Below are 113,975 nucleotides of genomic sequence, written 5' to 3'. Positions count from 1 at the left end.
CGGAGGGGAGGGTTCGCGGTGAAGGCGCTGTTTGTTGCGATACCGAGACTTCAGGCCTCTGACGTGCTGAATCAGGCCGGGGGACGGACTACTCCCGGGCGTCCGGCAGGCGCTGGGCCGCCTTCGCCAGGACGGGGAACCTCCCTGCGAAGACCTCCTCCGACAGTCCGTAGCCGTCGAGAATGTCGCGGACCGCGTCCCGGCTTTCAGCCGTCCAGACGGCCAGCTCGAATGCGCTCGACTCCCGGTGCGAATCCAAACACTCGCTGTCCTGCTCGGTCATTCAGTCCACCTTAATGTGGTTGCATCATGCAGCTATAAAAGGGATGTGTGGATACACGTCCCCCGTGGAGCGAGATGGAGCAAAATTAGGTCGACCCCCGGTTTTGATGGTCAACAATAGGCGATGGGGGATTCGCCTCTACAGCTTTGTTGCGGGTGGGGCGTTTCCGTTGCTCTGCGGGTGAATTCCGGGCAGGGGGCGAGATTCTGGGTTTGGGCAGACTTCTCCCAAGGTCGCCCGGCTTCCCGTTTCGGGATTTTGCGAGCGAGATGGGAAGCCCATCGCATAAAACATTACCCGGCGCCCAGTCGGCGGCGCAACCTCCAACTCCGCTTCCTCTGGCTAAAATTGAGTGCCCGTCACGCGGAGATGGTGCAGAAGGTGTGGAGATCTGGACATTTGGGGCAAGTTGGACAGCAAGCTTTAGCGGTCTTGCGGGTCGAGCCCGATCAACTTCTGGTTGACGTCGACGTCTCTGTCAAATTAGCCTCGTGGCCGACGCCGTGTACACCTGGCACGGCACTGGAGAGAGCGGGCGGTGCATGGAGACAGGCGAGGAGTTCGGGCCCTGGCTTGCCCGACAGCTCAAGCTCGCGGGGAAGACGCAGGCCGACCTGGCTGACGAGCTCGGGCTCACCCGGGCCGCCGTGTCCGCGTGGATCACCGGCAGGTCGACTCCCCGTCCGACCGCCATGACGGAGATCGCCAGGGCGCTCGGCACGGATGTGGGTACGGTCCACACCCGCACCACGGACACCCAGGCCGGCCTCCCCGTCACCTGGTACCACCGTCCCGGCTACCCCGACGGCGGCCGCGACCTCGGCAACGCCGCCGCCTTCGCCTTCGATGCCGACGTGCAGGTCCTCGCACGGGAGACGTGTCAGAACAGCCTGGACGAGCGGCTTACGGAGAACGGCCGCCCCGTCAGGGTCCGCTACACCCTGCACGAGCTCACCGGCGACGCCCTGGAAGCCTTCCGCGAGGCCGTCCTCTGGAACGACCTCTTCCCGCACTACGCCGCTGTCTCCGAGGCCGCCGGAAGCCAGAAGGTCGGTCGGGTCGTGGACGCCGGAGTGCGCGACATGTACGAGAAGGGCCGCTTGATCCTGCTGCGCGTCGACGACTACAACGCCTCCGGGCTGATCGGCGACGACTACGCGGACGGCAAGTTCGCCGCCGTTGTCAGACGCCAGCTGGAGAGCCTCAAGTCCGGTCCTGGGGCAGGCGGGTCGTACGGCTTGGGCAAGGCGACGCTGTGGGCCACCAGTTCCCTAGGCCTCGTGCTCATCAACTCCACCCTCTCCGTACCCCACGAGGGCCGCACCGAACGACGGGTGATCGGCCGCCTTGAACTGCCCTGGCGGGAGGTCGACGGCGAGTCGTACGCGGGCCCGGCCTGGTTCGGGCGCCCGGACCCCGACTCGCCCGGGGCCGCGGTCGCCCGCTCCTGGTGGGCGGACGAGGAGACCGTCGAGAACCTGCACCTGGCCCGGGAGGGCGACGAGCCCGGCACGTCCTTCCTCATCGTCGGTGCGCACGACGTGGCCGGCCTCGCAGCGGACTCCTCCGAGTCCGAGGACGCATTCACCGGTGACGAGGAGGGCGTTGAGGACACGCGCGACATCAGCAGGATGCACGCCCGGCTCGTCGAGGCGCTGGGGCGCGACTTCTGGGCGGCGATGACGGGTGGCGGCGGCAGGCTCCCGCTCCTGGAGGTCTCTGTACGGGCCCTGCGCAACGGCAGGGAGGTCGTGCCGGAGCAGCAGGTGGACCCGTCTGCCGAACAGCCGGCGCGTACCCGTGCCCTGAGGGCGCACTACGAGGGGACCACGGTGGACCGGCTCACCGAGGCCGGGCAGGTCGCGGCGCGGACCGTTCCGCTGAAGCTGCCGCTGTCCGGGGGCGCCCACGGGACGCTCGGCACACACCAGGCGGTCCTGCTCGTCACGGAGGCCGAGGGGGACAGGGACGGGGCGAAGAACCGCATGCACACACTGCGCGGCAACCGCATGACCGTGAAGAAGACCCCAGTCCCGAGGCTGCCGAGCAGCACGAACCCCTTCCAGGCCGTTCTGCTGGTCGGGGAGGCTGCGGGCGGGACCGCCCCCTTCGCGAAGGAGGCCGAGGACTTCCTGCGTGCGGCGGAACCTCCCGAGCACGACCGCTGGGGGCAGACGGAGGAGCTGACCCTGCGGTGGTCGCCGTCCGCGTACCGGCGGATCAACGCGCTGACCGCCGAGGCCAACAATGCGGTGAGAGAACTCGTGGCACGGCCGAAGCGCGGCAGCGGCGAAGGCGGGGAAGCCCTGCGCAAGGCGCTGACGGTGCGGTCGCGGCCCAAGGCCAAGACACCCGCCGGCCCGGTGGTCCCCGTCCTGGACGGGCTCGACGCAGTGGTCGGCGACGCAGGCGAGTGGCAGATCACCGGTGAGGTCGCGATCTCGCGCGGCGACGAGATCGTGCCGATGGTGCCGGTGGCCCAGCTGGACGTGCGCTCGGGGGGCCGCCCCCGCCTGGACTGGGCGGAACTGGTGGGCGTCGAGGGCTGCGAAGCAGTGGACGGAGTGCTGCTCTTCGCACCCGGCGTGCGGCGTGCGAAGTTCCGCGGTACCACCGACGTCACCAGCCACCCGGTCAGGACCAGCCTCACCCGGCTCGTGGTCGAACTCCGCGCCGGCAAGGGGGAATGACGCGTGAAGATCTACCCCTACAAGCGGCTCAACCGGCCGGTCACGCTCCGAGTGACCTCGGTCTCCCTCAAGCTCTCCGACGGCACGCGTGACCAGTTGGAGACCACTGCCTACTCGAACCAGCAGCAGGCCGTCGCGCTCGGCATCGCGGGCCACGCGGACTGGGTGAGCGCCAGGATCGGTGTCTCGGCGACGCTGCCGCCCGGGGCGAACGCACCGGACGCGCCCTGGTCGGACCTGTGCGTCCTTGCCGTGCTCACGGACGGTGAGACCAATGTCCGCACCTCTGTGGACCTCACGCTCGATGCGGAAGCCGGCCGGGACTGGTCCGGATCCCTGGAGGTGTTCCGCGACGATCACATGGGACGGGCCTCTGTCGCCGCGTACGCCGTCGGGACGGTTGAGGGAGTGCGCGGACGGTCGATCGCCGAGACCGACCGGAGCTGGATCATCGATACGGTTTCCGACGAGCCGGTCAATGGGCTTCAGCTCGATGTCCAGAAGGCCTCGTTCAAGAGGAGCTCCCGGGCGTGGCTCCAGTCCTACGCCGACGCTCCCTGGGTCGTGGACACATCGGCCCGAGTCCCCACCGTGTTCGTGAACACAGATGTCGAAGGTGTCATGGATCTGCTGGACAGCAGCGCGTCGGGAGTGGACAGCAAGGTGCGCGACCTCCTGGTCGCCCAGATGTCCACCGACGTCTGGACCGCGGTGTTCCACGGTGCTGTCGGCGACCTGGAGGTGGAACCCGGCGGCGTGCCGGTCTTCCCCACCGACTGGCAGGGCGAGGTGCTGCGGGAGATGCTCCCGGACGTGGTTCCCGGCGTCCACGTCGAGGAGGCCCTGCGGCAGGTCCATCTCCGGCGCACAGGTGAGTCGGGCTGGTCGGGGCTGCAGACGCGTATCCACTACGCGGCTGTCCGCCGCGCCGACGCCACCAAGGCGCTTGCCCTTGTCATCCGCAGTCTGGAACAGATGAACCGCGAGAGTGAGACGTGATCACCCAACCGAACCACGTACCGGAGCGCCTGGGGCTGCTCGCCGCCTCTGCCGTCGATCCGTTCCTCACCGAGGGCCTGCTCAGAGGCGAACAGGTCCACGGCGGTATCGATCTCTCCAAGGTCGTCGAGCCCCTCCCCGGCGACGACGCCAGGTGGCTGGTCGAGCCTGTCCGGAGCCTGGTGGACGACGCCATGTACGAGTTCCGGAAGGACCGCACCCGTGCTGACGCCTGGCTCGCGCCGCGGCTCCACGCCACGCTGCGCCTGACGAGGCGGGAGGCGGCGGACAAGCGGCTGTGGAACCACCTCGCCCTGGCCGTGGCCCCGGACTACGTGGTCTGGCGGCACCTGTCGGAGCCGACGGCGAGCAGGCCGGAGAAGCGTGTCGCCGCCGAGCGCTTCCGTGGCCCCGCGGACCGGCAGTGCTTCTCGCGCCTGTGGTGGGCGGCCGAGCTGTTCAGGAACGGGCCGGACTACGGACCGGTCGAGCTCGCCTGCGGAAACCAGGACCTCATCCACACCGTCCTCCGGACCGAGCTGATCGACCACCGTCCCACTGCCCAGGCCCTGGTCCGCCTCCTGGAGAGCGGCCAGGTCTCTGGTGGGCGGGCGGTCAACGGCCTCAGCGTTGCTATCAACGCGGCGGGGGCGACCCTTGTCTACGACGTCCTCGCGCCGGACCGGCCCCGCGACCCCGCCCGGCTGCGGGAGTGGATTGCGGAAGCGGAGTCTGCTCCCCCGGTCGAACGCTACGAACTCCCCCAGGGGCCCGACGAGGACCCCGTCCAGGAGGAATCCGTGGCGGCGCTCACCGACTACTTCGCGGAGCTGTTCGAGACCGCTCCGGTCAGGGGGAGGAAGAGCGGCGGTTGAGCCGTGGCGGGCCCGACTGCTCCGACGGCGCCTTTCCTTCCTTCTTCTCCTTGCGCGGGCGCATGGTGGAAGGGGGCGGCACCTGGTCCTCGGGGCGCGGACACCTGTCGGTGCAGGAGTCGGCGGCGCCGCATCCGCTGCTGCGCAGCTTGGCCCGCTGCTCCTCGGTGGCGGGCTGCCACGGGTTCAGCGGCACGTCCGGGTCCGGCTCGGGGAGGCCCAGGGCGGCGCTCAGCAGGTGTGCACCGAACAGGGGCGGTACCGCATTGCCCACCTGCTGGGCCTGCGCCGTACCGGTCCAGGGGTAGTCCGGCGGGAAGGTCTGCAGCATCCCGGCCTCGTTTGTAGTGAACCGCGGACCCTCGTAGACGATGTTCTCGTCGAGGTGCTCGAAGACGACGAAGCGGGAGATGCGTCCGGTGACGGTGGCGGCGGGCTGCTGGTCGGTCCGCACTCCCCGCCTCCCCGGGATCCCGGAACTGCCGTAGTTCGAACGGACCAGGAAGGGCTTCAGGCGTCCGGTGTACGAGCCCACCGGTTTCCCGAGGGCGTCCCGCATCGACCTCCAGTGCTTCCGATGCCTACCCTCCCCCCCGGTCGGGGCGGCCTCGCGAAGAGACAGCTGTTCCGCGGCCTGGCCGGGGCTTCGCGTCCCGTTCCTGCGGTTCCATTCCTTCGCGTCGTAGGGATGGTGGGTCGCTTCGGGGAGCGATGGTTCGCCGAGCTCTTCACGCCGGGCGATCAGCACTGCGCGGGACCGCGTCTGCGGCACTCCGTAGGTCTCGGTGGCGAGCGTGTCGACGGCGACCTTGTACTTGGTCCCGTCGGGGAGTCCGGTTTCCTCCAAGACCTCGGCGTAGCGACTCCAGAGCCCTTCCACCGCAGGGACCTGTTCCAGGACGATCACGTCGTACGGGCGGCCCCCCCGAGCGGCGCTCCGGGTTGCCTGAATCGCGTAGCGAAGGGGTTCGAGGACCAGTGCGGTACGCGGATCGCTGAGGGTCTTCAGCTCCTCGTCGATCGTCTGGTCGGGCTCACCCGCCATCAGCCGCCGAATGTAGCCCTCGACCAACTCCAGGGCCTGGCGGCCGGCGCCGTGCCCGGCCACGGAGTACGTCTGGCACGGAGGGCCGCCCGCGAGGACGTTGATCTCCGGCGGAAGGGATTCGAAGGAGTCCCTGCGTACCGCGCTCACGTCGGCGTGGATGGTGTCCAGCCCGGCCGCGTACCGCGTCAGGCACGCACTCTTGTCCCACTCGATCCCGAGGCTCGGGACACCGAGCCACGACGCAGCGACGTCCAGTCCTCCCGGTCCTGCGAAGAGGTCCAGGACAAAGGGATTGTCGAGGGTGGGCTGCTGGTGCGCCGAGCTGGTCATGTGGTGGAAGTCTAGCCGGCCGCGGACCCTCGCGGATCCCCGTTCAGTGCTTCGGCGACGGCCCGTCCCAGGGCCTCTCCGACAGGCGGCGGGGTCGCGTGCCCGATCTGGCGGTACCGGGCGGTCTTGAGACCGGAGATCCGCCATGCCTCGGGGAACGCCTGGAGCAGCGCGGTCTGGTCCACCGTGATCCGCACCAGTCCTTCGTCACCGAGCGACGGATCCCATGTGAAGTCCGGACCGGGCGGTTCGTTCCCGAACGACTTCGTGTAGACCCCCATCCGTCGCCATCTGGCCTTCGTACCGCTCGGACCGAAGTCGGGACCGCCGTGCGTCTTGGACCCGCCCACCAGGGTGGGTGCCACGCCCGTCGCCTGGGCTGCCCAGCGGTCGGCGTCCGGCCAGCCGCAGGAACCCATCGACGGTGCCAGAGCCGCCCCGACCGACACGTGCGGGTGGACGGTGGGCCGGGGCTGCCGGAAGGCGCCGGCCCACTGCTGCTTGACGGCCACGACGATGCCTTGCAGGCGGTGCTGGGGCACTCCGAAGTCGGCCGCGTTCAGGATGAACCAGGTCAGTGCGTAGCCGAGGTGCTCCAGCTCTTCGCGGAGGAAGTCCCGGATCGGTGCCAGGGCGTCCTCGTCGACCAGGGTGGGCACGTTCTCGATGATCAGTGCACGCGGCTGGACTGCGTGGACCAGGTATGCGGTCGCCTCGATGAGGCGTAGTTCGAGGTCCGACTGCCGTGTCACTGTCGCACTCGACCTGACCCTCGGGAGGCCGGCCGTCAGCAGGTCGACGTCGTACACCTCGGGGTGGTCCACGGGGTCGAAGTCGAGGAGGTCCGCCTTCAGCACGTTCCAGTGCGGCCGGTTGGACTTGAGCGTCTCGCAGGCGGTCGCGTCGCTGTCCAGGAGGAGCCGGGGAGTGAAACCCGCCCGTTCCACCCCGAGGGCGAGGCCACCCGCTCCCGAGCAGACGTCGACGAAACTCAGCCCGCTCAACGATTCCTCCTCTGTTGTGCCCATTCCATCACGGGGCAGGGCGCTGCCGCACCGGATTCCACCTGCGGCCTTCCGGTTCAGGTGCTGGGCCGCCGTGTGCGAGCGCAGCGTGAGCGGACCGGATGGCACCGCGGCGGCAGCCAGCACCATAGTGACCACGGGTCGGACCGATCCGACCGCCGGAGGCCGGTGGGCCGGGATGGGGAGGGTGTTGTGGTGAAGGTGGCCGGGGTGGAGCGGCTGGATGAGGTGGTCGGGCTGTTTCGGGGGTACCTGGAGTTCTACGAGGTCGACGTCGTGGATGCCGGGAAGCCGCGGGAGTTCATCGAGGCGCGGATGCGGCGGGACGAGTCGCTGGTGCTGGTGGCCGAGGGGGACGGCGGGCGGGCCGTGGGGATGGCGCAGGTGTACCGGACGTTCTCCTCGCTGGCGATGGAGCCGGTGTGGGTGCTCAGCGATCTGTACGTGGCTCCCGAGGGGCGGCGGACCGGGGCCGGGCGGGCGCTGCTGCGGGGGGTGCTGGAGCGGGCCCGGGAGGCCGGGGTGGCCGGCGTACAGCTGGAGACGGCGTTCGACAACCGGGTGGCGCAGGCGCTGTACGAGTCCGAGGGGTTCACGGTCGAGGAGTTCCGGATCTACTTCCACGGGCTTGCCGGGGAGTAGCGGGGCGGCTGGGGCGGGTGCGGTGCCAGCCTGAGTCGTGGGGTGGGGTGGCTGCGGGGTGGGGGAGGTGGGTGGGCACAGGGGGTTGGGCTTTCGGGTGGGGGTGGAGGTAGGGGAGGGGCGCGGGTGTGGGGTTAGGGGGTCGGGTGGAGTTCGAAGAGGAGGTGTTCGACGGTTTCTGTGCCCTCCGGTTCGGGTACTCGGCGGCTGTCGCGCAGGTGCAGGGTGCGGCCGTGCCGGGCTGCGAGGGCGTGGAGGAGGGGGAGGTCACCGCGGTCGCTGAAGTGCAGCAGCGCGCGGCCGCCGGGGGTGAGCCGGGCGGGTGCCTGGGCGAGGTAGCGCTCGTGGGCCCGGTAGCCGGGGTCCACGTAGGCGCGGTCGTAGACGTGCTCGTAGCGGTGGTCCGCGGGGGCCAGGACGAAGTTCGAGTGCCAGTAGACGGTGTCGAAGAGCTCCTCGGGGGCGAGGCGGTCGAAGAGGTCGCCGGTGAGGGTGCGCAGCCGGCCCGCGACCCCGTGCCGTCGGGCGTTGAGCGCGGTGTTGGTGACGGCGTGGGGGTTGATGTCCGTGGCGGTGACCCGGTCGCAGCCCGCCAGGGCGGCGCTGACCGCGATCACCCCGGTTCCCGAGCCGATCTCCAGGAAGGAGCCGGTCCGTGGGCGCAGCGGCTCGGCCAGCCCCATCAGCTCCATCGCGACCGAGGTCGAGCGGGAGAAGGGCGGGGCGAAGACGTCGTCCAGCAGGTCCCACGTACGCCCGTGCAGCTCGAAGGTGCCGGGGCGGTCCGGGCGGGTGCGCGCGGCGCGGCTGCGCTCCAGCGAGCGCCGGTAGCTCCTGATCTCCGTCATTCCCACCTCTTCGTGAGTCGGGGACTGCCCCCGGCGTTCCGGCGTGTTCCGGGCGCGCGTCCCCCCGCCATCGTGCCGAGGGGAGGGGGCGGGCCGGAAGGTGCGCTCACGACACCGTCGCGCGCCGCGGAGGTGACCGGAGCACACCCGTCCGCAGTCCCCCAAACCGCCCACCCTGCCGGTGGGGTATCTTACGATCCTGGGCGGATTTGACCCAAATTTTGCTATATGATGAAGGGCTTTACGTGATATGGCATGAGGCGTCCGGTGGGGGCGGTGCGGACGGCCGCGGCGAGGGTGGCGACGCCGACCTGCTGACCGTCCTCACCCTGCTCGCGCAGGAGGCCCCGCCGGAGCACTTCGACGAGCTGCTGCGCGCCGCGCGCAGCGGCACCCCGGCCGCCGCCCCGGAGCGGCTCGCCGCACTGGAGCGGGCGGTCCAGCTCGCCCGTACCGTGCACGCCTCCGCCGACCAGCGGCGGCGCCGCGAGTCCGGGATGGCCGCGCTGGTCGAGACGGCCCGGGACATGACCTTCCCGTACGACCTCGACGGCCTGCTCCAGGTGATCGCGGGACGGGCGCGGCGGCTCCTCGGCTTCGACATGGCGTACATCAGCCTGCGCCGGCCGGGCGGCGGCTCGTACGTCCACTCCTCCGACGGCGAGACGACCATGTTCAACGTCGGCCTCCAGATCGACACGGGCCGCGGGCTCGGCGAGACCGCGCAGGACAAGCGGGCGCCCTTCTGGACCTCCGACTACCTCAACGACACCGGGTTCCCGCACTCCGAGCGCATCGACGAGGTGGTGCGGGCCGAGGGGCTGCGCGCGATCCTCGCCGTACCGCTGTGCCAGGGCACGACCACGGTCGGCGCGCTCTACGGGGCCGACCGCAAACTGCGCCACTTCACCCCGGACGAGGTCAGCCTGATGCGCTCGCTGGCCGACCTGGCGGCCGTCGCCCTGGAGAAGGCGCGGCTGATGGAGCGTACGAAGACCGAACTGGCGCAGCTCTCCCTGCGCAGCACGCGGGAGCGGGCCGCCATCGGACGCAGCCGCGAACTGGCCGCGGCCCGGGACCGGTTGGCGGCCATGCTGCTGGACGGCACCGACCTCGCGGAGGTCGCCTCGGTGGCGGGGGCCGCGCTCGGGGGCGGCGTGCGGATCCACGATGCGGCGGGGCGGCTGCTGGCGGAGGCGGGGGGCGGGGGTGCGGTCGTCTCGTCCGGCGGGGCCGGTGCGTCCGGTGGGTTCAGTGCGTCCGGGGCTTCCGGAGCGGGGGAGTTGACGAACCGGGGGGTCGGGTTCCGGCGCGAGTGTGCCGAGTTCGCGGGTGACGGCGGGGAATTCCCCTTCTCCGGGGGCGGGTTCGGCTGGGCACCGCCGTCCGCTCCCACGCAGCGGACCCCCGCCGGGGCGATGGACGCCCTCGCGCCCTTCGGGTTCGAGCGGCCGGAGTCCCTCCCGGGCGCGGACCCCCTCCCGGATTCGGCTCCCACCGGTGACCCCGCCGGCTTCGGGGAGCTCGACGGTGAGGCCGTCGGACGGGCCGCGCTGGCCGCGCTGGCCGCGCGGGTTCCGGTGGCCGTGGGGTCCGACGGGCTGTGGGCCACTGCGCTCAGTGCCGGTACCGAGGAGCTGGGCGTACTCCTCCTGTGGGCCCGTACGCGCCTCGATCCGGAGGAGGCCGCCTTCCTCGGGTACGCCGGCCGGACCGCGGCCCTGGTCCTCAGGCTCCAGCGCGGCGTCGCCGCCACCTCCGGGCCCGTGGGCGACGAGCTCCTGGACGACCTGCTCGTCGGCAGCACCCGCTCCCCGCGGCGGCTCGCCGACCGGGCCCGCCGCCTCGGCATCGACGGCAGCCGCCCCCACTCGGTGCTCGTGGTCCGCCCCGAAGCGGCCGAGCAGGGTCAGGCCGTGGCCTGGGCCTCCCTGTACGCGCACCGGAAGGCCGGTCTGAAGACCGTGCACGACGGCTGCATCGTGCTGCTCCTGCCCGGAGCCGACCCCTCCGCCGCGGCGGGGGCGGCGCACCGCGAGGTGTCCCCGCTGCTGCGCCGGCCCGTCTCGGTGGGATCCGCCGGGCCCGCCCGCGCCCTCGCGGAGGTCCGGGAGGTCCACGACGAGGCCCGGCGCTCGCTGGAGGCGCTGATCGCCCTCGGCGGCGAGGGCACCGCGGCGGCCACCGGCGACCTCGGCTTCCTCGGGATGCTGCTCTCCGACGACCTCGACGTCGACCGGTACATCGAGTCCACCTTCGGGCCCGTGCTGCGGTACGACGCCCAGCGGGACGCCGAGCTGGTGCGCACCCTGGAGGCGTACTTCGCCTCCCAGTCCAGCCCGACGCGGGCCGCCGGGATCCTGCACGTGCACCCCAACACCGTGTCCCGGCGGCTGGAGCGGCTCACCGAACTCCTCGGCCCGGACTGGCAGGAGCCCGGCCGCGCCCTCGAGATCCAGCTCGCGCTGCGCCTGCTGCACACCCGCGAGCTGCTCCGGGACCGGCACGGCGGGGGCGCGCACCGCCGGGTCCCGCGTCAGGCGGACAGCGCCGAGGGGTAGCGGCGGGGCCCGTCGCCCGCCCGGCCGGTACCCGCGGAATCCGTGAGTGCGGCGAGGCCGGTGAGGGCGTGCGCGGCGGAGGCGAGGGTGATGTGCCGGTGCCAGCCGCGGTACGAGCGGCCCTCGAAATCGCGCAGCCCGGCCGCCTCGCCGCCGTGCGCCAGGTCGTGGGCCGCGCGGGTGGCCAGCCGGGCGGTCCGCAGCAGGGTGTCGGCGCGCACCCGCGGGGAGTTGGTGACCCACAGGTGCTCCGGTTCGGCCTGCGGGTCGGTCCACTCCCCGAACAGCAGGAGGGGGAGCGGGCCGGGCGCGGACCCGGTGGAGTGGCCGCCCCCCGAGGCCGGCCACTCCGCCACTGCGGCGCCCGGGCCCGTACCCGTACCGCTCCCGCCCGCCGCGCCCGTACCGCCGGAGCCGCAGGAGGATCCCGCGGCGGCTCCCGGCGCGGCTCCCGGCCCCGGCAGGCCCGCCCGTACCGAGGCCACCAGCGAGGTGCGCGGGGAGTGGGGGAGGGCCGGATCGCTCCAGCCGGCCCGCCGCCGCAGCCCCTTGACCGCGGACAGGATCTGCCGGGCGGCCAGCGGCCCCCGCCCGTACCCCGGCAGGGACGGGTCCTCGACGGTGAACCGCACCTCCCCGCCGACCCGCACCACCGCGGGCACCCCGGCGGCCGTGAACCGCCGCAGCACCGGTCCCACCCGGTGCACCGGCAGGTCCAGCACCACCGGCCGGCGCGGCCCGTACGAGAAGCGGAGCGCCTCCATCGCGGCCTCGGTCGCGCACTCCTCCAGCGTCTGGGCCCCGTGGTCGGCGGGGATCTCGGCGCGGCGGCGGCGCAGTTCGTCCTCGGTCCAGCTGTCCGGCAGGTACAGCCGCCAGTGCACGGGCACGCTCAGCGCGGGCGCCGCCTGCCACACCCCGAAGGCCTGCTGCCCGCGGAAGACGTGCCCGAGCCGGGGGTCGACGGCGCGGTCCACGCCCACCGAGCGCTCACCGGTCTTCGGGATGGCCATCGGCTGGACCACCAGGGCGTGCGGGGGCACGAGCCGGCCCGCGCGGGCGGCCAGCGCCGCGCGGACGGGCATCCAGTCCCAGGTGGAGCTGCTGATGAAGTGGTGGAGGCTCTGCTCCAGGGCCGCATCGCCCAGGTGCGAGGCGATGTTCCGGATGGACTTGCGGCCGCGGGCCACCTGGAGGCCGCGCAGGTACTGCTCCCCCTTGAGCCGCTGGTCGCGCCGGGCCAGCGAGCCGAACAGCCCCTCGCCCGGGTCGCCCTCCCCGAAGGGCCTGCCCCCGCCGCCCGGGACCCCGGGCCCGAAGGCCCCGCCCCCGAAGGCCCTGTCGGCGCGTGCCCCGTCGCGGAGCGCGGGCGTGTTCATCGGATCCCCCCTGCCGTGCCGGGTACGCCCCACCGGCCGCCCCCCGACCAGGTTCGCCCGGGGGGCGGCCGCGGGAGAAGGTGCGCCGGCCACCCTCCTGGGCCCGTCCGCGGGGGCCCGGCCACCCCCGGTGCGCACCGGCCGGGGCGCGGTGGGCCGCGGGGACCTGCGACCGGCGGTAAGGGGGTGGCCCGGCCACCAGTGAAGGTCCGTTGGCGGTCCACCGGCGGCCCAGCGGCCGACCGGCCGTGCTCCCGGGCGCGCAGAAATCCCCGCCGGGGGTGAAACATCCCGGCCGGGCCGGAGCGTCAAAGGGGTGGACGACACAAGAGGGGGATCCATGAGACAGGCGCGCAGGGAGGCCTTCCGCGAGTTCGCGGACGCCCGAACGGGCCACCTGTTCCGCTCGGCCTGCCTGCTGACCGGCGGGGACACGCACCTGGCCGAGGACCTGGTGCAGGAGACCCTCGGGCGGATGTACGTCGTCTGGGGGCGGGCCTCGCGGATCGGGAACCCGGCCGGGTACGCCCAGACCGTCCTGGTCCGGGCCTTCCTCAGCCACCGCAGGCGGCGGTCGGCCGGTGAGCGGCCCACCGGGGCCCTGCCCGACACCCAGGCCGTCCCCGGCGGTGATCCGGCGCTGCGGCTGACCCTGCTCGACGCCCTGGCCGGACTGCCCGCCAAGGACCGGGCGGTGGTGGTCCTGCGCTACTGGGAGGACCGCAGCATCGAGGAGACCGCCGACGCGATGAACGTCAGCTCGGCGGCCGTCCGCACCCGCTCCACCCGGGCCCTGTCCCGGCTCCGCGACCAACTCGGCGGCTCGCTGGCGGAACTGGCCCCGCACTGAGGCGCTCCGCGAGGCGTCCCGCCCGGCGCAGTACCGCCCTGCACTCCCCTCCCACCACACCCCGCCCGCTCAGGGCCCCACCCTGTGGAAAGGTCCGGTTCACCATGCCCTTCGAAGACGAGCTCGGTGCAGCGCTCCGGCAGACCGGGGACGCGTTCGCGACCGACCGGCGCCCCCTGGTCGAGGGCGGCGAGCAGCGCGGCCGCCGGATGCTGCGCCGCCGCCGGGCCGCCGCGGTGGGCGGCACCGTACTCGCCCTGGCGGCCGTGACCGCGGGCGGCGGCTACGCCACCGGGCTGCTCGGCGGCGGCGCGGAGCGGACCGCCGTGGCCGGGCCCGGCCCGGAGGCGGGGTCCCGGTCCCCCGGGGACTCCGGGTCCCCGTCCCCGACCGGCGGCGGGGAGCCCCGTACCGGCACCGGGAAGGTCAGCGCGGAGCGGATGGTGGAGCTGCTGAAGGCGGAGCTGCCGGCCGGCGGGCTGTCCGGTACGGAGGCCCGCGGCACCGGGGACCCGCTGGGCCCGATGGTCAGCGGGGTCTTCGACGACGGCAAGGGGAAGGCGGCGCTCAGCCTCGGCCTGTGGCGGCTGGACCCGAAGGGCGGCCAGGCGGACGATCTGACCGGCTGTCCGGACCCGAGCTACGTGCCGACGGACTCGTGCACCGAGGAGAGCCTTCCCGGGGGCTCGCGGCTGCTGGTCGTGCGCGGGTACGAGTACGCCGACAAGCGCGAGGAGACCAAGCACTGGCGGGCCACCCTCGTGACCCGGGAGGGCTACGTCGTCGACGTGAGCGAGTGGAACGCGCCCGCGCAGAAGGGCGCCGCGGTCTCCCGGACCGATCCGCCGCTGTCCCCGGCCGGGCTGAAGGCCCTGGCCACCTCCCCGACCTGGCTGCCGGCCCTGCGGGACCTGCCCGCCGCGCCGCAGCAGAAGGACGAGGACCGGCCCCGGCCGCTGAACCGGCCCGCCCTGGCCGTCCTCCTGTCCCACCTGCCGAAGGCCGCCGCGGTGGTCCGCAAGCAGGGCGACGGGGAGACCGCGCTCGTGGTCGCGGACGACGGCAGGGGGCAGTTCCACGTCACGGTCCAGCTCCAGCAGTGGCCGGCCGGGGAGGGGCTGGGCGAACTCTTCTCGGGCGGGGGCGTGACCGTGCTGCCCGACGGGACGAAGCTCAAGCACACCCAGCAGCCGGGGGAGAAGGGCGGCGAGGGCGTGGTCTGGTGGACCGTGGACACCCTGCGGCCCGACGGCGTACGGATCATCGCCTCGGCCTTCAACTCCCCGGCGCAGCACCTCGCGGCGACCCGGCCGCAGCCCGGGGTGACCATGGCGCAGCTCCAGTCCGTGGCCACGGACCCGCGGCTGACGAAGGCGGGCTGACCGGGGCCGGCCGGGCAGGGCGCGCCGACCGGGTGCGCGGGCCCGGCCGGTCCCGCGGGGACGGGGGTCCTGCGGAACCGGCCGGGCAGGGCGCACCGGCGCCTCACCGTGCCCGGCCGTGCTCGTCCCCACTTGTCCCTCTCACCCCGGCCCGCCCGTCCCCGGAGCTATTTCGCGTCCGCGTAGCACTCCACCACCGCCGTGGTGAAGGGGAAGCGGACCGGGATCTCGCCGAAGGCGATCCGGCCGGCCAGCTCCGAGGACGCGCGGATCGCCGCCGTCACCTGCTCGGCCTCCTCGGCCGGGCAGTGCACGATCACCTCGTCGTGCTGGAAGAACACCAGCTCGGCGCGGAGCGGGACGAGGGCCCGGCGCAGGGCGGCGAGCAGCAGCAGGGCCCAGTCGGCCGCGCTGCCCTGGACGACGAAGTTGCGGGTGAAGCGGCCGCGGGCCCGGTGGTTGGCCGAGGCGTAGCCGGGCGTCCAGTCGTCCTGCGCGTCCTCCCCGCCGCCGGGGCCCCCGCCCGGACCGCCGCGCCCGCCGGGGGTCCCCGGCCCGGTGTCCTCGTCCACGGCCCCCGCGCCGTCCCCGAAGGAGTCGTCCGGGCCGCCCGCGGTCACCGGGGGCGGGCAGGTGCGGCCGAGCCAGGTGCGGACGAGCCGGCCCTCCTCACCCGCACGGGCCGCCTCGTCGACGTACTCCACGGCCCGGGGGAAGCGTCTGCGCAGGGCGGCCAGGTTCTTCAGGCCGTCCCCGGAGGTCTGCCCGTACACCGCGCCGAGTACGGCGATCTTGGCGGCCTCGCGGTCCCCGGAGAAGGCCCGGTCGGAGACGGCCTGGTAGAGGTCGCCGGGCCGTCCGGCCACCTCCATCAGCCCCGGGTCCTGCGAGATCGCGGCCAGTACCCGCGGCTCCATCTGGTCGGCGTCGGCGACGACCAGCCGCCAGCCGGGGTCGGCCACGACGGCCCGGCGGATGACCTTGGGGATCTGGAGGGCGCCGCCGCCGTTGGTGACCCAGCGGCCCGTGACCGTCCCGCCGGGGACGTACTCGGGCCGGAACCGGCCCTCGTGCACCCAGTCCTGGAGCCAGGACCAGCCGTGCGCGGTGTAGATGCGGTACAGCTTCTTGAAGGCGAGGAGGGGTTCGACCGCGGGGTGGTCGATCTCCTGGAGCTCCCATTTGCGGGTGGAGCGCAGCCTGATCCCGGCCCCGGCGAAGGCCTTCAGCACCTCCGCGGGCAGTTCGGGGCGGACCCGGCGGCCGAAGGCGGCCGAGACCTCGTCGGCGAGCTCGGCGAGGCGGCGGGGCTGGCCGCCCCCGCCGTACCGCTCCCCGAGCAGTTCGGTGAGGACCGCGCGGTGCACGTCGGCGCGCCAGGGCAGCCCGGCGCCGTTCATCTCCGCGGCGACCAGCATCCCCGCCGATTCGACCGCCGTCAGCAGCCGCATCCGGCCGGGGTGCTCGGCCTCCGCGTGCCGGCGCTGCTGGTCCCCGTACACCTCCAGCAGGGCCTCGAAGGGCAGCGGGGCGCCGACCGGTTCGAAGAGGGAGGACTGGGTGCCCGGGGCGGCGGACCGGGCGGGCGGGTCCGGCGGTACGGGCGTCCCGCGCAGGCGGGCGTGCGCCGCGGCCGCGGACCGGGGCTCGCCGAACCGGCCCTCGTGCCCCAGCAGGAGCAGCTCGGCGTCCTCGATGTCGTAGCACCGCTCGACGCGGACCCCGGCGGCGAGCAGGCGGGGGTACACCTCGTGCGTCGCGCGCCAGACCCAGCGGGTGCCGGGCGGGGCGGCGGCCACGGCGGAGGGCAGGTCGGGGGCGGTGCGGACGGGCCCGCAGGGGCGGCCGTCGGCGCCGAGGGGCACGGTCCGCACCCGCCCGCCGCCTCCGGCCCCGCCCGTGCCTGCGCTCCCGCTTCCGGCCCCGGCCCCGTCCTCGCCCCCGTCCTCGCCGAGGGCCCACCGCTCGCTCATGGGTGCGAGTGTGGCACCGGGCACCGACAACGCCCGCGATCCGCGCCGCCGGCCCGCCCCGCGGGCCCGCCCGGACCGGTCGGGGCGGGCCCGCAGCAACGCCCCGGGCCGGGCCGGTCAGGGCAGCGGCCGCCGCTGTTCGCCGGAGACGTTCGCGCGGTCCGCGGCCGTGGTGCCGTCGGTCCAGCCCGCGAGGTCGGTGGCCCCGCGCAGCCGGGTCGTGGTGGTCTGGGGGAAGAGCTCCTCGGTCCGCGAGTTCACCGCCACGTCGCGCGCGGCCAGCACCGGGAGCAGGGCCTCCCCGGCCTCCCGGGCCGCTTCCCGGGCCTCCTCGGCCGCGTGCGCGGCGGTCTCCTCCAGCCGGTGGCCGATCCGGCTGGCGTACGCGAGGAGGAACGACTGCCGGAAGGTCTTGGTCCGCTTGCGCCCGCCGATGCGCTGCGCGTGCTCGGCCCGGGTCATGGCCGCCGTACCCTGGACGAGCAGCGAGGTGTACAGCAGCTCGACGGCCTCCAGGTCCGCCTCGAAGCCGACCACCGTCGAGAACTCGTACGCGCTGTTCCACACGGCCTGGCAGCGGTTCGCCCCCGCCACGGCGGTCAGCAGCACCGCCTTCGCCTCCTCGTACGGGGCCTCCACCCCGATCCGGCAGGCGCCGGGCAGCTGCGCCGCCCCGCGGCCCCCGCCGCGCGCCGCGATCAGGGCCTCGTCCACGGTGTGGCGGGCCATCAGCTCCTGCGCCTTCGCGCTGAGCGCCTCCGCCTCCTCCGGGTACGGGGTGGCCTCGGCCTTGGCGAGCAGGGCCCGGATCCGGCCGAGCGTCCTGGGGTCGCCGCCGAGTCCCGCCGCCGCGGCGAGGGGGTCGCCGGGGACCGGGCCGACCGGTTCGAGCGAGGGCAGCCGGACCAGCAGCCGCAGCAGCTCCAGCAGGTCGGTGGCCAGGGAGAACCGGTCCGCCGACTCGCGGCGGGCGAGCCCTTCCGCGTACCGCTCGTCGTCCTGCCCCCACCAGACGCCGCCCCCGGCCTCCCCGTCCTTCGCACCCGCGCCCGCATCCGCCCGCAGGGCCTCCAACTGGGCGCGCCAGCGGGGGGAGGGGGCCGGGAAACGGCGGGCCTCGGCGGCGATCAGGTCGGCGGCGATCCGCAGGTGCCGGTCGCCGAGCCCGCGGCGGACGAGGCGGACCAGGTCCGCGGGCTGCCAGCCCCGCTCCCAGGCCTGCCGTACGAACCCCTCGCCGCGCCGCAGCAGCTCCGCGCCGGTCTGCGGCCAGGCGCCGCCGTCGGCGGCGAGCAGGGAGGCACCGGTGTCGAGCCCGGTGTCGTCCTGGGAGTACAGGGCGGCCGCGAAGGCCTGGTCGACGAGGGTGCGCATCCCTTCAGGGTAGGAGGCCGCCGGGGGCCGTCCGGGTACGGGTGCCCGCCGCCGACCCCGAACCCCGTCCACAGGGTGTGGACGGGGACCTCCGTACGTGCGGCACGCCCGTACGACCGAGCCAGCCCGCCCGCCCGTACGCGGCCCCGGCCCGCGCCGCCCCTACGGCTTCCCGTCCTCGTCCCGCAGCGCCCGGGTCTCCGCCTTCAGGATCCGCAGGGACCTGCCCGCGGACCTGGCCATGTCCGGCAGCCGCTTCGATCCGAAGACCAGCAGGCAGACGACGAGGACGATGGCGAGGTGCCAGGGCTCCAGGGCGTTCCTGATCATGCGAATCCCCACTTCCGGTAGGCGGTCGGCGGCTGCCGGAGCCCATCGAACACCCGTCCGCCCGGATCGGACAAATCTCAAGAAGTCCTGAAACCTGAAAGCGGACGCGCGGCGGGCTAACCTCGGGATCATGAGCTGGCTGCGGGCCCTGAAGGAGACCGCCAGGGCGGGGGTGAGGGTCGAGCGGGCCCGCCTGGAGCCGCTCGTCGCCCTCCGCGCCACCGCCGGGCTCGCCCTCGTCATCGCCGCCGGGCTCGCCCTGCTCGGCCCCGGCGCCGCCGCCAGCTCGGCCTTCGGCGCCTTCCAGGCCGCCATCGCCACCTTCCAGCGCAGCTGGCGGCCCCGGCCCGTCCTCGCCCTGGCCTCCGGGGCGACCCTCGCCGCCAGCACCTTCGTCGGCTACCTGGTCGGCGCCTCGCACACGGCCGCCTTCCTCCTCCTGCTGGCCGTCTGGGCCTTCGCCGCCGGACTGGCCTGGGCGGCCGGCCCCACCGCCGGGATCATCGCCTCCGGCAACGTCGCGATCGTGCTGGTCACGGTCACCCTGCCGACCTCCGTGGCCCAGGCCGCCGGACACGCCGCGATGATCGCCGCGGGCGGCGTGGTGCAGGCCCTCCTGATCGTCCTCTTCCCGATCCGCCGCTGGGGCGCCCAGCGCGACGCGCTCGCCGACGCCCTGGCCGCCGAGGCCGACTACGCCCGGCGGCTGCGCCACGACCCGCGGGCCCCCTTCGACCCGCAGCCGCTGATGACCGCCCGCGCGGCCGCGACCGTGACCCCGCGCCAGGCCCGCCGCCGCCCGGCCGAACTGCACGGGGCCCGCGGGCTCGCCGAGCGGATCCGCCCCGTGCTGGCCTCCCTCGCCGACCCCGCCGTCGGCGCCCCGCCGGAGGGCCCCGGCCGCGACCGGGTCCGCGAACTGCTCGCGGCGGCCGCCGCCGTGCTCGACGCGGCCGCGCGCGCGATCCGGCACGGGGAGCCCGTACGGCTGCCCGGCCCCGAACTGTCCGTCCTGCGCGCGCCCGATACCGCCGACCTGCTCACCGGCGCCCCCCGGCGGGCCGCCGCCCGTCTCGCCGCCCTCCTCGGCGACGTGGCCGACACCGCCGCCCCCGACTCGGCCGGCCGCCCGGCCAGCGCCGACGAGGCCATGCTGCGGCCCACCCTGCCCCGGCTCGTCCCGCTGGTCCTGAAGGCGATGCGCGCCGAGCTGCGTCCGGCCTCGCCCGTCTTCCGGCACGCGGTGCGCGTCTCGGCGGTGGCCTCCGCCGGGTACGTCATCGGGCACGCCCTCCCCTTCGGGCACGGCTACTGGGCCCCCATGGCCTCCGTCATGGTCATGCGGCCCGACTTCTCGCAGACGTACGAGCGGGCGGTGGCCCGGTTCGGCGGCACCCTGGTCGGCGTCGCCTTCGCCACCGCCGCCGTGCAGCTCTTCCAGCCGGACATGTACCTCTCCGGGGTGCTCGCCGTCGTCAGCGCGGGCCTGATGTACGTCCTGATGCGCACCGGGTACGCCGTCTCGCAGGTCTTCGTCTCCGCGTACGTCGTCTTCCTGCTCGGCATGGGCGGCACGCGCTGGGACCAGACCGTGCCCGACCGGGTCGCCCTCACCCTCGTCGGAGGCCTGCTGGCGATGGTCGGCTACGCGCTCTACCCGGCCTGGGAGACCCCGCGGCTGCGCAGCCGGCTCGCCGACTGGACGGCGGCCGCCAGCCGGTACGCGGCGGCGGTGCTGCGCCAGTACGCCGATCCGGCGGGCGCGCGGCCGGCCGACGTCCGTGAGGCGCTGCTCGCGCTGCGGCGGGCCCGGACCGACTGGCAGGAGGCGGTCGGCCGGGCGGCGGGGGAGCCCGTGCGCCACCGCGGCCTGTCGCGGGACGCGGCCGACGGGGCGGCGGAGGCCCTCGCCCTGCTGGGGCGCAACGCGATGCTGCTGGAGGCCCACCTGCCGGAGCGGGGGCATGCGGGGGTGCCGGGGGCGGCGGGGCTCGCCGATGCGGTGGAGGCCGCGGTGGGGCGGGCCGTGCGGGACATCCGGGGGCAGCGGGTCCCGGACTGGGGCCCCGTGGACGGGGCCCTCGCCGCCTGTCCCGGTCCGCCGCACTTCGCGGCGGGCGCCGCCCAGCTGGCCGAGGCCCTGCGGGCGCTGTCGGCGGCGCTCGCGCGGTGAGCGGGCGCGCGGCCGGCAGAGTGACCGTTCGGACACCCCGCGTGCACGTGCATCTGCCCATGCAGCCGCATATGAACACAGCTATGATCCGGTGGAGTTGACATCTGCACAACGGGGGATTCCTGTGGACCACGCGTACAACGGCATGGCCGCCACAGAACTCGACGGGGTGATGTGGCAGAAGAGCAGGCACAGCAACTCGCAGGGCTCCTGCGTGGAGTTCGCCAAACTGCCCGGCGGCAACGTCGCGATGCGCAACTCGCGCTTTCCGGACGGGCCGGCCCTGGTCTACACGCCGGCGGAGATCGAGGCCCTGCTGCTGGGGGTCAAGGACGGGGAGTTCGACCACCTGATCGCGCCCTGACCCGTCCGGACCCCACCCCTCCTGCTGTCTGTCCGCTGCCTGCCGCGCGCCCTGCGCGCCGCGCCCCGCCGCTCAGTCGTGGAGCAGGAAGAGCGCCCAGACCACCTTGCCGGTCAGCCGGCCCGCCAGCGGGTGCCAGCCCCAGCTGTCGCTGTAGGAGTCCACGAGGAAGAGCCCCCGCCCCGACTCCAGGTCCAGGTTCTCGTCCGTGCGCTCGGGGGAGAACGGCTCCCCGCCGCCGGCCGGACAGTCCTCGCTGGGGTCCCGCACCGCGCACACCAGCCGGGTGCTCCACCGCATCAGGTGCAGCCGGACCGGGGACTCGGGGTCACCCTCGCGGGTGCCGTCCGGGAGGGCGTGCCGCAGCGCGTTGGTGACCAGCTCGGAGACCACGAGGGAAACATCGTCGAAACGGTCGTCGAGGCCCCACTGGCCGAGGGTCGAGCGGGTGAACGAGCGCGCGCCCCGGACCGCCTCGAACCGGGAGGGCAGGGCGCAGGAGGCGGACCCGGAGACAGCCGTGGGGTCGACCGGGGGCAGCCCCTGCCGTAAAGGCTCGAGCATGGTCGATCCATTCGTCCCCATGCGAGGCACTCCCGGGAGTCGCGGACGGAGCGGTACTGCGGGGCGGGCCCTGTGCACATGCGCGGATTGCACGCAGCTGCGCGGGACCATGGTTCCGAATGCGTAGGGCAGATGCAAGGGCAGATGCACGTGCACGCGCCCGACCCGTCCGTTCCGATGATGGTTCAAGCCCATTTCTTCCTACGTACTCTTGCGGACTTCTTTTCCGACAGACCCGATTCCGTTACAGAACGAGTACGGGCCGATGCGTTTTGGTGGCAGACTGCGGGACCCGGGGCAACGGGGGCCCCACGCAGGCAGGCACAGACAGACGCACACACGCGATGGGGAGGGTTGGAGAAGTGACCGCAACCGAGTCGACCGGCTCCGTGGTGCGGCGCATCCTCCTGGGGTCTCAGCTCAGGCGACTGCGTGAATCCCGTGGGATCACCCGTGAAGCGGCCGGCTACTCGATCCGCGCATCCGAATCGAAGATCAGCCGCTTGGAGTTGGGAAGGGTGAGCTTCAAGGCCAGAGACGTCGAGGATCTGCTGACCCTCTACGGAGTCACCGACGGCGCCGAGCGCGAATCGCTCCTCGGTCTCGTGCGCGAGGCCAACGCGGCCGGATGGTGGCACAGTTACGGGGACGTGCTCCCCGGTTGGTTCCAGACCTACGTGGGCCTGGAGGGCGCCGCCTCCCTCATCCGCGTGTACGAAGTCCAGTTCGTGCACGGGCTGTTGCAGACCGAGGCCTACGCGCACGCCGTCGTCAGCCGCGGGATGCCCGGCGCCTCCGCGGCCGAGGTCGACCGCCGGGTCGCCCTGCGCCTGGAGCGCCAGAAGGTGCTCGTCGCCGAGAACGCCCCGGTCTTCCACGTCGTGCTGGACGAGGCGGCCCTGCGCCGCCCTTACGGCGACCGCGCCGTCATGCGGGGGCAGTTGGAACACCTGATCGAGTTCTCCCAGCGGCCGAACGTCCGGCTCCAGGTCATGCCCTTCAGCTTCGGCGGCCACTCGGGGGAGAGCGGCGCCTTCACCCTGCTGCGCTTCCCCGAGTCCGACCTCCAGGACATCGTCTACCTGGAGCAGCTCACCAGCGCCCTCTACCTCGACAAGGACGAGGAGGTCACCCAGTACGAGCGGGCCATGGAGCGGCTCCAGGCGGACTGCCCCGACCCCTCGGCCACCCGGGATCTTCTCCGCGGTCTCCTCCAACTGTCCTGAAACACACGTAGGATGACGCCGCATCAGGGTCTCAGACTGGTATGCGGCAAGGCTTAAGGCGGCATCGGGGTAAGGCGGGCGCAACGGAGCGCGCGCCGCGCGCAGTAAGGGATGGCATGTCCATATTCACCGAGCTGGCTCACCAGTACATAGACGGCGAATGGCTGGCCGGCACCGGCTCGTGGGACATCATCGACGTCAACCCGTACAACGGCGACAAGCTCGCCGCGATCACCGTCGCCACCACCGAGCAGGTGGACCTCGCCTACCGCGCCGCCGAGCGGGCCCAGCGCGACTGGGCGCAGACCAGCCCGTACGCCAGACGGGCGGTCCTGGAGAAGGTCCTCGCCCTGACCGCCGAACGGGCCGACGAGATCGTCGACGCGATGATCGACGAGCTCGGCGGCACCCGCACCAAGGCCGCGTACGAGGTCCACCTCGCGATGGAGTTCCTGCGCGAGGCCGTACAGCTCGCCGTCCGCCCCGAGGGCCGCATCCTCCCCTCGCTGGTGCCGGGCAAGGAGAACCGGGTCCAGCGGCTGCCCGTCGGGGTCGTGGCCGTCATCAGCCCCTTCAACTTCCCCTTCCTCGTCACCCTGAAGTCCGTGGCCCCCGCCCTCGCCCTCGGCAACGCCGTCGTGATCAAGCCGAACCAGAACGCCCCGGTCACCGGCGGCGGGGTCATCGCCAAGCTCTTCGAGGACGCCGGGCTGCCCGCCGGCCTGCTGAACGTCCTCGTCACCGACATCGCCGAGATCGGCGACGCCCTCCTGACCCACCCCGTCCCGAAGGTGATCTCCTTCGCGGGCTCCGACCGGGTCGGCCGGCACGTCGGCGCCGTCGCCGCCCGGCACTTCAAGCGGACCGTGCTGGAGCTCAGCGGCAACAGCGCCCTGGTCGTCCTCGACGACGCCGACCTCGACTACGCCGTGGCCGCCGCCGTCTTCAGCCGCTTCGTCTACCAGGGCCAGGTCTGCATGGCCGCCAACCGGATCCTGGTCGACCGCTCGGTCGCGGAGGAGTTCACGGCCCGCTTCACCGCCCGGGTGAAGGCCCTCAAGACCGGCGACCCCCGCGAGGACGACACCCAGATCGGCCCCCTGATCAACTCCTTCCAGGCCGACGCGCTCACCGCCCTGGTCGACCGCGCCGTCGCCGACGGGGCCACCGCCCTGGTCCGGGGCTCCACCCGCGGGAACCTGGTCGAGCCGACCGTCCTGACCGGCCTCCCCGAGGACTCGCCCCTGCTCGGCCAGGAGATCTTCGGCCCGGTGGCCCTCCTGGTCCCCTTCGACGGCGAGGACGACGGCGTACGGCTCGCCAACGCCACCCCGTACGGGCTCAGCGGCGCCGTCCACACCCGGGACGTGGAGCGCGGGGTCCGCTTCGCCCAGCGGGTCGAGACCGGGATGATGCACGTCAACGACTCCACCATCGGGGACGAGCCGCTCGCCGCCTTCGGCGGGGAGAAGGCCTCCGGGCTGGGCCGGCTCAACGGGGACGCGACCGTCGAGGCCTTCACCACCCAGAAGTGGATCTCCGTCCAGCACGGCCGCACGGAGTTCCCCTTCTAGACGGAGGGCACTGCCTACGCCGCCCCGGCCCGCGGTGGCGCCGCGGGGGCCTCCGCCGCGCCCTCCGCCGGGACCGGCCGCCCGTCCGCGGTCAGCTGCATCTGCGGCCGCCCCGTGACCAGCAGCCAGGCCGGCAGCGTGGCCAGGCACAGCAGCGGCAGCAGCGCCGTCGACGGGGCCACCACCGAGGCCGTGAACAGGCTCAGCCAGCCCTGCCGGGTCACCGCCAGCAGCATCCCCAGCACCCCGCAGGTCACCCCGACCGTCAGGTGCACTCCCGGGACCAGCGCGTGCGCCGCCATGCCCAGCGCCGTCCCGGCGAACACCGCGGGGAAGATCCGCCCGCCCCGGAACCCGGCCGCCGAGGCCGTGGCCAGCGCCAGCAGCTTCACCCCCGCCATCAGCAGCAGCGTCCCGCCCGCGTACGCGCCCGGGTCGGCGGCCAGCTCCCCGATCTCGTCCACGCCCTTGAAGAGCGTCAGGCGCCCGCCCAGGGCCCCCAGCAGGCCCAGGACGGCCCCGCCCGCCGTCAGCATCAGCACGGGGTGCCGCAGCCGGTGGAAGAGGGCGTGCAGGTACGGGAAGACGTACACGCCCGCCAGGCCCGCCAACGCCGCGGCCGCGGCCACCCCCACGGCCGCCAGCAGGTCTGCCGCGCCCGGCGAGGAGAAGGCCGGCAGCGGCAGCTGAAAGGTGGGGTGCGCGATCAGCGAGGTGGTCAGGGCTCCGGCCGCGGCCGCCACCAGCGGGCCGAACAGCCGGTCCCACAGCGGCCCCTGGTGCTGCCCGCCGCCCTGCGCGGTCAGCGTCTCCGTCAGCACCAGCGCGGCCGCCACCGGAGTGCCGAACAGGGCCCCGACCGTGCCCGCCGCCGCCAGCATCACCCACAGCTGCACGGGGGCCCCGGGCACCAGCTTGCGCCCCAGCCACCAGGCCAGGGCGATGTTCGCGGCCGTGATCGGGTTCTCCGGGCCCAGGCTGATCCCGCCCGCGAGCCCGAGGCCGGCGGCCAGCAGGAGGCCGGGCACCACCCCGGCCGGCAGCGGCGGGTCGACGAGCCCGGTGGTGGCGGGGTCGGGCCCGGCGTGCCCGTGCACCTTCCACACCACCAGCCCCACCGCTGCCCCGGTGGCCGTCAGCACGCACATCATCCACGCCACCGAGTACCGGCCCAGGCCCACCGCGTCCGGCAGGTCCTCCCAGAGGACCCCCTCCAGCAGCTCGGCGAGCTCGCTCACGCCGAGCAGCAGCAGGCCGCAGCCCACGCCGACGGCCAGGGCGGGCAGGGAGACCCGGAGCAGCGTGCGGGCGTGTGCGGTCATTGGCCCAAAATAAAGGGGCAAAACGGACGCGGCACGTCGGGATGCCCGGCCGCCGCGCCCCCTGCCCGCAGAACCGGGCCCGCCGGGCTTGCACCTCACGCGGCGTGAGGTCCGACAGTGGAGCGCGTACCGACCGAAGGGAGCGGAAGAAGTGGGCTACTCCGTGGGACAGGTCGCCGGTTTCGCCGGGGTGACGGTGCGCACGCTGCACCACTACGACGCGATCGGCCTGCTCGGCCCGAGCGGGCGCAGCCCCGCCGGCCACCGCCGCTACGAGGACGCCGACCTCGACCGGCTCCAGCAGATCCTGTTCTACCGGGAGCTCGGCTTCCCCCTGGAGGAGGTGGCCGTCCTCCTGGACGACCCGGGCACCGACCCCGTCGCGCACCTGCGCAGGCAGCACGGGCTGCTGACGGGCCGGATCGCCAGGCTCCGGGAGATGGCCGCCGCAGTGGAGCGAGCGATGGAGGCGAGCAGGATGGGCATCAACCTCACCCCCGGGGAGAAGTTCGAGGTCTTCGGGGACCACGACCCCGAGCAGTACGCCGAGGAGGCCGAACGGCGCTGGGGGGACACGGACGCGTACCGGCAGTCCGCCCGGCGCAGCGCCTCCTATACGAAGGAGGACTGGAAGCGGATCATCGCCGAGGGCGAGGCGGTCAACCGCGGCCTGGCCGAGGCCATGGAGCAGGGGCTGCCCGCGGACTCGGAGCGGGCCATGGACCTGGCCGAGGAGCACCGCGGCTGGATCGGCCGCAACCACTACGACTGCTCGTACGAGATGCAGCGCTGCCTGGGCCAGATGTACGTGGCGGACGAGCGGTTCACGGCCACGTACGACGCGGTGCGGCCGGGGCTGGCGGCGTACCTCCGGGACGCGATCGAGGCCAACGCCGACCGGCGCGGGGCGTCCGAAGCGTAAGGCGCAGGCAAAAAGACGGTCAATGCAGGGAAAAGCGCCCCCCGTCCGGGACTGGAACCGGACGGGGGTACCGTGCGTTCATAATTGGGGACATCCCCCTGCCAGATGCACCGCCGCGACCCCATCCAGGAGCCCGGAACCCGTGTACACGACGCTTGCGCTCGGCCCCGAGTGGCTTTCACCGGACTACCTGATCTCCGAGTACGGACTGATCGGCATCCTGGTGATCGTCTTCGCCGAATCCGGGCTCTTCGCCTTCCTGCCGGGCGACTCCCTGCTGTTCACCGCCGGCCTGCTGGTCGCGGACGGGAAGTACATCACCCAGCCGCTCTGGCTGGTCTGCACGCTGATCGTGGCCGCGGCCATCATCGGCGACCAGGTCGGCTACATGATCGGCAAGTACTTCGGCCCGAAGCTGTTCAACCGTCCGAACTCGAAGCTCTTCAAGAAGGAGAACCTCGACAAGGCGCACGAGTTCATGGACAAGCACGGCCCGAAGGCCATCGTGCTCGCCCGCTTCGTACCGATCATCCGCACGTTCGCGCCGATGGTCGCGGGCGCCGGCTCGATGAAGTACCGGACCTTCCTGACGTACAACATCATCGGCGGCATCAGCTGGGGCGCGGGCGTCACCGTCGCGGGCTACTGGCTCGGCCAGATCTCCTTCATCAAGAACAACATCGAGCCGATCCTCGTCGGCATCGTGCTCGTCTCCGTGATCCCCGTGGTCATCGAGGTGCTCAAGGCCCGCAAGGAGTCCCGCCAGGCCGCCGCGCAGGCGCCGGCGGACGGCTCGGGGCCCGCCCCGGTCCAGCGCGGGCGGCACGCCAAGCGCTGACCCCGCGCGGCCGCTGCCCGTCCGCAGCGGCCGTCCGCAGCGGCCCGCCGGGGCCGTCCGTCAGTAGCCGCGCGTCCGCTTGGCCGCGCGGCGCTTGGACGCCCCCGGGGTGCGCAGGAAGAGCCGCGAGACCTCGGATCCGAGGTTCACGCCGATCGCCAGGGCCAGGGCCAGGGCCGCCGCGTTGATGAGCGAGCCCAGGCCCTTGGTCAGCTGGTTCTCCGCGATCGACAGCAGCCCGTAGTACGTGGCCGAACCGGGCAGCAGCGGGCCGATGGCCGCCGTCACGTACGGCAGTGCCGAATGGTGCAGGTAGCGCGAGAAGAGCTGCCCGAACAGACCCACCACCCCCGCCGCCACGGCCGTCGCGGGTACCGGCGGGATCCCGCCCGCGTAGTGCATCGCCCCGAAGATGCACCAGGCCACCGCGCCGTTCAGGGTCACGATCAGCACCGTCGAGCGCTCCTGCTGGAGCAGTACCGCGAAGGTGGCCACCAGCACCATCGAGGCCGCGATCTGCACCACCGGCCGCTCGGTGATCTTCAGGACGGTCTCCGGGTCCAGCGCCGGACCGAGCTGGAGCCCCAGGTAGAGCACCACCAGCACGCCGATGATGATCCCGATGAAGAGGTACATGACCTCCAGAAGCCGGGCGGCGGCGGTGATGTAGTAGCCGGTCAGCCCGTCCTGCACGGCCGCGACCAGGGCCCGTCCGGGCAGCAGGGCGAACAGCCCGCCGGTGATCACCGCGGAGGCCCGGACGTCCGCGTGCATCAGCGACAGGGTCACGCCGATCGCCGCCGGCGGCATCGCCGCCACCACGAACTGGTAGAACTCCGGCAGCCCGCGCCCGGCCGCCAGCCAGGCCAGCCGGTCGCCCAGCACCGCCCCCAGCGCCGCCGCGAAGAACACCAGCACCTGCCCGCCGACCAGGGTCGAGGCGGCCCCCGCCAGCAGTCCGGAGGCGGCGGTCAGCACCCAGGTCGGGTACGGGTGCCGGTTGCGGCGGATCTCCGCGAGGCGCCGGTACGCGTCCTCCAGGGTGATCTCGGCGTCCGGCGCGCTCAGGTCCGCCACCAGCCGGTACACGGCCGCCAGGCGCGTGTAGTCGGTGCCGCGGCGGCGCACCGTGCGGGAGGCCGTGACCGGGTCCGCGATCAGGGACCGCTGGTGCGTGATGGACAGCATGGTGAAGGTGACCGTCGGCTCGCAGCGGTCCAGCCCGTACGAGCGGGCGACGGCGAACATCGCCGCCTCGACGTCCTCGGAGCCCTCGCCGCCCGCGAGCAGCAGCTCGCCGATGCGCAGGGTCAGGTCGAGTACGCGCCCGACCGGCGGACCCTCGTCCTCCGCCTTGGCCGCGGCCTCGGGTACGGGGCGCTCGCCGACCGGCATCCGGAGCATCGTGCGCATCCGGTCCTGCCAGGGCGAGTCCTTCAGCCGGGTGATCGGGAAGCCCTGGGGGGAGGTGTGGACGGCCGGCGAGTTCTGGGCGGAGTACGTGCTCGGCCGGTCGAAGGCGGAACCCTCGGGCTGGGTGAAGGCGGACCCCTCGGGCTCGGCCGCCACGGCTGCCGCCAGACCCGGCGGGACGACGAACTCCGACGTCGGCTGCTCGTCCTCCGGCGGCCCCGAGGCGGTCACCCCCGGCGGCGGCGCGAAGGCGCTCCGCGCCTCGTCGGACACGGGCTTCCTGAGGTCGCCGCCCTCTGTCCCCTCGGACTCCGCCACGCAGCACTCCAACCGTCCGGGCTCTTGATCCAGTATGCGGAACCGTTTCCTCCCAGGGGTACCCGGGAGGGCCACCCGGGAAGGGCCGGGGGAGGGGTCCGGACACGCCGACGGGCGGCACCCCGGGGGGTGCCGCCCGTCGAAGCGGAACAGCAGTGCGCCGGAGCGCGGGGGCTCAGTGGCCGCCCTGCTCCTGCAGCCGCTTGAAGGAGCGCTCGATCTCGGCCTCGGCCTCGATGCGGCCGACCCAGTCCGCGCCCTCGACCGACTTGCCCGGCTCCAGGTCCTTGTAGACCTCGAAGAAGTGCTGGATCTCCAGGCGGTCGAACTCGGAGATGTGGTGGATGTCGCGCAGGTGCTCCACGCGCGGGTCCGAAGCCGGCACGCACAGCAGCTTGTCGTCGCCGCCCGCCTCGTCGGTCATGCGGAACATGCCGATCGCGCGGCACTTGATCAGGCAGCCGGGGAAGGTCGGCTCGTCCAGGATGACCAGCGCGTCCAGCGGGTCGCCGTCCTCGCCCAGGGTGTTCTCGACGAAGCCGTAGTCCGTCGGGTAGCTGGTGGAGGTGAACAGGCGACGGTCCAGGCGGATCCGGCCGGTCTCGTGGTCCACCTCGTACTTGTTCCGCGAACCCTTGGGGATCTCGATGGTGACGTCGAACTCCACGTCCTGCTCCTCCGTGTCCAGCTTCATGCTTCGAGTGATAGCGCGTCCGGCCCAGCCCTGCCGGGTGGGGTGCCATGCTCGCGGCAAGACGCAGTGGTTAAGTGTCCCTCACGCAATACCGTGATCGCGAAAGGGGCTGGTCCGAGGTGCCATTGGTGAGGACGTGGCAGCTCGCCGCCGGTTCGGCGGCGGCCGGACTGGTCCTCTCGGCCGGGGCGGTGGCCCTGGCCGGGCCCTGGGACTCCGGCCAGCGTAAGGCCGAGCGGCACTGGGCCGCCTCCCAGGGCCGTACGGGTGGCGCAGATCACGGCGCGAAGGCCGCCGGCAGCGGCGGCCGCACCGGCCTGGACGGGGTCCCCGCGGCCCCCGCCGCCCCCGCCGTACTCCCCGCACTGACCGCCCCCGGCAGCCCGCCCGCAGCCTCCCCGGCCGCCGCGCAGGCCCTGGCGGCCGCCCTGCGGCCGCTGCTCGCCGACCCGGCCCTGGGGCCCGCCCCGGCCGTCTCCGTCGTGGACGCAGCGACCGGGCGCGTGCTCTACGCCGCCGGGCCCCGCCGCCCGGTGACCCCCGCCTCCACCGTCAAGATCGCGACCGCGGCCGCCGCCCTGTCCGCCCTCGGACCCGAGCACCGCATCGAGACCCGGACCGTCGCCGACCCCGACGGCCGGGGCCTCGTCCTCGTCGGCGGCGGCGACCCCGCCCTCACCGCCCGCCCCGGCCGCACCGACGGCGCCGCGCTGCCCGCCCTGGCCGCCGGGACGGCCGAGGCCCTCAAGGCCCGCGGCGCCACCCGGGTCGCCCTCGGCTACGACGCCACCCTCTACACCGGCCCCGCCCTCCACCCCCTCGGCAAGAACGAGAACCTCGCCCCCGTCAGCGCCCTCATGGCCGACCAGGGACGCCTCGACTCCTCCGCCTCCGGCACCGCCGAGCGCAGCGACGACCCGGCCGCCGACGCCGCCCGCGCCTTCGCCCGCGCCCTGCGCGCACACGGCATCGAGGTCACCGGCGCCCCCCGCGCCCGCAAGGCCGCCCCCGGGCCCGCCCTCGCCACCGTCCGCTCCGCCCCCCTCGCCGTCCTCGCCGAGCGGATGCTGACCCACAGCGACAACGACATCGCCGAGGCCCTGGCCCGCCAGACCGCCCTCGCCTCCGGCCGCCCCGCCAGCTTCGCCGGCGCCGGGCAGGCCGTCGCCGACCGGCTCCGCGCGCTCGGGGTCCCCCTCGCAGGCGCCCGCTTCGCCGACGGCAGCGGCCTCGACCGCGCCGACCGCGTCACCGCCGAGCTGCTCACCGCCCTCCTCGTCCGCGCCGCCGACCCCGCCCGGCCCGCCCTGCGCCCGGTCCTCACCGGCCTGCCCGTCGCCGGGTTCACGGGCACCCTCAGCGGCCGCTACGGGGACACGGGCGCGGCCCCCGGCCTGGTCCGCGCCAAGACCGGCACCCTCCAGGGAGTCGACTCCCTCGCCGGTACCGCCGTCGGCCCCTCCGGGCGGCTCCTCGCCTTCGCCTTCCTCGCCTCGGACACCCCCGCCCGTGACGCCGCCAGGGCCGCCCTGGACCGGCTCGCCGGGGCCCTCGCCGCCTCGGGCTGACCCGCCCGCCGCGGCGCCGGGCCCGCCCCGCCCCGCGGACCCGCCCGCGGGGCGGGCCGAAAAGGCCGTCCACAGGGCACCCCGGATCCGCCCCGGTCCACGTACGGTTGACGCATGACGAGCATCGGTGGTGCTTCAACGGGGATGGTGGACTGGAAGCTCGCGGTGGCCACCGCGACCCGGCTGGTCCGCCCGGGTCCGGAGGTCAGCCGGGACGAGGCCCGGCAGGTCGTGGCCGAGCTGCGCCGGCACGCCAAGGCCTCGGAGCACCATGTCCGGGCGTACACGCGCATGCTCCCCGAGGGCGCGGAGGTGCACGACACGCCCGTGCTCGTGGTCGACCGCGCCGGCTGGGCGAAGGCCAACGTGGCCGGCTTCCGCGAGCTGCTCTCCCCCCTCCTCGACAAGATGCAGGAGCGCCGCGCCCCCGGCGCCGGGGGCGCCGTGCTCGGCGCCGTCGGCGGCAAGGTCACCGGCGTGGAGCTGGGCATGCTCCTCGGCTTCCTCGCCTCCCGCGTCCTCGGCCAGTACGAGACCTTCGCCCCGCCCTCCCGCGACCTGCCCGGCTCGGAGCGCGGCGGCCGGCTGCTCCTCGTCGCGCCCAACATCGTCCACGTCGAGCGCGAGCTGGAGGTCGACCCGCACGACTTCCGCCTGTGGGTCTGCCTCCACGAGGAGACCCACCGCACGCAGTTCACCGCCGTCCCCTGGCTGCGCGACCACCTCCAGGGCGAGATCCAGTCCTTCCTGGGGGCCACGGACATGGACCCCATGACCGTGCTGGAGCGGCTGCGCGAGGCCGCCCAGTCCCTGGCCGGGGCCCGCCCCGAGGGGGACCGCGGGGAGGAGGGCCGCTCCCTGGTCGAGCTCGTCCAGACCCCCGAGCAGCGCGAGGTCCTCGGCCGGCTCACGGCGGTGATGTCCCTCCTGGAGGGACACGCGGACTACGTGATGGACGGGGTCGGCCCCGAGGTGGTGCCCTCGGTCGCCGAGATCCGCGAGAAGTTCCAGAAGCGCCGCGCCAGCGGGGCCGGGCGGCTCGACGCGGCCCTGCGCAAGCTCCTCGGGCTCGACGCCAAGCTCCGGCAGTACCGCGACGGGGAGCGCTTCGTCCGCGCCGTGGTCGGCCAGGTCGGCATGGACGGCTTCAACCGCGTCTGGACCTCGCCCAACACCCTCCCGACCAAGGCGGAGATCGCCCGCCCCGCCGACTGGGTCGCCCGCGTGCACCGCAAGCCGGGCCCGCAGGACGGCGGGAGCTGACGGGGCTGACGGGGGCGGCAGGACGCAGGTAGGCGGGGGCGACACGAACGAACCCGACGGGAGGTGCGGAAGTGACGCAAGGAGCCCCGTGTTGTCTCTGTGAGGGCTTCAGCATCACCCATCCGAGGGACCGTGGGCCGTGGATAGGCGTGCGATGCTCAGGGAACGGCTCGGTTCTGTCACCATCGACGCACTCTGAGTGACGACACTCCGGAACCGGCCCCGCGGGCCGAAGCCGGCGGCGCCACCCGGAGCGCACCCCGGGCCACCACCCGAAGCCACACCCCCGAGGCACCCCAACTCCACCGAAGGGCACCGGACATGGGTCCCCATCCAGCGGTCGCAGCGATACGCCTGGCGGTCCGCCGCGTACTCCACGACGTACTCACCGAGCTCACCGAGTCCTCTGAGCCCCTTGAGTCCACTGAGTCCTCTTTCGAGTCCCCCGAGCGCCCCGAGCTCGTCGGACGCCCCCGGGCCGCGGCCACCGCGCGGCGCGCGGGACGGTCCGCCGCGCCCGCCCCCCGGCGCGCCCCCGGCGAGCCCCCCCTGGTCCTCGTCGCCTGCTCCGGCGGCGCCGACTCGATGGCCCTCGCCTCCGCCCTCGCCTTCGAGGCGCCCAAGCTCTCCGTCCGCGCCGGCGGCATCACCGTCGACCACGGCCTCCAGCCCGGCTCGGACCTGCGCGCGGCCGAAGTCCTCACCCGGATGGCCGCACTGAGCCTCGACCCCGTCGAAGCCGTCTCCGTCACCGTCGGCCGCGACGGCGGACCCGAAGCCGCCGCCCGCGACGCCCGGTACGCCGCCCTGGACGAGGCCGCCGCCCGGCTCGGCGCCAGCGCCGTCCTCCTCGGCCACACCCGCGACGACCAGGCCGAGACCGTCCTGCTCGGGCTCGCCCGCGGCTCCGGCACCCGCTCCCTGTCCGGGATGGCCGAGCGCTCCGGCGGCAGCGCCGGCACCGGCCGGTACGTGCGCCCCTTCCTCAACATCGACCGCCAGACCGCCCGCAAGGCCTGCATGGTCCAGTCCCTGCCCGTCTGGGACGACCCGCACAACACCGACCCCGCCTACACCCGCTCCCGGCTGCGCCACGAGGGGCTCCCCGCCCTGGAGAAGGCGCTCGGCAAGGGGGTGGTCGAGGCCCTCGCCCGTACCGCCCAGCTCTCCCGCGACGACGCCGACGCCCTCGACGCCTGGGCCGCCCAGGCCGACGCCTCCGTCCGCGACGAGGGCGGCCAGCTGGAGTGCGCCAAGCTGTACGCCCTGCCCCCCGCCGTCCGCCGCCGCGTACTGCGCCGGGCGGTCGTCGCGGCCGGCTCCCCCGCCGGTTCGCTCTTCGCCCGGCACATCGAGGAAGTGGACCGCCTCATCACCGGCTGGCGCGGCCAGGGGGGCATCAACCTGCCCGGCCGCGTCGAGGCCCGGCGCCAGGGTGGCAGACTTGTCATCCGGCAGGGCTGAAGGTGCTGAATCACGGCTGAGTCCTCCGGGCTACCCCCGGAGCCCCGGCCGACAACGAAAGTGATGCGGGTGGACGAGAAGGACATGGGCAGCGACCTGGCGTCGGTGCTCATCACCAAGGAAGAGATCGACGCGAAGCTGGCCGAGCTGGCCGCGAAGATCGACACGGAGTACGCGGGCAAGGACCTGCTGATCGTCGGCGTCCTCAAGGGCGCGGTGATGGTCATGGCGGACCTGGCGCGCGCCTTGTCCACCCCCCTCACCATGGACTGGATGGCGGTGTCCTCCTACGGCGCCGGCACCCAGTCCTCGGGCGTGGTGCGGATCCTCAAGGACCTGGACACCGACATCAAGGGCAGGCACGTCCTGATCGTCGAGGACATCATCGACTCCGGCCTGACCCTGTCGTGGCTGCTGTCGAACCTGGGCTCCCGCGAGCCGGCCTCCCTCGAGGTCGTCACGCTGCTGCGCAAGCCCGACGCCGCCAAGGTCGCCATCGACGTCAAGTGGGTCGGCTTCGACATCCCCAACGAGTTCGTCGTGGGCTACGGCCTCGACTACGCCGAGAAGTACCGCAACCTGCCCTTCGTGGGCACCCTCGCCCCGCACGTCTACGGCGGCTGAGCACGCGCCCCGCGCCCCCCGGCGGCCCCGGCCGCCGGGGAACCGTCCCGGAATTCCCGCCGTTGGAGCAGGGGAAGGCGGTTTTGTCAGCCGTCCCGCCAGGTCACGGGTGACAATGCAGGGGTACATTCCGTAGAACCGAAGAACAGTTCTTACTCACAGTCTCACTCGCAGCAGCATTTACCTACGGGCAGGAGGGACGGGGCGCTTGCCGCCCCGTATGGATGGACGTGAAGCGATACTTCCGTGGGCCGGTCATGTGGATCGTGCTGGCCGTCCTCGCCGTGGTCGTGTTGATGAATGTCGTTGGTTCGTCCGGCGGCTACAAGTCGGTGGACACCAGCAAGGTTCTGCACGCGATCAGCCAGAACCAGGTCGAGTCGGCGAAGCTGACCACCGGTGACTCCCAGATGATCAAGATCGAGCTGAAGGACGGCCAGAAGCTCGACGACAAGACAAGCGGCAGCAAGTTCCAGGCGAACTACATCGGCAACCAGGGTGTCGACATCGCCGAGCAGCTGCAGACCGCTTCCGACAACGGCCAGATCCCCGACGGCTACTCCGTCTCGCCGGACAAGACCAACCCGTTCCTGGGCGTGCTGCTCTCCCTGCTGCCGTTCGTCCTGATCGTCGTGGTCTTCCTGTTCCTGATGAACCAGATGCAGGGCGGCGGCTCCCGGGTCATGAACTTCGGGAAGTCCAAGGCCAAGCTCATCACCAAGGACACCCCCAAGACGACCTTCGCCGACGTGGCCGGGTCGGACGAGGCGGTCGAGGAGCTCCACGAGATCAAGGAGTTCCTGCAGGAGCCGGCGAAGTTCCAGGCCGTCGGCGCCAAGATCCCCAAGGGCGTGCTGCTGTACGGCCCGCCCGGCACCGGCAAGACCCTCCTCGCGCGCGCCGTCGCGGGCGAGGCGGGCGTCCCGTTCTACTCGATCTCCGGCTCCGACTTCGTCGAGATGTTCGTGGGTGTCGGCGCCTCGCGCGTCCGCGACCTGTTCGAGCAGGCGAAGGCCAACGCCCCCGCCATCGTGTTCGTCGACGAGATCGACGCCGTCGGCCGGCACCGCGGTGCGGGCCTCGGCGGCGGCCACGACGAGCGCGAGCAGACCCTGAACCAGCTCCTCGTCGAGATGGACGGCTTCGACGTGAAGGGCGGCGTCATCCTGATCGCCGCCACGAACCGGCCCGACATCCTCGACCCGGCGCTGCTGCGCCCCGGCCGCTTCGACCGGCAGATCGCCGTCGACCGCCCGGACATGCAGGGCCGTCTGGAGATCCTCAAGGTCCACCAGAAGGGCAAGCCGGTCGCTCCGGACGTCGACCTCTCGGCCGTCGCCCGCCGCACCCCCGGCTTCACGGGTGCCGATCTGTCGAACGTGCTGAACGAGGCCGCGCTCCTGACGGCCCGCTCGGACAAGAAGCTGATCGACAACCACATGCTGGACGAGGCGATCGACCGCGTCGTGGCGGGCCCGCAGAAGCGGACCCGGATCATGTCCGACAAGGAGAAGAAGATCACCGCGTACCACGAGGGCGGACACGCCCTGGTCGCGGCGGCCTCCCCGAACTCCGACCCGGTACACAAGATCACGATCCTGTCCCGCGGCCGGGCCCTCGGCTACACGATGGTGCTCCCGGACGAGGACAAGTACTCGACCACGCGCAACGAGATGCTCGACCAGCTGGCCTACATGCTGGGCGGCCGCGCGGCCGAGGAGCTGGTCTTCCACGACCCGACCACGGGCGCCGCGAACGACATCGAGAAGGCCACTGCCACGGCCCGCGCGATGGTCACCCAGTACGGCATGACCGAGCGCCTCGGCGCGATCAAGTTCGGCGGGGACAACACCGAGCCGTTCCTGGGCCGCGAGATGTCGCACCCGCGGGACTACTCGGAGGAGGTCGCCGCGCTGGTCGACGAAGAGGTCAAGAAGCTCATCGAGAACGCGCACAACGAGGCCTGGGAGATCCTGGTCGAGAACCGCGACGTCCTCGACAACCTCGTCCTCGCCCTGCTCGAGAAGGAGACGCTGGGCAAGGAGGAGATCGCCGAGGTCTTCTCGACCATCGTCAAGCGCCCGGCCCGCCCCGCGTGGACCGGATCCTCGCGCCGTACGCCGTCCACGCGTCCGCCGGTGCTCTCCCCCAAGGAGCTGTCGCTGACGAACGCCGCCAACGGCACCGCGGCCCCGGTCAGCACGGACAAGGCCGTCGAGGTGGCCCCGGAGGACCGCCCCGAGGCCTGATCCCCCGGTCCCACCGGCCCGGAATGGATGCCGCGCCCCCCAGGTTCTAGCCTGGGGGGCGCGGCACTTTCACATGCCGGCCGCGAGCGAAGACAGGAACGAGGCACACATGACCGACCCAGTGACCCTGGACGGCGCGGGCACGATCGGCGAGTTCGACGAGAAGCGCGCCGAGGCCGCCGTCCGAGAGCTGCTCATCGCGGTCGGCGAGGACCCGGACCGCGAAGGCCTCCTGGAGACCCCGGCGCGCGTGGCGCGGGCGTACAAGGAGATATTCGCGGGCCTGTGGCAGCGGCCCGAAGAGGTGCTGACCACCACCTTCGACCTGGGCCACGACGAGATGGTCCTCGTGAAGGACATCGAGGTCATGAGCTCCTGCGAGCACCACCTCGTCCCGTTCCACGGCGTGGCGCACGTCGGCTACATCCCCTCCGCCGACGGCAAGATCACCGGCCTGTCGAAGCTGGCCCGCCTCGTGGACGTCTTCGCCCGCCGCCCCCAGGTGCAGGAGCGCCTGACCACCCAGATCGCGGACGCGCTGATGGAGATCCTGGAGCCCCGCGGCGTCATCGTGGTCATCGAGTGCGAGCACATGTGCATGACCATGCGCGGGGTCCGCAAGCCCGGCGCCAAGACCATCACCTCGGCGGTCCGCGGCCAGCTCCGCGACCCCGCCACCCGCAACGAGGCCATGAGCCTCATCATGGCCCGCTGACCGGGGGACCTCAGGCCCGCCCGCGCCCGCGTGCTGCTAGGCGCGGGCGCGGGCGCCGCCCGGACCGGACTCGTCCGTGTCCTCGGGGAGCTTGCAGACCCGCTCCAGGAACAGGGCCGCGGCGATGACCGCGGCGCCGGCGAGGACCGAGAAGCCCGCGTAGAGGGCCTGGTCCCGGCGCGCCGGGACCTCCAGGCCGTCCATGAGCAGGAAGACGCCCGTACCGCCGTACATGCCCGCCACGAGGGCCGCGACCAGGGCGCTGGCCTGCCCGAAGACCACGGACCGGGCCGCCATCAGCGGCTCCACGCCCTTGGCCCCGGGCCGGCGGTCGCGCTGGGCCCGGAGCCGGGCGCGCAGGGACAGGGCCGTGGCCAGCAGGACCACGGCGATCACGGCCAGCACGATGGGGGCCGCGAGCGGCACCCCGGGCAGGGTGCCGTACGCGCTCCAGAGCCGGGCGCCCGCCCAGGACAGCACGCCGGCGATCACGAAGATCCCGGCGAGGACGCCCAGCCTCAGTTGCTTCACGTGCCTGCTCCCCGTCGTCCGTACGCGTGCCCGCACCCGTACCGCTGCGTATGCCCGGGTCCCAGGCTAGCCACTACTCCGGGAGACGGAGCTCCAGGTCGGTGCGCGGCACGACCCCGGAGCGGTCCACGCCGGCGAGCAGGGCGGCGACGGCCCCGAGCCCGGGCAGCTCGGCGGCGGGGTCCACGTCCTGCCAGGGGGCCAGGACGAAGGCGCGCTGGTGGGCGCGCGGGTGCGGGAGGGTCAGCACCGGGTCGTCGGAGACCACGTCGGCGTACGCGACGATGTCCACGTCGATCGTGCGCGGCCCCCAGCGCTCCTCGCGGACCCGGTCGAAGGCCTCCTCGATGGCCTGCCCGCGCTCCAGCAGCGAGCCGGGCGGCAGCGTGGTCTTCACGATCACCACGGCGTTCAGGTACGAGGGCTGGGAGCCGGGCTCGACGCCCCAGGGCTCCGTCTCGTACACCGGCGAGACGGCCTTGACCCGCATGCCGGGGGTGTCCCCGAGGGCGTCGATGGCGCCCTGGAGGGTCTCCAGGCGGTTGCCGAGGTTCGCCCCGAGGGCGATCACGGCGCGGTGCGGGTTGGAGAGGGTCACGTCGGCCGCGTCCACCTGCTCGACGACGGATGCCGGTACCGGCTGGACGGTGGGGTCGCTCTGGGCGTTCAGGCCGTTGTTCATGCGCGGCTCCGGGTGATCGTGATGGTCACGTCGTCGAAGGGGACCGTGATCGGGGCGTCCGGCTTGTGGACGACCACCTCGACCTCGGCGACCGCCTCGTGCTTCAGGCACTGCTGGGCGATCCGCTCGGCGAGGGTCTCGATCAGGTCCACGGGCTCGCCCTGGACCACGCCCACGACCTCCTCGGCCACGACGCCGTAGTGCACGGTCTTCGCCAGGTCGTCGTCGGCCGCTGCGGGGCGGGTGTCGATGTGCAGCACCAGGTCCACGATGAAGGTCTGGCCCTCCTCGCGCTCCCGGGGGAAGACGCCATGGTGCCCGCGGGCCTTGAGGCCGCGCAGCGCGACACGATCCACGCGAATCACTCCAACTTTCGTAGGTACGTCCGGACCCGGGGCTCCCCGGTTCCATGGGCCTACGCCGAGTGCGGTCGGCGTCGTCCTCCTTCGAATTTACCTGCGGGTGGTGACAGCGGTCGCCCATGGGGTGGCCCGAAGCGGCTCCGCGCCTCCGGATCGCGTGTATCCGCACCGTGCGCTCTCCCCCTCTCCGGCCGCGGTCCGGCCCCCTTCGAGGAGGCTCCGGGGCGGCGCCCACCAGGCCTCAGCCCGCTTCCTCCTCCTCGTCCCCGTCGGACTCCGTCAGCACCGGGGAGCCGTGGTGGGACCAGATCCGCCAGCCCGCGGGTGTGCGGCGGAACACATTGGTGGCGACGACCAGCTGGCCCACGAGGGGGCCCAGCTCGCCGCCGTCCTCGGCCGGCCCGCCGCTGAGGATGTTCTCCGTGCACGTCACCACGGCGGTGTCGCCCATCACGGTGACCTTGGTGTCGGTCAGGAAGAACTGGATGTACTCCGTGTTCGCCATGATCAGCGCGTACGAGCGGAGCACCTCGCCCCGGCCCGACAGCACCGGCCAGCCCGGATGCACGCAGGAGATCTCGTCGTCCAGCCACAGCGCGGACACCTCGTCGAAGTCCCCGCGCTCCAGGGCCTCGTAGAAGGCCGTGTTGGCCTCCTCCACCGCCTCGGTGCCGCCGCTCCCGCCGGCCGGCCCGCCGCCCCCAGGGATCACAGGGCCCCCTCGACGGCCCGCGCCACGCGCACCGCGTCCGCCGTGGCCCGCACCTCGTGCACGCGCACGGCCCAGGCGCCCTCGTGGGCGGCGATGGCGGAGACCGCGGCGGTGGCCGCGTCGCGCTCGCGCGCGGGCGGCGGGGCGGTGTCCCCGGCGCCGGCCAGCACCCGGCCCAGGAAGCGCTTGCGGGAGGCCGCGACCAGCAGCGGCCGGCCCAGGGCGCGCAGCTCGCCCAGGTGGGCGACGAGCGCGAGATCGTGCCCGGCCTGCTTGGCGAAGCCCAGACCCGGGTCCACGACCAGCCGCTCCGGGGTGATCCCGCCCGCCACCACGGCGTCCATCCGGTCCCGCAGCTCGGCGGCGACCTCGGCCACCACGTCCCCGTACACGGCCCGGCTGTTCATGTCGGCGCTGAAGCCGCGCCAGTGCATCACGACGAACGGCACCTCGGCGGCGGCCACCGCCGGGATCATCTCCGGGTCCGCGAGCCCGCCGCTGACGTCGTTGACCAGCACCGCGCCGGCGGCCACGGCCTGCGCGGCGACCGCCGCCCGCATGGTGTCCACGGACACGGTGACCCCCTCGGAGGCCAGCCCGCGCACCACCGGGACCACCCGGCGCAGCTCCTCCTCGGCGTCCACGCGGCTGGCGCCCGGGCGGGTGGACTCCCCGCCCACGTCGACCAGGTCGGCGCCCTGGGCCACCAGGTCCAGGCCCCGCTTGACGGCCGCGGTGGTGTCGAAGAAGCGGCCGCCGTCCGAGAAGGAGTCGGGGGTGACGTTCACGACGCCCATCACCGCGCAGCGGTCCCAGTCCGGAAGCCCGTCCACCCGGCCCCGGCCCCGGCCCTGCACCGGCGGCCGGTCCCGGCCCGGGCCCTCGGGGACGCCTGCACCGCGCACTGTGTTCATGGCTCCAAGGGTAGGGCCGGGTGTCCGGGCCTACGCGGCCCGTACCTCCCGCTCGGACGCGGAGGCCGCCGCCGGGGCGGCCAGGGCGGTGGCCGGGGCGGCGGAGTGCGCGCACGGGCGGGGCTGGCGGGGCGGCTTGCCGCGGCCCAGCAGCCGCGGCAGGGCCAGGGTCACGAAGCCCTCGGCCTGCATGGCCGCGAAACCGATGCGCGGCAGGTCGGAGGTGTTGCGGAAGACCACGAACCGCGGCTCCCAGCGGGGCCGGAACTTCGCGTTGAACTTGTACAGGGACTCGATCTGGAACCAGCGCGACAGGAAGACCAGCAGCCCGCGCCACATCCGCAGCACCGGCCCGGCGCCGATCTTCTCGCCGCGGGCCAGGGCCGAGCGGAACATCGCGAAGTTCAGCGAGACCTTGTCGACCTTCAGGCCGGGGGCGGCCTGGAGGGCGGCGACGATCAGCAGCTCGTTCATGCCCGGGTCGGCGGCGCGGTCCCGGCGCATCAGGTCCAGGGACATGCCGTCGGGACCCCACGGGACGAAGTGGAGTACGGCCTTCAGGTCCCCGTACGGGGATCCCTGGTCACCGGACGAGTCCTTGCCGTCGGCCGGCCCGGCCAGGTGCGCCGTCGCGATGACGCAGTCCCCGTCGCCGGGCTCGCCCACCCGGCCCAGCGCCATCGAGAAGCCGCGCTCGGTGTCCGTGCCCCGCCAGGCCGCCGCGGCGGCCCTGACCTGCGCGAGCTCGGTCTCGTCCAGCTCGCTGACCCGGCGCACCCTGGTCGTGTACCCGTTGCGCTCGATCCGCTTGACCATCTGGCGGACGTTGCGCATCGCCCGCCCGCTCAGCGAGAAGTCCGCGACGTCCACGATGGCCTCGTCGCCGAGCTCCAGGGCGTCCAGCCCGGTCTCGCGGGTCCACACCTCGCCGCCGGTCTCGCTGCACCCCATCACGGCCGGGGTCCAGGAGTGCGCCTTGGCCTCGTCCATGAACCGCTCGATGGCGCCCGGCCAGGCCTCGACGTCGCCGATCGGGTCGCCGGAGGCCAGCATCACACCGGACACCACGCGGTAGGTGACGGCCGCCTTGCCGCTGGGGGAGAAGACCACGGCCTTGTCGTGCCGCAGGGCGAAGTGGCCCAGGGAGTCGCGGCCGCCGTGCCGGTCCAGCAGCCCGCGCAGCCGCACCTCGTCCTCGGCGGTCAGCCGGGCGGCCGGGTGCTCGGGCCGGAAGGCCAGGTAGATCGTGGTGACCGCGGTCAGCAGGCCGAGGGCGCCGAGGGAGTAGCCGACCGTCCAGGACACCCGTCCGGCGTAGTCGACCGGCCCCTCGAAGCCGAAGAGCCCGTACACGACGTGGGTGAGCTGCTCCGCGATGCCGGGATCGCCGACGACCCGGCGCGGGTGCGAGTTCACGATCACCAGGCCGAGCCCGATGGAGCCCGCGCTCATCAGCACGAAGTTCGCCAGGGCCTTCCAGCGGCTGCGCGGATCGGGCAGGGCGTCGAATTCCCCCTGATGGCGCAGGAGCAGCGCGAGCAGCGCCGCCGCGATCAGGACCCCGGCGACCGAGTGCCGGTACGTGAACTGCGCCACGGCCCCCGCGGGCAGCAGGACCACCGCGGCCCGCCAGGCCCGGCGCTTGCGCCGCTTGAGCCCGTGCGCGAGCAGCAGGAGCAGGACGCCCGCGCTGATCGCCAGGGCCGCGGCGAAGGGGCCCAGGGAGCCGGGCAGCACCTCGGTGACGGCGTGGATACGGCTGTGCCGGAAGCGGGGGAAGACCCCCGCCGCGATGTCGAGGAGGCCGACGACGGCCACCGCCGTGCCGACCAGTCCGGGCACCGCCTCGGGCCGTGGCCCGCGCAGGATGCGGCGGCCGATGCGGCCGACTGCCGACGGAGCCGACGGATCGGACGGAACCTGTCCCGACTTATCGCCATCTATCCTGCTAGACATCGCTTCCCGTTGCTCCGTGAGTGATCCTGTGGCCGAGGTGCCACAGCGGCATCCGGACATGTGCGACCACTAGGACGACGCAGGACGGAAGCGGGTTCACTGACCGGTAGGAAAAAACTCGAACCGCCACAAGCTCGTACGCGAAGACAAGCTCGTGCCGCCATCAGAAAGTCACTGACTGCTCATGGGTCTCACCAGCAATACGGTTCTCGTGCTGGCGATCATCGCCGGCGTGCTGCTCTTCGGAGTCACGGTCTGGCTGTGGCCGCGGCTTTCGGGCCGCAGCTGGCGTGCCGTACTCGGCCGGATCGGCCTTCTGCTCGCGACCCAGCTCGCGATTTTCTCCGCCGTCGGACTCGCGGCGAACAAGTCGTTCCTCTTCTACGGGTCCTGGGCCGACCTCTTCGGCCAGGAGACCGAGATGGGCGTGGTCGTCGACCACTCGGCGGGCGGCAAGGACATCAGGGTCGTCGGAAAGCAGAAGCTCGACGTACCCGGCGGGAACCGGCCCGCGGTCGGCGGTGAGATCCAGAAGGTGGTCCTGGCCGGCAGGCAGTCGAAGATAACCAGCCCCGGATACGTCTACCTCCCGCCGGAGTACTTCCAGCCGCAGTACGCCCAGCAGGACTTCCCCGCGGCCGTGGTCCTCACCGGATACCCGGGAATCGCGGAGAACCTGATCAAAGGGCTGAACTACCCGATGACGGCCTACAAGCAGGCCAAGGCCGGGAAGATGAAGCCGATGATCCTCGTGATGATGCGGCCGACCGTGGCCCCGCCGCGCGACACCGAGTGCGTCGACATCCCCGGCGGCCCGCAGACCGAGACCTTCTTCGCCAAGGACGTCCCCCAGGCCGTCCGCGACAGCTACCGCATCGGCGGCAAGCCGCAGAACCTGGCCTTCGTCGGGAACTCCACCGGGGGCTACTGCGCCCTGAAGATGGGCATCCACCACTCCGGCACCTTCGGCGCGGCGGCCGGGCTCTCCGCGTACTACAAGGCGGCCGACGACCCCACCACCGGCGACCTCTTCCACGGCGACGCGGCCCTGGAACAGCGCGCCGACCTGCTGCGCAGCCTCAAGGAGAAGAAGCCGGACGGCACCTCCTTCCTGGTGACCTCCAGCAAGAAGGGCGAGGACAACTTCAAGCCCACGCAGCAGTTCATCAAGACCGTCCCCGCGGGCGACAGGGTCTCCTCGATCACCCTCGACAGCGGCGGTCACAACTTCAACACCTGGCGGCGGGAGATCCCGCCGATGCTGGTGTGGCTGAGCGGGCGGCTGCAGGCCTGAGCAGGGGCTCTTCCCCGCACTCCGGTTGCCTCAAGGCCACCCCCATCTCACCTCCGTTCAACCATGCATGACAATGCGTCAACAGTCATTGTCATGATCGACACGCGTGACCGCGCCGCCCGTGCGCGCCCGCGTGTCGGGTACGGGGGAAGACACAGGTGGGACCCATATCCAGAGCGGGCGCGGCCGTCGTGGCCGCGGCCGTCGCCGGCACCCTGCTGGCCGGAGCGCCCGCAGGGGCCGAACCGGCCCCCGGCACCCGGACCGCGGCGCCGGACGCGCAGGCGTCCCCGCAGGCCGGCCCGCGGCGCAGCGTCACCCTGATCACCGGCGACCGCGTCGAGGTCGCCGCCGACGGGACCGTCGTACGCCTCCACCGCGGTGCGGGCCGGGAGCAGACCCCCGTCCAGATCCGGCGCGAGACCGCAGGCACGTACGTCATCCCCCTCGACGCGCGCCGCCTCCTCGACGACGGCGTACTGGACCGGCGGCTCTTCAACGTCACCCGGCTGATCGCCGACGGCTACGACGACGCCCGCAGCGGCAGCCTGCCCCTGATCGTCGGCTACCGCGCCGCCACCGGCCTCGCCGCCGGACGCGGACCCTTCACCGCAGTGCCCGTCCAGGAGCGGCGCGCCCTGCCCGCCATCGGCGGAGAGGCGTTCCGCGCCCCCAAGGCGCAGGCCGCAGGCCTGTGGTCCGCCGTCACCGGCGGTACGGGCACCGGGCCCGGCAGGACGGCAGCGGGCCGCCCCGCCGGCGGGTTCGCCACCGCCGCCCCGCAGATCGAGCGCGTCTGGCTCGACGGCAGGGTCCGGCCCCTGCTCGACGTGAGCGTGCCCCAGGCCGGGGCCCCGGGCGCCTGGGCCGCCGGGGCCACCGGCAAGGGGATCAAGGTCGCGGTCCTCGACACCGGCGTCGACGCCACCCACCCCGACCTCAAGGGCGTCGTCATCGCCCAGAAGAACTTCACCTCCGTGACCTCCAAGGACCGGATGGGCCACGGCACGCACATCGCCTCCACCATCGCCGGGTCCGGGGCCCGCTCGGGGGGCAGACTCAAGGGCATGGCGCCCGGCGCGAAGATCCTGGACGCCAAGGTCCTGCCCGACGGCCCCGGCGACCAGTCCGACATCGTCGCCGGGATGCAGTGGGCCGTCGACCAGGGCGCCCACGTCGTCAGCATGAGCCTCGGCGGCGAGGACGCCGTCGGCGCGGACGACCCCACCGAGGAGGCGATCGCCCGGCTCGCCGGCAAGGCCCTCTTCGTCGTCGCCGCGGGCAACGAGGGCAGGACGGGGGAGAGCACCGTCACCTCGCCCGGTTCCGCCCCGGCCGCACTGACCGTCGCCGCCGTGGACAAGAAGGGCGGGCTCGCGGACTTCAGCAGCCGCGGCCCCACCGCGGACGGCCGGGCCAAGCCCGACATCAGCGCACCCGGCGTCGGGATCCTGGCCGCGGCCTCCGCGGACGCCTGGACGCCCTCGCCCAGCGGATACGTCGTCAACCAGGGCACCTCGATGGCCACCCCGCACGTCGCGGGCGCCGCCGCACTGCTCAAGCAGAAGCGCCCGACCTGGACGAACGCGCGGATCAAGGCCGTACTGACGGGCTCGGCCGCGCCGAACGCCGCGCTGCACCCGTACCAGCAGGGCTCCGGCCGGGTGAACGCCGCCTCCGCCGTCAAGGCCACCGTGGTCGCCGAGTCCGGCACCGCGGACTTCGGCACCGCGCTCTACCCGCACACCGACGACGCCCCCGTCACGAAGACCGTGACGTACCGCAACCTCGGTACCGCGGCCGTCACGCTGAACCTGACCACCGCGGCCATCGGCCCCGCGGGCCGCCCCGCCCCGGCCGGCATGTTCACCGTCAAGGACGCCAGGATCACCGTCCCTGCGGGCGGCACCGCCAGCACCAGGATCACCGCGGACACCCGGCTGGGCGGCGAGCTCAACGGCGCCTACGGCGGCACCCTCCTCGCCTCCGGCGGGGGCCAGGCCGTCCGCAGCGCCTTCGTCGTCTACCGCGAGGTCCCCGGCTACACCCTGACCGTCAAGCACATCGGCCTGGACGGCGCCGCGTCCAAGGACTTCAGCAGCGAGGCGCTCTCGCACACCACGATGGAGTGGCGGCCCGTGAGCACCCCGAAGGGCGCCGGCACCACCACCGCGCGGCTGCCCCGGGGCCGGTACACCCTCTCCTCGGGGGTCTTCGGCGGCGCGAAGTTCGCGAGCGTCCTGCAGCCGGTGCTGAACCTCAACGCCGACACCACGGTCGTCGTGGACGCGCGCAAGGCCAAGCCCTTCAAGATCAGCGTCCCGGACCCGGCCGCCAAGCCGAGCGACGCCGCCGTCGGATACCAGGACTTCCTGGGCAACCTGTCCACCAGCTGGTCGGTGGGGGACGGCACGGACGTGCTCACCGCCCACCTCGGCCCCGAGGCACCCGGCTTCCACGCCCAGTTCAGCGCCCTGTGGCAGGTCCCCGGCAAGGAGGGCCGCAGCGCCGAGTACCGGCTGTTCTTCCCGCAGTCCGGCCGCTTCTTCACCGGCCTGGACCGTACGCTCGCCAAGACCGACCTCGCCGAGATCGGCCTCGGCCTGGCCGGCTCGGCGCCCGGCACCAGGGCCCTCGTCGCGGGCCGCCCGGAGGCGGCCGACGGCGGCTGGAACATCGGGTACCAGGCCGGGACGGCGTACGCCCTCCCCGCCGCGGCGCGGCAGTACGTCACCACCGCCGGCCAGCGCTGGACCTGGCGCGTCAGCCAGCTCGGGCCCGAGGGCGAGGAGCGGATCGGTCACTCCCTCGGCCCCCACACCTACACACCGGGCAGCCGCCACGCCACCACCGTCGGCGGGGCCGTCGTCGGCCCCGACCTCGGCGAGCAGCGCGGGGTCGGCGCGACCCGCGGGGGAGACCTCCTCCAGGTGTCGGTCCCGATGTTCGCCGACGGCGCCGGGCACCGCAGCCGGCCCGTCGTGACGGGCGGGTTCAGCCGGCTCAGCAGCGGCAGCACGGTGATCGCCCAGGGCCGGCCGGGCACGTTCAGCACGGACCTCCCGAGCGCGGCCGAGCGCCCGTACACCCTCTACATGGAGGCGACCCGGTCCGCGAAGGACACCGCCACCAGCACGAAGGTCGCCGTCTCCTGGAGCTTCACCTCCGCCCGCCCGGAGGGCGGGGGCGAGACCGTCCTCCCGCTGACCGCGGTCCGGATGGCCCCCGCCGTGCCGCTGAGCGGCACCGTGAAGGCGGGCAGCACCCTGACCGTCCCGCTCGTCCTGAGCGGGGCCGCGGCCGCCCCCGGCAAGCTCGCGGCCCTCGCGGTCAGCGCCACCTTCGACAACGGCGCCAGCTGGGTCAAGCTCCCCGTCGCCACCGACGCCAAGGGCAACCGGACGGTACGCGTCACCCACCCCGCGGGCACGAAGTCGGTCTCCTTCAAGACCGCGGCCCGCGACACGGCGGGCAACACGGTCACCACGGCCATCACACACGCCTACCGGGTGGGGTAGGGCACGTGTAGCGGTACCGCGTCCACTGCTGCGCCCCTGCTCCCGGGATTCCCGGGGGCGGGGGCGCGGTGGGTTCTGGGCGGCCTGCCCCTGGCCGGGGTCTCCTCCCCCGCCTATACGCCTCGGCCGGCCGGCGTCTGCCCACCACTTCCGAGTACCGCCCGGCGGATCGCAGAGCACGGCACCGGCCCGGCGGCCTGCGCCCAGCCGGGGGCGGCCTGGCGGCCGCCGAGTGGCCGGAGCGGGTAGCGATCGCTGGCGGCCTACGCCCCGGCCCCGGCCGGTCCGGCTGCCGCCGGGTGGCCGGAGCGCGTAGCGGTCGCTGGCGGCCTATGCCCGGCCCCGGCCGGTCCGGAGGCCGCTGAGACGGCCGCGGCTGTGTAGCGATCCGTTGCGGCTTGTGTCGGTTGTCTTTCCGCCCGGAGGGCGGGGGTCGGCCGGTGCTCTGGCTCGCCTGGCCGACGCTGACCGGCCTGGGCCTTGGTCCCCCTGCTGCTTTTTCTCCTGTGGCTGCTGGCAAGTCTGGGACTTGACGTCCCGTGGTGCCCTGTCAAGGGCGGAGCGAAGCGGAGTCGCGCAGCGACGCGACCGAAGGGAGCGCCCTTGACAGGGCGCCGCGGGACGGCCGCACAGTCAGACATGCGAGCAGACACCGGAGAGCCTTCCCGACCCGGGTAAGGGGTCAGAGAGGTGGGCCGGGGGTCGGGGGGCCGCTGCGCGGAGCCGGTTCCCCTACCCGCCCCTTCCCGAAACTGGGGCTCCGCCCCAGACCCGCGCCTCAAACGCCGGCGAGGCTGGAGGGTCGAGGTCGAGACGGGACCCCCGCCGGGGTGGATAGCCGGGGTCTAGACGGGACTCGGCGTGGCCCGACCCCTCACCACAGCACCGGCCGCTGCCAAACCCCGTACGTGCTGATCCCCGTACCCCGGCCCCGCCCCGGGGGCGGTGGGCAAACACCGGTCGGGTGGAGTGCCGGGGCGGGGGAGGAGACCCCGGCCCGGAGCTGGACGACGTACCCGGGCCCCGCCCTGGGGGTGGTGGGCAAGTACCGGTCGGGTGGAGTGCCGGTGCGGGGGAGGAGACCCCGGCCCGGAGCTGCACGACGTACCCCCGCCCCACCCCGGAGGTCAGGGGGCGGGCTGGCGGAGGGCGCGGTGGATGCTGGTGGGGGTGAGGGTGCCCAGGATCTCGCCGGTGTCCGGGGTGGTGACGGCGATCCGCGGGGTGTCCTCTTGGAGGAGGAGGGACAGGGCCTCGTGGAGGGACGAACCCAGGGGGAGGCCGGCCAGGGACGTGGTCGGCCGGACGGCCCCCGGGGTGCCCGCCGGGTTCGGGCCCCCCGGGTTCGGTCCCCCCGAAGACGCCCCCACCGGCTCCAGGTCTCGTTCCGTGATCGGGGTGACCGTCAGGCGGCGCAGGGCGCGGTCCGTGCCCACGAACGTGGCCACGTACGGGGTGGCGGGGGCGGCCAGCACCTCGGCGGGGGGTGCGAGCTGCTCGATCCTGCCCTGGCCGTAGACGGCGATGCGGTCGCCCAGGCGGACGGCCTCGGCGAGGTCGTGGGTGACCAGCAGGATGGTCTTGCGCACTGTTTTCTGGAGGGCCAGGAACTCGTTCTGGAGGTGTTCGCGGACCACCGGGTCCACCGCTCCGAACGGCTCGTCCATCAGGAGGACCGGCGGGTCCGCGGCCAGCGCGCGGGCCACGCCCACGCGCTGCCGCTGGCCGCCGGACAGCTGGGCCGGGTACCTGCCCCCGTACACCGAGGGGTCGAGGCCGACGAGTTCGAGGAGTTCCGCGGCGCGGGCGCGGGACTTCGCGCGGCTCGTGCCGAGGAGGCGGGGGACGGTCGCGGTGTTCTCCAGGACCGTCTTGTGCGGGAAGAGGCCGACCTGCTGGATCACGTACCCGATGCGGCGGCGCAGTTCCACGGGGTCCGCGGCGGAGATGTCCTCGCCCGCGAGCAGGATCCGGCCGGAGGTCGGCTCGATGAGCCGGTTGACCATCCGCATGGTGGTGGTCTTCCCGCAGCCCGAGGGGCCGACGAGGGTGACCAGTTCGCCCTCCGCCACCTCGAAGGACAGGTCCTCGACGGCGGTGGTCCCGTCCGGGTAGCGCTTGGTCACGTGCTCGAATCGGATCATCCGGCCAGTTAAGCGCAGGCGCGCGCAGTGAAGTGTGAAGGGCGTGTTGCCCGCGTGCGAAGGTTCCAGGCCACCGGCCCCGGCGGGGGTTAGGGTCGGAGCCGGTGAGCCGAGCGGGGGTGGGTGCATGGCCGGGCAGAACTGCCTGGTGGCGAACGACTGGGTCTGCTGGGAGTACGTCCGCTCCCGCAGCCAGGAGCTGACCGACGCCACCGTCGAGCACGTCTGGATCACGGCTGTGTCGGTTCTCATCGGGCTGGCGGTCGCCCTGCCGCTGGCGCTGCTCGCCCGGCGCGGGCGGCGCTGGGCCGCGCCCGTGCTCGGGCTGACCACGCTGCTCTACACCGTGCCGTCGCTGGCCATGTTCTCGCTGCTGCTGCCGCTGTTCGGGCTGTCGGCTGCCCTGGTGGTGACCGGTCTGGTGCTGTACTCGCTGACGATCCTCGTGCGCAACGCCCTGGCCGGGCTGGAAGGCGTACCGGAGGAGGCGCGGGAGGCGGCGCGCGGGATGGGCTACGGGCCGGGGCGGCTGCTGTGGCAGGTGGAGCTGCCGCTGGCGCTGCCCGCCCTCTTCGCCGGGGTCCGCATCGCCACGGTGTCCACGGTCGCGCTGACGACGGTGGGTTCGATCGTGGGGAAGGGCGGGCTGGGGAACCTGATCGCCCCGGCCGTGAACAGCTCTTTCAAGGCCCAGGTGCTGACGGCCTCGGTGCTGTGCGTGCTGCTGGCCCTGGCCGCGGACGTGCTGCTGCTGGGATTGCAGCGGCTTCTCACCCCGTGGTCGAGGGCTGCGGGGGCCGGGCGGGCGGCTCGGGGCCGGCCGGTGAAGGGGGACTGAGGCGTGGATGTGGTGGGGCAGTCCTTCGGGTGGCTGGCCGAGGGGTCCAACTGGGCCGGTGAGAGCGGTGTGTGGCACCGGCTGGCGGAGCACGTGTACGTGAGCGGGCTCGCGCTGCTGATCGCCTGCGCCGTGGCGCTGCCGCTCGGACTGTGGCTGGGGCACCTCGGCAGGGGCGGTGCGCTCGCGGTCAACCTGTCCAACATCGGCCGCGCGGTGCCGGTGTTCGCGGTCCTGGCGCTCTTCGCCGTCTCGCCGCTGCGCAGCGCGGGGTACGTGCCCACGGTCGCCGCGCTCGTGCTGTTCGCGGTGCCCCCGCTGCTCACGAACGCGTACGTGGGTATGCGCGGGGTGGACCGGTCGGTGGTGGACGCGGCGCGGGGGATGGGCATGTCCGGGCCCCAGCTCTTCCGGCAGGTCGAACTCCCGCTGGCCCGGCCGCTCGTGATGACCGGGCTGCGCTCGGCGGCCGTGCAGGTCGTGGCGACGGCCACGATCGCCGCGATGGTCGGGCAGGGCGGCCTGGGCCGGATCATCACGGCGGGGTTCGCCACGTACGACACCGCGCAGGTGGTCGCCGGGGCGCTGCTGGTCGCCCTGCTGGCCCTGCTGGTGGAGGGCGCCCTCCTGGTCGCGGACCGGCTGGTGGCGGGTGCGGGCCGCGGTGGGCGGCGGGCCGGTCGGCGGGTGTCTGCGTCCTAGTCCCTTCCGTTCGGCGTCCGGCGCGGCTGTTCTGCGCGGGTTCCGGCGGGTTTGTGAACGTGTCCTCTTTCGAACGGAGTCCTGATGAGCAAGACCTCACGTGTCCTCGGAGCCGCCCTCGGCGTGCTCGCGCTGACCGGGGCGCTCGCCGCGTGCGGTGGCGAGAGCCTGGAGCAGACGAAGGGCGGCGGTGCGTCCGCGGATGCTTCCGCCGGGGGCGGGAAGAAGGGCTCCCTGGTGATTGGCTCGGCCGGGTTCACCGAGTCCAACGTGCTCGCCGAGCTGTACGCGCAGCTGCTGGAGGAGGCCGGCTACGGCACCTCGATCACCACGGTCGCCAACCGCGAGCTATACGCCCCGGCGCTGGAGAAGGGCCAGATCGACGTCGTCCCGGAGTACGCGGCCACCCTCGCGGAGTTCCTCAACGCCAAGGTGAACGGGCCCAAGGCGCCCGAGTCCGCGCCGGTCGCGTCGAGCGACGTGGCGCAGACCGTGGCGGCGCTGCGCAAGCTCGCGGAGCCGCGCGGGCTGAAGGTGCTGCCGGCGGGCGGGGCGGTGGATCAGAACGCCTTCGCGGTGAGCCGGGAATTCGCGGCGCAGAACAAGCTGAAGACCCTTTCGGACCTGGGCCGTTCCAAGCTGGCGGTGAAGATCGCGGCGGGTGACGAATGCGCGGTGCGGCCGTTCTGCGCGGTGGGCCTCAAGGGAACATACGGAATCAACGTTTCCGGTATTGACCCCAAGGGAGTCGGCACCCCGCAGGCGAAGCAGGCGGTGAAGGACGGAGTCGATCAACTCGTCCTGACCACCACCACGGACGCCACCCTCGACGCATTCGACCTCGTACTCCTCGAAGACGACAAGAAGCTGCAGAATGCGGACAACGTCCTTCCTGTCGTGAATGCGAAGGACGCCGGGGCCCCGGAGATCGCGGCCGCACTCGACAAGCTCACCAAGGTGCTCACCACCGCCGATCTCGTCGAACTCAACCGCAAGGTGGACGCGGAGCGGGCCAAGGCGGCCGATGTCGCGAAGGCTTATCTCGTGGAGAAGGGGCTGCTCACGAAGTAGCGGCACCGGCCGTAACGGAGTTCGTGACGAAATCGTGGGGCAACCGCCGGAAAGGATTGCCGGGCGGTTGCCCCACGGCACGCCCACTCCCTGTAAATTTCAGGCCATGCCCCGTGGACGCCACCGCCAATCGCCCCCTCTGCACAGGCTGCTGACCCCCTCGGTGATCGCCGGTGTGTCTCTCACCAGCGCCGCCGTCGCCTGGCTGCTCGCGGAACCCCTGGCCCTGCGCCTCCTGGTGGCGCTCACCGCGGCCGCCGGGCTCGCGGGCGCCGTGGTCATGCGCGGCTGGGACCGCGCGGCGGGTCGGCGGGTCGCCGAACTGGCCCGCGAGCGGGTCCGCGACGAGTGGCGCACCGAGGACCGCATAGCCGAGCTCGAAACCCACTTGGAGGAGTCCCGGGCCCTGCGGAACAAGCTCGACCGCAAGCTGCGGGCCAAGCGGGTCGAGCTGGCCAAGCTGCGCAACGAGCACGCGGAGCTGCTGCGCCGGTACGCCACCGCCGAGACCGAGCGGGCCGGCGCGCTCGAAGGCCGCAGGCTGCTGGCCATGGAGGCCGCGGCGGCCGGCCCCGCGAGGGAGCTGCCGCCGGTCTCCGAGGAGCGCACGGCGAGCGGCGCCCCCACCCCGGTCGGGTACGCGCGGGCGAAGGCCGCCCTCACGGCCCTGGTGCGCAAGGCGGAGGCCGCCGAGGAGGCCCGGGCTCAGGCCGCCGGGGCCGCGGAGCAGGTCCAGGGCCAGGTGCAGGCGCAGGCCCGGGCGGAGCACGTGCGGCCCGCGGCCCTTCCCGCCGCGCCCGCCCCCGCGGCCATCGCCACCGCCCCCGCCCCCGCGACCGCCCTCCCGGCGCGCCGGCCCGCTCCCGCCGCCACGGCGGTCGAGCCCTCGGCCGCGGCCCGCGGGGCCTCCCGGGCGGTCGGCGGCTTCGACTTCTTCGGCACGAAGACGGCCGACCAGGCCAAGGCCATCGAGGCCGTGCAGAACGAGGACCTCGCGGACGTGGTCGGCGCCGAGGTGCTGGCGGCCCACAAGGCCGAGACTCCGGACCCGGAGTTCAAGCCGCGCGAGCCCGGTCACGCGGCGGCCGGCCAGGTCATCGACCTGACCGAGCACGACGAGACCGAGGCCATCGACGTGGCCTCCCTGCGCACCGCCATCTCCTAGGCCGCCCCGAAGGCCTGTGCGGGCGCTCCCGGCACCGGTGTGTCGTCCGGTGCCGGTGAGACCCCCGGCTGTCTCCTATGCTCGGGTACGACCATTCGAATCAGAGGAGCACATCCATGGGCCAGAACGTCTTCTTCGAGGTGTCCGCCGACGGCGAGAAGCTCGGCCGCATCGAGTTCAAGCTGTACGACGACGTCGTGCCGAAGACGGCTCAGAACTTCCGCGAGCTGGCCACCGGTCAGCACGGCTACGGCTACAAGGGCTCGCCGTTCCACCGCGTCATCCCGGAGTTCATGCTGCAGGGCGGTGACTTCACCAACCAGAACGGCACCGGCGGCAAGAGCATCTACGGCGAGAAGTTCCCGGACGAGAACTTCCAGCTGAAGCACACCAAGCCGGGCCTGCTGTCGATGGCCAACGCGGGCCCGAACACCAACGGCTCGCAGTTCTTCATCACCACCATCGTCACTGGCTGGCTGGACGGCAAGCACGTCGTCTTCGGCGAGGTCGTCTCCGGCATGGACGTCGTCACCGCCGTCGAGGCGCTGGGCAGCGGCTCCGGCCGCACCACCAAGAAGATCATCATCGAGGACTGCGGCACCGTCTGAGCCGCAGCCCCGCCCGCCCTCAGGGCAGGTAGCCGGCCACCAGCCGGGAGAGGTGGCGGCCCGCGTTGCGCAGCGGCGTCTCGCTCTGCGTGACCTGGGCCGTCATCTCGGCGCCCTCCAGGGTGTTGAGCACCGTGCAGGCCAGGTCGCGGGCCTCGGCCTCCTCAATGCCCGCGGCGAGCAGCCGCTCCGCGATCAGTCCGCGCCAGTGGGCGAAGGCCTCCGCGCAGGCGTTCTGGATCTCGGGCAGCCGCCCCAGGGTCTCCAGCGCCGTGGCCGTGACGGGGCAGCCGTCCGCCCACCGGGAGCTCTTCAGGGCCTCCGCGAGGTGCAGGGCCACCGCCTCCACGGCCTCCGCCGCGTCCTCCCGCGAGTCGAGCCCCTCCTTGAGCAGGAGGGCGAACTCCTCGTCCCCGAAGCGGATCGCCGCGACCGCCAGCTCCTGCTTCCCGCCCGGGAAGAAGTGGTAGAGCGAACCGAGGGTCGCTTCCGCCTCGCGCACGATCTGCTTGATCGGCGCGTTCTCGTACCCCTGGTGCTGCATCAGCCGCGATGCGGTCCTGACCAGGCGTTCCCGGGTGCCCACGGCGTCCTTCGGGTCTTTCGCTGCTGTCTTCGGCATACGGGAGATCGTACCCCGAGATCTAAATAGAGCGTTCGCTCTACTGCTGTGCTACTGTCGTGCCGAGCGCTGGATAGAGCGTTCGTTCTAGTCCGGTTGCGAGAGTTCACGCAGGCGAGTCAGGCGAGTCAGGGGAGACGGCAAGATGAGCGAGACCAGCAGGAACAAGACCGTGACCGTCATCGGCCTCGGCCCGATGGGGCAGGCCATGGCGGCGGCGTACCTGGCCGCGGGGTACGCGGTGACGGTCTGGAACCGCACCGCGAGCCGGGCCGACGCCCTCGTCGCGCAGGGCGCCGTACGGGCCGGGAGCGTGGACCGGGCGCTGGCGGCCGGGGGGCCGGTGCTGCTGAGCCTGATCGACACGGACGCGATGTACACGACCTTCGCCTCGCCCGAGGCCCAGGCGGCCCTGAGCGGCCGGGTCCTGGTCAACCTGTCGGCCGATACCCCGGCCAAGGCGGGCGCGGCCGCCCGCTGGGCGCAGGAGCGCGGGGCCCGGGTCCTGGTCGGCGCGATGAACGTACCGCCGTCCGGGATCGGCAAGGCCGAGTCCTCGGGCTTCTACAGCGGCTCCGAGGAGCTCTTCGAGGAGCAGCGGGAGCTGCTGTCGGTGCTGACCACCCCCGACTTCCGGGGCGAGGACCCCAGCCTGGCGGCGCTGTTCTACCAGCTCAACATGGTGGTGTTCTGGAGCTCGATGACCGGCTACTGGCAGGCGGCCGCCCTGGCGGAGGCCAACGGCATCTCGGCGGCCGAGTTCCTGCCGTACGCGAACTACACCGCCGACAGCATGCGCGGTTTCCAGCAGTTCTACGCCCCGCGGATCGACGCCGGGAACCACGCCGGAGACGTGGACCGGCTGACGATGTGCCTGGAGGGCATCGAGCACATCCGGCACACCCTCGCCGGCTCCGGGGTGGACACCGGGGTGTTCGCGGCGCACGCGGAGCTGTTCCGCGCGGCCGTGGACGGCGGCCGGGGCGGCGACAGCTCCTCCAGCCTGGTGGAACTGCTGCGCGCGGGCGCACCGGCCGGGTACCGCGCGTAGGCCGTCTCTTTCGGATCGTCGCGGACCCGTCAAGATCCGGAGGAGACGGCCTACCGGGCCCGCCGGAGCCGCGGGGCGGCCGCCGCGTCAGAACAGCGGCAGCTGCCCCGGCATCTCCGGCAGCACGAACCCGTCCAGCACCGGCGCCGAGGCCCCCAGCACCACCCGCGCCCGCGACCCCGGGCAGGACACCATCTCCCCCCGGCTGCCGGGCGGATCGTGGCGGGCGATGCGCCCGCCGGTGACGGCGCAGTCCCGCCCGCAGTTCGGGCAGGAGCGGCGGGGGGAGGAGGACGAAGACGGCATGGGCCCAGTCTCCCAGGGGCCCGGCGGCCGGCCCTACTTGTCGATATCGCCCACGACGAAGAACAGCGAGCCCAGGATCGCCACCATGTCGGCCACCAGCGTGCCCGGCAGGAGCACCTCCAGCGCCTGGATGTTGTTGTACGAGGCCGAGCGGAGCTTGAGGCGGTACGGGGTCTTCTCGCCCTTGGAGACCAGGTAGTAGCCGTTGATGCCGAGGGGGTTCTCGGTCCAGGCGTACGTGTGGCCCTCCGGGGCCTTCAGGACCTTCGGCAGCCGCTGGTTGACCGGGCCCGCGGGCAGGTCCGCCAGCCGGTCCAGGCAGGCCGCGGCCAGGTCGAGGGAGTTGTGGGTCTGCTCCAGCAGGCACTCGAAGCGGGCCAGGCAGTCCCCGTCCTGCCGGGTCACCACCTTCAGGGTGTCCTGGAGCTGCCCGTACGCGAGGTACGGCTCGTCGCGGCGCAGGTCGAAGTCCACGCCCGAGGCGCGGGCGATCGGCCCGCTGACCCCGTACGCGTGGGCCGCCTCCGCCGACAGGACGCCGACCCCGCGGGTGCGGCCGCGGAAGATCTCGTTGCCGAGGACCAGGTCGTCGTACACGTGCATCCGGCTGCGGACGTCCGCGATCGCGGCCCGCGCCCGGCCCGCCCAGCCCAGCGGCAGGTCCTCCTTGAGGCCGCCGACCCGGTTGAACATGTAGTGCATCCGGCCGCCGGAGACCTCCTCCATCACGGCCTGCAGCTCCTCGCGCTCGCGGAACGCGTGGAAGATCGCGGTGATCCCGCCGAGCTCCAGCGGGTACGAGCCGAGGAACATCAGGTGGTTCAGCACCCGGTTCAGCTCCGCCAGCAGCGTGCGCAGCCACACCGCCCGCTCCGGGACCTCCATGCCGAGCATCCGCTCGACGGCCATGACCACGCCGAGCTCGTTGGAGAACGCGGACAGCCAGTCGTGGCGGTTCGCGAGCATGACGATCTGCCGGTAGTCGCGGGCCTCGAAGAGCTTCTCCGCACCCCGGTGCATGTAGCCGACGACCGGCTCCGCGCTCACGATGCGCTCGCCGTCCAGGACCAGCCGCAGCCGCAGCACGCCGTGGGTGGAAGGGTGCTGGGGCCCGATGTTGAGCACCATGTCCGTGCTCTCCGCCGCACCGCCGATGCCGACCGTCGTCTCCGTCATGCGCACAGTGTCGCAGCCTAGGGTTGGAGCATGGATACGGGGACGCAAGAGGAACGGGCCGAGCCGGGCTGGACCGCACTGCCCGGCGGGCTGCTGAGCCTGCGCCGGCTGCTGCTCGTCCTGTGGCTGGGGGCGGCGGCACTGGCCGCCGGGATCCTGCTCGGGGTGCTGGCCGGACCGGCCTGGGCGGCCTTCGCGGCGCTGCCGCTGGCCCTGCTCGGCTGGGGCTGGGTGCTGCTGGGCCGCAACTGGCGGTCCTGGCGCTACGCCGAGCGCGCCGACGACCTCCTGATCAGCCGGGGGGTGCTGTGGCGGGAGGAGACGGTGGTGCCGTACGGGCGGATGCAGCTGGTCGAGGTCACCTCGGGACCGCTGGAACGCCGCTTCGGCCTGGCCTCCGTTCAGCTGCACACCGCGGCGGCGGCCACCGACGCGAAGATCCCCGGGCTGCTGCCCGGGGAGGCCGAGCGGCTGCGGGACCGGCTGACGGAGCTCGGCGAGGCGAGGTCGGCGGGGCTGTGACGGGGGACGGACGACACGAAGCGGCCCCCGGGCCCGCAGCCCCCGTGCCCGAGCGGCGGCTCCACCCGGTCACCCCGCTGCGCCGGGCCTGGGCGCCGATAGCCGTACTCGCGGGCCTGGTCCTCAACCAGCCGGACCGGGCCCGGGAGTGGTCCGGGCACCTGTCCACGCTCATCGGGGTGCTGGCCTTCGCGGGCCTGCTCGTTCTGGCCGGCCTCTACGGATTCTTGAGCTGGTGGTTCACCCACTACAGCATCACGGCCACCGAACTGCGCATCCGCACCGGCCTGGTCTTCCGCCGCACCGCCCACATCCGCCTCGACCGCCTCCAGGCCGTGGACGTCACCCGCCCCCTGCTGGCCCGCCTGGCCGGGGTGGCCAAGCTCAAACTCGACGTGATCGGCACCGACGACAAGGACGAGCTGGCCTACCTGGGCGAGGGGGAGGCCCGCGCGCTGCGCGCCGAACTGCTCGCCCGCGCCGCCGGCTTCGCCCCCGAGACGGCCGCGGAGGTCGGCGAGGCCCCGGTCAGCGAGCTGCTGAGGGTCGCGCCGGGCCGGCTCGCGGCGGCCCTGCTGCTGAGCCTGGGCGTCTGGGCGGCCCTGCTCGGCGGGATCACCGCCCCCTTCGTGGTCTGGCGCCTCAGCGACAGTCTGACGGCTGCCGCGGTGACCCTGCTGCCGGTGCTCGGCGGGGTCTGGGCCGCCACCGCCGGCCGTTTCCTGACCGAGTACGACTGGACGGTCGCCGAATCCCCCGACGGGCTGCGGCTGGACCACGGGCTGCTGGACCGGGCGCACGAGACGGTCCCGCCGGGCCGGGTGCAGACCGTGCGGATCGTCGAACCGCTGCTGTGGCGGCTGCGCGGCTGGGTGCGGGTGGAGCTGGCCGTGGCGGGCTCCTCGAACGACGTACTGGTCCCGGTGGCCGAGCGGGAGGCGGCCGTCCGGCTGGTGGCCCGGGTGCTGCCCGGGATGGAGCTGGACGCCCTGGTCTTCGAGCCCGCGCCGGACCGCGGTGCGCGCTGGGTGGTCCCGGTCTGGTGGAAGGGGTACGGGCTGGCGCTCACCGACCGGGTCTTCGCCGCCACCCGCGGCCGGGTCTGCCGCCGTACGGAGCTCGTCCCGCACGCCAAGGTGCAGAGCGTACGGCTCACCCAGGGCCCCTGGGAGCGGGCCCGGGGCCTGGCCGACCTGCACGTGGACACCGGGGCCGACGGTACGGTCACCGCCCGGCTGCGGGCCGCAGACGAGGCCGCCCGGCTGCTGCGCGAGCAGGCCGACCGCTCCCGCACGGGCCGCGCGGACGCCCGCCCGGACCGCTGGATGACCGGACCCGGGCAGGACTGACGGCCCGTCGGGGACGGCGGCGGGGGAGGCGGCCGGGGGAGCCGAGCGGGCCGGGGACACGGCCGGGACGGGGCAGCGGCCCGGCGCGGCGGACATGGGCCGGACGGCGGTGCGGGGGTGGCCCGTACGGGGGGTGTGGCCGCCCGGTCGGCGCAACTCCGGGCCGATTATCGGCCCGCCCGGCCTGTCCCGGGTAGGGCAGGGACGGCGGACCGCCCTCCGGGCTGCCGCCCCGGGGTCCTCGCCGGCCCCCGCGCCGCCCACCATCCGAGGGACACGCCCATGAAGACCCCGCGCCCGCCCCGCCGCGTACGCACCACCGCCACCGCCCTGACCACCCTCCTGGTCGCCTTCGGCACCACGCTGGCCCTCGCGGCCCCCGCCTCCGCCGCGCCCTCGCTCGTGACCCGGCGCGGCGGCGAGACCCGCTTCGAGGCCCGGCCCGGGGACGTGAACAACGTCCGCTTCTACGCCTCCGGACCCCACCTCTACGTCACGGACAGCGCGAGCCCGCTGTCCGCCGGCCCCGGCTGCGTCCAGGTCAACCCGCACCTCGCCCGCTGCGGCACCGTCGCCGGCAGCTACCGGATCCTCGCCCTCCTCGGCGACCGCGACGACCGGGTGCAGAACGACACCGCGATCGTCTCCGACCTCCTCGGCGAGGACGGCGACGACGTGCTCATCGGCGGCGAGGGCAACGACCGCCTCATCGACAGCGACGGCTGGAGCACCGTCCCCGTCACCACCACCTTCAGCGGCCGCGGCGGCAACGACACCGTCTTCAGCCGCAACGGCGGCTTCGACCGCATCGAGTGCGGGATCAGCGCCGACCTGGTCAGCGCCGACGACGCCCGCCTCGACGTCCTCGCCGCGGGCTGCGAGATGGTCGAGCGCTAGACAGCGCTGTGCACCCGGACGAAGGGCGGCCGGCGCCGGAGTCTCCCCCGGCGCCGGCCGCCCTTTCCGTCCAGGGGCGCGGCGGACGCGCTCAGCCCTGCGGGCCCCCGCCCGCCCGGACCATCCCCGTCTCGTACGCGAGCACCACGACCTGCACCCGGTCGCGCAGGTTCAGCTTGGTCAGGATCCGGCCCACGTGCGTCTTGACCGTGGCCTCCGAGAGCACCAGCCGGGCTGCGATCTCGCCGTTCGACAGGCCCTGCGCCACCAGCATCATGACCTCGCGCTCCCGCTCGGTCAGCCGCTCCAGCTCCTTGTGCTGCGGCTCCGCCGTCGTGGTCGGCAGCATCGGCGCGAACCGGTCCAGCAGCCGCCGCGTCGTCGACGGCGCCACCACCGCGTCCCCGCTGTGCACCGAGCGGATCGCCGCCAGCAGCTCCGAGGGCGGCACGTCCTTCAGCATGAACCCGCTCGCCCCCGCCTTCAGCCCGGAGAAGGCGTACTCGTCCAGGTCGAAGGTGGTCAGGATGATCACCTTGGGGTGGTTCTCCGGCTCGCAGATCCGGCGCGTGGCCTCCACCCCGTCGAGCCGGGGCATGCGCACGTCCATCAGCACCACGTCCACCGTGGTGGCCCGCAGCACCTCCAGCGCCTCCAGCCCGTCACCCGCCTCGGCGACGACCTCCATGTCCGGCTGGGCCGCCAGCACCATGCGGAAGCCGGTACGCAGGAGCATCTGGTCGTCGACCAGCATCACGCGGATGGACATCTCTCAAGATCCCTTTCCTTTGAGGGGCAGAAGCGCGCTGATCCGGAAGCCGCCGCCCGGCCGCGGGCCCGCGTCCAGGGTGCCGCCGACCATGCCGACCCGCTCCCTCATGCCGATCAGTCCGTGCCCGGCGCCGTCGGCGCCGCCGTCCCGGTACATCTCCTCGGCCGCGCCCCGCCCGTCGTCCTCCACGAGCAGGCCGAGCCCGTCGTCGAAGTAGACCAGCCGCACGCTCGCCTTCGCCTGCGGACCCCCGTGCTTGCGCGTGTTCGTCAGCGCCTCCTGCACGATCCGGTACGCCGTGAGCTCCACCCCGCTGGGCAGCTGCCGCGGGGCGCCCTCGACCTGGAAGTCCACGTCGAGCCCGGCCGTGCGGACCTGCTCGACCAGTACCTCGATCTGCTCCACGTCCGGCTGCGGCACGTAGTCCTCGGACTCCTGCGGCTCGCCGGTGCGCAGGATCCCGAGCAGCCGCCGCATCTCCGCGAGCGCCTGCCGGCCCGTCCCGGAGATCGTCTTGAGGGCCTCCTTGGCCTGGTCGGGCGCCACGTCCATGACGTACGCGGCCCCGTCGGCCTGCACCACCATCACGGACACGTTGTGCGCGACCACGTCGTGCAGCTCGCGGGCGATCCGGGCCCGCTCGGCGGCCACCGCCGCCTTCCCCTGGGCCTCCCGCTCCCGCTCCAGCCGCTCGTTGCGCTCGACCAGCTGGGCGTAGTACGCCCGCCGGGTGCGCACCGAGTCGCCGAGCACCCACGCCAGGGCGAAGGGCACCGTGAGGAACACCGCGAACATCAGGCTGTCCTGCGTGCTGCCCTTGTCGAACTGCCAGCGGACCGCCGCCAGCGGGGCGGCGAGCAGTCCCCAGCCGAGCGCGGTGCGCGAGACCCAGCGGGGCACGTCCGCGCCCGCGATGGTGTAGAGGATCGCCAGCATGGCGAGGTTGGCGAGGCTGGGCTGGCTGTTCGCGGCCAGCTGGTAGACCCCGGTGCCGATGGTGAGCCACAGCATCTTCCGCGGCTGCCGGCGTCGCAGGGCGGCCACCGTGCAGAGGGCCAGGATCGCGGGGAGCGCCTTCAGCCGGTCCGCGGGGGAGTGGTACGGCTCGACGAGCTCCAGCATCGTGAGCCCGAGGAGCGCGACAGCCCAGAAGGTGTCGACGCCCGTCGGGTGTCTGCGGAGGAAGTCGTAGAACCGTTGCACGCCACCCAGCGTAGGGAAGGCAGACAGGTGCCCGAGTCAACCGGAGGGGCGATCCATCCCGCAGGCGCGTACTCCCCAAGGTGGACAGGCAGCCTAGCCTTTGTGCGATGAGCACTCAGCACGCGGCCGGAGCGCCGTCCGCCGTATGGCCCCTGACCTGGCACGACGCCATGGAACAGGCCCTGTACGGCCCCGGGGGCTTCTACGTGCGCCCCGGCGGACGCGGCCCCTCCGGCCACTTCCGGACCTCCGTACACGCCTCTGGGCTGTTCGCGTCGGCGGTGGCCCGACTGCTCGAAAGGGTCGACGGGGCCCTCGGCGGGCCGCCCGTCCTCGACCTCGTGGACATGGCGGCGGGCGGCGGGGAGCTGGTGTCCGGGGTGCTCGCCGCGCTGCCCGGCCCGGTGGCCGCCCGGGTCCGCCCGTACGCCGTCGAGCGCGCCCCCCGCCCCGCGGGCCTCGACCCGCGGATCACCTGGACCGCCGAGCCGCCCGCCGGGATCACCGGCCTGCTCTTCGCGAACGAGTGGCTGGACAACGTCCCCCTCGACATCGCCGAGGACGGCCGGTACGTCCTCGTGGACGCCGGGGGCGAGGAGAGCCCCGGCGGGCCCCTGTCCCCGGCCGACCGCGACTGGGCGCAGCGCTGGTGGCCGCAGCCGGACGGGGCGGGCGGCGGCCGGGTGGAGATCGGCCGGACCCGCGACGAGGCCTGGGCGGCCGCCGCCGCGTGCGTGGAGCGCGGGCTCGCGGTGGCCGTGGACTACGCGCACACCCGGGAGGCCCGGCCCCCGTACGGCACCCTGGCCGGGTTCCGGGAGGGCCGCGAGGTGCGCCCGGTCCCGGACGGCGGCTGCGACGTGACGGCGCACGTGGCCCTGGACTCCTGCGCCGCCCCCGGCGACCGCCTCCTCACCCAGCGCGAGGCCCTGTCCGCCCTCGGCGTCCACGGCACCCGCCCGCCGCTGGCCCTCGCCTCCACCGATCCGGCGGGCTACGTACGGGCCCTTGCGGCGGCCGGCGAGGCGGCGGAGCTGACGGCCCGCGGCGGCCTGGGCGACTTCGGCTGGCTGGTCCGGGCACAGGGCGTCCCGCACCCGCTGTAGCCCGCAGACGACACAGCGGGGGCCGGACGAAACCGCCCGGCCCCCGCCCCTACTGCCTAGCACTGCCTACTGCTGCTCCTGCTGCCTACTCGGCGGCCGGGTCGTGGTCGTCGTGCAGACCGCCGCCGCTGCCCTCGCCGTTGGTCGGCTGGGAGACGACCGGCTTGGTGAGGGGGGCCAGGTCGAAGGCGTAGTGACCCACCGCGTCGGCGATGATGTCGATGTTGATGTCGAACGCCTTCTTGTCGATGTTCGTGATGTCGTCGCCGGCCGCGTGGTAGTTCACGTCGTACGCGACACCCGCCTGGCCGCCGAACTTCGCGGCCTGGGCCTCGGTCTTGATGCCCTCGGCGCCGGTGAAGGTACCGCCGGACGGGATGCCGACCGCGATGAACGGCCCGTAGTCGGAGCGGCCGCTGAAGTCGGTGCCCTCGTGCGGAATGCTCTTCGAGTCGAGGAAGTCCGTGATGCCCTTCTCGATCTGGGCCGAGCCCTCGGGGCCGGGGCCCGCGCCGACGCCGTCCGAGTCGTCGCCGTCGTAGACGAAGTAGGCGGCGTTCGGGGAGCCGATCATGTCGAAGTTCAGGTAGAGCTTGATCTGCTTCTTCTGGTCTTCCGTCAGCTTGGCGACGTAGGCCTCGGAGCCGAGCAGGCCGAACTCCTCCGCGGACCACCAGGCGAACTTGACCTTGTTCTTGACCTTGGCCTTCGACTTGCCGAGCTGGATGGCGGTCTGGAGCAGACCGGCCGAGCCCGAGCCGTTGTCGTTGATGCCGGGGCCGGCCGCGACGGAGTCGAGGTGCGAGCCGAGGAAGACGGTGTTGTTCGCGTCGCCGCCCTTGGTCTCGGCGATGACGTTCCAGGTCTTGCGGGTCTCGCGCAGCTCGCGGGTGTCGAGGGTGACCTCGACCGGGCCCGCGGCGAGCTCGGCGGCGAGCGCCTCGCCGTCGGCCTGGGTGATGCCGCCCGTGGGGATCTTGCCCTGGGTCGGGTCGCCGATGGTGCCGTTGAGGGTGCCCGCGGTGTTGTTGTAGATGACCGTGCCGACCGCGCCGGCCGCGAAGGCGTTGAGCTGCTTGGTCGCGAAGGTGCAGCCGCCGCGCTTGACCAGGGCTATCTTGCCGGTGAAGGCACCCGCGGCGAAGTCGCCGGGCTCGCAGCCGTTGGTGCCGTCGGCGTCCACGGGGGCCGCGGCGAGGTTCGCCGTCACGCCGCCCTCGGGGCTGCTCGCCGTGTAGGTCATGAGCTTGACCGGTACGTCGCGCTCGGCGGGGGAGTTCACGCGCAGGGTCTCGGCGAGGGTCTCGACGTACACGAAGTCGAACTCGTCGCGGGAGACGGTGTACCCGGCGTTCCTCAGCACGCCCTCGATGTACTTGGCGGACTGCTCGTGGCCCTTGGAGCCGGCGGCGCGGTGGCCGTTGTTGTAGTCGGCGATCGACTGGAAGACGTTGAGGTGCTTGAAGGCGTCCTTGCCGGTGGTCTCCTTGACCAGCTTCCGGGCCAGGGCGTCCGCGCGGGCGGCGTCGCTCGCGGGACTGGTGGCTCCGGCGGGTCCCGCCAGGACGAGCGGCGAGACGAGAGCCGCAGCGGCCAGGGCGGCGGTGGCTGCGGCTATACGGCGTGAGGGCATGGAGGTCCTTTCACGGCAGGCTGAAGCGCGCGAACTGTGGGGGAAAGGTGGAGCGGTGCACGCACGTTAGACACCGGGGGGCCGATCTGGCCAGAGTTTTCGCTGATTCCGGTTTATGAATTCCATATATCGGTACGTCGACACGGCGCCGCATCCCGTACGTACTCCAACCGGCCCCGGACATAACCCCCTTATCCCCACCCGCACCCGACCCACCCACCCCGGCCGAATCCAGCCCCGCCGGCGCTTGCGGCGCGGGGCCCGGGGCGGAGCCCCGAAACCCACCCACCCGCCCCCGCCCCACCCACCCCCGGCAACATCCAGCCCCGCCGGCGTTTGAGGCGCGGGGGTGTGGGGGCGGAGCCCCTGCTTTCGGGAGGGGGCGGGGTGGGGAACAGGCCCCGCGCAGCGGCCCACCGCCCGCACCCCGTCCCGGCACAGCGGGCACCCACCCGCCCCACGACCCCGGCTCGCAGCCGGCCCCGCCCACCCGCAGCCGCCCTACCCCGCCCCCCGCACCCGCGCGACCAGCCCGCCCACCGCCTCGCGGATCTCCGTCGCCGTCCACGCCAGCGCCTCCGCGCCCACCGTCACCTCCGTGACCGCGACCCCCGGCGGCCCGTCCGCGAACCACCGGCGGAACAGCGCGACCCCGTCCTCCTCGGCCTGCCGCACCCCCGCCTCCGTCAGCGCGTCAGCCCCGTACGGCAGCCACACCTGGAACTGGTGCGTATGCGGAACCTCCGGATGCACCCGGAACCACGGCACCCCCGCCCCCTCGAACCCCTCCCGCAGCGCCGCCGCGACGACCCCCGCCTGCGCCACGTACGACGGCAGCAGCGGAAGCTCCCGCTCCAGCCCGATCAGCGCCGCCAGTGCCGCCGGGAACTGCCGGAACACCTCGCCCCCGTACCGGTGCCGCCACACCCGCGCCTCCGCGACCAGCTCCGCCGGCCCGGCCAGCGCCGCCCCCGAGTGGCCGCCCAGCGACTTGTAGAAGGACACGTACACGCTGTCCGCCAGCCCGGCGATCTCCGCCAGCGGCCGCCCGAAGTGCTCCGTGGCCTCCCACAGCCGCGCCCCGTCGAAGTGGACGACCGCGTCCCGCTCCCGGGCCGCCGCGACCAGCTCCTCCAGCTCCTCCCACGTCGGCAGGACGAACCCCGCGTCGCGCAGCGGCAGCTCCAGCATCAGCGTGCCGAAGGGCTCCGGCAGCGCGCGGACCTCTTCGGCCGTGGGCTGGCGGGACTCCGTGGTCGGGTGGACGGTCCGCAGCCCCGTCAGCACCGACAGCGCCCCGTCCTCGTGCACCTCCGGATGGCCCAGCGGGTGCATCGCCACCACCGGGTTGCCGGTCCGCCCGGCCCAGCACCGCAGGGCGACCTGCTGGGCCATCGTCCCGGAGGGGAAGAAGGCCGCCGCCTCGGTCCCCAGGACCGCGGCCACCCGCCGCTCCAGCTCGGCCACGACCCGGTTCCCGTAGATGTCCGCGGGCTCGTCCAGGTCGTACACCCCGCCCGCGTGCTCGGACAGCCAGTCGAGGTGCTCGCGCAGCGTGGGCTCCAGGGTGCCGAAGGTCAACCGCCGCGCGGCCCCGCGCCAGGCCGCCAGCCGCCGCCGCTCGGCCTCCGGGGCCGCATCCGCCCCCACCTCCGTACCCGGGTCCCGGTCCGGGTCCGCTTTCGGGTCCGAGTCCGCACCCACGTCCGCGCCCATGCGCCTGCTCCCATCCGTCCTGTCCGTCATACGGACGATCATCACCCCCGGTCCGCGGCCCGGCCACGGAATTCCCCCGCCCCTACCCCCGCCCCTACCCCGGCTCCTCCCCCCGTCCCGCCTCCCCGCCCCCCCCCGGATCCGGTACGCCTGGCCGCCCCAAAGCCAGCGGATAGCATGGCGACGTAACGTCCGGTACCCCTCGCGGACTGGAACGGAAGGCCCTCCCGCGTGAACGCATCACCGCCCCCGGCAGCGCACCCCGCACCGCAGCCCGCCCCGCAGGACCGCCCCGCCCGGCTCACCGTCGGAGTCGTCGGAGCCGGCCGCGTGGGCCCCGCGCTCGCCGCCTCGCTCCAGCTCGCCGGCCACCGGCCCGTCGCCGTCTCAGGCGTCTCCGACGCCTCCCGGCGGCGCGCCGCCGACCTGCTGCCCGGCGTACCGCTCGTACCGCCCGCGCAGGTGCTCGCGAGGGCCGACCTGGTGCTGCTGACCGTCCCCGACGACACCCTCCCGGGACTGGTCTCCGGCCTCGCCGAGACCGGGGCCGTACGGCCGGGCCAGCTGCTCGTGCACACCTCGGGCCGGTACGGGACCGCCGTACTCGACCCCGCCCGCCGGGCCGGGGCCCTGCCGCTCGCCCTGCACCCCGCCATGACCTTCACCGGCACGGCCGTGGACGTCCAGCGGCTCGCGGGCTGCTCGTTCGGGGTAACCGCCCCCGAGGAGCTGCGGCTGGCCGCCGAGGCCCTCGTCATCGAGATGGGCGGCGAACCGGAATGGATCGCGGAGGGGGCCCGCCCGCTCTACCACGCGGCCCTCGCCCTCGGGGCGAACCACCTCGTCACCCTCGTGGCCCAGTCCATGGAGCTCCTGCGCACCGCCGGGGTCTCCCACCCCGACCGGATGCTCGGCCCCCTCCTCGGCGCCGCCCTCGACAACGCCCTGCGCTCCGGCGACGCGGCCCTGACCGGCCCGGTCGCCCGCGGAGACGCCGGTACGGTAGCCGCGCACGTGGCCGAACTGCGCAAGCACGCCCCGCAGACCGTCGACGGCTACCTCGCGATGGCCCGCACCACCGCCGACCGGGCCCTGGCCCACGGCCTCCTCAAGCCCGAACTCGCAGAGGACCTCCTCGGCGTCCTCAACAGCGGCCACCGCGAAGCCCCCGACGTACGCGAAGCAGGCGACAGCGGCGACGACCGGCCCGGCAGCGACGACGGCACGGCCGGCCCCGAAGGAGGCGCACGATGACCACCGCCCTGCTGCACACCGCCGCCGAACTCCGCGCCCTGCCCCGCACCCGCACGGGTACCGGATCCGGCACGGTCACCGGCGACGCCACCGGCCGCCGCGCCGTCGTCATGACCATGGGCGCCCTCCACGAGGGCCACGCCACCCTCGTCCGCACCGCCCGCGAACTCGCGGGCCCCGACGGCCAGGTCGTCGTCACCGTCTTCGTCAACCCCCTCCAGTTCGGCGCCGGCGAGGACCTCGACCGCTACCCGCGCACCCTGGACTCCGACCTGAAGATCGCCGAACAGGCCGGTGCCGACGCCGTGTTCGCCCCCGCCACTGAAGAGGTCTACCCGGGCGGCGAACCCCAGGTCCGCATCACCGCCGGCCCCATGGGCACCCGCCTCGAAGGCGCCACCCGCCCCGGCCACTTCGACGGGATGCTCACCGTCGTCGCCAAACTGCTCCACCTCACCGCGCCCGACCTCGCCCTCTTCGGCCAGAAGGACGCCCAGCAGCTCGCCCTCATCCGGCGCATGGTCCGCGACCTGAACTTCCCCGTCGAGGTCCACGGCGTCCCCACCGTCCGCGAGGCCGACGGCCTGGCCCTCTCCAGCCGCAACCGCTACCTGTCCGCACCCGAGCGCGGCACCGCCCTCGCCCTCTCCCGCGCGCTGTTCGCCGGGCGCGACCGCCTCGCCGCCCAGGTGGCCCTGCGGGCCCGCGCCGAGGCCGCCCCCGCCACCGACCAGCGCGCCGACGCCCTCGCCCGGCTCGGCGAGTCCCGCGCCTCCGCCGACGCGCACGCCGTCTCGGCCGCCGCCTCCGGCCTCCCGGAAGCCGTACGGGCCGCAGCCCGCGCCGTCCTGGACGAGGCCGCCCGCGCCGAACCGCCCCTGGCCCTCGACTACCTCGCCCTCGTCGACCCCGCCGACTTCACCGAGGTCCCCGAGGGGTTCACCGGCGAGGCCGTCCTCGCCGTCGCCGCCAAGGTCGGCACCACCCGCCTCATCGACAACATCCCCGTCGTATTCGGCCCCCCGGCCACCACCGCCGGGACCACCACCGGGACCACCTCCGGAAGCGGAACCGGAACCACAACCGGAACCACCCGCCACCCCGGCCCCGGACCAGACACCGACACGGCCCCCGAGCACGGAGCACACCAGTGAGCAGCACAGGCATACGACTGCACGCCCCGGCCCCCGGCTGGGCGATCGAGGCCGACGTCGTGGTCGTCGGCTCCGGGGTTGCGGGCCTCACCGCCGCCCTGCGCTGCGCCGCCGCGGGCCGCCGCACCGTGGTCGTCACCAAGGCCCGCCTCGACGACGGCTCCACCCGCTGGGCCCAGGGCGGCATCGCCGCCGCCCTCGGCGAGGGCGACACCCCCGGCCAGCACGAGGACGACACCCTGGTCGCCGGAGCCGGGCTCTGCGACGAGGAGGCCGTCCGCCTCCTGGTCACCGAGGGCCCCGACGCCGTACGCCGCCTCATCGGGGCCGGCGCCGTCTTCGACACCTCCGCCGAGACCGGCGAGATCGAGCTGACCCGCGAGGGCGGCCACCACCGCCGCCGGATCGCCCACGCCGGCGGCGACGCCACCGGCGCCGAGATCTCCCGGGCCCTGGTCGCCGCCGTGCAGCGGGCCGGCATCGAGACCGTGGAGAACGCCCTCGTCCTCGACCTCCTCCAGGACGCGCAGGGCCGCACCGCCGGTGTCACCCTCCACGTCATGGGCGAGGGCCAGCACGACGGGGTCGGCGCCGTCCACGCCCCCGCCGTCATCCTCGCCACCGGCGGCATGGGCCAGGTCTTCTCCGCGACCACCAACCCCGCCGTCTCCACCGGCGACGGGGTCGCCCTCGCGCTGCGCGCCGGGGCCGAGGTCTCCGACCTGGAGTTCGTACAGTTCCACCCCACCGTGCTCTTCCTCGGCACGGGCGCCGAGGGCCAGCAGCCCCTGGTCTCCGAGGCGGTGCGCGGCGAGGGCGCCCACCTGGTCGACGCCGACGGCGTCCGCTTCATGCTCGGACAGCACGAGCTCGCCGAGCTGGCCCCCCGCGACATCGTCGCCAAGGGCATCATGCGCCGCATGCAGGAACAGGGCGCCGCGCACATGTACCTGGACGCCCGGCACTTCGGCGCCGAGATGTGGGAGAACCGCTTCCCCACCATCCTCGCCGCCTGCCGCGCCCACGGCATCGACCCGGTCACCGAGCCGGTCCCCGTTGCCCCCGCCGCCCACTACGCCAGCGGCGGGGTCCGCACCGACCTGCGCGGGCGCACCACCGTCCCCGGCCTGTACGCCTGCGGGGAGGTCGCCTGTACGGGAGTCCACGGCGCCAACCGGCTCGCCTCCAACTCCCTCCTCGAAGGCCTCGTCTTCGCCGAGCGCATCGCGGCCGACATCACCGCGACCGCCGCCGCCGAACCCCCGGCCGGCCCCGTCGTCCACGTACCCGCCACCGGACCGCTCCTGTCCGGCGACACCCGCTTCGCCATCCAGCGGATCATGACCCAGGGCGCCGGGGTGCTGCGCTCCGCCGCTTCCCTGAAGACCGCCGCGGACTCCCTCGAAGCCCTCTACGGCGCCGCCCTCACGGACCTCGAAACGCACGGCAAGACCGCCGAACCGGGCACCGACAGCTGGGAGGCCACCAACCTCCTGTGCGTGGCCCGCGTCCTGGTCGCCGCCGCCGGCCGCCGCACCGAGACCCGCGGCTGCCACTGGCGCGAGGACCACCCCGACCGCGACGACGCCCACTGGCGGCGCCACCTCGTGGTCCGGATCTCCGCCACCGAGCGGCGCGCCCTGGTCGTCACCGCGACCGACACCCCCGCCTTCCCTCCCGTAGCCACCCCCTGAGCAGGAGCACCGACCGTGAGCACCTCCGAACTTCCCCTCGTCCCCGGCGACTCCGGCGAGCCCGGCGGCTGCGGCGACGACTGCGCCTGCGGCCCCGAGGAGTCGGGCCTCGACCCCGCCCTCGCCCAGCTGCTCGCCGACGCGGGCCTCGACCCCGTCGAGGTCGAGGACATCGCGCACATGGCCCTCTCCGAGGACCTCGACGGCGGGGTCGACGTCACCACCGTCGCCACCGTCCCCGAAGAGGCCGTCGCCACGGCCGACTTCACCGCCCGCGAGAACGGCACGGTCGCCGGCCTGCGCATCGCCGAGGCCGTCCTGTCCGTGGTCTGCGAGGACGCCTTCGAGGTGGAGCGGCACGCCGAGGACGGCGACCGCGTCGAGGCCGGCCAGGTCCTGCTGTCCGTCACGGCCCGCACCCGCGACCTGCTGACCGGCGAGCGCAGCGCCCTCAACATCCTGTGCCGCCTCTCCGGCATCGCCACCGCCACCCGCGCCTGGGCCGACGCCCTGGAGGGCACCGGCGCCCGGGTCCGCGACACCCGCAAGACCACCCCGGGCCTGCGCTCCCTGGAGAAGTACGCGGTCCGCTGCGGCGGCGGGGTCAACCACCGCATGTCCCTCTCCGACGCGGCCCTCGTCAAGGACAACCACGTGGTCGCCGCGGGCGGCGTGGCCCAGGCCTTTAAGGCCGTACGGGAGCTCTTCCCGGACGTCCCCGTGGAGGTCGAGGTCGACACCCTGCACCAGGCCCGCGAGGTCATGGACGCCGGCGCCGACCTGATCCTCCTCGACAACTTCACCCCGGCGGAGACCGAGGAGGCCGTGGCCCTCAACCGCGGGCACAACAAGGGCCGCGCGGTCCTGGAGTCCTCCGGCCGCCTCACCCTCGCCAACGCCCGCGCGTACGCCGAGACCGGCGTGGACTACCTCGCCGTCGGCGGGCTCACCCACTCCTCCCCGATCCTGGACATCGGCCTCGACCTGCGCGAGGCGGCACGCTGATGCTCCTGACCATCGACGTGGGCAACTCCCACACGGTGCTCGGCCTGTTCGACGGCGACGAGATCGTCGAGCACTGGCGCATCTCCACCGACCCGCGCCGCACCGCCGACGAACTGGCCGTGCTGATGCAGGGCCTGATGGGGATGCACCCGCTGCTCGGCGACGAACTCGGCGACGGCATCCACGGCATCGCGATCTGCTCGACGGTCCCGTCCGTCCTGCACGAGCTGCGCGAGGTCACCCGCCGCTACTACGGCGACGTCCCCGCCGTCCTCGTCGAACCGGGCATCAAGACCGGCGTCCCCATCCTCATGGACAACCCGAAGGAGGTCGGCGCCGACCGCATCATCAACGCGGTCGCCGCCGTCGAGCTGTACGGCGGCCCGGCGATCGTCGTGGACTTCGGTACGGCCACCACCTTCGACGCGGTCTCGGCCCGCGGGGAGTACACCGGCGGGGTGATCGCCCCCGGCATCGAGATCTCGATGGAGGCCCTCGGCGTCCGCGGCGCCCAGCTCCGCAAGATCGAACTGGCCCGCCCCCGCAACGTCATCGGCAAGAGCACCGTCGAGGCGATGCAGTCCGGCGTGGTCTACGGCTTCGCGGGCCAGGTGGACGGAGTGGTCACCCGGATGCGCCGCGAACTGGCCGGCCCGAAGGGCGACCCCTCGGACGTCCGCGTCATCGCCACCGGCGGCCTGGCCCCCGTGGTCCTCGGCGAAGCCGCCACCATCGACCAGCACGAACCCTGGCTCACCCTGATCGGCCTCCGCCTGGTCTACGAACGCAACGTCCCCACCTTCGGCTGACCGGCCCCCGGCAATCCCGGCGAATCCAGCCCCGCCGGCGTGTGAGGCGCGGGGGCCCGGGGGCGGAGCCCCCGAAGCGGTTCCGGGCGCAGCCCGGGAAACGGTGAAAGGGCGGGTAGGGGACCCGCCCCGCAGGGCCCCCGCCCGCCCCCCGCCACCCGCACCCGACGGACGGCCCTCCAACGGTCCCCCGAACCCCGCCCACCCGACGTAATCCGCCGCGCCGCAGCCCCCCGCTAAGGGAATTTTGTCCGATTAGCGCGTATCTTCTGGCCATGCCCACGCCCAACGGATCCCGCGGCGGCATGGCGTTCAGCGCTGCTGAGCTGCACGTGCTCCGGCGCTCCCTCGCCCACGCCCTCCACTCCGACACCGACCGTGCGGCCCTCACCGCCCGTGAGGTCCAGGACTGCCTGCACCTGGCCCGGTCCGTCGACGAGGCGGTCCGCGAGGCCGGGCGCCTCCGGGCCTTCCTCCTCGCCGACCTCGGGCGCTACCGCAGCGCCCTCCCCGGCTCCCTCGCGGGCTACCTGGAGCTCCTCCAGGACGCCCTCGCGACCGGCTACGAGCCCGTCCCCGACGACCTCGCCGCCCTCCGCGCCCTGCGCGGCAACCCGGCCGCGGCGGCCCTCCTGGCCCGCTGCCAGGACATCGCCGAACGCAGCGTCCGGGCCCGCCTGGCCCGCGCCGCCACCCCGGCCCCCCGTACGGAGGCCCCCGCGACCGGCACCCCCGCCCCCGCGGCCCCCGCCGCACCCCGCACCCGCCTCCTCGCCCTCCCCGGAGGCCGGAGCTCCGGCGCCCGCGCTACGGGCCCCTCCCGCCCCGCCCCCTCCCGGGACGCCGGCGAGACCCGCCCCGACCGCCCGGCCCCCGCCAGGCCCGCCCCGCAGCCGGCCGCCCCGAGGCCCCCGGCCAAGCCGGTCCCGACCCCGGGAGAGGTCTTCCCGCCGCGCCGCAAGCCGGTGCCCCCGGCGTCCGCGCGCGCCGCGGGGTAGCTACGCTGAGGCCATGGACTACGTTTCCGCGCTCGTGCCCCCCTTCGTGATGGCCGCGCTCTTCATCGCCCTCGTCGTGACGATCGTGAAGAGCCAGGGCGGCGCCAACAAGACCAAGGAGGACGCGGTGGTCGACGCAGCCGTCGCCCGCGCCGAGTCGACCCGCCAGGCCACCCGCGGCGCCGCGTCCTGACCCGACGCGCACGGCGCTCCGCGCCCCGGGCGTGCGGTCCCTCCGGGGCCCGCACGCCTTTTTTCGTTCCCGCGACGCGCGAATAGCGGGGATGGCCGGGATATTCAGGACATCTCACACTATTGTGCTGGTGTGCCTCGGCCCTTGGGAGAACTCGAAGACGCCGTGATGACCCGGGTGTGGCAGTGGAACCGCCCGGTGACCGTTCGGGAAGTCCTGGAAGACCTCCAGAAGGAGCGGTCCATCGCGTACACGACGGTCATGACCGTCATGGACAACCTTCACCAGAAGGGCTGGGTGCGCCGGGAAGCGGAAGGCCGCGCCTATAGATATACGGCGGTCTCCACGCGCGCGGCGTACTCGGCCGCGCTGATGAACGAGGCCTGGGCGACGAGCGACAACCCGGCCGCCGCCCTCGTCGCATTCTTCGGCATGATGTCGCCGGAACAGCGCGAGGCCCTCCGCGACGCCGTCCGGATCGTCCAGCCGCAGGAACCCCCGCCGAGCCCGGATCCGGCCCCTGACCAGCCCGCCCCCGCCGCCGCCCCCTCTTCCGTGCCCGCGGCGCCGGAACCGGCCCCCGAACCCCCCGGCGACGCCGATGAGGACCGGCGGGGGCAGGGGCGATAGCGTCCGCTCATGCCCGCACAGCTTCCGAACCCCGAAGACGATTCGCTTCCCGACCGGTTTCCCGGTGCAAATGCAAAAGGCGTGGCCATCCGCCGGGCGCGCACCCGTGATGTGGCCGCGGTGCGCCGGCTCCTCGACCAGTACGTTCACCAGCGGATCCTGCTCGACAAAGCGCCGGTGACGCTTTACGAGGACATCCAGGAGTTCTGGGTGGCGGAAGCAGCCGGGGACGCCGTCGAAGACGCAGAAGGCGCCCGCGTGGTCGGCTGCGGCGCTCTCCATGTGATGTGGGAAGACCTGGCCGAAGTGCGTACTCTCGCGGTCGACCGCGAGTTGAAGGGCAGTGGTGTGGGACACCGGCTGCTGGCCAAGTTGCTGGAGACCGCCCGCGAGCTCGGGGTGCGCCGGGTATTCTGCCTGACCTTCGAAGTCGACTTCTTCGCGAAGCACGGGTTCGTGGAGATCGGTGAGACACCGGTCGACCACGATGTGTACAGCGAGCTCCTGCGTTCCTATGACGAGGGCGTCGCGGAGTTCCTGGGTCTCGAACGAGTGAAGCCGAACACCTTGGGCAACAGCCGGATGCTTCTGCACCTCTGAAGGATTACCGGGCCCGGCGGCAGTGCCCTATGTCCGAATCGCGCATGTTTCCCGTCCCGCTGAGGTCCTGAACCTCTCAGGGGGGTTTGTGTTTTCCTGGCAAAAGCGGTTTCCTTTCCGCGTACTGCATTTTCGATGAAAGGAAATCCGGTGGCACAGAAGGTTCAGGTCCTTCTTGTCGACGACCTCGACGGCGGCGAGGCGGACGAGACCGTGACGTTCGCTCTGGACGGCAAGACCTACGAGATCGACCTCACCACCGCCAATGCCGACAAGCTCCGCGGTCTGCTGGAGCCCTACGCGAAGAGCGGGCGCCGCACCGGCGGCCGGGCCGCGACGGGCCGCGCCGCCAAGGGCCGGGTCGCCACCGGCGGGAGCTCGGACACCGCCGAGATCCGCGCCTGGGCGAAGGCCAACAACTACAACGTGAACGACCGCGGCCGGGTCCCCGCCGAGATCCGCGAGGCCTACGAGAACCGCACCAAGGGCTGACCGGCCCCCGTACGCCGCAGCCGGGCCCGGTGGCACTCCGTAGCCGCCGCGCCGACGAGCCGTACGAGATCGGGCGCTCCCCCGGGAGCCCCGGTGCCGGCGGGCCGCCCCAGGGCGGTCAGGGCCGGCAGCAGTGCCTCACACCCCGGCTCCGGGGGCCGCAGCCACACGGCGGCCCCCTGGCAGCCGTCCGCGGCACCCGGCTCCGCACCGGCCGCCCCCGGCGGCACCGGGGCGGTGATCCGCCCGCCCTCACCCAGGGCGGTCAGGTCCAGGGCGACCCCGCCCCATTCCAGCCAGTCGAGCAGCCCCGCCAGCTCCTCCGCGGCGCCCGCGGCCACCAGCATCCGCATCCGGCGCCCGAGCAGCGCCACCGGACCGGTGGCCACCCCCCGCCGCAGCACGGCCCGCCCCGCGGCCGCAGGCAGCTCCAGCACGTCGAACCGCACCCCCGTGAGCAGCTGCACCGGCCGCCCCGCCGTGACGGGCCAGCCCAGGTGGTGCGCGTACCAGCGCGCGACCGGGTCGGGCCCTGCGGACCCCCCGGCGGGCTGCCCGCCGGCCTCCTGCGGGTGCCTGGGGGACGGGACGGCAAAGGGGACGGTGAGTGCCATGAATGGAGCAACTCCCGAAACCCCGGCGGGTTACGCACCGTTCATGCGGCAATGCACAGCGTAAACACCGGTCAAGTGGAAGCAGGGATTCGATCCCCGGGCTTGTTCGCCCTTAGCGGAGGCACCCCGTGCGGACGGCATGGACTGTCGGTGCCTGCGGGTAAGACATGCCTAGTGGATCGGGGCGACACGCTGATGTGACCCGCTTCCGTTCGCCATCGGCGTAGTGATGCGACGGGTATCTGCCTGGCCTGCGGGAACATCGTCTCGCACCATCGGGTTGGAGCAGTTGTCGGCTGTGCAACGCGGATTTTCCCCACCGAGTGGGGTGAGCCGGGGACGGATGTCGGCAGTTGGAATGAGCTGTCCCGCCCCGCGGGACTAGCATGCGGAAGGACAGGGCGGGGACCGACCCCGAACTGCCCGACCGCTCTGAGGAGCGAATAACGATGTTCGAGAGGTTCACCGACCGCGCGCGGCGGGTTGTCGTCCTGGCTCAGGAAGAAGCCCGGATGCTCAACCACAACTACATCGGCACCGAGCACATCCTCCTGGGCTTGATCCACGAGGGTGAGGGTGTCGCCGCTAAGGCCCTGGAGAGCCTCGGGATTTCGCTCGAGGCCGTTCGCCAGCAGGTCGAGGAGATCATCGGCCAGGGCCAGCAGGCCCCGTCCGGCCACATCCCCTTCACCCCGCGGGCGAAGAAGGTCCTGGAGCTCTCGCTCCGCGAGGCTCTTCAGCTCGGCCACAACTACATCGGCACCGAGCACATCCTGCTCGGCCTGATCCGCGAGGGCGAGGGCGTCGCCGCCCAGGTCCTCGTGAAGCTGGGCGCCGATCTCAACCGGGTCCGGCAGCAGGTCATCCAGCTGCTCTCCGGCTACCAGGGCAAGGAGACCGCCACCGCCGGCGGCCCCGCCGAGGGCACCCCCTCGACCTCCCTCGTCCTGGACCAGTTCGGCCGCAACCTCACCCAGGCGGCCCGTGAATCCAAGCTCGACCCGGTCATCGGGCGCGAGAAGGAGATCGAGCGGGTCATGCAGGTGCTGTCCCGCCGGACCAAGAACAACCCGGTCCTCATCGGCGAGCCCGGCGTCGGCAAGACGGCCGTCGTCGAGGGCCTGGCCCAGGCCATCGTCAAGGGCGAGGTGCCCGAGACCCTCAAGGACAAGCACCTCTACACCCTCGACCTCGGCGCGCTCGTCGCCGGCTCCCGCTACCGCGGTGACTTCGAGGAGCGCCTGAAGAAGGTCCTGAAGGAGATCCGCACCCGCGGCGACATCATCCTGTTCATCGACGAGCTGCACACGCTCGTCGGCGCGGGTGCCGCCGAGGGCGCCATCGACGCGGCCTCCATCCTCAAGCCGATGCTGGCCCGCGGAGAGCTCCAGACCATCGGTGCCACCACGCTGGACGAGTACCGCAAGCACCTGGAGAAGGACGCCGCGCTGGAGCGCCGCTTCCAGCCCATCCAGGTCGCCGAGCCCTCGCTCCCGCACACCATCGAGATCCTCAAGGGTCTCCGGGACCGGTACGAGGCCCACCACCGCGTCTCCATCACGGACGAGGCCCTCGTCCAGGCGGCGACGCTCGCGGACCGCTACATCTCGGACCGCTTCCTGCCGGACAAGGCGATCGACCTGATCGACGAGGCCGGCTCCCGGATGCGCATCCGCCGGATGACCGCGCCGCCGGACCTCCGCGAGTTCGACGAGAAGATCGCCGGCGTCCGCCGCGACAAGGAGTCCGCGATCGACTCGCAGGACTTCGAGAAGGCCGCTTCCCTGCGCGACAAGGAGAAGCAGCTCCTCACCGCGAAGGCCAAGCGGGAGAAGGAGTGGAAGGCCGGCGACATGGACGTCGTCGCCGAGGTCGACGGCGACCTGATCGCCGAGGTCCTGGCCACCGCCACGGGCATCCCGGTCTTCAAGCTCACCGAGGAGGAGTCCTCCCGCCTGCTGCGCATGGAGGACGAGCTCCACAAGCGCGTCATCGGCCAGAAGGACGCCATCAAGGCGCTCTCCCAGGCGATCCGCCGTACCCGTGCGGGTCTGAAGGACCCGAAGCGCCCCGGTGGCTCGTTCATCTTCGCCGGCCCCTCGGGTGTCGGTAAGACCGAGCTCTCCAAGACGCTCGCCGAATTCCTCTTCGGTGACGAGGACGCGCTGATCTCCCTCGACATGTCGGAGTTCAGCGAGAAGCACACGGTTTCCCGCCTCTTCGGTTCGCCCCCCGGATACGTGGGCTACGAAGAGGGCGGCCAGCTGACCGAGAAGGTCCGCCGGAAGCCGTTCTCCGTCGTCCTCTTCGACGAGGTCGAGAAGGCGCACCCGGATATCTTCAATTCCCTGCTCCAGATCCTGGAAGACGGTCGCCTGACCGACTCCCAGGGCCGGGTCGTGGACTTCAAGAACACCGTCATCATCATGACGACGAACCTGGGTACGCGGGACATCTCGAAGGGCTTCAACCTGGGCTTCGCCGCCCAGGGCGACGTCAAGACGGGATACGACCGGATGAAGGCGAAGGTCAACGAGGAGCTGAAGCAGCACTTCCGCCCCGAGTTCCTGAACCGCGTCGACGACACGGTCGTCTTCCACCAGCTCTCGCAGGAAGACATCATCCAGATCGTCGACCTGATGATCGCCAAGGTGGACGAGCGCCTGAAGGACCGCGACATGGGCATCGAGCTCAGCGGTGAGGCGAAGCTGCTGCTCGCGAAGCGCGGCTACGACCCCATCCTGGGCGCCCGTCCGCTGCGCCGCACGATCCAGCGCGAGATCGAGGACATCCTCTCCGAGAAGATCCTCTTCGGTGAGCTGCGCCCCGGTCACATCGTGGTCGTCGGCACGGAGGGCGAGGGCGAGGAGGCCAAGTTCACCTTCCGCGGCGAGGAGAAGTCCGCCCTGCCGGACGTCCCGCCGATCGAGGCCACGGGCTCCGGCCCGGACCTGAGCAAGGGCGCGTAACCCTTCGGGGAGCATCGCGAAGGGGGCGGCCCCGGAACCGTACGGTTCCGGGGCCGCCCCCTTTCGCCTGCACGGGGCGTGCGGGTCAGCTGACCCACTCGGCGGCGGGGAACCGGCGCCGGAAGCGCTCGGCCAGCGCCCCCTGCTCCGCGCCCGCGTCGACCACCTTCAGGTCCTGGACGCTCGGGAGGACGACGGACTGCGGCAGGCGCTCCAGGGCGGCCGTGCACACACTGAGGCGGTCGAGCCCCTCCAGCGAGGCCACCACCTCCCATTCGGCGGGATCCTCGGGCACCCAGGCCAGCCCCAGCTCCAGGGTGCTGAGCTTGCGGTGCCGTCCCAGGTGCGGCAGCCCGTCCAGCCGCTCCTCCAGCTGCTCCAGGTCCAGGAGCCACAGGCCCTCACCCTCGAACTCGTCCAGGGACCACCCCTGGACCCGGCCGCCCAGCCCCAGGCCGTGCAGCTGGGGCAGCGTCGGCAGGATGCCGTCGAGGGACACGTCCTCGGTGTTCCTGACGATGAGCAGTTCGACGGGGAGCCCGCGCAGCCCGCCCAGGTCGCGGAGCCCGCTCCGGTAGAAGGTCAGGGTGCGCACCGGGTGCCCGTGGAGGAAGCCGGTGTCCGGAAGGTCCGTCAGCATGACGCTCAGCTCCTTGAGCGGCACGCACCGCGCGTACTCCTCCAGCGCCGGCAGGCTGATGCCGGCGGCGTGGAGCTTCCCGGCGGGCGCGAACCGCCGCAGCAGCTCCAGCTGCCGGTCGGAACGGGCGCTGACGGATCCGGCCTGCGGGCTGACGGCCGCCAGCACCTCCCGGCAGTACGCCTCGGACTCGAAGTCCCGCCACTGCTCGGTGAGCCGGTAGCGGACGGAGAACGAGGGGTGGGCGGCGAAGCGGGCCAGGAACGGCACGGCCTGCTCGGCCCTCGTCGCCCCGGCCGCGATCACCTCCAGGCGGGCCTCCTCGTCGCTCAGCCCCTCCGGTCCGCGCAGCAGGTCCAGGATCAGCGGCCCCGCCCCGCCCAGCGCCCGCGCGGCCGCCTCGTCCTTCGGCGGGATCAGCCGCCCCGCCCGCTCCTCCACCTCCTCCCGCAGCGCCGGGTCCAGCTCGGCCGCGTACTGGAGGCAGACCAGCGCCAGCAGGTCGGCCCGCTTCGAGCCGCGGCCCAGCAGGGCCCGGATGATCTCCGCCCGGTCGCGGGGGCGGCCCTGGGCCACCGCCATCCGGATGACGTCCGTCCACTGGTCGTCGTCCGCGTGCCCGGCCAGCTCCCCGAACCCGCCCTCGTCCAGGGCCGCCCGCGCCCCCAGGAAGTCCTGGAAGGTGCGGTGCACGAACTCCACCGTGTCCTCCGTCGGGGTCCGCAGCAGCCCCGTCCGCTCCCGGAAGTGCGTGTAGACGGCGGCCGCGCTCCCCAGGGCGTCGCGGGCCTCCCGTACGGCTGGCAGGGCCTCCGCGATCAGGGCCTCGGCGCGGTCCCGGTCCATCTCGGTGCGCCCGTTGCGGATCAGCCAGGACGCCAGCCGCTGGAGCAGCTGGAGCTGCGGCTCCTCCCGCAGCTCCACCGCCTGCACCCGCCGCTCCCGGTCCCGCCGGGTCAGCAGCATGGTCAGGGCCGCCGCGTACAGGTCCATCCGCCCCAGCGGCAGGAAGCCCCGCCGGTCCCGGTGCAGGGCGCAGATCAGCCCGCACATGAGCGGATTGGTGGCCAGCAGCCCCAGGTCGGCCTTGGTGCGCACGGCCTCCTTCAGCTGGGCCTCGTACCCGGCGAGCGGACCGTCCTGTTCCGCGTCCCCGGTACGGGCGGCCGCGTGCCAGCGCCCGATGAAGGCGGAGACGTTCGCGGGGGCCATGGGGGAGAGGAGGAACTCGGTGAAGGACTCCCCGCCGAGCCAGGCCTCGCGGACCGCGCCGGGCCGGGAGGTGACCAGCCAGCGGTTGCCGGGGTAGGTGTCGGCGAGGTCGGCGAGCCACTCGCGGGCGGCGGGCCGGTCGGCGGCCGGGATCTCGTCGATCCCGTCGACGAGGAGGAGTCCGCGGCCCGCGTCGAGGACCCGGCGCTCCCAGCCCGTCGGCTGCTCCCCGGCCAGGGGGCAGCCGACCGCTTCGAGGAAGCGGCGGGGCGGCGGGAGCCGTTCGCCGTGCCGGGTGAGGGTGCGCAGCGGCAGCACGAAGGGGACCCGGTCGCGCAGGTGGTCGAGGCGTTCGTCGGCGCCGGGGCGGGCGGCGGAGACGGCCAGCCACTGGATGAGGGTGGTCTTCCCGGAGCCGGCCTCGCCGCGCAGCAGCACCCGGTCGTGGCGGGCGAGGGCGAGGTCGGCGGGGCAGGGGCCGAGGGTCCCGCCGCCGAGGGTGCGGGCGAAGGCGTCGGCGGGGGAGGGCGCGGCGGCCCCCGGGGTGTGGGGTACGGCCTCCAGGGTGAGGTAGGCGGCGTCCAGGGGCCATTTCGCGGAGCCGGGGACCAGGTCGATGCCGTAGATGGTGAGGCTGCCGTGGCGGCGGGCGAGGTAGGCGCCGTACCGCGTCTCGAAGGCGGTGTCGAGGGCGTCGTGGCGGGGGAGGCGGGCCAGCAGCTCGTCGGTCCGGGCGAGCTGCTCGGCCTGGCGCCGGGTCTGGTGGACGAGGGCGGAGGCCACGTAGGGGGAGCGCTGGGTGAAGGCGTTCAGCAGGTGCGCGCAGGCGGTGTCGAGGAGCCGGTCGTAGAGGTACTGGGCGTCCTGGGGGAGCCCGGTGTGGGGGGCCTCGGAGCGGAGCCGGGCGGCGAGCCGGGCGGGGCCGAGCTCCACGGCCTCGACATCGGTCAGGGGGAGGCGGGCGAGGGCCTGGAGGGCCCGGGTGAGGGCGGCGGTGACCGCGGCGGCCTCGGCGGCGGGGAGCGGGGTCTCGCCGGGGGCCTCCAGGGCCCGTTTGACCAGGGCGGCGGCGACCCTGTGCAGGGCGGCCTCGGTGGGGGTGCGCTTCTCCTTGGGGGACAGGTGGGCCGAGAGGCGGACGGGGCCGTCCGCCTCGGCCGGTCCCGCGCCCTCCGGGCGCAGGAGCCGCGCGACCAGGGGTCCTATCACGCTCGATGCGAGCCGTACGCCGATGCCGGTGTCCACGCGCCACGAGCGTAGCGCCGGTCACACGGCGCCGTTCGGGGATCGGGGAGGCCGGCCCCGGGCCGGTGACAAGCCGCACAAGACAAAACGGACCTACTACTCATTCTCGTAGATCAAAGACAGGGTCTCGGAGGGGTGAAGGGCCTGGAGGGGCCCCGTCTGTGAGCCCGATCTCCCGGACCGGTCTACGGGTTCCGGTAGTAATCGGGCGGTTTGGGAAGTCCGAGGGGGCCGGGTTACCAAAGATGAGCCGGTCCGGCAGGAGCGCCAGACGCTTCCGCGCCGGACCGATGCATGCCCCGTGCATGTCCCCCCGCCGCCTCGTGATTGGTCCCCGCATGTCGAAGAGCGTTCGCACCGGTATCCGCCGCCCGTCCACCCTCCGCACCCGCACCGCCGTCGTGGCCGCCGGGCTCGGGGCCGTGCTGACGCTCGGCGCCGGTCACGCCTTCGCCGCCGAGGCCGCCCTCGTCCCCGCCGACGCCTCCACCGCCCTGTCCGCCCCGGCCGACCTGCTGGCCGCCCAGGCCGCCGCGCAGGCCAAGGTCGCCGACCGCCTCGCCGCCGGCGCGAAGGCGAAGGCCGTGAACGCGAAGGCCGCCGCCAAGCCGGCCTGGGCCGACCCGGTCGACCGCTACGTGCTTTCCGCGACGTACGGCAAGGGCGGCAGCATGTGGGCCCACAAGCACTCCGGCCAGGACTTCGCCGTGCCGACCGGCACCCCGGTCAAGTCCGTCCGCACCGGCACCGTGGTCAAGGCCGGCCCCAACGGCGCCGGCGACGGCCCCGCGTACGGCAACGCCATCGTGATCCGCCACGACAACAACACGTACTCCCAGTACGCCCACCTGTCGAAGATCCAGGTCCGGATCGGCCAGAAGGTCGCCACCGACCAGCAGATCGCCCTGTCCGGCAACACCGGCAACTCCAGCGGCCCGCACCTGCACTTCGAGATCCGGACCACCCCGAACTACGGCTCCGCCGTCAACCCGGCGACGTTCCTGCGCGCCGCGGGCGTCCGCCTCTGACGCGCACGCCCCTACGCCCGGCCCCCGTGGGCCCCGGTGATCAGCTCGATGGCGACCTCGAGGACGGCTTCCTGCCGGTCCTCCGGGTCGCCTTCGACGTTCTGCATGAAGAACATCCCGGCGTGCATGGTGAACAGCGCACTCACGCACCGCACCCGGTCCTTCATCGCGAAGTCCGGCTCCTGGATCAGCTGGACCAGCCCCAGCGTCCGCTCCTTGAACCGCTCGCCGATGCTCAGCTCCCGCACCGTGGCCTGGTTCTCCTGCATGAAGCGGAACAGGTCCGAGGCCCCCAGCAGGGCCGCGTGGTACCGGCGCAGGATCTCCTTCCTGGTCTCCAGCGTGCGCGGCTGTTCCGACCCCCAGGCGATCAGCTCGTCGATCGGACGGGTCTTGTCCTCGAAGATGCTGATCAGGATCTCTTCCTTGGTCTTGAAGTGGTAGTACAGCGCCGCCTTCGTGACCTCCAGCCGCTCCGCGATCTCGCGCAGCGAGGTCTTCTCGTACCCCTGCTCCGCGAAGAGTTCCAGGGCCACGTCCTGGATGCGCTGGCGGGTGTTCCCCCGCCGCTGCGGGCTGCTGCTGGACATGTCGCTCCCGTTCGAAAGAACTTACTTGACGCCCGGCTAGCTACGCGTCTACCTTCCCCAGTGTAGTGAACTAGCCGGTCGGCAAGTAAGTGTCGGGGAAGTGGGAAGAGTGAGCGTCACCGAAGCGGAAGAGCGCGCGGGCGCAGGGGAGGACGAGGCGGCGGCAGCACGGCCGCGCAGCGTGCGCGTCGTGCTGATGGCGCTCATGATCGCCATGCTCCTCGCGATGCTCGACAACATGATCATAGGTACGGCGATGCCCACCATCGTCGGTGAGCTGGGCGGACTGGCCCACCTCTCCTGGGTGGTCACCGCCTACACCCTGGCCACGGCCGCCTCCACCCCCATCTGGGGCAAGCTCGGCGACATGTACGGCCGCAAGGGCGTCTTCCTCACCTCCATCGTCATCTTCCTGATCGGCTCCGTGCTCAGCGGCATGGCCCAGGACATGGGCCAGCTCATCGGCTTCCGCGCGGTCCAGGGCCTGGGCGCGGGCGGCCTCATGGTCGGCGTCATGGCGATCATCGGCGACCTGATCCCGCCCAGGGAGCGCGGCCGCTACCAGGGCATGATGGCCGGGGTCATGGCCCTCGCCATGATCGGCGGCCCGCTCGTCGGCGGCACGATCACCGACCACCTCGGCTGGCGCTGGTCCTTCTACATCAACCTCCCGCTGGGCGCCGTCGCCCTGGCGATGGTCACGGCCGTCCTGCACCTGCCCGAGCGGCCCCCGGCCGCCCGCAGCTCCATCGACTACCTCGGCGCGGCCCTGCTGACCACGGCCATCACCTCCACCGTGCTGGTCACCACCTGGGGCGGCACCGAGTACGCCTGGGGCTCGCCCGAGGTCCTCGGACTGACCGCGCTCGGCCTGGCCTCCCTGGTCGCCTTCCTCTTCGCGGAGCGCCGCGCCGCCGACCCGGTGCTGCCGCTGCACATCTTCCGCAGCCGCAACTTCACCCTGATGTCGGTGATCGGCTTCCTCTCCGGCTTCGCCATGTTCGGCGGCGTGCTCTACCTGCCGCTGTTCCAGCAGGCCGTCCAGGGCGCCTCCGCCACCAACTCCGGGCTGCTCCTGCTGCCGCTCCTGCTGTCGATGATGGCCGTGTCCCTGATCGCGGGCCGCGTCACCACCCACAGCGGCCGGTACAAGGTCTTCCCGATCGCCGGCGGGGCCCTGATGGTCGCGGGCATGTTCCTGCTCGCGCAGATGGACACCGGCACCAGCCGCCTGGTCTCCGGCCTCTACATGGCCGTGCTCGGCGCGGGCCTCGGCTTCCTTATGCAGATCACCATGCTCGTCGCGCAGAACAGCGTCGAGATGAAGGACATGGGCGTGGCCTCCTCGGCCGCCACCCTCTTCCGCACCCTCGGCGGCTCCTTCGGCGTGGCCCTGATGGGCTCGCTGTTCACCACCCGGGTGCAGGACGCCATGGCCGACCGGCTCGGCGAGGCCGGCGCCGGGGCCACGGCGGGCTCGGCGCAGCTCGACGCGGCCAGCCTGGCCAAACTGCCCGAAGCGGTCCGCGAGGCCTACCAGCACGCGGTGGCCGTCGGCACCTCCGCCGCCTTCCTCCTCGGCGCGGCCGTGGCCGTCCTCGGCTTCGCCGCCGCCTGGTTCGTCAAGGAGGTCCCGCTCAAGGGCGCGGGCCCGCAGGACACCCCGGAACCGGCGGTCCCGGCGGCCCACTGACCGGCACGGACCGGGCCGGGTACGGCGTACAGCCCGCGCGGCGGTACGCCGTACCCGGCCCTTCCTCGTACCCGGCTCTCCCACTGCCCGGCCCGCCCGCCCTGCCGTGCCCCCGCCGTGCCGTGCCCCCGCCCCCTCCGGGCAGCCGCCCTCCCCGCGCCCCGCCCTACTCGGGCAGCCGCACGATCGGGAAGCTCCCCGTGGCCGTCGGCGCGTGCTCCGGCAGCCACAGCACCGCCACCGCACCCGCCGAGCCCCCGGCCCGCTCGACCCCGCCGGGCGCGGCCACGTTCCGGAAGGTCAGCCGGGCGCCCAGCACCCGCGCCTGGCCGGCGGCGATGGTCAGCCCCAGCCCGTGCCCGACCCCCGCCCGGTCCGAGGAACCCGTACGGAAGCGGCTCGGGCCCTCCGCGAGCAGGGCCTCGGGGAAACCGGGCCCGTGGTCGCGGACCCGCACCACCCGGCCCTCGACGTCCACCTCCACCGGCGGCTTCCCGTACCGGGCCGCATTGGCGAGCAGGTTCCCGAGGATCCGCTCCAGCCGCCGCGGGTCCGTGGAGACGATCTCCGGGGCCACCAGCCGGATCCGGGCGTCAGGCATCAGCACCGCCACCCGCCGCGAGACGAACTCGCCCAGCGCGATGTCCTGGAGCTCCGCCCGCTCCGAGGCCCCGTCCAGCCGGGCCACCTCCAGCACGTCCTCGACCAGCCCGCGCATGGCCTGCGCCCGGTCCCGGACCAGCTCCGTCGGCCGGCCCGGGGGTAGCAGCTCCGCCGCGGTCAGCAGCCCGGTGACGGGGGTGCGCAGCTCGTGCGCGATGTCCGCGGTCACCCGCCGCTCGGCCTCCAGCCGCTGCTGGAGCGCAGCCGCCATGGCGTCCACGGCCCGCGCCAGGTCGTCCGTCTCGTCGCGCACGACCCCGCCGACCGCCTCCCGCACCCGCACCTCGGTATTGCCCTGCGCCACCTTGTTCGCCGCGGCCGCCGCCTTGCGCAGCCGCCGCGAGATCTGCCCGCCGATGAGCACGCCGAGCGCCGAACCGGCGAGCACCACGGCGATCGAGCCCGCGATCAGCGCCTGGTCCAGGTCCCTCATCATGCTCGCGTTGAGCGTGAAGCTGGAGTGCAGGGACAGCACCTGGCCGTTCGCCAGCGGTACGGCCGCCCACACCTCGGGCGCCGCGTTCTCGTGCTCCTGCACGAAGGACCCGCGCCGCCCCGACCGCGCCTTGTCCCGCAGCTCCGGCGGCAGGTCGGGATCGTTGAGCTTGGCCCCCATCGGGGGCTTCTTCGCGGCCTCCGCGTTGCGCGAGATGAACTGCACCCGCTCCATCTGCACTTCGCGGGCGCTCTCCAGCATCGAGACGCGGGCCGCGTTGTGCACCACGAGGCTGAGCGCGACGGCGATCAGCGCACCCACCGCGGCAATGGCAAAACTGATCTTCCAGCGGATTCCCGTCCTGAGGGTGACCCGCCTCATCCCTTGAGCTTGTATCCGAAACCGCGGACCGTCTCGATGCGGTCCTGTCCGATCTTGGTGCGCAGGCGCTGGACGTGGACGTCCACCACACGGGTGTCGCCGCCCCAGTCGTAGTCCCAGACCCGCTCCAGCAGCCGGTCCCGCGACAGCACCGTGCCCGGGGCCGAGGAGAACTCCAGCAGCAGCCGCATCTCGGTGGGCGTGAGCGCCACCGGCGCGCCCGACTTGCGGACCTCCATGCCCTCGGTGTCGACCTCCAGGTCGCCGAAGGCCAGCACCCCGCGCTCACCCGCCGGCCCGTCCTCCGCGGCCGCGCCCTGCGCACCCGCGTGCCCGAAGCGGCGCAGGACCGCCCGGATGCGGGCCACCAGCACCGAGCCGTCGAAGGGCTTGGTGACGTAGTCGTCGGCACCGGCCTCCAGGCCGAGGACCACGTCGATCGAGTCCGCACGGGCGGACAGCATGATCACGGGTACGGTCGACTCGTCCCGGATCCGGCGGCACAGGCTGACCCCGTCCATCCCGGGCACCATCACGTCCAGCAGGGCGATGTCGGGGCGGTTGGACCGGAAGGACTCCAGGCCGGACAGGCCGTCGGGCATCGCGGTGACCCGGAACCCGTCGCGCTCCAGCGCCAGGGTCGTGGCCTCGCGGATGACGTCGTCGTCCTCCACAAACAGCACGTGCGTCTCGGCCATCGGCCCGCCTCAGTTCTTCTCCGTGACGGCCGGGGCGGGCTGGCCCCCGCCGTCGACCGCGTTGCTGTAATCCGTGTGCACCCGGTCCTGCTCGTTGAACCGCTCGCCGTTCCAGCGGTAGGTGATCACGTCCTCGCCGGACGGGTACGCGAGCGCATCGCTCTTCGCGTACACCGGCTTGGTGAGCACGAGATCGCCCCGGTCGATCTCGGCGTAGACCGGAGGCTGTTCGTCCGCGAACACATTCTCGTACCTGTCACCGATCCTGCGGTACACGTACGAGCCCACCCCGACCGCGTCGGCGCAGGACAGGACGTTCACCACGACGTCCTCGACCGAGTTCCCGGTGACCTTCCCGTAGGTCACGTCCACCGGGTACTCCTTGCCCACGCAGGGCTTCAGGTAGCGCTTGACCTCGTCGCTGACCTTCGGGTCCGCCTTCACGAGCGTCGCCCCGTCGATCTTCTCGAAGGTCCGGGTGGGCGCGGACCCGGGCGTCGGAAGGCTCTTCACCGCCTGCTCCGTCCGGGCAGGACCCTCGTCCTTCAGCCCGGCGCCCCCCGAGGAGCAGGCGACCATGAACAGCACGGAGCCGGCGAGGACCAGGGTCCCCGCCGACATCACAGTGAGAGAGCCCCTCCCGAGGCGTCTGCCGTTCAGGCCGCGCACCGCTCCCGCCCCTCGTGGTGTACGTAGTGGTCGCCGCGCTCCAGGGCCCGCATGTCGAGGTTCCGGCTCTCCAGCTCCTGGCGGAGCCGGGCCAGTGCCCGGTGCAGCGTGCTCTTCACGGTACCTGCCGACATCCCGAGCGCCTCGGCCGTCTCCTCGGTGCTCATCTGCTCCCAGTGTCGCAGCACCACGACGCTGCGCTGCTTGGGAGCCAGCACCCGGAGGACGTCCATCAGGAGGGCGCGGTCGGCGCGCTGGTCGGTGCCGTCCTCGACGCTCGCGTCGGGCAGCTGCTCCGTGGGGACCTCTTCGAGCTTGCGGGCGCGCCACCACTCGGTCCGCGTGTTGATCATGACGCGGCGCAGGTAGGCGTCGGCGAGGGACTTGTCGGCGATCCCGTCCCAGCGGCCGTACGTGCGCACGAGCGCGGTCTGCAGGAGGTCCTGGGCGTCCACCGGGTCCGGAACCAGGCGCCGGGCACTGCGCAGCAGCGCATCCTGACGGGTGCGGACGTACTCTTCGAAGTCGAGCACCTCACCGTGCGCCATCGCAGACCGCCTCCGTTCCATTGCCGCGGCTGGACCGCCGCTCATGGATTCGAAGGTACGGAGGGGTTGTCACGGGGCTGTGCGGGCCAGACATCGGGGGCCGCACGGACATCCATAGGTTGTGTAACAGCGCCTGCGGGGCGGGCCGCGCGCAGCCCGCCCCGCAGCCCGCCCCTCAGGTCATCGGCAGCCGGTACATCCCGCCCGCGAGCGGCTCCACCAGCCCGTCGGACACCAGCCCGTCCAGAGCCCGGGCCCGCTGCACCGGCTCGTCCCACACGGTGTCCAGCACCGACTGCGGTACGGCGCCCACGGCCTCCCGCAGTACGGCCAGCAGCCGGCCCCGCACCTGGCGGTCCGTACCGGCGTACGTCTGGCCGCGCCGCGGCGGCCCGTCGTGCGCGGGCTTGCCCGCCAGCCGCCAGGCGCACCGCCCGGCCACCGGGCAGCGGGCGCAGTCCGGGTTCTTGGCGGTGCACACCAGGGCCCCGAGCTCCATGGACGCGGCCGCCCAGGCGGCGGCGGTCTCCTCGTCCTCGGGCAGCAGCGCGCGGGCCAGGCGGCGCTCGGCGGCGGTGGTGGCGTTCGGCGGGTACTCCGTACCCGTGGCCACGCGGGCGAAGACCCGGCGGACGTTGGTGTCGAGGACCGCGTGCCGCTGCCCGTAGGCGAAGGAGGCCACGGCCGCCGCCGTGTACTCGCCGATGCCGGGCAGGGCCAGCAGCTGGGCGTGCACGCGGGGCACGTCGCCGCCGTGGCGCTCCGTTATGGCGACGGCCGCCCCGTGCAGCCGCAGCGCGCGGCGCGGGTAGCCGAGCCGGCCCCAGGCGCGGACCGCTTCGCCGGGCGCCTCCGCCGCCAGGTCCGCCGGCCGGGGCCAGCGGGCCAGCCACTGCTCGTACACGGGCAGCACCCGGGCCACCGGGGTCTGCTGGAGCATGAACTCGCTGACCATGACCCCCCAGGGGCCGGCCTCGGGACGCCGCCAGGGCAGGTCCCGGGCGTGTTCCCCGAACCAGGCGACGACTGTCTCGTGCAGGACGCCGGGGTCGGCGGGGACACCCGGCCCGGCGGGAGCACCGGGCCCGGGTGCCTCAGCAGCAGGCCCGGCGGGAGCGGCGGGAAGGGCAGGGATGGCAGGGATGGCAGGAATCGCAGTCATGGCCCCTGCATCCTGGCACGTTTCAGACGGCCCGCGCGGGGCCCGGACCGGTGAACCAGACCGCTCCGGCCATCCCGCTGCCGCGCACCGAGCGGACGATCGTACGGGCCGGTCCGGCCAGCGCCACCATCACCAGCGCCACCACCGAGCCGCCCAGCAGCAGGCCCATCGCCACGTCGTGCGGGTAGTGCACGCCGAGGAACACCCGGGAGAAGGCCATCAGCAGCGCGAGCGGCACGGTCAGCAGCGCGAGCCGCGGGAGGACGAAGACCAGGGCGACGGCGGCGGCGCCCGCGATCGCCGAGTGGTTGCTCGGGAAGGACCAGTCGCCGTGCGGCGGGCACTCGGCTATGGAGGGCAGGGCCCCGGCCACCGCCCGGCACGGACGCTCCTCCTGGAGCACCGACTTGGCCCCTTCGGAGACGACGTAGGCGACGGCCGTGGCGAGGGGGGCGAGGAGGGCCAGGGCGACCGCCCCGTCGCCCAGCCGCCGGGCCCGCCACCACAGGACCACGAACAGGGCGCCGAAGAGCAGGATTCCGGCCTCGGTCCCCACTTCGACGAAACCGTGCACCCAGCCCGGTGTGGAGCGGGCGAACTCGGTGACGTCGAGATACAGGTCGGAGGTGTCCATCCGAGAGACAATACGTAAAACTGGGTAATGGTGTGATCAAAGTCTTGGCGAAATACCTTCGCTCGGCCGGGTGATCGGCTACGACGGCGGGACGGCACCTCCCGTCCCGGCAGGATGATGATCGCCAAAACACGCCCCCTGTACGGCGGGTGGCGCCGGATCGCCGCCCGATCTCTCGTACAGTTCGCTTCGTGGGATCTCTGCGCAATCCGGTCGGACCGCTCCCCTCCACCATCTACTGGCGCCGGAGGGCCGTCCTCGCGTCCGTCGTGGCGCTCCTCGCCCTGCTCGCCGTATGGGTCGTCACCTCCACCGGGGGCAGCGGCAGTACGGACGCCAAGGGCCCCGGCCAGGGCCCCGGCTCCACGGGCTCCATCGGCCCCGGCCCCAGCCCCTCCGGCTCCGCGATCACCCAATACCCGGGCGGACGCGACGAACCGGGCGGCAGCGGCTCCGGAGGCTCGTCCGGTACGGGCGGCTCCGGCGGCCAGGGCGGTACGGACTCCGGCACGGGCGCCGGTACCGACGCGGGCACCACGGCCGGCGCCGGCAAGAACGGCGAACCCGGCGGCGCCCCCGCGGGCGGACCCGACGGCGGCAGCCGCCTCCCCGCGGACTCCCCGGTCCCCAACTGCGCACCCGGCGTGGTCGCCTGGCGCATCGAGAGCGCCAAGAACGACTACGAGCTCACCGACCTGCCCCGGCTGTCCCTCGTCGCGGTCAACAACTCCGTCAGCACCTGCAAGATGGACCTCGGCCCGCGCAACGCCGTCGTCACCATCACCCGGGCCGGCGCCGACAAGCCGCTGTGGAACTCGTCCGACTGCCCGGCCGGATCCGGCACGCTCTTCTACCGCGTCCCCGCCAAGTCCTCGGTGACCCACACCCTCGAATGGAACCGCAAGGGCAGCGACGCCACCCGCTGCGCCGCCCCGCCCACCGGCGCGGCAGCCCCCGGCACGTACATCGTCGAGGCCAAGGCCCCCGGCATGAAGGACCTCACCCTGTCCTTCCGCCTCGAGAAGGACTGAACCCGCCGCAACCCGGACGGAGTTCCGGCGGGCCGCGTCCTGGAGGCTCCAGACGTACTAGACGTACCGCTCCAGGATCGAGGACTCGGCGAGCCGCGAAAGGCCCTCGCGCACGCTGCGGGCCCGCGCCTCGCCGACCCCGTCCACGGTCTGGAGGTCGTCCACGCTCGCCGCGAGCAGCTTCTGCAGACCGCCGAAGTGCTCCACGAGCCGCTCGATGATCGCCCCCGGCAGCCGCGGCACCTTCGCCAGCAGCCGGTACCCCCGCGGCGACACCGCCGAGTCGAGGGTCTCGGGGGAGCCCGTGTACCCCAGCGCCCGCGCCACGATGGGCAGTTCGAGCAGCTCCGCGTGCGTCAGCGAATCCAGCTCCGCCAGCGCCTCCTCGACCGTGCGCGAACGGCGCGCCGTCGGCTCCGGCACGTAGTCGCGGATCACCAGCTCCCGTTCCGCCTCGATGCCGACCGTCAGCTCGTCCAGCTGGAGCGAGAGCAGCCGGCCGTCCGTACCCAGCTCCACCACGTACTCGGCGATCTCGGTCGCGATCCGGCGGACCATCTCCAGCCGCTGCGCCACCGCCGTCACATCGCGGACCGTCACCAGGTCCTCGATCTCCAGCGCCGACAGCGTGCCCGCGACCTCGTCCAGGCGCAGCTTGTACCGCTCCAGCGTGGCCAGCGCCTGGTTCGCCCGGGACAGGATCGCCCCGGACTCCTCCAGGACCCGCCGCTCCCCGTCCACGTACAGCGCGATCAGGCGCATCGACTGCGAGACGGAGACCACCGGGAACCCGCACTGCTTGGAGACCCGGTCGGCGGTGCGGTGCCGCGTACCGGTCTCCTCGGTCGGGATCGACGCGTCCGGGACCAGCTGCACGCCGGCCCGCAGGATCTTCGTGATGTCCTTGTCGAGGATCAGCGCGCCGTCGAGCTTGCACAGCTCCCGCAGCCGCGTGGCAGTGAACTCCACGTCCAGGACGAAGCCGCCCGTGCACATGGACTCCACTGCCTTGTCCATGCCGAGGACGATCAGTCCACCGGTATTGCCGCGGACGATCCGCTCAAGCCCGTCGCGCAGGGGCTGACCAGGGGCTACGGCACTCAGCGAGGCGCGCATCAGCGCCTCGTGCTTGGAGCTCGCGCCGGACTTCCCGGATGCTGCTGCCCCGTCCTTGGCTGCCACTGCACTCCTCCGGTCGCGGGTTTCGCCGCCGGCACCGGGGGCACCAGGGCGTGCGTATGGGCGGGCGGACCAGCACAAAGTCTACCGGCGACCACCGCACCCCCGTGGGGAGTACCGCGGTCCGCCCCGCGCACACCCCCCCGCCGGCCCCGCTCCCCGCCCGATTCGTCCCCTCTCTTCTACTCCTCGGCGTCGGCCGCGGGCTTGCCGCGGGCCGGGCGGCGGGGCAGTACCCGCAGCGCATCCCCGATGTCCGCCACCTCGAGCACCTTCATGCCCGCCGGCACCTTCCCGGGATCGCCCGGGACCAGCGCGTGCGTGAAGCCCAGCCGGTGGGCCTCCGCCAGCCGCCGCTGCACGCCCGTCACCCGCCGCACCTCGCCCGCGAGGCCCACCTCGCCGATCGCGACCAGGTTCTTCGGCAGGGGGGTGTCGCTCGCCGCCGAGGCCAGCGCCAGTGCGACGGCGAGGTCGGCGGCCGGCTCGGACAGCTTCACCCCGCCGACCGTGGCGCTGTAGATGTCCCGCTTGCCCAGCGCGCTGATCCTGCCGCGCTGCTCCAGCACCGCCAGCATCATCGACACCCGGGAGGTCTCCAGGCCCGAGGTCGTCCGCCGGGGGGAGGGGATCTGCGAGTCCACCGTCAGCGCCTGCACCTCCGCCACCAGCGGCCGCCGGCCCTCCAGCGTCACCGTCAGACACGTACCCGGAACCGGCTCCGCCCGGCGGGTCAGGAACAGCCCGCTCGGATCCGCGAGACCCGTGATCCCCTCGTCGTGCAGCTCGAAGCAGCCCACCTCGTCCGTGGCCCCGTACCGGTTCTTCACCCCGCGGACCAGCCGGAGGCGGGCGTGCCGGTCGCCCTCGAAGTGCAGCACCACGTCCACCAGGTGCTCCAGGAGCCGCGGGCCCGCGATCGCCCCGTCCTTCGTCACGTGCCCCACCAGCAGCGTGGACATCCCCCGCTCCTTGGAGGCCCGGATCAGGGCCCCCGCCACCTCGCGCACCTGCGCCATGCCGCCCGGGGCGCCGTCGATCTCCGGGGAGGCCACCGTCTGCACCGAGTCCAGGACCAGCAGCGAGGGCTTCACCGCGTCGAGGTGGCCCAGGACCACCGACAGGTCCGTCTCCGCCGCCAGGTAGAGGTGGTCGCTGAGCGCGTTGATCCGGTCGGCCCGCAGCCGCACCTGGCTCGCGGACTCCTCGCCCGTCACGTACAGGGTGCGGTGCGCGTCGCTGGCCGCCTTGGCCGCCACGTCCAGCAGCAGGGTCGACTTGCCGACGCCCGGCTCACCCGCGAGCAGCACCACGGCCCCCGGCACCAGCCCCCCGCCGAGTACGCGGTCCAGCTCGTCCACCCCCGTGGACCGCGCGGTCGCCTGCCGGCCGTCCACCTGGGCGATCGGCACGGCGGCCGAGGAGACCCGGCCGGCGGCGGTGGTGCGCACGGCGACCACGCCCTGCTCCTCCACCGTCCCCCAGGCCTGGCACTCGGGACAGCGGCCGAGCCACTTGGCCGTGGTCCAGCCGCACTCGGAGCAGCGGTAGGACGGCCGGTCCTTGGCGGATGAACGGGATGTACGAGCAGCCATCCCGCCACGGTAACGGCCCCCACCGACAACACCCCTACCGCACCCGGGTCCCCGGGGCTCCGCCCCGGACCCCGCGCCTCAAACTCCCCCGGACTTCGTCCGGGGGGACCCCCTGGCGGGGCTGGATGTGGTCCTGCGCCGCGGGAAAGCCACCCGCCGTCCAGTGCACCGAAACCCGGCGGGTCCGAGCCCGGACGGTGCCCGACCTCTGGGCGTACCCAGGCCCGAACTGGTCCCGGCCCCGGGAGTACCCAGACCCGACCCCGGGTGCGGGGAGCAACTCCAGCCCGCGCGGCGTTTGAGCGCTCAGCGCGGAGCGGGCGGTACGGGGTCCGGGGCGGAGCCCCGGGAAACGGTGAAAGGGCGGGGTGGTGGAGACCCCGAAGGGCCGCCCCGGCCCAGGACCTCGCTCACCCCGAAGGGAACCGCCCCGCAGACGCCCTGGCCGGTTGCCGTCAACGACCCCTGTCCGGTTTTGTGCGATCTGTTCACCCGTAAGGATTAAAACTGCCAAAGGCTTCCGGGCCCCCGCCCACCCGGCCCCTACGGTCACCGAGTGACAAGCAGCAGCCAAGGGCACCCCGCGCCGACCCCCGGCGCACACCGGGCGCACGGGCATGCGCCCCGCGCGGCGGACCAGCCGCCCCCCTCCCGCCACGAGCCGCACCTGGACGGCCTGTTCACGTACTGCCTGTCCGTGCTGTGCGACCACGAGACCGCCACCGAAGCACTGGCCGACGTACTCGCCGTGGCGGAACGCCACTCCGGCCGCTGCCCCGAGGACACCGGCGGCCACCGGGCCTGGCTCTACGCCCTCGCCCGCTGGTCCTGCCTGCGCCGGCTCGCGGAACAGCGCCGCCCCCGCTCCACCACGGGCGCCCCGGGGGCGCATGCCGCCCGGCGTGCGCCGGAGCACACCCGGGAGCACACCCGCCGGCACGGCGGCGACCCGCTACCCGCACCCGTACCGGACCGCGACCACGGCCAGGACCACGACCACGCCCCCGCAATCCGCCAAGCCGAACTCGCCCGCCTCGCGTGGCCCGAAGCCGCCGGCACCACCCCCGAACAGCGCGAGGCCCTGGAACTGGCCGTCCGCCACCGCCTGGCCGTGGCCGAGCTCGCCCCCGTCCTCGGCCTCAGCCCCGCCGCCGCCCGCGAACTCCTCGCCGGCGCCGCCTGCGAGGTCGAGCGCACCCGCGCCGCCCTCGCCGTCGTGGAAACCGGCAGCTGCCCCCAGGTCTCCCGGCTCGCCGGCGACAGCCGCGTCCTGCTCTCCACCGCCCTGCGCGCCGAACTCGTCCGGCACGTGGACGACTGCCCCCGCTGCCGCCGCGTCGCCGAACGCGTCGGCGCCGGCGGCCCCTGGCCCGGCTCCGGCGGCCTCAGCACCACCGCGCTCCCGCTGGTCACCGCCCCCCGGTCCGCCGTCCACCTGGCCCGGCTCCGCATCCCCCGCGCCCGCAGCGCGGGCCCCCGCTTCGACCGCACCGGCTTCCCCACCGACCCCCGCGACCGCGCCGCGCGCCGCGACCGCATCCGGGCCCGCGCCGTCACCACCACCGTGGTCGCCACCGTCGTCGCCGCGCCCGTCCTGGCCCTCTGGGCCGCGTACCGCGGAGCCCCCGTCACCGGCGAGAGCAGTCCCGGCGGCACCCGGATCTCCGCCAGCGACAGCGACGAGCAGACCCGGGCGGCCGGCGGCCCGTACGAGGCCTACGAGAACGCGGGCAACGCCCGCATCCGCCCCGAGGCCCGGTTCACCACGGGCGGCACGGGACCCGACGTGTCCGTGGAGGTCGTCAGCCCCGGCGCCCCCGCCCAGCCCACCACCCCCGGCAGCCGCGGCCCCGGCCGGCTCACCGTCGACGCCCACTCCAGCGGCGCGACCACGGTCATCGTCCTCACCGCCTCCGGCGGCGCCCCGGTGGCCTGGCACCTGTGGTCGGACGCGGCCTGGCTCTGGGCGAGCCAGAGTTCGGGCGAACTGGCGCCCGGCGAAACGTTCAGCGTACGGATCACCGTCGACCGCAACACCGAACCGGCCGGCCCCTGGACCGCCCGCATCGGCGTCGACCCCGGCGGCGCAGTGATCTCCGTATCGGGCCGCGGAGCCACCCGCCCGAGCACCGGCCCCTCCACCCCCGCCCCGACCCCGACCCGCCCCCAGGAACCCGCCCCGACCCCCACACCCACCCCGACGCCGACCCCCACCCCCACGCCGACCCCCACGGAAACCACCGAGCCGACCCCCACACCGCCCGCCGAGACCCCCACGTCCGAGCCGACGGAGGGTGAAGGAACGGTTGCCCCGGGCGGCTGAGGCGGGTGATACCCAGTGCAACGCAGGGGGTGGGCCCGATCACGGGCCCACCCCCTGGCGCGTCACGACTCCCGGCCGGTCCTCAGCCCGCCGGATCCACCGCATCCGCCGGATCCGCCGGATGCGGAGCCATCGGCAGCAGCGAGGACAGCCGCTGCTCGCACAGCTCGACCAGCTTCCCGTACCCCTCCTTGCCCATCAGCTCCGTCAGCTCGGCCCGGTACGACACGTACACCGGATCGCCCGCCCCGTGCGCCGAGGTCGCCGACGTGCACCACCAGTGCAGGTCGTGCCCGCCCGGACCCCAGCCCCGCCGGTCGTACTCGCCGATCGACACCTGCAGCACCCGGGTGTCGTCCGGCCGGTCGATCCAGTCGTACGTACGCCGGATCGGCAGCTGCCAGCACACGTCCGGCTTCGTCTCCAGCGGCTCGCGGCCCTCCCGGAGCGCCAGGATGTGCAGGGAGCAGCCCGCACCGCCCGGGAAGCCGGGACGGTTCTGGAAGATGCACGAGCCCTCCCAGCGGCGGGTCTGCCGCTCCCCGTCCTCGTCCTTCTGCACCCAGCCCGTACTGCTGCCGACGTCGTGGAACTGCCACAGCTCCGGGGTCAGCCGCGCCACGTGCCCGGCCACGCGCTTCTCGTCGTCCTCGTCGGAGAAGTGGGCCCCCAGCGTGCAGCAGCCGTCGGCCGCCCGGCCCTCCCGGATGCCCTGGCAGCCGCTGCCGAAGATGCAGGTCCAGCGGGAGGTCAGCCAGGTCAGGTCGCAGCGGAAGACCTGCTCCCGGTCGGCCGGGTCCGGGAACTCCACCCACGCGCGGGCGAAGTCGATGCCCACCTCGTCGGCACGGACGGACTTGCCGCCGCCCTTGCCGGACTTGGCCGACTTCACAGACTTGGCGGGCTTGGCCGGCTTGGCGGACTCGGTGGGCCTGGCCGGTTTCGGCTCCTTGCCCTTCTTCGTATTTGGCACATCCCAAGCCTAAGCGGGGCTTACTCCATCCGTACCGCATCCGAACCGCCCGAGTGGCAGGCGTCGGCGCTCGGGCGCAGTAGCGTTTCGGTTATGAGACTCGGTGTCCTTGATGTGGGTTCGAACACGATCCATCTGCTGGTGGTGGACGCGCACCCCGGCGCGCGACCGCTGCCCGCGCACTCCCACAAGGTGGAATTGCGTCTCGCCGAGCTGCTCGACGAGAACGGCGCGATCGGGGCGGAGGGCCTGGAGCGCCTCACCGGCGTGATCGCGGGAGCCGTGCAGGCCGCCGAGGACAAGGGCTGCGAGGAGGTCCTGCCCTTCGCCACCTCCGCCGTCCGCGAGGCCACCAACGCCGACGAGGTCCTGGCCCGTGTCCGCGAGGAGACCGGCGTCGACCTCCAGGTCCTCAGCGGACCGGAGGAGGCGCGGCTCACCTTCCTCGCCGTACGCCGCTGGTTCGGCTGGTCCGCGGGCCGGCTCCTCGTACTCGACATCGGCGGCGGCTCCCTGGAGATCGCCCTCGGCATCGACGAGGAGCCCGACGCGGCCGTCTCCCTCCCGCTCGGCGCCGGCCGCCTCACCGCGGGCTGGCTGCCGGCCGACCCGCCGGAGGCCGCCGACGTCAAGGCGCTGCGCAGGCACGCGCGGGCGCAGATCGCCCGTACGGTCGGGGAGTTCGCCCGCTTCGGCGCCCCCGACCACGTCGTGGCCACCTCCAAGACCTTCAAGCAGCTCGCCCGCATCGCGGGCGCGGCCCGCTCCGCGGAGGGCCTGTACGTACAGCGCGGCCTCAACCGCAAGGCCCTCGAGGACTGGGTCCCGCGCCTGGCCGCCATGACCGCGGGCCAGCGCTCGGCCCTCCCGGGAGTCTCCGAGGGCCGCGCCCACCAGCTCCTCGCGGGCTCCCTGGTCGCAGAGGCCGCCATGGACCTCTTCCAGGTCGACGACCTGGAAATCTGCCCCTGGGCCCTCCGAGAAGGCCTCATCCTCCGCCGCTTGGACCACTTGCCGTAGGGGTGGGGGCGGGTGGGGTCTGGGTACGGGGTCGGGTGCGCGGGGGTCTGGGTACGGGCTCCAGTGCGCCGCCGTCTCCTCCCCCGCCCGTGCGCCCCGGCCGGCCGGTCTTTGCCCACCACCCCCAGGGTGGTCCGGGGTAAGGGTGCCGGGGCGATCCGGCCCGTATGTCGAACGTCAGCCGTCTCACGGCCGACCGCGCCTGCCAGCGGTCACTTCACAGCCTCGCCGGCGTTTGAGGCGAAGGGTCCGGGCCACCCCGAGCCCCCTTCCGACCCGGTCTATCCAGCCTCGCCAGGGGGTCCCCCCGGACGAAGTCTGGGGGAGTTTGAGGCGCGGGGTCGGGCCACGCCGAGTCCCTATGTGACCCCGGCCCTCCAGCCTCGCCGGCGCTTGAGGCGCGGGGGCCTGGCCACCCCGAGCCCCCTTCCGACCCGGTCTATCCAGCCTCGCCGGCGTTTGAGGCGCGGGGTCTGGGGCGGAGCCCCAGTTCGGGAAGGGGCGGGTAGGGGAACCTCGCTCCGCGCAGCGGCCCCCTACCCCCGGCCCACCTCTCTAGCCCCGGCCCGGGTAGGAGAGGCTCTCCGGTGTCTGCTCGCATGTCTGAGGGTGCGGCCGTCCCGCGGCACCCTGTCAAGGGCGCTGCGCGTCGCTGCGCGATGGCCCTGCGGGCCACCCTTGACAGGCCACCACGGGACGCCACGTCCCAGACTTGCCAGCAGCCACAGGAGAAAAAGCAGCAGGGGGACCAGGGACGCAGCCGGTCAGCATCGGCCAGGCGCACCCCGTTCCCCCGGGCCCCCGCCCTCCGGGCGGAAAGACCACAAGCCGCAGCGGATCGCTACACAGCCGCGGCCAGCCAAGCGGCCTCCGGGCCGTCTGCGGCCGGGCATAGGCCGCCAGCGGCCACTACGCGCTCCGCCCGGCCCGGCGGCAGCCGGACCGCCCCGGGCCGAGGCACGCGGCAGACCGTCACACGGCAAGGGCAGGCCGTCCTCCGGTGCCCCAGGACCCGGGAGGCGGGACTCAGCGCACGGCAGCCCGCCCGGCCCCGCCCCGCCGCGGAAGCGAAGGCCGCCTCCCGGGTTCTGCGATCCGCTGGACGGAACCCGGCGCACGGCAAGCCCCTCCAGCCGCCCGGCCGGGCCTGCGGCTCCGCCCCACCGTGCCCCGAGATCCGCTCAGCGAGCCGCAGCGCCCGTCAGGCCGCCGGTGGGCTGGGGCCAGCCCGCGCCCGCGGGCGCCCGGTCCGCCCGGCCGCCCGCCCGGCCAGCGCGGCCCCCGCCCCGCCCCGCGCCCCCTCCGCGGAGCCCGATACCTGCCAGCCGCCCCGTACCCTGTCTGCGTGGCAGAACGAGTCGTGCGTGTTCCCGGTGCGAAGGTCGCCCTCTCCACGGCCTCGGTCTACCCGGAGTCGACGGCGACGGCCTTCGAGATCGCCGCGCGCCTCGGTTACGACGGCGTCGAGGTCATGGTGTGGACGGACCCCGTCAGCCAGGACATCGAGGCCCTGCGCCGCCTGAGCGACTACCACCAGGTGCCGATCCTCGCGATCCACGCCCCCTGCCTGCTGATCACCCAGCGCGTCTGGTCCACCGACCCGTGGACCAAGCTGCGCCGCGCCCAGGCCGCCGCCGAGAAGCTCGGCGCCTCGACGGTGGTCGTGCACCCGCCGTTCCGCTGGCAGCGCCAGTACGCCCGGGACTTCGTCGAGGGCATCTGGCGGATGGCCGACGAGACGGACGTGCGGTTCGCCGTCGAGAACATGTACCCCTGGCGCTACCGCGACCGCGAGATGCTCGCGTACGCACCCGAGTGGGACGTCACCAAGGACGACTACCGGCACTTCACCGTCGACCTCTCCCACACCGCCACCGCCCGCAGCGACGCGACGGCGATGATCGACCGCATGGGCGACCGGCTCGCCCACGTCCACCTCGCCGACGGCAACGGCTCCGCCAAGGACGAGCACCTCGTCCCCGGCCGCGGCACCCAGCCCTGCGCGGAGGTCCTGGAGCGCCTCGCCCTCGGCGGTTTCGACGGGCACGTCGTCATCGAGGTCAACACCCGCCGTGCGATGTCCGGTGCCGAGCGCGAGGCCGACCTCGCCGAGGCCCTGGCCTTCACCCGCCTCCACCTCGCCACGGCCGTCAGCGACCCGCGGGTGCACCGGCCGTGACCCCCTCCGCCGAGTTCTCCGAAGACCCGTCCGCCGAGTCGGGCGCCGACCCGTCCGCCGACCCGTCCGCCGAGTCGGGCGCCGCCGCCCCGCCCGTGCGCCGCGGGCGCGGCCGGCCCTCGCGTGCCGAGGCGGCCGGGGAGGGGCCCGGCGGCACGCAGGAGCGGATCCGGCTCGCCGCCCGCGCCGAGTTCGCCGAGCGCGGGTACGACAAGACCTCCGTACGCGGCATCGCCAAGGCCGCCGGGGTCGATCCGGCGCTCGTGCACCACTACTTCGGGACCAAGGAAGAGGTCTTCGCGGCGGCGGTGGAGATGAGCATGGAACCCACCCTCGTCGTCCCCGCCCTGCTCGGCGAGGGCCCTGACGGCATCGGCGAACGCCTCGCCCGCTACTTCCTCCAGGTGTGGGAGAACCCGGCCACCCGCGCCCCCCTCCTCGCGGTGATCCGCTCCGCGCTCACCCACGAGGCCGCCGCGAAGGTGCTCCGCCGGCTGGTCCTGCGCCGGCTGCTGGAGCGGGTGGCGCAGGAGCTCGACGTACCCGACCCGACCTTCCGCGCCGAGCTCGCGGCCTCGCACATGGTCGGCATCGCGATCCTCCGGTACGTCGTCCAGGTCGAGCCCCTCGCCTCCGCCGACCCGGAGGAGATCGTGGCCGTGGTCGCCCCCACCCTGCAGCGCTACCTCACCGACCCGGGACCCTGAGCCCGTCCGCCCTCCCTTCCCTCCTGCCGGCCCCGCGCGCCCGTCCCGGCACCGGCCCGCCGCTGACCGAAGGATGATCCTCCCGTCCCGGCATCCGGACACCCAGTCCAGATCTTGGAGGGTGGGCGTAGGCTCGTAAGCGTCAGATCCGTGTCTCTTGGGGAGTGAAACCCGATGCCCGAGCTCCGGTCCCGCACCGTCACCCACGGCCGCAACATGGCGGGCGCGCGCGCCCTTATGCGCGCCTCGGGCGTAGCGAGCGAGGACATCGGCAAGCCGATCATCGCGGTCGCCAACTCCTTCACCGAGTTCGTCCCCGGCCACACCCACCTCGCGCCCGTCGGCCGCATCGTCTCCGACGCGATCCGCGAGGCCGGCGCCGTGCCCCGCGAGTTCAACACCATCGCCGTCGACGACGGCATCGCCATGGGCCACGCCGGGATGCTCTACTCGCTGCCCTCCCGCGACCTCATCGCGGACAGCGTCGAGTACATGGTCGAGGCCCACTGCGCCGACGCCCTGATCTGCATCTCCAACTGCGACAAGATCACCCCGGGCATGCTGATGGCCGCCATGCGCCTCAACATCCCGGTCGTCTTCGTCTCCGGCGGCCCCATGGAGGCCGGCCAGGCCACCCTCGTCGACGGTACGGTCCGCAAGCTCGACCTGATCGACGCGATGGTCGACGCCTCCAACGAGAACGTCTCCGACGAGGACGTCCTGCGCATCGAGGAGAACGCCTGTCCGACCTGCGGGTCCTGTTCCGGCATGTTCACCGCCAACTCGATGAACTGCCTCGCCGAGGCCATCGGCCTGGCCCTCCCCGGCAACGGCTCCGTCCTCGCCACCCACACCGCCCGCCGCGCCCTCTACGAGCAGGCCGGCCGTACGGTCGTCGAGATCACCAAGCGGTACTACGAGCAGGACGACGCCTCCGTCCTGCCCCGCAACATCGCCACCCGCGAGGCCTTCGAGAACGCCATGGCCCTCGACATCGCCATGGGCGGCTCGACCAACACGATCCTCCACCTGCTCGCCGCCGCCCAGGAAGCGGGCCTCGACTACGACCTCAAGGACATCGACGAGGTTTCGCGCCGCGTCCCCTGCCTGGCCAAGGTCGCCCCGAACGTCGCCCCCGGCGGTACGTACTACATGGAGGACGTGCACCGCGCCGGCGGCATCCCCGCCATCCTCGGAGAGCTCCACCGCGGCGGACTCCTCAACAAGGACGTCAACACCGTCCACTCCGACTCCCTGGACGAGTGGCTCGCCGCCTGGGACCCGCGCTCCGGCGCCACCACCGCCGAGGCCATGGAGCTGTGGCACGCCGCCCCCGGCTGCAAGCGCTCCGCCACCGCCTTCTCCCAGTCCGAGCGCTGGGACACCCTCGACCTCGACGCCGAGGGCGGCTGCATCCGCTCCGTCGAGCACGCGTACAGCAAGGACGGCGGCCTCGCGGTCCTCAAGGGCAACATCGCGCTCGACGGCTGCGTCGTGAAGACCGCCGGTGTCGACGAGTCCATCTGGACCTTCGAGGGCCCGGCCGTCGTCTGCGAGTCCCAGGACGAGGCCGTCGAGAAGATCCTCTCCAAGCAGGTCACGCACGGCGACGTGGTCGTGATCCGCTACGAGGGCCCCAAGGGCGGCCCGGGCATGCAGGAGATGCTGTACCCGACCTCCTTCCTCAAGGGCCGCGGCCTCGGCAAGACCTGCGCGCTGATCACGGACGGCCGCTTCTCCGGCGGCACCTCCGGCCTCTCCATCGGCCACGCCTCCCCGGAAGCCGCCTCCGGCGGCACCATCGCCCTGGTCGAGGACGGGGACCGGATCCGCATCGACATCCCCACCCGCTCCATCGAACTCCTCGTGTCCGAGGAGGAGCTGGCCGCCCGCCGCGAGGCCCTCGGCGGCGTCTACGCCCCGAAGACCCGGGTCCGCACCGTCTCCGCCGCCCTGCGCGCCTACGCCGCCATGGCCACCAGCGCCGACAAGGGCGCAGTCCGAGACGTCTCGAAGCTCGGCTGACCCCCGGGGCCACCACCCACGGGCGTGCGGGTGGGACTGCGGCAGGGGCCAAAACCCCCTGCCGCAGTCCCGCTGCCCCCATCCCCGGCAAAATCCAGCCCCGCCAGGGGGTCCCCCCCGGACGCAGTCTGGGGGAGTTTGAGGCGCGGGGGTGTGGGGGCGGAGCCCCCGCTTTCGGGAAGGGGCGGGTAGGGGAAAGCCCCGCGCAGCGGCCGACCCGGCTCGACCCGCCCGGCTCGACCCGCCCACCCCACGTCACCGCACCCCCGCTACCAGCCCCCCGCCCCCCGCCCGTCCACCGCGAACACCGACCCGTCCGGCGCACTCGCGTACACCCGACCACCCCCCACCGCCACCGGCGCCGGAACCATCGCCGCGAACGTGTGCCGCCCGCCGTCCATCCGCGGCCGCGTCTGCCCCACCAGCACACCCTCCCGCGCATCCACCGCGAGCAGCCGCCCGTCGGCCGCGGTCAGGTACACCATCCCGTCGGCCACCACCGGCCGCGAGGCCCGCGCCACCGACGTGTCCAGCCGCCACAGCTCGACCCCGCCACGAGACCCCCCGGCACCCGCCCCGGCCCCGACTCCCGCCCCATCCGTCCGTACGGCAGTCAGCGCCCCGCCCACGGCGAAGAAGTACACGGTCCCGTCCGCCCCCACGGCCGCCTGCGCCTGGTCCAGCCCGAGCGGCAGCCCGACCCGCACCACGGGCCCCGCCCCGCCGGCGCCCCCCGCAGGCCCGATACCGACCCGCACCACAGCGACCGTCACCCCCCGCAGATCGCTCTCCTGCAGCAGCAGCGCCCCGCCCGCGACCCCCACGGGCGACAGCACCCCCGCCACCCGCCGGCTCCACAGCACCCCGCCGTCACCCGCGTCCACCCCCCGCACCAGGCTCGACGCACCGTCCGCGGCAGGCGTCACCGCCAGCACCACCCCCCGGCCCGGGCCCCCCGCACCGCCCCCCGGCCCCGCAACCCACTCCGAGCCCACCCCGCCGACCCGCTTCGACCACCGCTCGTCCCCCGTAGCCGAGTCGAGGGCCGTGACCCGCCCGTCCGCAGCGAGCAGCAGTACGGTCGACCGCCCCGCCCCCGCGTGCACCAGGCCCGAGTACCCCGAGAAGGCCGTGGACCACCGCACCGCCCCCGTCTCCGGGTCCAGCGCGTCCAACCGCGCACCGTCCGCGCTGACGGCGTGCACCAGCCCGCCCGCCAGCACCGGCGCCCGGTTCTCCTCGGCCCGGTCGCGCCCGCCGCCCGCCCCGGCCCGCACCGTCCAACGCCGCTCGCCGTCACCGCCGTCCAGCCGCGCCGCCGCGATTCCCGGCGCGTTGCAGTACACGGCCCCGGCCGCCCCCGCCCCGCCCCCCGCCGAGCACACCGGCGTACGAATCTCCCGGCCCGCATCCACCAACCGCACCGCCCAGGGCCGGAACACCTCCGGCACGGCCCCGCCCTGCGCGGACTGCTGCCCCACGGACCCCACAGCCCCCGCCGGAGCGGCCCCGGCCGGCCACAGCGCATACGTCCCCGCCCCCGCAGCCGCGATCACCACCGCACCCAGCCCGAGCCCGAGCCGCAGCCCCAGCCGCCGCCCAGAACCCGCCTTCCGCCCCCGGCCCCGAGACCCCCGCCCCAGCTCGACCCGCACCCGCCGGTGAGTCAGCTCCCCACCCGCGCCCGAACCCCCCTCAGCCGCCCCGCCCTCAACACCCTCAACACCCTCGACCGCCCGCCGCGGCCCCGGAATGAACGCCCGCGTGTCCTCCGCCGTCGGATACGCCGCCGACCGCAGCGCCGCGATCAGCTCGTCCGTACTCGGCCGGTCCCCCGGATCCTTCTCCAGGCACCGTGCGATCAGCGGCGCGAGCTCCGCCGGCAGCCCCGACAGGTCCGGCTCGTGGTGCACCACCTGGTACGCCACCAGGTACGGACTGTCCGAGTCGAACGGCCCGCGCCCCGTGGCCGCGAACACCAGCACGGCCCCCATCGCGAACACGTCCGCCGCCGGCCCGACCTCCCGCGGCCGCTGGAACTGCTCGGGCGCCATGAAGGGCGGGGTCCCGATGAGCTTCCCCGTCTCCGTCCGCAGATCACTGTCGTACGGGCGCGAGATCCCGAAGTCGATGACCTTCGGGCCGTCGGCGGCCATCAGCACGTTGCTGGGCTTCAGGTCCCGGTGCACCACCCCGGCCCGGTGGATATCGCGCAGCGCCTCCGCCAGCCCGGCGCCCAGCCGGCTCAGCTCCGCCGCGTCCAACGGCTTCCGCTTGGCCCGCTCGGCCAGGGTGGGGCCCTCCACGTAGAGGGTGGCCATCCAGGGCCGCCCGGCCTCCGGATCGGCGTCGGCCACGGCCGCCGTGAAGGCGCCGGACACCCGCCGCGCCGCCGCGACCTCCTGCCGGAAACGTGCCCTGAACTCGGGATCCGCCGCGAACTCGGCGTGTACGACCTTCACTGCGAGCCGCATGCCGGAGGCGGAGGTGGCCAGGTGCACCACACCCATCCCACCGGAGCCGAGGACGGATTCCAGCCGGTACTGCCCGGCGTATTCCGCCGCTGTCGACTGCGATTCCGTATGCGAAGGCCGTGCTCTGTCTGCTGGGCGCGGCATGCCCACCCCCCGTGTGCTTGGTACGCCGGCGCGCCCATGGAGCCTAGTCGAGCCTTGCTAACCTGCGCGAGTGACGCACGGTGAAGCATTGGGGGAGGGGCTCCACATGGCAGCAGACCCGAGAACGACCGCAACACCCGCACCGGACCCGGCGGCCGAAAACGCCCCGGCCGCTACGGCGACCGCCGCCGCCACCGCGGCCGACGCGATAGCGACCCGCTACCCCGTGGCCCCCGGCTACCGGGTCAACGTCCGCAGCGGCCCCGGCACCGGCTACGGCATCGTCAAGGTGCTCCCGTACGGAGCCTCGGTGCCGATCAACTGCCAGTGCCCCGGCACGACGGTCACCGGCCCCTACGGCACCACCAACATCTGGGACAACATCGCCAACGGCCAGTACATCTCCGACTCCTACGTCAAGACCGGCGCCGACGGCTACATCGCCCCCCGCTGCTCCTGAGCCGGGGCGCCCCCGCGAGGGATAATCGCTGATGTGACCGAGGAAACCCCACCCCAGAAGCCCCACCGGCCCCAGCCCACGGGTACGCCCCCGGGCCCCCAGCCCGAGGAGATCCGTTTCTTCGGCACCACCTGGCTGCACCACGACGGCGGCTACGTCTGGCGGCGCGTCGGCGTGGCCATCGGCTCGCTGACCGCCGCCGTGGCGGGCGCCTTCGTGCTGCAGTTCGCGTACGAGGGCCTGGAGATCGGCAACGTCGGCCCGTTCGTGAGCTTCACCGTCGTCATCATGTTCACGATCTGCAGCGCCATCGCCTTCTCCAAGACCTGGGAGTCCTTCGGCCGCCGCCGCCCGGCCTCCTCGGACGAGGCCTCCCTCAAGGGCCTGAAGGCCATCGGCTTCATCGGCTCGCTGATCGCGTACTTCCTGCGCTCCCTGTACGAGGCCCCCGGCGAGAAGCTCCACCGCAAGGAGTACGAGGAGTCCGCGGCCCAGTACGAACGCCGCCGCAGCACCCGAACCGGCAACCCGGCCACCCGCCGCCCCAAACGCAAAAAATAACCCCACCCCACCCACCGACACACAAACCCCCACCACTCCGGGTGCCCCCCACACCGCCCCGCGGCGCAGCCCGAGGCACAAACCCCAACCGCTCCGGGGTCTCCTCCTCCAGCCGTCCACCCCCGCCGACCCGTCTTCGCCACCGCCCCGCGGCGCAGGCCGGGGTACGGCGCCCAGTTCCGGGCCGGGGTCTCCACCCCCAACCGTCCACCCCCGCCGACCCGCCTTTGCCCACCGCCCCCCGGAGCGGGGCCCGGGTACGGCGTCCAGCCCGTGCGGGGTTGGGTGGGCGGCCGGTGTCGCGGCGAGGGGTCGGAGCCCCCTGGGTCCCGATCCGACCCCTCTACCCAGCCCCGTCGGGGGGCTGGCCGCCCGGACGAAGTCCGGGAGGAGTGTGAGGCACGGGGTCGGGGGCCACCCGGAGCCCTTTCCCGCCCCCGGCTGTCCAGCCTCGCCAGAGGCTGCCCCCCAGACCCCGTCTATCCAGCCTCGCCAGGGGGTCCCCCGGACGAAGTCTGGGGGAGTTTGAGGCGCGGGGTCTGGGGCGGAGCCCCAGTTTCGGGAAGGGGCGGGTAGGGGAACCGGCTCCGCGCAGCGGCCCCCTACCCCCGGCCCACCTCGCTAGGCCCCGGCCCGGGTCGGGATGGCTCTCCGGTGTCTGCTCGCATGTCTGACTGTGCGGCCGTCCCGCGGCGCCCTGTCAAGGGCGCTCCCTGCGGTCGCGTCGCTGCGCGACTCCGCTTTGCTCCGCCCTTGACAGGGCACCACGGGACGTCAAGTCCCAGACTTGCCAGCAGCCACAGGAGAAAAAGCAGCAGGGGGACCAGGACCCCGGCCGGTCCGAATCGCCAGGCGAGCCAGAGCCCGCCGGACCCCCGCCCTCCGGGCGGAAAGACAACCGACACAAGCCGCGACGGATCGCTACACAGCCGCGGCCGACTCAGCGGCCTCCGGACCGGCCGGGGCCGGGCATAGACCGCCAACGACCACTACGCGCTCCGCCCGGCCAAGCGGCCTGCCGCCCGCCAGGGGCTGGGGGCGCGGCAGTTCGCTACGCGCTCTGGCCGTGCCGGCGGCAGCCGGGCCGTCCCGTGTCCCACGACCCGCCAGGCGGCACTCGGGGCACGGCAGCCCGCCCACCTCCGCACCGCCGCAGACCCCAAGGCCGCCTCCCGGACTCTGCGATCCGCTGGACGGTACTCGCAGCACGGCAGGCCAGCCTCTGCCGCGCAGCGGCAGGGCCGCAGGCCGCCCCCGGGCTCGGTGATCCGCCGGGCGCGACGTGGAGAACGGCCGGTCGGCCGCCGCCGCGCAGTGGCAGGGCCGCAGGCCGTTGCCGTGCCCTGCGAGCCGCTGGGCGGCACTCGGAGCACGTCAGGCGGGCTGCCGCCGCGGAGAGGCGGGGCAGAACGCGGGGCCGGAGCCGCCCCCGTGCTCTGCGATCCACTGGGCGGGACGCAGAGCACGGCAAGCCCACCGCTGCCGCGAGGCGGCAGGGCCGGGTGTCGCCTTCCGTGTCCTGAGGACCGCCAGGCGGACCGCTGGGCACGCGAGACGGCCTCGGCCCCGGCAGCAGCCGCGCCCAGGACGTGAGGTGCTCACGCGGCTCGCCGGATGGTCCGCAGGCCGGGGAGCAGCCCCCGCCGCGCGGCGATCAGCCGCGCCCCCAGCCCCGGGCGGCCCGGCTGCCGCCGAGACCACCGCGCGTAGCGAGTTCCCGCGTGCCCCAGCCCCTGGCGGGCGGCAGGCCGCCGGGCCGGGTGGAGCGCGTAGTGGTCGTTGGCGGTCTATGCCCGGCCCCGGCCGGTCCGGAGGCCGCTGAGACGGCCGCGGCTGTAGCGATCCGTCGCGGCCTGTGGTCTTTCCGCCCGGAGGGCGGGGGTGCAGGGGGACGGGATTGGCTTGGCCGACGCTGACCGGCGGCGGCTCGGGTCCCCCTGGGCGTTTCCTTTCGGGGGGCGTCCCGACAGGCAGTCATGCCGTCCGGGGCGGGGTGGTCTGTCCAGGGTGGAGCGGAGCGGAATCGCGCAGCGACGCGACCGCAGGGAGCGCCCTTGACAGGGCGCCCCGGCCCGGAAACACCGTCACGCATGGCGGGATGCCCCCAACCGGCCACCTCCACAACACCGCTGGCAGTAAGAGCTCAGGTCGCCCCGACCCCAACACCGTTGAGGGCAGGGACTCCGCCCGCCCCCGACTACCCACGCCACCCCGCCAGCCGCAACGGGCCAGCCCCGGTCGGGCACCCACCCCACCCCGCAACTTCTCCCGTCCCACTCCGCCGCGTCCATTGACGGCTCGCGGACCCAGGAGGATTATTCATCACGTGATGAATAACTTGAACGGCCCACCTGCCTCCGCCACCCCCACCACCCCCGCCATCCGTGCCGAGTCGCTCACCGTCGTCCGCGGCGCACGCGGCCGCAGCGCGGGTCGTACCGTCCTCAAAGCGATCGGCTTCGAGGTCCCCCGCGGCCGCATCACCGGGCTCCTCGGACCCTCCGGTTGCGGCAAGACCACCCTCATGCGGGCCATCGTCGGTACCCAGGACCAGGTGACCGGGACCCTCGACGTGCTCGGGCAGCCGGCCGGTTCCCCCGGACTCCGCTCCCGGATCGGGTACGTCACCCAGGCCCCCTCCGTGTACGACGACCTGACCGTCCGCCAGAACCTCGCCTACTTCGCCGCCGTCCTCGACCCCGGCCGCTCCGCGGCCGACCGTCGCCGCGAAGCCGTCGAGCAGGCGATCCGGGACGTGGACCTCGCCGGGCACGCCGAAGCCCTCGCGCGGAACCTCTCCGGCGGCCAGCGCAACCGGGTCTCCCTCGCCGTCGCCCTCCTCGGCACCCCCGAGCTGCTGGTGCTCGACGAGCCCACCGTCGGGCTCGACCCCGTACTCCGCCGCGACCTGTGGAACCTCTTCCACCACATCGCCGACACCCGCGGCACGACCGTCCTCGTCTCCTCCCACGTGATGGACGAGGCAGAGCGCTGCCACGGCCTGATCCTCCTGCGCGAAGGCCGCGTCCTCGCCGAGGACACCCCCGACGCCCTGCGCACCCGCACCGAGTCCGCCACCGTCGAAGAGGCCTTCCTCCGCCTGGTCGAGGAAGACGAGAGCCCCGACCTCGCAGCCCACGCCCCCACCCCCACCACAGCCCCCACCCCCGCCGGAGACCTCCGATGAGCGCAGCCCGCACCCTCGCCACCGCCGCCCGCGTCCTGCGCCAGCTCCGCCACGACCCCCGCTCGATCGCGCTGATGCTCCTCGTACCGGTCCTGATGCTCGTCCTGCTCCGCTACGTCTTCGACGGCAGCCCGCAGACCTTCAACAGCATCGGCGCCTCGCTCCTCGGCATCTTCCCGCTGATCACGATGTTCCTGATCACCTCCATCGCGACCCTCCGCGAGCGCACCTCCGGCACCCTCGAACGCCTCCTCGCCATGCCCCTCGGCAAGGGCGACCTGATCGGCGGCTACGCCCTGGCCTTCGGCGCGCTCGCCGTCCTCCAGTCCCTCCTCGCCACCGGCACGGCCCTCTGGATCCTCGGACTCGACGTGGTCGGCTCCCCCTGGCTCCTGCTCCTCGTGGCCCTCCTCGACGCCCTCCTCGGCACCGCCCTCGGCCTCTTCGTCTCGGCGTTCGCCTCCTCCGAGTTCCAGGCCGTCCAGTTCATGCCGGCGGTGATCTTCCCGCAGCTGCTCCTCTGCGGCCTGTTCGCGCCCCGCGACACCATGCAGCCCGTACTGGAAGCCATCTCGAACGTCCTCCCCATGTCCTACGCCGTCGACGGCATGACCGAGGTCCTCACCCACCCCGACCTCACGGCCGCCTTCGCCCGCGACGCCCTCGTCGTGGCCGGCTGCGCCCTCCTCGTCCTCTGCCTGGGCGCAGCAACCCTCCGCCGCCGCACCCCCTGACCGAACGGCACCACCCCCACCCGACCACAGACCCACCCCACCCCACCCCACCCCCGCCCGCCCCTCGGACACCCCCCGCCCCCACCCCCGCCCGAATGCAAGGATGTGGACGTACAGCCCACAAGATCGGCAAGATCAGCAGCCTGCTCGGCGAGGTGACCCCGTATGACCCAGACAGTCGCAGTCCTCGGCACCGGCAAGATCGGCGAGGCCCTCCTCAGCGGAATGATCCGCGGCGGCTGGCCCGCGTCGAAGCTCCTGGTCACCGCGCGCCGCTCCGAACGCGCCGAGGAGCTCCGCACCCGCTACGGCGTAGAAGCCGTCAGCAACGCCGAGGCCGCCAAGCAGGCGGACATCCTCATCCTCACGGTCAAGCCCCAGGACATGGGCAAGCTCCTCGACGAGCTCGCCCCCCACGTCCCCGCCGACCGGCTCGTCATCAGCGGTGCCGCCGGCGTCCCGACCTCCTTCTTCGAGGAGCGCCTCGCCCCCGGCACCCCCGTCGTCCGCGTCATGACGAACACCCCCGCCCTCGTCGACGAGGCCATGTCCGTCATCTCCGCCGGCAGCCACGCCACCGCCGAGCACCTCGCCCACGCCGAGGAGATCTTCGGCGGCGTCGGCAAGACCCTCCGCGTCCCCGAGTCCCAGCAGGACGCCGCCACCGCCCTCTCCGGCTCCGGCCCCGCCTACTTCTACTTCCTCGTCGAGGCCATGACCGACGCCGGCATCCTCCTCGGCCTGCCCCGCGCCCAGGCCCACGACCTCATCGTCCAGGCCGCCATCGGCGCCGCCGTCATGCTCCGCGACAGCGGCGAGCACCCGGTCAAGCTCCGCGAGGCCGTCACCTCCCCGGCCGGTACGACGATCAACGCCATCGTCGAGCTGGAGCGCCACGGCGTACGCGCGGCCCTCATCGCCGCCCTCGAAGCCGCCCGCGACCGCAGCCGCGAACTGGCCTCCGGCACCAACTGACGAATCGGAAGGGGTGGGGGCGGGGAAGGGCCCCCACCACCCCACCCCACCGTCCGCTTCAACCCGCCGCCGGCAGCAGCCCCATCGCCGCATAGGCCGCGTCCACGACCGGCTTCGCCATCGCCCGGGCCCGCGCCGCGCCCTCGCGCAGCACCGCGTCCACCCGCCCGGGTTCCGCGCACAGCTGCGTGTGCCGCTCCTGCACCGGCCTCAGCAGCTCGACCACCGCATCCGCCGTGTCCCTCTTCAGGTCCCCGTACGAGGAGTAGGAGTCCGCGAGCTTCCCGGGCTCCCCGCCGGTGCAGGCGGCGAGGATGTCGAGCAGGTTCGCGACCCCGGGCTTGGCCTCCCGGTCGTACGCGACCTCGTTGCCGCTGTCGGTCACCGCGCGCATGATCTTCTTCCGTACGACGCCCGGATCGTCCAGCAGGTAGACGACCCCCGCGGACACCTCATGGGACTTCCCCATCTTCGAACCGGGGTCCTGGAGGTCCATCACCCGCGCCGCGACCCTGGGGTGGGTGGCCCGCGGCACGGTGAAGGTCTGCCCGTACCGCTGGTTGAAGCGGACCGCGATGTCCCGCGTCAGCTCCACGTGCTGCCGCTGGTCCTCCCCGACCGGCACCTCGTGCGTCCCGTAGGCCAGGATGTCCGCCGCCATCAGCACGGGGTACGTGAGCAGCGACAGCCGTACGCCCTCTCCGGCGGCCTGCGCCCGCGCACCCTTCTCCTTGTACTGGATCATCCGCCGCAGCTCCCCGTCCGTGGCCGTGCACTCCAGCAGGTAGGAGAGCCGGGCGTGCTCGTCCACGTGGCTCTGGACGAAGAGGGTGCAGTGCTCGGGGTCCAGCCCGGCTGCCAGCAGCAGTGTCGCCGCCTGCCGGCTGAGCCGGCGCACGCGGGCGGGATCGTGCTCGACCGTGAGGGCGTGCAGGTCGACCACGCAGAAGACCGCCTCCTCCTGGTACTGGTCCACCTCGACCCACTGCCGTACGGCCCCGAGGTAGTTGCCCAGGGTCAGGTGTCCGGTCGGCTTGACCCCGCTGAAGATCCGCTTCATGTCCTGCTCTCTCCCTTGGTCGTGTTGCCGCCGCCTGGTGGGCGGACCGGCCTCCCGGGAGGGAGAAACAGAAACGGCCGCCGGGGCGGCGGCCGTGAGCGCATGCGCGCGTTCGTCTGGGTCGGCCGCCGTCAGGCGGCCCACCAGCGAAGGCTGAGCGCGTGCGTAGTCATGGCTCCACGGTAGACCCTGGGAGTGAGCCAGGCCAGGAGGTTGACACGACCCGCCCGGATCCGTAGTGTTCTCCGAGTTGTCCGACGTGAGCGCCGACTCTGGTCGGTCCCCGGACAGCCATTCCGCAACAACCATTCGAACGAACGACGCACTTTGTCGTCTCGTTTTCATGCGTATTTGCGAATGAGGAATCCGTGCCCGAGAGGCACAGCCGCCGATTAGGTCGGAGGCGGGGAATCCGCTAATGTCTCACTCGTCGGAACGGCCCAACGGGTCGAGAAGACAAGCCCGCTGACTGGGAGTCAGGCCCGAAAGGATCTGATAGAGTCGGAAACGCCGGAAGGGAAAAGCGCGAAAGCGGCTTGGACCGGAAAGCGCCGAGGAAATCGGGTCCGAAAAGATCTGATAGAGTCGGAAACGCAGGAACGAAGGA

Annotated in this window: 95 protein-coding genes and 1 pseudogene; 55 read left to right on the top strand and 41 right to left on the bottom strand. The window is 73.4% G+C overall.

Going from position 1 to position 113,975, the window contains the following annotated elements:
• Positions 1–88 precede the first annotated feature (88 nt).
• Positions 89–283, bottom strand: coding sequence for a hypothetical protein (locus ACZ7JZ_RS18200; protein ID WP_470940033.1), 195 nt, complete (start codon positions 281–283; stop codon positions 89–91).
• A gap of 542 nt (positions 284–825) precedes the next feature.
• Here ACZ7JZ_RS18200 and ACZ7JZ_RS18195 point away from each other — a divergent pair.
• The 3 genes from ACZ7JZ_RS18195 to ACZ7JZ_RS18185 are packed head-to-tail and all read left to right on the top strand — an operon-like array spanning position 826 to position 4,847.
• Positions 826–2,973, top strand: coding sequence for a helix-turn-helix transcriptional regulator (locus tag ACZ7JZ_RS18195; RefSeq protein WP_470940264.1), 2,148 nt, complete (start codon positions 826–828; stop codon positions 2,971–2,973).
• A 3-nt stretch (positions 2,974–2,976) separates the two neighbouring features.
• Positions 2,977–3,972 (top strand): hypothetical protein, encoded by a 996-nt coding sequence (locus ACZ7JZ_RS18190; RefSeq protein ID WP_470940030.1) that lies wholly within the window; start codon positions 2,977–2,979, stop codon positions 3,970–3,972.
• Positions 3,969–4,847 carry a DUF6339 family protein gene (locus ACZ7JZ_RS18185; protein WP_470940027.1) on the top strand — a complete coding sequence of 293 codons (879 nt, stop codon included), beginning with the start codon at positions 3,969–3,971 and terminating at the stop codon, positions 4,845–4,847. The genes ACZ7JZ_RS18190 and ACZ7JZ_RS18185 overlap by 4 nt, the downstream gene beginning before the upstream one ends.
• Here the strand turns inward: ACZ7JZ_RS18185 and ACZ7JZ_RS18180 are convergent.
• Both ACZ7JZ_RS18180 and ACZ7JZ_RS18175 read right to left on the bottom strand, forming a co-directional pair.
• A complete protein-coding gene (locus tag ACZ7JZ_RS18180) occupies positions 4,822–6,225 on the bottom strand; it encodes a DNA cytosine methyltransferase (protein ID WP_470940024.1) in 1,404 nt (467 codons plus the stop codon). The two genes, ACZ7JZ_RS18185 and ACZ7JZ_RS18180, sit on opposite strands and share 26 nt — an antisense overlap.
• Before the next feature lie 11 nt (positions 6,226–6,236).
• Positions 6,237–7,229, bottom strand: a complete 993-nt coding sequence (locus tag ACZ7JZ_RS18175; protein ID WP_470940021.1) for a DNA cytosine methyltransferase — start codon at positions 7,227–7,229, stop codon at positions 6,237–6,239.
• A 231-nt stretch (positions 7,230–7,460) separates the two neighbouring features.
• Between ACZ7JZ_RS18175 and ACZ7JZ_RS18170 the strand changes: the two genes are divergently transcribed.
• Positions 7,461–7,892 (top strand): GNAT family N-acetyltransferase, encoded by a 432-nt coding sequence (locus ACZ7JZ_RS18170; RefSeq protein ID WP_470940018.1) that lies wholly within the window; start codon positions 7,461–7,463, stop codon positions 7,890–7,892.
• A gap of 134 nt (positions 7,893–8,026) precedes the next feature.
• Here the strand turns inward: ACZ7JZ_RS18170 and ACZ7JZ_RS18165 are convergent, their stop codons facing one another.
• A complete protein-coding gene (locus tag ACZ7JZ_RS18165) occupies positions 8,027–8,740 on the bottom strand; it encodes a 50S ribosomal protein L11 methyltransferase (protein WP_470940015.1) in 714 nt (237 codons plus the stop codon).
• 245 nt (positions 8,741–8,985) lie between these two features.
• Between ACZ7JZ_RS18165 and ACZ7JZ_RS18160 the strand changes: the two genes are divergently transcribed.
• The gene (locus ACZ7JZ_RS18160) at positions 8,986–11,301 is read left to right on the top strand and encodes a helix-turn-helix domain-containing protein (protein WP_470940012.1); all 2,316 of its coding nucleotides are present in this window, start codon (positions 8,986–8,988) and stop codon (positions 11,299–11,301) included.
• On the opposite strand, the gene ACZ7JZ_RS18155 is transcribed toward ACZ7JZ_RS18160, so the two are convergent.
• Positions 11,277–12,680 carry an IS701 family transposase gene (locus ACZ7JZ_RS18155; RefSeq protein ID WP_470940009.1) on the bottom strand — a complete coding sequence of 468 codons (1,404 nt, stop codon included), beginning with the start codon at positions 12,678–12,680 and terminating at the stop codon, positions 11,277–11,279. The two genes, ACZ7JZ_RS18160 and ACZ7JZ_RS18155, sit on opposite strands and share 25 nt — an antisense overlap.
• A 340-nt stretch (positions 12,681–13,020) precedes the next feature.
• On the opposite strand from ACZ7JZ_RS18155, the gene ACZ7JZ_RS18150 reads away from it, so the two are divergent.
• Together ACZ7JZ_RS18150 and ACZ7JZ_RS18145 are read left to right on the top strand one after the other, a co-directional pair.
• Positions 13,021–13,530 carry a SigE family RNA polymerase sigma factor gene (locus ACZ7JZ_RS18150; RefSeq protein ID WP_470940006.1) on the top strand — a complete coding sequence of 170 codons (510 nt, stop codon included), beginning with the start codon at positions 13,021–13,023 and terminating at the stop codon, positions 13,528–13,530.
• 104 nt (positions 13,531–13,634) lie between these two features.
• Entirely contained in the window at positions 13,635–14,912 is a 1,278-nt protein-coding gene (locus tag ACZ7JZ_RS18145) for a hypothetical protein (RefSeq protein ID WP_470940003.1), read from the top strand.
• Between the two features lie 167 nt (positions 14,913–15,079).
• On the opposite strand, the gene ACZ7JZ_RS18140 is transcribed toward ACZ7JZ_RS18145, so the two are convergent.
• From ACZ7JZ_RS18140 to tatA, 3 genes are all read right to left on the bottom strand, one after another.
• Complete coding sequence (locus ACZ7JZ_RS18140) at positions 15,080–16,885, bottom strand: bifunctional 3'-5' exonuclease/DNA polymerase (RefSeq protein ID WP_470940000.1); 1,806 nt, start codon at positions 16,883–16,885, stop codon at positions 15,080–15,082.
• 117 nt (positions 16,886–17,002) lie between these two features.
• Positions 17,003–18,259, bottom strand: a complete 1,257-nt coding sequence (locus tag ACZ7JZ_RS18135) for a DUF2786 domain-containing protein (protein ID WP_470939997.1) — start codon at positions 18,257–18,259, stop codon at positions 17,003–17,005.
• Positions 18,260–18,421: 162 nt separating this feature from the next.
• The gene (gene tatA, locus ACZ7JZ_RS18130; RefSeq protein ID WP_470939994.1) at positions 18,422–18,589 is read right to left on the bottom strand and encodes a Sec-independent protein translocase subunit TatA; all 168 of its coding nucleotides are present in this window, start codon (positions 18,587–18,589) and stop codon (positions 18,422–18,424) included.
• A gap of 130 nt (positions 18,590–18,719) precedes the next feature.
• Here tatA and ACZ7JZ_RS18125 point away from each other — a divergent pair, with 130 nt between their 5' ends.
• On the top strand, positions 18,720–20,762 hold the full coding sequence (locus ACZ7JZ_RS18125; protein WP_470939991.1) for an FUSC family protein: 2,043 nt from the start codon (positions 18,720–18,722) through the stop codon (positions 20,760–20,762).
• A gap of 124 nt (positions 20,763–20,886) precedes the next feature.
• On the top strand, positions 20,887–21,126 hold the full coding sequence (locus ACZ7JZ_RS18120; RefSeq protein ID WP_470939988.1) for a DUF397 domain-containing protein: 240 nt from the start codon (positions 20,887–20,889) through the stop codon (positions 21,124–21,126).
• A 72-nt stretch (positions 21,127–21,198) separates the two neighbouring features.
• On the opposite strand, the gene ACZ7JZ_RS18115 is transcribed toward ACZ7JZ_RS18120, so the two are convergent.
• Positions 21,199–21,711 carry an ATP-binding protein gene (locus ACZ7JZ_RS18115; RefSeq protein WP_470939985.1) on the bottom strand — a complete coding sequence of 171 codons (513 nt, stop codon included), beginning with the start codon at positions 21,709–21,711 and terminating at the stop codon, positions 21,199–21,201.
• Positions 21,712–22,052: 341 nt separating this feature from the next.
• On the opposite strand from ACZ7JZ_RS18115, the gene ACZ7JZ_RS18110 reads away from it, so the two are divergent.
• Both ACZ7JZ_RS18110 and ACZ7JZ_RS18105 read left to right on the top strand, forming a co-directional pair.
• A complete protein-coding gene (locus tag ACZ7JZ_RS18110) occupies positions 22,053–22,916 on the top strand; it encodes a helix-turn-helix domain-containing protein (RefSeq protein WP_470939982.1) in 864 nt (287 codons plus the stop codon).
• A 116-nt stretch (positions 22,917–23,032) separates the two neighbouring features.
• On the top strand, positions 23,033–24,490 hold the full coding sequence (locus ACZ7JZ_RS18105) for an aldehyde dehydrogenase family protein (protein ID WP_470939979.1): 1,458 nt from the start codon (positions 23,033–23,035) through the stop codon (positions 24,488–24,490).
• A gap of 14 nt (positions 24,491–24,504) precedes the next feature.
• On the opposite strand, the gene ACZ7JZ_RS18100 is transcribed toward ACZ7JZ_RS18105, so the two are convergent.
• The gene (locus ACZ7JZ_RS18100; protein WP_470939976.1) at positions 24,505–25,812 is read right to left on the bottom strand and encodes an ion channel protein; all 1,308 of its coding nucleotides are present in this window, start codon (positions 25,810–25,812) and stop codon (positions 24,505–24,507) included.
• A gap of 151 nt (positions 25,813–25,963) precedes the next feature.
• Between ACZ7JZ_RS18100 and ACZ7JZ_RS18095 the strand changes: the two genes are divergently transcribed.
• Together ACZ7JZ_RS18095 and ACZ7JZ_RS18090 are read left to right on the top strand one after the other, a co-directional pair.
• Positions 25,964–26,734, top strand: coding sequence for a MerR family transcriptional regulator (locus tag ACZ7JZ_RS18095; RefSeq protein WP_470939974.1), 771 nt, complete (start codon positions 25,964–25,966; stop codon positions 26,732–26,734).
• 142 nt (positions 26,735–26,876) lie between these two features.
• Positions 26,877–27,521 (top strand): annotated as a pseudogene (locus ACZ7JZ_RS18090) (VTT domain-containing protein); the annotation flags it as partial.
• 111 nt (positions 27,522–27,632) lie between these two features.
• On the opposite strand, the gene ACZ7JZ_RS18085 reads toward ACZ7JZ_RS18090, so the two are convergent.
• Complete coding sequence (locus tag ACZ7JZ_RS18085; RefSeq protein ID WP_470939972.1) at positions 27,633–29,303, bottom strand: threonine/serine exporter family protein; 1,671 nt, start codon at positions 29,301–29,303, stop codon at positions 27,633–27,635.
• Positions 29,304–29,478: 175 nt separating this feature from the next.
• Positions 29,479–29,970 (bottom strand): inorganic diphosphatase, encoded by a 492-nt coding sequence (locus ACZ7JZ_RS18080; RefSeq protein ID WP_470940261.1) that lies wholly within the window; start codon positions 29,968–29,970, stop codon positions 29,479–29,481.
• A 146-nt stretch (positions 29,971–30,116) separates the two neighbouring features.
• Here ACZ7JZ_RS18080 and dacB point away from each other — a divergent pair, with 146 nt between their 5' ends.
• The 6 genes from dacB (at position 30,117) to folE (ending at position 37,880) form a co-directional block, all read left to right on the top strand.
• Positions 30,117–31,565: a D-alanyl-D-alanine carboxypeptidase/D-alanyl-D-alanine endopeptidase gene (dacB, locus tag ACZ7JZ_RS18075; RefSeq protein WP_470939970.1), complete on the top strand. Its 1,449-nt coding sequence runs from the start codon at positions 30,117–30,119 to the stop codon at positions 31,563–31,565.
• A gap of 114 nt (positions 31,566–31,679) precedes the next feature.
• A complete protein-coding gene (locus tag ACZ7JZ_RS18070; protein WP_470939967.1) occupies positions 31,680–32,828 on the top strand; it encodes a zinc-dependent metalloprotease in 1,149 nt (382 codons plus the stop codon).
• Positions 32,829–33,149: 321 nt separating this feature from the next.
• Positions 33,150–34,292, top strand: a complete 1,143-nt coding sequence (gene tilS / locus ACZ7JZ_RS18065) for a tRNA lysidine(34) synthetase TilS (RefSeq protein WP_470939964.1) — start codon at positions 33,150–33,152, stop codon at positions 34,290–34,292.
• 63 nt (positions 34,293–34,355) lie between these two features.
• Complete coding sequence (gene hpt / locus ACZ7JZ_RS18060; protein WP_470939962.1) at positions 34,356–34,916, top strand: hypoxanthine phosphoribosyltransferase; 561 nt, start codon at positions 34,356–34,358, stop codon at positions 34,914–34,916.
• 224 nt (positions 34,917–35,140) lie between these two features.
• Positions 35,141–37,165, top strand: coding sequence for an ATP-dependent zinc metalloprotease FtsH (gene ftsH, locus ACZ7JZ_RS18055; RefSeq protein WP_470939959.1), 2,025 nt, complete (start codon positions 35,141–35,143; stop codon positions 37,163–37,165).
• A 109-nt stretch (positions 37,166–37,274) separates the two neighbouring features.
• Complete coding sequence (gene folE, locus ACZ7JZ_RS18050) at positions 37,275–37,880, top strand: GTP cyclohydrolase I FolE (RefSeq protein ID WP_470939956.1); 606 nt, start codon at positions 37,275–37,277, stop codon at positions 37,878–37,880.
• A 36-nt stretch (positions 37,881–37,916) separates the two neighbouring features.
• On the opposite strand, the gene ACZ7JZ_RS18045 is transcribed toward folE, so the two are convergent.
• The 6 genes from ACZ7JZ_RS18045 to ACZ7JZ_RS18020 all read right to left on the bottom strand — a co-directional run bounded on the left by ACZ7JZ_RS18045 (position 37,917) and on the right by ACZ7JZ_RS18020 (position 43,037).
• Positions 37,917–38,411: a DUF3180 domain-containing protein gene (locus tag ACZ7JZ_RS18045; RefSeq protein ID WP_470939953.1), complete on the bottom strand. Its 495-nt coding sequence runs from the start codon at positions 38,409–38,411 to the stop codon at positions 37,917–37,919.
• Between the two features lie 73 nt (positions 38,412–38,484).
• Positions 38,485–39,093: a 2-amino-4-hydroxy-6-hydroxymethyldihydropteridine diphosphokinase gene (gene folK / locus ACZ7JZ_RS18040; RefSeq protein WP_470939950.1), complete on the bottom strand. Its 609-nt coding sequence runs from the start codon at positions 39,091–39,093 to the stop codon at positions 38,485–38,487.
• On the bottom strand, positions 39,090–39,449 hold the full coding sequence (folB, locus tag ACZ7JZ_RS18035) for a dihydroneopterin aldolase (RefSeq protein ID WP_470939947.1): 360 nt from the start codon (positions 39,447–39,449) through the stop codon (positions 39,090–39,092). Before folB ends, folK begins: the two co-directional genes overlap by 4 nt.
• A 247-nt stretch (positions 39,450–39,696) precedes the next feature.
• Positions 39,697–40,167 carry a nuclear transport factor 2 family protein gene (locus ACZ7JZ_RS18030; RefSeq protein ID WP_470939944.1) on the bottom strand — a complete coding sequence of 157 codons (471 nt, stop codon included), beginning with the start codon at positions 40,165–40,167 and terminating at the stop codon, positions 39,697–39,699.
• Positions 40,164–40,964 carry a dihydropteroate synthase gene (gene folP, locus ACZ7JZ_RS18025; protein ID WP_470940258.1) on the bottom strand — a complete coding sequence of 267 codons (801 nt, stop codon included), beginning with the start codon at positions 40,962–40,964 and terminating at the stop codon, positions 40,164–40,166. The genes ACZ7JZ_RS18030 and folP overlap by 4 nt, the downstream gene beginning before the upstream one ends.
• Positions 40,965–41,111: 147 nt before the next feature.
• Positions 41,112–43,037, bottom strand: a complete 1,926-nt coding sequence (locus ACZ7JZ_RS18020) for a phosphatidylglycerol lysyltransferase domain-containing protein (RefSeq protein WP_470939941.1) — start codon at positions 43,035–43,037, stop codon at positions 41,112–41,114.
• A 184-nt stretch (positions 43,038–43,221) separates the two neighbouring features.
• Between ACZ7JZ_RS18020 and ACZ7JZ_RS18015 the strand changes: the two genes are divergently transcribed.
• Both ACZ7JZ_RS18015 and ACZ7JZ_RS18010 read left to right on the top strand, forming a co-directional pair.
• Entirely contained in the window at positions 43,222–44,331 is a 1,110-nt protein-coding gene (locus ACZ7JZ_RS18015; RefSeq protein ID WP_470939937.1) for an alpha/beta hydrolase, read from the top strand.
• A 158-nt stretch (positions 44,332–44,489) separates the two neighbouring features.
• On the top strand, positions 44,490–47,849 hold the full coding sequence (locus ACZ7JZ_RS18010; RefSeq protein ID WP_470939935.1) for a S8 family serine peptidase: 3,360 nt from the start codon (positions 44,490–44,492) through the stop codon (positions 47,847–47,849).
• A 1,127-nt stretch (positions 47,850–48,976) separates the two neighbouring features.
• On the opposite strand, the gene ACZ7JZ_RS18005 is transcribed toward ACZ7JZ_RS18010, so the two are convergent.
• Positions 48,977–49,993 (bottom strand): ABC transporter ATP-binding protein, encoded by a 1,017-nt coding sequence (locus tag ACZ7JZ_RS18005; protein WP_470939932.1) that lies wholly within the window; start codon positions 49,991–49,993, stop codon positions 48,977–48,979.
• Positions 49,994–50,120: 127 nt separating this feature from the next.
• Here ACZ7JZ_RS18005 and ACZ7JZ_RS18000 point away from each other — a divergent pair, with 127 nt between their 5' ends.
• The 5 genes from ACZ7JZ_RS18000 to ACZ7JZ_RS17980 all read left to right on the top strand — a co-directional run bounded on the left by ACZ7JZ_RS18000 (position 50,121) and on the right by ACZ7JZ_RS17980 (position 54,377).
• Positions 50,121–50,831, top strand: a complete 711-nt coding sequence (locus tag ACZ7JZ_RS18000; protein WP_470939929.1) for an ABC transporter permease — start codon at positions 50,121–50,123, stop codon at positions 50,829–50,831.
• Positions 50,832–50,834: 3 nt separating this feature from the next.
• A complete protein-coding gene (locus tag ACZ7JZ_RS17995; protein ID WP_470939927.1) occupies positions 50,835–51,533 on the top strand; it encodes an ABC transporter permease in 699 nt (232 codons plus the stop codon).
• Positions 51,534–51,617: 84 nt separating this feature from the next.
• On the top strand, positions 51,618–52,604 hold the full coding sequence (locus tag ACZ7JZ_RS17990) for an ABC transporter substrate-binding protein (RefSeq protein WP_470939924.1): 987 nt from the start codon (positions 51,618–51,620) through the stop codon (positions 52,602–52,604).
• A 106-nt stretch (positions 52,605–52,710) separates the two neighbouring features.
• Entirely contained in the window at positions 52,711–53,769 is a 1,059-nt protein-coding gene (locus ACZ7JZ_RS17985) for a hypothetical protein (protein ID WP_470939921.1), read from the top strand.
• 116 nt (positions 53,770–53,885) lie between these two features.
• Positions 53,886–54,377 carry a peptidylprolyl isomerase gene (locus tag ACZ7JZ_RS17980; RefSeq protein ID WP_470939918.1) on the top strand — a complete coding sequence of 164 codons (492 nt, stop codon included), beginning with the start codon at positions 53,886–53,888 and terminating at the stop codon, positions 54,375–54,377.
• 19 nt (positions 54,378–54,396) lie between these two features.
• Here ACZ7JZ_RS17980 and ACZ7JZ_RS17975 read toward each other — a convergent pair whose 3' ends face one another.
• Positions 54,397–54,999, bottom strand: coding sequence for a TetR/AcrR family transcriptional regulator (locus ACZ7JZ_RS17975; protein ID WP_470939915.1), 603 nt, complete (start codon positions 54,997–54,999; stop codon positions 54,397–54,399).
• A 145-nt stretch (positions 55,000–55,144) separates the two neighbouring features.
• Between ACZ7JZ_RS17975 and ACZ7JZ_RS17970 the strand changes: the two genes are divergently transcribed.
• On the top strand, positions 55,145–56,050 hold the full coding sequence (locus ACZ7JZ_RS17970) for an NAD(P)-dependent oxidoreductase (RefSeq protein ID WP_470939912.1): 906 nt from the start codon (positions 55,145–55,147) through the stop codon (positions 56,048–56,050).
• 87 nt (positions 56,051–56,137) lie between these two features.
• On the opposite strand, the gene ACZ7JZ_RS17965 is transcribed toward ACZ7JZ_RS17970, so the two are convergent.
• A complete protein-coding gene (locus ACZ7JZ_RS17965) occupies positions 56,138–56,356 on the bottom strand; it encodes a hypothetical protein (protein WP_470939909.1) in 219 nt (72 codons plus the stop codon).
• 33 nt (positions 56,357–56,389) lie between these two features.
• On the bottom strand, positions 56,390–57,532 hold the full coding sequence (locus ACZ7JZ_RS17960) for an NADH-quinone oxidoreductase subunit D (protein WP_470939906.1): 1,143 nt from the start codon (positions 57,530–57,532) through the stop codon (positions 56,390–56,392).
• 30 nt (positions 57,533–57,562) lie between these two features.
• Between ACZ7JZ_RS17960 and ACZ7JZ_RS17955 the strand changes: the two genes are divergently transcribed.
• From ACZ7JZ_RS17955 to ACZ7JZ_RS17945, 3 genes are all read left to right on the top strand, one after another.
• Complete coding sequence (locus ACZ7JZ_RS17955) at positions 57,563–58,054, top strand: PH domain-containing protein (RefSeq protein WP_470939904.1); 492 nt, start codon at positions 57,563–57,565, stop codon at positions 58,052–58,054.
• The gene (locus tag ACZ7JZ_RS17950; protein ID WP_470939901.1) at positions 58,051–59,403 is read left to right on the top strand and encodes a PH domain-containing protein; all 1,353 of its coding nucleotides are present in this window, start codon (positions 58,051–58,053) and stop codon (positions 59,401–59,403) included. The genes ACZ7JZ_RS17955 and ACZ7JZ_RS17950 overlap by 4 nt, the downstream gene beginning before the upstream one ends.
• A 282-nt stretch (positions 59,404–59,685) precedes the next feature.
• Positions 59,686–60,300 (top strand): hypothetical protein, encoded by a 615-nt coding sequence (locus tag ACZ7JZ_RS17945; RefSeq protein ID WP_470939898.1) that lies wholly within the window; start codon positions 59,686–59,688, stop codon positions 60,298–60,300.
• A 91-nt stretch (positions 60,301–60,391) separates the two neighbouring features.
• On the opposite strand, the gene ACZ7JZ_RS17940 is transcribed toward ACZ7JZ_RS17945, so the two are convergent.
• The gene (locus tag ACZ7JZ_RS17940; RefSeq protein WP_470939895.1) at positions 60,392–61,069 is read right to left on the bottom strand and encodes a response regulator transcription factor; all 678 of its coding nucleotides are present in this window, start codon (positions 61,067–61,069) and stop codon (positions 60,392–60,394) included.
• Between the two features lie 3 nt (positions 61,070–61,072).
• A complete protein-coding gene (locus ACZ7JZ_RS17935) occupies positions 61,073–62,275 on the bottom strand; it encodes a sensor histidine kinase (protein ID WP_470939892.1) in 1,203 nt (400 codons plus the stop codon).
• Positions 62,276–62,382: 107 nt separating this feature from the next.
• Between ACZ7JZ_RS17935 and ACZ7JZ_RS17930 the strand changes: the two genes are divergently transcribed.
• On the top strand, positions 62,383–63,381 hold the full coding sequence (locus ACZ7JZ_RS17930; protein WP_470939889.1) for an SAM-dependent methyltransferase: 999 nt from the start codon (positions 62,383–62,385) through the stop codon (positions 63,379–63,381).
• A gap of 85 nt (positions 63,382–63,466) precedes the next feature.
• On the opposite strand, the gene ACZ7JZ_RS17925 is transcribed toward ACZ7JZ_RS17930, so the two are convergent.
• Both ACZ7JZ_RS17925 and ACZ7JZ_RS17920 read right to left on the bottom strand, forming a co-directional pair.
• Positions 63,467–65,014, bottom strand: coding sequence for a M28 family metallopeptidase (locus ACZ7JZ_RS17925; RefSeq protein WP_470939886.1), 1,548 nt, complete (start codon positions 65,012–65,014; stop codon positions 63,467–63,469).
• Positions 65,015–65,515: 501 nt separating this feature from the next.
• Positions 65,516–66,772: a threonine aldolase family protein gene (locus ACZ7JZ_RS17920; RefSeq protein ID WP_470939883.1), complete on the bottom strand. Its 1,257-nt coding sequence runs from the start codon at positions 66,770–66,772 to the stop codon at positions 65,516–65,518.
• 189 nt (positions 66,773–66,961) lie between these two features.
• On the opposite strand from ACZ7JZ_RS17920, the gene ACZ7JZ_RS17915 reads away from it, so the two are divergent.
• The 10 genes from ACZ7JZ_RS17915 to ACZ7JZ_RS17870 all read left to right on the top strand — a co-directional run bounded on the left by ACZ7JZ_RS17915 (position 66,962) and on the right by ACZ7JZ_RS17870 (position 75,559).
• Positions 66,962–67,984: a Rossmann-like and DUF2520 domain-containing protein gene (locus ACZ7JZ_RS17915; RefSeq protein ID WP_470939881.1), complete on the top strand. Its 1,023-nt coding sequence runs from the start codon at positions 66,962–66,964 to the stop codon at positions 67,982–67,984.
• Positions 67,981–69,138, top strand: coding sequence for a pantoate--beta-alanine ligase (gene panC, locus ACZ7JZ_RS17910; RefSeq protein WP_470939878.1), 1,158 nt, complete (start codon positions 67,981–67,983; stop codon positions 69,136–69,138). The genes ACZ7JZ_RS17915 and panC overlap by 4 nt, the downstream gene beginning before the upstream one ends.
• Positions 69,135–70,832, top strand: a complete 1,698-nt coding sequence (locus tag ACZ7JZ_RS17905; protein ID WP_470939875.1) for an L-aspartate oxidase — start codon at positions 69,135–69,137, stop codon at positions 70,830–70,832. Before panC ends, ACZ7JZ_RS17905 begins: the two co-directional genes overlap by 4 nt.
• Positions 70,833–70,847: 15 nt before the next feature.
• Positions 70,848–71,837: a carboxylating nicotinate-nucleotide diphosphorylase gene (gene nadC / locus ACZ7JZ_RS17900; RefSeq protein ID WP_470939872.1), complete on the top strand. Its 990-nt coding sequence runs from the start codon at positions 70,848–70,850 to the stop codon at positions 71,835–71,837.
• Positions 71,837–72,646 (top strand): type III pantothenate kinase, encoded by an 810-nt coding sequence (locus tag ACZ7JZ_RS17895; protein ID WP_470939868.1) that lies wholly within the window; start codon positions 71,837–71,839, stop codon positions 72,644–72,646. Before nadC ends, ACZ7JZ_RS17895 begins: the two co-directional genes overlap by 1 nt.
• A gap of 275 nt (positions 72,647–72,921) precedes the next feature.
• Entirely contained in the window at positions 72,922–73,644 is a 723-nt protein-coding gene (locus tag ACZ7JZ_RS17890; RefSeq protein WP_470939865.1) for a hypothetical protein, read from the top strand.
• Between the two features lie 13 nt (positions 73,645–73,657).
• A complete protein-coding gene (locus ACZ7JZ_RS17885) occupies positions 73,658–73,837 on the top strand; it encodes a hypothetical protein (RefSeq protein ID WP_470939862.1) in 180 nt (59 codons plus the stop codon).
• A gap of 132 nt (positions 73,838–73,969) precedes the next feature.
• Complete coding sequence (locus ACZ7JZ_RS17880; protein WP_470939859.1) at positions 73,970–74,467, top strand: BlaI/MecI/CopY family transcriptional regulator; 498 nt, start codon at positions 73,970–73,972, stop codon at positions 74,465–74,467.
• 9 nt (positions 74,468–74,476) lie between these two features.
• Complete coding sequence (locus ACZ7JZ_RS17875) at positions 74,477–75,067, top strand: amino-acid N-acetyltransferase (protein ID WP_470939856.1); 591 nt, start codon at positions 74,477–74,479, stop codon at positions 75,065–75,067.
• Between the two features lie 150 nt (positions 75,068–75,217).
• Positions 75,218–75,559, top strand: a complete 342-nt coding sequence (locus ACZ7JZ_RS17870) for a histone-like nucleoid-structuring protein Lsr2 (protein WP_470939853.1) — start codon at positions 75,218–75,220, stop codon at positions 75,557–75,559.
• Here the strand turns inward: ACZ7JZ_RS17870 and ACZ7JZ_RS17865 are convergent.
• Entirely contained in the window at positions 75,535–76,173 is a 639-nt protein-coding gene (locus tag ACZ7JZ_RS17865; protein WP_470939850.1) for an SCO3374 family protein, read from the bottom strand. The genes ACZ7JZ_RS17870 and ACZ7JZ_RS17865 overlap by 25 nt on opposite strands.
• Positions 76,174–76,622: 449 nt before the next feature.
• Between ACZ7JZ_RS17865 and ACZ7JZ_RS17860 the strand changes: the two genes are divergently transcribed.
• On the top strand, positions 76,623–79,142 hold the full coding sequence (locus ACZ7JZ_RS17860) for an ATP-dependent Clp protease ATP-binding subunit (RefSeq protein WP_470939848.1): 2,520 nt from the start codon (positions 76,623–76,625) through the stop codon (positions 79,140–79,142).
• 85 nt (positions 79,143–79,227) lie between these two features.
• Here ACZ7JZ_RS17860 and ACZ7JZ_RS17855 read toward each other — a convergent pair whose 3' ends face one another.
• A complete protein-coding gene (locus tag ACZ7JZ_RS17855; protein ID WP_470939845.1) occupies positions 79,228–82,239 on the bottom strand; it encodes an NACHT domain-containing protein in 3,012 nt (1,003 codons plus the stop codon).
• Between the two features lie 338 nt (positions 82,240–82,577).
• Here ACZ7JZ_RS17855 and ACZ7JZ_RS17850 point away from each other — a divergent pair, with 338 nt between their 5' ends.
• The gene (locus tag ACZ7JZ_RS17850; RefSeq protein ID WP_470939842.1) at positions 82,578–83,267 is read left to right on the top strand and encodes a M23 family metallopeptidase; all 690 of its coding nucleotides are present in this window, start codon (positions 82,578–82,580) and stop codon (positions 83,265–83,267) included.
• Between the two features lie 11 nt (positions 83,268–83,278).
• On the opposite strand, the gene ACZ7JZ_RS17845 is transcribed toward ACZ7JZ_RS17850, so the two are convergent.
• Positions 83,279–83,857 carry a TetR/AcrR family transcriptional regulator gene (locus tag ACZ7JZ_RS17845; RefSeq protein ID WP_470939839.1) on the bottom strand — a complete coding sequence of 193 codons (579 nt, stop codon included), beginning with the start codon at positions 83,855–83,857 and terminating at the stop codon, positions 83,279–83,281.
• 196 nt (positions 83,858–84,053) lie between these two features.
• Here ACZ7JZ_RS17845 and ACZ7JZ_RS17840 point away from each other — a divergent pair, with 196 nt between their 5' ends.
• Positions 84,054–85,550, top strand: coding sequence for an MDR family MFS transporter (locus ACZ7JZ_RS17840; RefSeq protein WP_470940255.1), 1,497 nt, complete (start codon positions 84,054–84,056; stop codon positions 85,548–85,550).
• A 166-nt stretch (positions 85,551–85,716) separates the two neighbouring features.
• Here ACZ7JZ_RS17840 and cseC read toward each other — a convergent pair whose 3' ends face one another.
• The 6 genes from cseC to ACZ7JZ_RS17810 form a co-directional block, all read right to left on the bottom strand.
• A complete protein-coding gene (gene cseC / locus ACZ7JZ_RS17835) occupies positions 85,717–87,030 on the bottom strand; it encodes a two-component system sensor histidine kinase CseC (protein ID WP_470939836.1) in 1,314 nt (437 codons plus the stop codon).
• The gene (gene cseB / locus ACZ7JZ_RS17830) at positions 87,027–87,728 is read right to left on the bottom strand and encodes a two-component system response regulator CseB (RefSeq protein ID WP_470939833.1); all 702 of its coding nucleotides are present in this window, start codon (positions 87,726–87,728) and stop codon (positions 87,027–87,029) included. The genes cseC and cseB overlap by 4 nt, the downstream gene beginning before the upstream one ends.
• A gap of 9 nt (positions 87,729–87,737) precedes the next feature.
• Positions 87,738–88,349 (bottom strand): hypothetical protein, encoded by a 612-nt coding sequence (locus tag ACZ7JZ_RS17825; RefSeq protein WP_470939830.1) that lies wholly within the window; start codon positions 88,347–88,349, stop codon positions 87,738–87,740.
• Positions 88,350–88,384: 35 nt separating this feature from the next.
• Positions 88,385–88,945 (bottom strand): SigE family RNA polymerase sigma factor, encoded by a 561-nt coding sequence (locus ACZ7JZ_RS17820; RefSeq protein WP_470939827.1) that lies wholly within the window; start codon positions 88,943–88,945, stop codon positions 88,385–88,387.
• Between the two features lie 175 nt (positions 88,946–89,120).
• Positions 89,121–90,107, bottom strand: a complete 987-nt coding sequence (locus tag ACZ7JZ_RS17815) for an HhH-GPD family protein (RefSeq protein WP_470939824.1) — start codon at positions 90,105–90,107, stop codon at positions 89,121–89,123.
• Positions 90,108–90,129: 22 nt separating this feature from the next.
• Positions 90,130–90,741 (bottom strand): phosphatase PAP2 family protein, encoded by a 612-nt coding sequence (locus tag ACZ7JZ_RS17810; protein WP_470939821.1) that lies wholly within the window; start codon positions 90,739–90,741, stop codon positions 90,130–90,132.
• Positions 90,742–90,932: 191 nt separating this feature from the next.
• On the opposite strand from ACZ7JZ_RS17810, the gene ACZ7JZ_RS17805 reads away from it, so the two are divergent.
• Positions 90,933–91,772, top strand: a complete 840-nt coding sequence (locus ACZ7JZ_RS17805) for a hypothetical protein (protein ID WP_470939818.1) — start codon at positions 90,933–90,935, stop codon at positions 91,770–91,772.
• A 57-nt stretch (positions 91,773–91,829) separates the two neighbouring features.
• On the opposite strand, the gene disA is transcribed toward ACZ7JZ_RS17805, so the two are convergent.
• Positions 91,830–92,954 (bottom strand): DNA integrity scanning diadenylate cyclase DisA, encoded by a 1,125-nt coding sequence (disA, locus tag ACZ7JZ_RS17800; protein WP_470939814.1) that lies wholly within the window; start codon positions 92,952–92,954, stop codon positions 91,830–91,832.
• A gap of 179 nt (positions 92,955–93,133) precedes the next feature.
• Positions 93,134–94,546 carry a DNA repair protein RadA gene (gene radA / locus ACZ7JZ_RS17795; RefSeq protein WP_470939811.1) on the bottom strand — a complete coding sequence of 471 codons (1,413 nt, stop codon included), beginning with the start codon at positions 94,544–94,546 and terminating at the stop codon, positions 93,134–93,136.
• A gap of 556 nt (positions 94,547–95,102) precedes the next feature.
• Between radA and ACZ7JZ_RS17790 the strand changes: the two genes are divergently transcribed.
• Positions 95,103–96,869 (top strand): BACON domain-containing protein, encoded by a 1,767-nt coding sequence (locus ACZ7JZ_RS17790; RefSeq protein ID WP_470939808.1) that lies wholly within the window; start codon positions 95,103–95,105, stop codon positions 96,867–96,869.
• A gap of 82 nt (positions 96,870–96,951) precedes the next feature.
• On the opposite strand, the gene ACZ7JZ_RS17785 is transcribed toward ACZ7JZ_RS17790, so the two are convergent.
• Entirely contained in the window at positions 96,952–97,842 is an 891-nt protein-coding gene (locus tag ACZ7JZ_RS17785) for a DUF3109 family protein (protein ID WP_470939805.1), read from the bottom strand.
• A gap of 93 nt (positions 97,843–97,935) precedes the next feature.
• Here ACZ7JZ_RS17785 and ACZ7JZ_RS17780 point away from each other — a divergent pair, with 93 nt between their 5' ends.
• From ACZ7JZ_RS17780 to ilvD, 4 genes are all read left to right on the top strand, one after another.
• The gene (locus ACZ7JZ_RS17780; protein ID WP_470939803.1) at positions 97,936–98,862 is read left to right on the top strand and encodes a Ppx/GppA family phosphatase; all 927 of its coding nucleotides are present in this window, start codon (positions 97,936–97,938) and stop codon (positions 98,860–98,862) included.
• Between the two features lie 1,345 nt (positions 98,863–100,207).
• A complete protein-coding gene (locus ACZ7JZ_RS17775; RefSeq protein WP_470939802.1) occupies positions 100,208–101,041 on the top strand; it encodes a sugar phosphate isomerase/epimerase family protein in 834 nt (277 codons plus the stop codon).
• 95 nt (positions 101,042–101,136) lie between these two features.
• Positions 101,137–101,748: a TetR/AcrR family transcriptional regulator gene (locus ACZ7JZ_RS17770; protein WP_470940252.1), complete on the top strand. Its 612-nt coding sequence runs from the start codon at positions 101,137–101,139 to the stop codon at positions 101,746–101,748.
• A 174-nt stretch (positions 101,749–101,922) separates the two neighbouring features.
• Positions 101,923–103,773 carry a dihydroxy-acid dehydratase gene (gene ilvD, locus ACZ7JZ_RS17765; RefSeq protein ID WP_470939801.1) on the top strand — a complete coding sequence of 617 codons (1,851 nt, stop codon included), beginning with the start codon at positions 101,923–101,925 and terminating at the stop codon, positions 103,771–103,773.
• A 269-nt stretch (positions 103,774–104,042) separates the two neighbouring features.
• On the opposite strand, the gene ACZ7JZ_RS17760 is transcribed toward ilvD, so the two are convergent.
• Positions 104,043–106,391 (bottom strand): protein kinase domain-containing protein, encoded by a 2,349-nt coding sequence (locus ACZ7JZ_RS17760; RefSeq protein WP_470939800.1) that lies wholly within the window; start codon positions 106,389–106,391, stop codon positions 104,043–104,045.
• Positions 106,392–106,497: 106 nt separating this feature from the next.
• Between ACZ7JZ_RS17760 and ACZ7JZ_RS17755 the strand changes: the two genes are divergently transcribed.
• The 5 genes from ACZ7JZ_RS17755 to proC all read left to right on the top strand — a co-directional run bounded on the left by ACZ7JZ_RS17755 (position 106,498) and on the right by proC (position 112,308).
• Complete coding sequence (locus ACZ7JZ_RS17755; RefSeq protein WP_470939797.1) at positions 106,498–106,851, top strand: SH3 domain-containing protein; 354 nt, start codon at positions 106,498–106,500, stop codon at positions 106,849–106,851.
• 33 nt (positions 106,852–106,884) lie between these two features.
• Positions 106,885–107,412 (top strand): hypothetical protein, encoded by a 528-nt coding sequence (locus ACZ7JZ_RS17750; RefSeq protein ID WP_470939794.1) that lies wholly within the window; start codon positions 106,885–106,887, stop codon positions 107,410–107,412.
• Positions 107,413–109,741: 2,329 nt separating this feature from the next.
• The gene (locus tag ACZ7JZ_RS17745; RefSeq protein ID WP_470940249.1) at positions 109,742–110,599 is read left to right on the top strand and encodes an ABC transporter ATP-binding protein; all 858 of its coding nucleotides are present in this window, start codon (positions 109,742–109,744) and stop codon (positions 110,597–110,599) included.
• On the top strand, positions 110,596–111,333 hold the full coding sequence (locus ACZ7JZ_RS17740) for an ABC transporter permease (RefSeq protein ID WP_470939791.1): 738 nt from the start codon (positions 110,596–110,598) through the stop codon (positions 111,331–111,333). The genes ACZ7JZ_RS17745 and ACZ7JZ_RS17740 overlap by 4 nt, the downstream gene beginning before the upstream one ends.
• Positions 111,334–111,498: 165 nt before the next feature.
• Positions 111,499–112,308: a pyrroline-5-carboxylate reductase gene (gene proC, locus ACZ7JZ_RS17735; RefSeq protein ID WP_470939788.1), complete on the top strand. Its 810-nt coding sequence runs from the start codon at positions 111,499–111,501 to the stop codon at positions 112,306–112,308.
• Positions 112,309–112,366: 58 nt separating this feature from the next.
• Here the strand turns inward: proC and trpS are convergent, their stop codons facing one another.
• Positions 112,367–113,368 (bottom strand): tryptophan--tRNA ligase, encoded by a 1,002-nt coding sequence (gene trpS, locus ACZ7JZ_RS17730; RefSeq protein ID WP_470939786.1) that lies wholly within the window; start codon positions 113,366–113,368, stop codon positions 112,367–112,369.
• A gap of 423 nt (positions 113,369–113,791) precedes the next feature.
• Positions 113,792–113,975, bottom strand: a 184-nt coding sequence (locus ACZ7JZ_RS17725) for a hypothetical protein (protein ID WP_470939784.1), incomplete at its 5' end; no start/stop codon positions are given.

It is taken from the genome of Streptomyces sp. NPDC038213, assembly GCF_055600495.1.
This window is presented reverse-complemented; position numbering and strand designations above follow the sequence as displayed.

What these genes read in the sequence shown, in the direction of transcription:
- ACZ7JZ_RS18200 (WP_470940033.1), bottom strand. Translation starts at nt 283, where the DNA reads ATGACCGAGCAGGACAGCGAGTGTTTGGATTCGCACCGGGAGTCGAGC.
- ACZ7JZ_RS18195 (WP_470940264.1), top strand. Translation starts at nt 826, where the DNA reads ATGGAGACAGGCGAGGAGTTCGGGCCCTGGCTTGCCCGACAGCTCAAG.
- ACZ7JZ_RS18180 (WP_470940024.1), bottom strand. Translation starts at nt 6,225, where the DNA reads ATGACCAGCTCGGCGCACCAGCAGCCCACCCTCGACAATCCCTTTGTC.
- ACZ7JZ_RS18165 (WP_470940015.1), bottom strand. Translation starts at nt 8,740, where the DNA reads ATGACGGAGATCAGGAGCTACCGGCGCTCGCTGGAGCGCAGCCGCGCC.
- ACZ7JZ_RS18155 (WP_470940009.1), bottom strand. Translation starts at nt 12,680, where the DNA reads ATGAACACGCCCGCGCTCCGCGACGGGGCACGCGCCGACAGGGCCTTC.
- ACZ7JZ_RS18150 (WP_470940006.1), top strand. Translation starts at nt 13,021, where the DNA reads ATGAGACAGGCGCGCAGGGAGGCCTTCCGCGAGTTCGCGGACGCCCGA.
- ACZ7JZ_RS18145 (WP_470940003.1), top strand. Translation starts at nt 13,635, where the DNA reads ATGCCCTTCGAAGACGAGCTCGGTGCAGCGCTCCGGCAGACCGGGGAC.
- ACZ7JZ_RS18140 (WP_470940000.1), bottom strand. Translation starts at nt 16,885, where the DNA reads ATGAGCGAGCGGTGGGCCCTCGGCGAGGACGGGGGCGAGGACGGGGCC.
- ACZ7JZ_RS18135 (WP_470939997.1), bottom strand. Translation starts at nt 18,259, where the DNA reads ATGCGCACCCTCGTCGACCAGGCCTTCGCGGCCGCCCTGTACTCCCAG.
- tatA (WP_470939994.1), bottom strand. Translation starts at nt 18,589, where the DNA reads ATGATCAGGAACGCCCTGGAGCCCTGGCACCTCGCCATCGTCCTCGTC.
- ACZ7JZ_RS18125 (WP_470939991.1), top strand. Translation starts at nt 18,720, where the DNA reads ATGAGCTGGCTGCGGGCCCTGAAGGAGACCGCCAGGGCGGGGGTGAGG.
- ACZ7JZ_RS18115 (WP_470939985.1), bottom strand. Translation starts at nt 21,711, where the DNA reads ATGGGGACGAATGGATCGACCATGCTCGAGCCTTTACGGCAGGGGCTG.
- ACZ7JZ_RS18105 (WP_470939979.1), top strand. Translation starts at nt 23,033, where the DNA reads ATGTCCATATTCACCGAGCTGGCTCACCAGTACATAGACGGCGAATGG.
- ACZ7JZ_RS18100 (WP_470939976.1), bottom strand. Translation starts at nt 25,812, where the DNA reads ATGACCGCACACGCCCGCACGCTGCTCCGGGTCTCCCTGCCCGCCCTG.
- ACZ7JZ_RS18070 (WP_470939967.1), top strand. Translation starts at nt 31,680, where the DNA reads ATGACGAGCATCGGTGGTGCTTCAACGGGGATGGTGGACTGGAAGCTC.
- tilS (WP_470939964.1), top strand. Translation starts at nt 33,150, where the DNA reads ATGGGTCCCCATCCAGCGGTCGCAGCGATACGCCTGGCGGTCCGCCGC.
- hpt (WP_470939962.1), top strand. Translation starts at nt 34,356, where the DNA reads ATGCGGGTGGACGAGAAGGACATGGGCAGCGACCTGGCGTCGGTGCTC.
- ftsH (WP_470939959.1), top strand. Translation starts at nt 35,141, where the DNA reads ATGGACGTGAAGCGATACTTCCGTGGGCCGGTCATGTGGATCGTGCTG.
- folE (WP_470939956.1), top strand. Translation starts at nt 37,275, where the DNA reads ATGACCGACCCAGTGACCCTGGACGGCGCGGGCACGATCGGCGAGTTC.
- folK (WP_470939950.1), bottom strand. Translation starts at nt 39,093, where the DNA reads ATGAACAACGGCCTGAACGCCCAGAGCGACCCCACCGTCCAGCCGGTA.
- folP (WP_470940258.1), bottom strand. Translation starts at nt 40,964, where the DNA reads ATGGGCGTCGTGAACGTCACCCCCGACTCCTTCTCGGACGGCGGCCGC.
- ACZ7JZ_RS18020 (WP_470939941.1), bottom strand. Translation starts at nt 43,037, where the DNA reads ATGTCTAGCAGGATAGATGGCGATAAGTCGGGACAGGTTCCGTCCGAT.
- ACZ7JZ_RS18015 (WP_470939937.1), top strand. Translation starts at nt 43,222, where the DNA reads ATGGGTCTCACCAGCAATACGGTTCTCGTGCTGGCGATCATCGCCGGC.
- ACZ7JZ_RS18005 (WP_470939932.1), bottom strand. Translation starts at nt 49,993, where the DNA reads ATGATCCGATTCGAGCACGTGACCAAGCGCTACCCGGACGGGACCACC.
- ACZ7JZ_RS18000 (WP_470939929.1), top strand. Translation starts at nt 50,121, where the DNA reads ATGGCCGGGCAGAACTGCCTGGTGGCGAACGACTGGGTCTGCTGGGAG.
- ACZ7JZ_RS17990 (WP_470939924.1), top strand. Translation starts at nt 51,618, where the DNA reads ATGAGCAAGACCTCACGTGTCCTCGGAGCCGCCCTCGGCGTGCTCGCG.
- ACZ7JZ_RS17985 (WP_470939921.1), top strand. Translation starts at nt 52,711, where the DNA reads ATGCCCCGTGGACGCCACCGCCAATCGCCCCCTCTGCACAGGCTGCTG.
- ACZ7JZ_RS17980 (WP_470939918.1), top strand. Translation starts at nt 53,886, where the DNA reads ATGGGCCAGAACGTCTTCTTCGAGGTGTCCGCCGACGGCGAGAAGCTC.
- ACZ7JZ_RS17975 (WP_470939915.1), bottom strand. Translation starts at nt 54,999, where the DNA reads ATGCCGAAGACAGCAGCGAAAGACCCGAAGGACGCCGTGGGCACCCGG.
- ACZ7JZ_RS17970 (WP_470939912.1), top strand. Translation starts at nt 55,145, where the DNA reads ATGAGCGAGACCAGCAGGAACAAGACCGTGACCGTCATCGGCCTCGGC.
- ACZ7JZ_RS17965 (WP_470939909.1), bottom strand. Translation starts at nt 56,356, where the DNA reads ATGCCGTCTTCGTCCTCCTCCCCCCGCCGCTCCTGCCCGAACTGCGGG.
- ACZ7JZ_RS17960 (WP_470939906.1), bottom strand. Translation starts at nt 57,532, where the DNA reads ATGACGGAGACGACGGTCGGCATCGGCGGTGCGGCGGAGAGCACGGAC.
- ACZ7JZ_RS17955 (WP_470939904.1), top strand. Translation starts at nt 57,563, where the DNA reads ATGGATACGGGGACGCAAGAGGAACGGGCCGAGCCGGGCTGGACCGCA.
- ACZ7JZ_RS17945 (WP_470939898.1), top strand. Translation starts at nt 59,686, where the DNA reads ATGAAGACCCCGCGCCCGCCCCGCCGCGTACGCACCACCGCCACCGCC.
- ACZ7JZ_RS17940 (WP_470939895.1), bottom strand. Translation starts at nt 61,069, where the DNA reads ATGTCCATCCGCGTGATGCTGGTCGACGACCAGATGCTCCTGCGTACC.
- ACZ7JZ_RS17930 (WP_470939889.1), top strand. Translation starts at nt 62,383, where the DNA reads ATGAGCACTCAGCACGCGGCCGGAGCGCCGTCCGCCGTATGGCCCCTG.
- ACZ7JZ_RS17925 (WP_470939886.1), bottom strand. Translation starts at nt 65,014, where the DNA reads ATGCCCTCACGCCGTATAGCCGCAGCCACCGCCGCCCTGGCCGCTGCG.
- ACZ7JZ_RS17920 (WP_470939883.1), bottom strand. Translation starts at nt 66,772, where the DNA reads ATGATCGTCCGTATGACGGACAGGACGGATGGGAGCAGGCGCATGGGC.
- panC (WP_470939878.1), top strand. Translation starts at nt 67,981, where the DNA reads ATGACCACCGCCCTGCTGCACACCGCCGCCGAACTCCGCGCCCTGCCC.
- ACZ7JZ_RS17895 (WP_470939868.1), top strand. Translation starts at nt 71,837, where the DNA reads ATGCTCCTGACCATCGACGTGGGCAACTCCCACACGGTGCTCGGCCTG.
- ACZ7JZ_RS17890 (WP_470939865.1), top strand. Translation starts at nt 72,922, where the DNA reads ATGCCCACGCCCAACGGATCCCGCGGCGGCATGGCGTTCAGCGCTGCT.
- ACZ7JZ_RS17885 (WP_470939862.1), top strand. Translation starts at nt 73,658, where the DNA reads ATGGACTACGTTTCCGCGCTCGTGCCCCCCTTCGTGATGGCCGCGCTC.
- ACZ7JZ_RS17875 (WP_470939856.1), top strand. Translation starts at nt 74,477, where the DNA reads ATGCCCGCACAGCTTCCGAACCCCGAAGACGATTCGCTTCCCGACCGG.
- ACZ7JZ_RS17865 (WP_470939850.1), bottom strand. Translation starts at nt 76,173, where the DNA reads ATGGCACTCACCGTCCCCTTTGCCGTCCCGTCCCCCAGGCACCCGCAG.
- ACZ7JZ_RS17860 (WP_470939848.1), top strand. Translation starts at nt 76,623, where the DNA reads ATGTTCGAGAGGTTCACCGACCGCGCGCGGCGGGTTGTCGTCCTGGCT.
- ACZ7JZ_RS17850 (WP_470939842.1), top strand. Translation starts at nt 82,578, where the DNA reads ATGTCGAAGAGCGTTCGCACCGGTATCCGCCGCCCGTCCACCCTCCGC.
- ACZ7JZ_RS17845 (WP_470939839.1), bottom strand. Translation starts at nt 83,857, where the DNA reads ATGTCCAGCAGCAGCCCGCAGCGGCGGGGGAACACCCGCCAGCGCATC.
- ACZ7JZ_RS17840 (WP_470940255.1), top strand. Translation starts at nt 84,054, where the DNA reads ATGGCGCTCATGATCGCCATGCTCCTCGCGATGCTCGACAACATGATC.
- cseC (WP_470939836.1), bottom strand. Translation starts at nt 87,030, where the DNA reads ATGAGGCGGGTCACCCTCAGGACGGGAATCCGCTGGAAGATCAGTTTT.
- cseB (WP_470939833.1), bottom strand. Translation starts at nt 87,728, where the DNA reads ATGGCCGAGACGCACGTGCTGTTTGTGGAGGACGACGACGTCATCCGC.
- ACZ7JZ_RS17825 (WP_470939830.1), bottom strand. Translation starts at nt 88,349, where the DNA reads ATGTCGGCGGGGACCCTGGTCCTCGCCGGCTCCGTGCTGTTCATGGTC.
- ACZ7JZ_RS17820 (WP_470939827.1), bottom strand. Translation starts at nt 88,945, where the DNA reads ATGGCGCACGGTGAGGTGCTCGACTTCGAAGAGTACGTCCGCACCCGT.
- ACZ7JZ_RS17815 (WP_470939824.1), bottom strand. Translation starts at nt 90,107, where the DNA reads ATGACTGCGATTCCTGCCATCCCTGCCATCCCTGCCCTTCCCGCCGCT.
- ACZ7JZ_RS17810 (WP_470939821.1), bottom strand. Translation starts at nt 90,741, where the DNA reads ATGGACACCTCCGACCTGTATCTCGACGTCACCGAGTTCGCCCGCTCC.
- radA (WP_470939811.1), bottom strand. Translation starts at nt 94,546, where the DNA reads ATGGCTGCTCGTACATCCCGTTCATCCGCCAAGGACCGGCCGTCCTAC.
- ACZ7JZ_RS17780 (WP_470939803.1), top strand. Translation starts at nt 97,936, where the DNA reads ATGAGACTCGGTGTCCTTGATGTGGGTTCGAACACGATCCATCTGCTG.
- ilvD (WP_470939801.1), top strand. Translation starts at nt 101,923, where the DNA reads ATGCCCGAGCTCCGGTCCCGCACCGTCACCCACGGCCGCAACATGGCG.
- ACZ7JZ_RS17760 (WP_470939800.1), bottom strand. Translation starts at nt 106,391, where the DNA reads ATGCCGCGCCCAGCAGACAGAGCACGGCCTTCGCATACGGAATCGCAG.
- ACZ7JZ_RS17755 (WP_470939797.1), top strand. Translation starts at nt 106,498, where the DNA reads ATGGCAGCAGACCCGAGAACGACCGCAACACCCGCACCGGACCCGGCG.
- ACZ7JZ_RS17745 (WP_470940249.1), top strand. Translation starts at nt 109,742, where the DNA reads ATGAATAACTTGAACGGCCCACCTGCCTCCGCCACCCCCACCACCCCC.
- ACZ7JZ_RS17740 (WP_470939791.1), top strand. Translation starts at nt 110,596, where the DNA reads ATGAGCGCAGCCCGCACCCTCGCCACCGCCGCCCGCGTCCTGCGCCAG.
- proC (WP_470939788.1), top strand. Translation starts at nt 111,499, where the DNA reads ATGACCCAGACAGTCGCAGTCCTCGGCACCGGCAAGATCGGCGAGGCC.
- trpS (WP_470939786.1), bottom strand. Translation starts at nt 113,368, where the DNA reads ATGAAGCGGATCTTCAGCGGGGTCAAGCCGACCGGACACCTGACCCTG.